The sequence below is a fragment of the Streptomyces sp. NPDC055632 genome (genome assembly GCF_053618675.1).
On record NZ_JBSHHY010000005.1, the window covers coordinates 228,334 to 342,574 of the forward strand.

The 114,241-nt window shown below is 73.9% G+C and carries 96 protein-coding genes, 1 tRNA gene, 3 pseudogenes and 1 riboswitch (2 of these 101 running past the window's edge); of the genes and pseudogenes, 58 read left to right on the forward strand and 42 right to left on the reverse strand.

Annotation, left to right across the window (positions count from 1 at the left end):
- On the reverse strand, positions 1-337 hold the beginning of the coding sequence (locus tag ACWGSR_RS10195) for a saccharopine dehydrogenase family protein (RefSeq protein ID WP_453565231.1). It extends 887 nt beyond the left edge of the window; 337 of the gene's 1,224 nt are visible here — the first part of the coding sequence; it begins with the start codon at positions 335-337; its stop codon lies off the left edge, out of view.
- 349 nt (positions 338-686) lie between these two features.
- On the opposite strand from ACWGSR_RS10195, the gene ACWGSR_RS10200 reads away from it, so the two are divergent.
- Genes ACWGSR_RS10200 through ACWGSR_RS10215 form a run of 4 tightly spaced genes read left to right on the forward strand, consistent with a single transcriptional unit; the run spans position 687 to position 6,452 of the window.
- Positions 687-1,835 carry a CaiB/BaiF CoA transferase family protein gene (locus tag ACWGSR_RS10200; RefSeq protein ID WP_453565233.1) on the forward strand — a complete coding sequence of 383 codons (1,149 nt, stop codon included), beginning with the start codon at positions 687-689 and terminating at the stop codon, positions 1,833-1,835.
- On the forward strand, positions 1,832-2,974 hold the full coding sequence (locus tag ACWGSR_RS10205) for an acyl-CoA dehydrogenase family protein (protein ID WP_453565236.1): 1,143 nt from the start codon (positions 1,832-1,834) through the stop codon (positions 2,972-2,974). The genes ACWGSR_RS10200 and ACWGSR_RS10205 overlap by 4 nt, the downstream gene beginning before the upstream one ends.
- A gap of 48 nt (positions 2,975-3,022) precedes the next feature.
- Positions 3,023-4,237: an acetyl-CoA C-acetyltransferase gene (locus tag ACWGSR_RS10210; RefSeq protein WP_053642511.1), complete on the forward strand. Its 1,215-nt coding sequence runs from the start codon at positions 3,023-3,025 to the stop codon at positions 4,235-4,237.
- 40 nt (positions 4,238-4,277) lie between these two features.
- Positions 4,278-6,452, forward strand: a complete 2,175-nt coding sequence (locus ACWGSR_RS10215) for a 3-hydroxyacyl-CoA dehydrogenase NAD-binding domain-containing protein (protein ID WP_376230761.1) — start codon at positions 4,278-4,280, stop codon at positions 6,450-6,452.
- 40 nt (positions 6,453-6,492) lie between these two features.
- Here ACWGSR_RS10215 and ACWGSR_RS10220 read toward each other — a convergent pair whose 3' ends face one another.
- The gene (locus ACWGSR_RS10220; RefSeq protein WP_453565239.1) at positions 6,493-7,230 is read right to left on the reverse strand and encodes a MerR family transcriptional regulator; all 738 of its coding nucleotides are present in this window, start codon (positions 7,228-7,230) and stop codon (positions 6,493-6,495) included.
- A 123-nt stretch (positions 7,231-7,353) separates the two neighbouring features.
- Here ACWGSR_RS10220 and ACWGSR_RS10225 point away from each other — a divergent pair, with 123 nt between their 5' ends.
- Positions 7,354-7,848, forward strand: coding sequence for a macro domain-containing protein (locus tag ACWGSR_RS10225; protein WP_453565242.1), 495 nt, complete (start codon positions 7,354-7,356; stop codon positions 7,846-7,848).
- A 94-nt stretch (positions 7,849-7,942) separates the two neighbouring features.
- A complete protein-coding gene (locus ACWGSR_RS10230) occupies positions 7,943-8,431 on the forward strand; it encodes a hypothetical protein (RefSeq protein ID WP_376230763.1) in 489 nt (162 codons plus the stop codon).
- A 21-nt stretch (positions 8,432-8,452) separates the two neighbouring features.
- On the opposite strand, the gene sph is transcribed toward ACWGSR_RS10230, so the two are convergent.
- Positions 8,453-9,478: a sphingomyelin phosphodiesterase gene (gene sph, locus ACWGSR_RS10235; protein ID WP_453565246.1), complete on the reverse strand. Its 1,026-nt coding sequence runs from the start codon at positions 9,476-9,478 to the stop codon at positions 8,453-8,455.
- 125 nt (positions 9,479-9,603) lie between these two features.
- Between sph and ACWGSR_RS10240 the strand changes: the two genes are divergently transcribed.
- Together ACWGSR_RS10240 and ACWGSR_RS10245 are read left to right on the forward strand one after the other, a co-directional pair.
- Positions 9,604-10,089, forward strand: coding sequence for a F0F1 ATP synthase subunit B family protein (locus tag ACWGSR_RS10240; protein WP_376230765.1), 486 nt, complete (start codon positions 9,604-9,606; stop codon positions 10,087-10,089).
- Between the two features lie 135 nt (positions 10,090-10,224).
- The gene (locus ACWGSR_RS10245) at positions 10,225-11,088 is read left to right on the forward strand and encodes an oxygenase MpaB family protein (RefSeq protein ID WP_453565249.1); all 864 of its coding nucleotides are present in this window, start codon (positions 10,225-10,227) and stop codon (positions 11,086-11,088) included.
- 30 nt (positions 11,089-11,118) lie between these two features.
- On the opposite strand, the gene ACWGSR_RS10250 is transcribed toward ACWGSR_RS10245, so the two are convergent.
- Complete coding sequence (locus ACWGSR_RS10250) at positions 11,119-12,684, reverse strand: M1 family metallopeptidase (protein WP_376230767.1); 1,566 nt, start codon at positions 12,682-12,684, stop codon at positions 11,119-11,121.
- Positions 12,685-12,909: 225 nt separating this feature from the next.
- Between ACWGSR_RS10250 and ACWGSR_RS10255 the strand changes: the two genes are divergently transcribed.
- From ACWGSR_RS10255 to ACWGSR_RS10280, 6 genes are all read left to right on the forward strand, one after another.
- Positions 12,910-14,952 (forward strand): Xaa-Pro dipeptidyl-peptidase, encoded by a 2,043-nt coding sequence (locus tag ACWGSR_RS10255; protein WP_453565252.1) that lies wholly within the window; start codon positions 12,910-12,912, stop codon positions 14,950-14,952.
- Positions 14,949-16,280: a M14 family metallopeptidase gene (locus ACWGSR_RS10260; RefSeq protein ID WP_453565255.1), complete on the forward strand. Its 1,332-nt coding sequence runs from the start codon at positions 14,949-14,951 to the stop codon at positions 16,278-16,280. Before ACWGSR_RS10255 ends, ACWGSR_RS10260 begins: the two co-directional genes overlap by 4 nt.
- A gap of 118 nt (positions 16,281-16,398) precedes the next feature.
- On the forward strand, positions 16,399-16,701 hold the full coding sequence (locus ACWGSR_RS10265; RefSeq protein ID WP_453565257.1) for a hypothetical protein: 303 nt from the start codon (positions 16,399-16,401) through the stop codon (positions 16,699-16,701).
- Between the two features lie 371 nt (positions 16,702-17,072).
- A complete protein-coding gene (locus ACWGSR_RS10270; RefSeq protein WP_453565259.1) occupies positions 17,073-17,576 on the forward strand; it encodes a hypothetical protein in 504 nt (167 codons plus the stop codon).
- Positions 17,577-17,664: 88 nt separating this feature from the next.
- The gene (locus ACWGSR_RS10275; protein WP_376230772.1) at positions 17,665-19,302 is read left to right on the forward strand and encodes an ABC-F family ATP-binding cassette domain-containing protein; all 1,638 of its coding nucleotides are present in this window, start codon (positions 17,665-17,667) and stop codon (positions 19,300-19,302) included.
- Between the two features lie 126 nt (positions 19,303-19,428).
- On the forward strand, positions 19,429-19,833 hold the full coding sequence (locus ACWGSR_RS10280; RefSeq protein WP_376230773.1) for a hypothetical protein: 405 nt from the start codon (positions 19,429-19,431) through the stop codon (positions 19,831-19,833).
- Positions 19,834-19,888: 55 nt separating this feature from the next.
- Here ACWGSR_RS10280 and ACWGSR_RS10285 read toward each other — a convergent pair whose 3' ends face one another.
- Entirely contained in the window at positions 19,889-22,327 is a 2,439-nt protein-coding gene (locus tag ACWGSR_RS10285) for a Tex family protein (RefSeq protein WP_453565263.1), read from the reverse strand.
- 116 nt (positions 22,328-22,443) lie between these two features.
- A complete protein-coding gene (locus ACWGSR_RS10290) occupies positions 22,444-23,310 on the reverse strand; it encodes an SCO6745 family protein (protein WP_453565265.1) in 867 nt (288 codons plus the stop codon).
- A 248-nt stretch (positions 23,311-23,558) separates the two neighbouring features.
- On the opposite strand from ACWGSR_RS10290, the gene ACWGSR_RS10295 reads away from it, so the two are divergent.
- Complete coding sequence (locus tag ACWGSR_RS10295; protein ID WP_453565268.1) at positions 23,559-24,530, forward strand: GlxA family transcriptional regulator; 972 nt, start codon at positions 23,559-23,561, stop codon at positions 24,528-24,530.
- A 35-nt stretch (positions 24,531-24,565) separates the two neighbouring features.
- Positions 24,566-25,204, forward strand: a complete 639-nt coding sequence (locus ACWGSR_RS10300) for a DJ-1/PfpI family protein (protein WP_376230777.1) — start codon at positions 24,566-24,568, stop codon at positions 25,202-25,204.
- A gap of 45 nt (positions 25,205-25,249) precedes the next feature.
- On the opposite strand, the gene ACWGSR_RS10305 is transcribed toward ACWGSR_RS10300, so the two are convergent.
- Entirely contained in the window at positions 25,250-25,993 is a 744-nt protein-coding gene (locus ACWGSR_RS10305; RefSeq protein ID WP_453565271.1) for an enoyl-CoA hydratase/isomerase family protein, read from the reverse strand.
- Between the two features lie 69 nt (positions 25,994-26,062).
- Between ACWGSR_RS10305 and ACWGSR_RS10310 the strand changes: the two genes are divergently transcribed.
- Positions 26,063-26,251 (forward strand): hypothetical protein, encoded by a 189-nt coding sequence (locus ACWGSR_RS10310; RefSeq protein WP_453565274.1) that lies wholly within the window; start codon positions 26,063-26,065, stop codon positions 26,249-26,251.
- Between the two features lie 252 nt (positions 26,252-26,503).
- Positions 26,504-27,061 (forward strand): ATP-binding protein, encoded by a 558-nt coding sequence (locus ACWGSR_RS10315; protein WP_376230780.1) that lies wholly within the window; start codon positions 26,504-26,506, stop codon positions 27,059-27,061.
- On the opposite strand, the gene idi is transcribed toward ACWGSR_RS10315, so the two are convergent.
- From idi to ACWGSR_RS10330, 3 genes are all read right to left on the reverse strand, one after another.
- A complete protein-coding gene (gene idi, locus ACWGSR_RS10320; protein ID WP_376230781.1) occupies positions 27,027-27,647 on the reverse strand; it encodes an isopentenyl-diphosphate Delta-isomerase in 621 nt (206 codons plus the stop codon). The two genes, ACWGSR_RS10315 and idi, sit on opposite strands and share 35 nt — an antisense overlap.
- A 152-nt stretch (positions 27,648-27,799) precedes the next feature.
- The gene (locus tag ACWGSR_RS10325) at positions 27,800-29,065 is read right to left on the reverse strand and encodes a GNAT family N-acetyltransferase (RefSeq protein WP_453565276.1); all 1,266 of its coding nucleotides are present in this window, start codon (positions 29,063-29,065) and stop codon (positions 27,800-27,802) included.
- A gap of 295 nt (positions 29,066-29,360) precedes the next feature.
- Positions 29,361-30,302 (reverse strand): cation diffusion facilitator family transporter, encoded by a 942-nt coding sequence (locus tag ACWGSR_RS10330; RefSeq protein ID WP_376230783.1) that lies wholly within the window; start codon positions 30,300-30,302, stop codon positions 29,361-29,363.
- Positions 30,303-30,716: 414 nt separating this feature from the next.
- On the opposite strand from ACWGSR_RS10330, the gene ACWGSR_RS10335 reads away from it, so the two are divergent.
- The 18 genes from ACWGSR_RS10335 to ACWGSR_RS10420 all read left to right on the forward strand — a co-directional run bounded on the left by ACWGSR_RS10335 (position 30,717) and on the right by ACWGSR_RS10420 (position 49,621).
- Entirely contained in the window at positions 30,717-32,525 is a 1,809-nt protein-coding gene (locus tag ACWGSR_RS10335) for a DUF5941 domain-containing protein (protein WP_453565412.1), read from the forward strand.
- The gene (locus ACWGSR_RS10340; RefSeq protein ID WP_376230784.1) at positions 32,522-33,259 is read left to right on the forward strand and encodes a phosphocholine cytidylyltransferase family protein; all 738 of its coding nucleotides are present in this window, start codon (positions 32,522-32,524) and stop codon (positions 33,257-33,259) included. The genes ACWGSR_RS10335 and ACWGSR_RS10340 overlap by 4 nt, the downstream gene beginning before the upstream one ends.
- A complete protein-coding gene (locus ACWGSR_RS10345; protein ID WP_376230785.1) occupies positions 33,247-34,308 on the forward strand; it encodes an iron-containing alcohol dehydrogenase family protein in 1,062 nt (353 codons plus the stop codon). The genes ACWGSR_RS10340 and ACWGSR_RS10345 overlap by 13 nt, the downstream gene beginning before the upstream one ends.
- Complete coding sequence (locus ACWGSR_RS10350; RefSeq protein WP_376230786.1) at positions 34,286-35,065, forward strand: CDP-alcohol phosphatidyltransferase family protein; 780 nt, start codon at positions 34,286-34,288, stop codon at positions 35,063-35,065. Before ACWGSR_RS10345 ends, ACWGSR_RS10350 begins: the two co-directional genes overlap by 23 nt.
- 47 nt (positions 35,066-35,112) lie before the next feature.
- The gene (locus ACWGSR_RS10355) at positions 35,113-35,958 is read left to right on the forward strand and encodes a glycosyltransferase family 2 protein (RefSeq protein ID WP_376230917.1); all 846 of its coding nucleotides are present in this window, start codon (positions 35,113-35,115) and stop codon (positions 35,956-35,958) included.
- Between the two features lie 50 nt (positions 35,959-36,008).
- Entirely contained in the window at positions 36,009-36,938 is a 930-nt protein-coding gene (locus tag ACWGSR_RS10360) for an ABC transporter permease (RefSeq protein WP_376230787.1), read from the forward strand.
- Positions 36,931-37,716 carry an ABC transporter ATP-binding protein gene (locus tag ACWGSR_RS10365; protein WP_376230788.1) on the forward strand — a complete coding sequence of 262 codons (786 nt, stop codon included), beginning with the start codon at positions 36,931-36,933 and terminating at the stop codon, positions 37,714-37,716. The genes ACWGSR_RS10360 and ACWGSR_RS10365 overlap by 8 nt, the downstream gene beginning before the upstream one ends.
- Before the next feature lie 120 nt (positions 37,717-37,836).
- Positions 37,837-38,484, forward strand: coding sequence for a TetR/AcrR family transcriptional regulator (locus ACWGSR_RS10370; protein WP_376230789.1), 648 nt, complete (start codon positions 37,837-37,839; stop codon positions 38,482-38,484).
- A gap of 312 nt (positions 38,485-38,796) precedes the next feature.
- Positions 38,797-39,708 carry a squalene synthase HpnC gene (hpnC, locus tag ACWGSR_RS10375; RefSeq protein ID WP_376230790.1) on the forward strand — a complete coding sequence of 304 codons (912 nt, stop codon included), beginning with the start codon at positions 38,797-38,799 and terminating at the stop codon, positions 39,706-39,708.
- On the forward strand, positions 39,705-40,655 hold the full coding sequence (hpnD, locus tag ACWGSR_RS10380; RefSeq protein WP_376230791.1) for a presqualene diphosphate synthase HpnD: 951 nt from the start codon (positions 39,705-39,707) through the stop codon (positions 40,653-40,655). The genes hpnC and hpnD overlap by 4 nt, the downstream gene beginning before the upstream one ends.
- A gap of 292 nt (positions 40,656-40,947) precedes the next feature.
- Entirely contained in the window at positions 40,948-42,348 is a 1,401-nt protein-coding gene (hpnE, locus tag ACWGSR_RS10385) for a hydroxysqualene dehydroxylase HpnE (RefSeq protein WP_453565283.1), read from the forward strand.
- Positions 42,345-43,445: a polyprenyl synthetase family protein gene (locus tag ACWGSR_RS10390; RefSeq protein ID WP_366374092.1), complete on the forward strand. Its 1,101-nt coding sequence runs from the start codon at positions 42,345-42,347 to the stop codon at positions 43,443-43,445. Before hpnE ends, ACWGSR_RS10390 begins: the two co-directional genes overlap by 4 nt.
- Positions 43,446-43,555: 110 nt before the next feature.
- Positions 43,556-45,631, forward strand: coding sequence for a squalene--hopene cyclase (gene shc, locus ACWGSR_RS10395; RefSeq protein ID WP_453565285.1), 2,076 nt, complete (start codon positions 43,556-43,558; stop codon positions 45,629-45,631).
- Positions 45,631-46,305, forward strand: a complete 675-nt coding sequence (locus ACWGSR_RS10400) for a phosphorylase family protein (RefSeq protein ID WP_376230794.1) — start codon at positions 45,631-45,633, stop codon at positions 46,303-46,305. The genes shc and ACWGSR_RS10400 overlap by 1 nt, the downstream gene beginning before the upstream one ends.
- A gap of 7 nt (positions 46,306-46,312) precedes the next feature.
- A complete protein-coding gene (gene hpnH, locus ACWGSR_RS10405; RefSeq protein ID WP_376230795.1) occupies positions 46,313-47,335 on the forward strand; it encodes an adenosyl-hopene transferase HpnH in 1,023 nt (340 codons plus the stop codon).
- A 7-nt stretch (positions 47,336-47,342) separates the two neighbouring features.
- Positions 47,343-48,728 (forward strand): aspartate aminotransferase family protein, encoded by a 1,386-nt coding sequence (locus ACWGSR_RS10410; protein ID WP_453565288.1) that lies wholly within the window; start codon positions 47,343-47,345, stop codon positions 48,726-48,728.
- Between the two features lie 76 nt (positions 48,729-48,804).
- A complete protein-coding gene (locus ACWGSR_RS10415; protein ID WP_453565290.1) occupies positions 48,805-49,425 on the forward strand; it encodes a helix-turn-helix domain-containing protein in 621 nt (206 codons plus the stop codon).
- Between the two features lie 46 nt (positions 49,426-49,471).
- Positions 49,472-49,621 (forward strand): DUF6126 family protein, encoded by a 150-nt coding sequence (locus ACWGSR_RS10420; RefSeq protein WP_366374103.1) that lies wholly within the window; start codon positions 49,472-49,474, stop codon positions 49,619-49,621.
- Positions 49,622-49,666: 45 nt separating this feature from the next.
- On the opposite strand, the gene ACWGSR_RS10425 is transcribed toward ACWGSR_RS10420, so the two are convergent.
- Positions 49,667-50,488: a tyrosine-protein phosphatase gene (locus tag ACWGSR_RS10425; protein ID WP_366374106.1), complete on the reverse strand. Its 822-nt coding sequence runs from the start codon at positions 50,486-50,488 to the stop codon at positions 49,667-49,669.
- A 416-nt stretch (positions 50,489-50,904) separates the two neighbouring features.
- Positions 50,905-51,064, forward strand: a riboswitch (cyclic di-AMP (ydaO/yuaA leader).
- Between the two features lie 3 nt (positions 51,065-51,067).
- On the opposite strand from ACWGSR_RS10425, the gene ACWGSR_RS10430 reads away from it, so the two are divergent.
- Both ACWGSR_RS10430 and ACWGSR_RS10435 read left to right on the forward strand, forming a co-directional pair.
- Positions 51,068-52,039 carry a M23 family metallopeptidase gene (locus ACWGSR_RS10430; protein WP_376230798.1) on the forward strand — a complete coding sequence of 324 codons (972 nt, stop codon included), beginning with the start codon at positions 51,068-51,070 and terminating at the stop codon, positions 52,037-52,039.
- A 159-nt stretch (positions 52,040-52,198) separates the two neighbouring features.
- Positions 52,199-53,011 carry an SGNH/GDSL hydrolase family protein gene (locus ACWGSR_RS10435; protein ID WP_366374110.1) on the forward strand — a complete coding sequence of 271 codons (813 nt, stop codon included), beginning with the start codon at positions 52,199-52,201 and terminating at the stop codon, positions 53,009-53,011.
- On the opposite strand, the gene ACWGSR_RS10440 is transcribed toward ACWGSR_RS10435, so the two are convergent.
- The 5 genes from ACWGSR_RS10440 to ACWGSR_RS10460 are packed head-to-tail and all read right to left on the reverse strand — an operon-like array spanning position 52,998 to position 58,223.
- The gene (locus ACWGSR_RS10440) at positions 52,998-53,858 is read right to left on the reverse strand and encodes an STM4011 family radical SAM protein (RefSeq protein ID WP_432087094.1); all 861 of its coding nucleotides are present in this window, start codon (positions 53,856-53,858) and stop codon (positions 52,998-53,000) included. The genes ACWGSR_RS10435 and ACWGSR_RS10440 overlap by 14 nt on opposite strands.
- Before the next feature lie 9 nt (positions 53,859-53,867).
- Positions 53,868-55,217, reverse strand: a complete 1,350-nt coding sequence (locus ACWGSR_RS10445) for an STM4012 family radical SAM protein (RefSeq protein WP_453565295.1) — start codon at positions 55,215-55,217, stop codon at positions 53,868-53,870.
- Entirely contained in the window at positions 55,214-56,035 is an 822-nt protein-coding gene (locus ACWGSR_RS10450) for an STM4013/SEN3800 family hydrolase (protein WP_453565415.1), read from the reverse strand. Before ACWGSR_RS10450 ends, ACWGSR_RS10445 begins: the two co-directional genes overlap by 4 nt.
- An 11-nt stretch (positions 56,036-56,046) precedes the next feature.
- Complete coding sequence (locus tag ACWGSR_RS10455) at positions 56,047-57,267, reverse strand: STM4014 family protein (RefSeq protein ID WP_453565298.1); 1,221 nt, start codon at positions 57,265-57,267, stop codon at positions 56,047-56,049.
- A complete protein-coding gene (locus ACWGSR_RS10460) occupies positions 57,264-58,223 on the reverse strand; it encodes an STM4015 family protein (RefSeq protein WP_453565300.1) in 960 nt (319 codons plus the stop codon). Before ACWGSR_RS10460 ends, ACWGSR_RS10455 begins: the two co-directional genes overlap by 4 nt.
- Before the next feature lie 238 nt (positions 58,224-58,461).
- On the opposite strand from ACWGSR_RS10460, the gene ACWGSR_RS10465 reads away from it, so the two are divergent.
- From ACWGSR_RS10465 to ACWGSR_RS10475, 3 genes are all read left to right on the forward strand, one after another.
- Complete coding sequence (locus ACWGSR_RS10465) at positions 58,462-58,788, forward strand: hypothetical protein (RefSeq protein ID WP_376230803.1); 327 nt, start codon at positions 58,462-58,464, stop codon at positions 58,786-58,788.
- Between the two features lie 181 nt (positions 58,789-58,969).
- Positions 58,970-59,986 carry a DUF6745 domain-containing protein gene (locus ACWGSR_RS10470; RefSeq protein ID WP_453565302.1) on the forward strand — a complete coding sequence of 339 codons (1,017 nt, stop codon included), beginning with the start codon at positions 58,970-58,972 and terminating at the stop codon, positions 59,984-59,986.
- A 143-nt stretch (positions 59,987-60,129) separates the two neighbouring features.
- Positions 60,130-60,909 (forward strand): SIMPL domain-containing protein, encoded by a 780-nt coding sequence (locus ACWGSR_RS10475; protein ID WP_453565304.1) that lies wholly within the window; start codon positions 60,130-60,132, stop codon positions 60,907-60,909.
- 149 nt (positions 60,910-61,058) lie between these two features.
- Here ACWGSR_RS10475 and ACWGSR_RS10480 read toward each other — a convergent pair whose 3' ends face one another.
- A complete protein-coding gene (locus ACWGSR_RS10480) occupies positions 61,059-61,670 on the reverse strand; it encodes a TetR/AcrR family transcriptional regulator (RefSeq protein WP_453565306.1) in 612 nt (203 codons plus the stop codon).
- Between the two features lie 187 nt (positions 61,671-61,857).
- Between ACWGSR_RS10480 and ACWGSR_RS10485 the strand changes: the two genes are divergently transcribed.
- Entirely contained in the window at positions 61,858-63,057 is a 1,200-nt protein-coding gene (locus tag ACWGSR_RS10485; RefSeq protein WP_376230807.1) for an MBL fold metallo-hydrolase, read from the forward strand.
- Positions 63,058-63,188: 131 nt separating this feature from the next.
- Here ACWGSR_RS10485 and ACWGSR_RS10490 read toward each other — a convergent pair whose 3' ends face one another.
- From ACWGSR_RS10490 to ACWGSR_RS10505, 4 genes are read right to left on the reverse strand one after another with little or no spacing between them, the layout of a single operon-like run.
- Positions 63,189-64,910 carry an ABC transporter ATP-binding protein gene (locus ACWGSR_RS10490; protein WP_453565309.1) on the reverse strand — a complete coding sequence of 574 codons (1,722 nt, stop codon included), beginning with the start codon at positions 64,908-64,910 and terminating at the stop codon, positions 63,189-63,191.
- Positions 64,907-66,022, reverse strand: a complete 1,116-nt coding sequence (locus tag ACWGSR_RS10495; RefSeq protein WP_453565311.1) for an ABC transporter ATP-binding protein — start codon at positions 66,020-66,022, stop codon at positions 64,907-64,909. The genes ACWGSR_RS10490 and ACWGSR_RS10495 overlap by 4 nt, the downstream gene beginning before the upstream one ends.
- A 36-nt stretch (positions 66,023-66,058) precedes the next feature.
- Positions 66,059-67,597, reverse strand: a complete 1,539-nt coding sequence (locus ACWGSR_RS10500; protein ID WP_453565314.1) for an SIP domain-containing protein — start codon at positions 67,595-67,597, stop codon at positions 66,059-66,061.
- The gene (locus ACWGSR_RS10505) at positions 67,597-68,283 is read right to left on the reverse strand and encodes a TetR/AcrR family transcriptional regulator (RefSeq protein ID WP_453565317.1); all 687 of its coding nucleotides are present in this window, start codon (positions 68,281-68,283) and stop codon (positions 67,597-67,599) included. Before ACWGSR_RS10505 ends, ACWGSR_RS10500 begins: the two co-directional genes overlap by 1 nt.
- A 697-nt stretch (positions 68,284-68,980) precedes the next feature.
- On the opposite strand from ACWGSR_RS10505, the gene ACWGSR_RS10510 reads away from it, so the two are divergent.
- Genes ACWGSR_RS10510 through ACWGSR_RS10530 form a run of 5 tightly spaced genes read left to right on the forward strand, consistent with a single transcriptional unit; the run spans position 68,981 to position 72,934 of the window.
- Positions 68,981-70,933 carry an ATP-binding protein gene (locus ACWGSR_RS10510; protein ID WP_453565319.1) on the forward strand — a complete coding sequence of 651 codons (1,953 nt, stop codon included), beginning with the start codon at positions 68,981-68,983 and terminating at the stop codon, positions 70,931-70,933.
- A 7-nt stretch (positions 70,934-70,940) separates the two neighbouring features.
- Complete coding sequence (locus ACWGSR_RS10515; protein ID WP_030215496.1) at positions 70,941-71,375, forward strand: roadblock/LC7 domain-containing protein; 435 nt, start codon at positions 70,941-70,943, stop codon at positions 71,373-71,375.
- A gap of 2 nt (positions 71,376-71,377) precedes the next feature.
- Positions 71,378-71,749, forward strand: a complete 372-nt coding sequence (locus ACWGSR_RS10520; protein WP_366374133.1) for a DUF742 domain-containing protein — start codon at positions 71,378-71,380, stop codon at positions 71,747-71,749.
- On the forward strand, positions 71,727-72,365 hold the full coding sequence (locus ACWGSR_RS10525) for a GTP-binding protein (RefSeq protein WP_376230812.1): 639 nt from the start codon (positions 71,727-71,729) through the stop codon (positions 72,363-72,365). Before ACWGSR_RS10520 ends, ACWGSR_RS10525 begins: the two co-directional genes overlap by 23 nt.
- A complete protein-coding gene (locus tag ACWGSR_RS10530) occupies positions 72,362-72,934 on the forward strand; it encodes a GAF domain-containing protein (protein WP_376230813.1) in 573 nt (190 codons plus the stop codon). Before ACWGSR_RS10525 ends, ACWGSR_RS10530 begins: the two co-directional genes overlap by 4 nt.
- 48 nt (positions 72,935-72,982) lie before the next feature.
- Here ACWGSR_RS10530 and ACWGSR_RS10535 read toward each other — a convergent pair whose 3' ends face one another.
- Positions 72,983-74,191 carry an acyl-CoA dehydrogenase family protein gene (locus ACWGSR_RS10535; protein WP_376230814.1) on the reverse strand — a complete coding sequence of 403 codons (1,209 nt, stop codon included), beginning with the start codon at positions 74,189-74,191 and terminating at the stop codon, positions 72,983-72,985.
- Between the two features lie 525 nt (positions 74,192-74,716).
- On the opposite strand from ACWGSR_RS10535, the gene ACWGSR_RS10540 reads away from it, so the two are divergent.
- A tRNA-Pro gene (locus ACWGSR_RS10540) sits at positions 74,717-74,793 on the forward strand.
- 98 nt (positions 74,794-74,891) lie between these two features.
- On the opposite strand, the gene ACWGSR_RS10545 is transcribed toward ACWGSR_RS10540, so the two are convergent.
- From ACWGSR_RS10545 to ACWGSR_RS10555, 3 genes are read right to left on the reverse strand one after another with little or no spacing between them, the layout of a single operon-like run.
- On the reverse strand, positions 74,892-76,991 hold the full coding sequence (locus ACWGSR_RS10545) for a xanthine dehydrogenase family protein molybdopterin-binding subunit (protein ID WP_376230815.1): 2,100 nt from the start codon (positions 76,989-76,991) through the stop codon (positions 74,892-74,894).
- Between the two features lie 33 nt (positions 76,992-77,024).
- Positions 77,025-78,020, reverse strand: a complete 996-nt coding sequence (locus tag ACWGSR_RS10550) for an FAD binding domain-containing protein (RefSeq protein WP_376230816.1) — start codon at positions 78,018-78,020, stop codon at positions 77,025-77,027.
- A complete protein-coding gene (locus ACWGSR_RS10555) occupies positions 78,017-78,586 on the reverse strand; it encodes a (2Fe-2S)-binding protein (RefSeq protein ID WP_376230817.1) in 570 nt (189 codons plus the stop codon). The genes ACWGSR_RS10550 and ACWGSR_RS10555 overlap by 4 nt, the downstream gene beginning before the upstream one ends.
- A gap of 520 nt (positions 78,587-79,106) precedes the next feature.
- On the opposite strand from ACWGSR_RS10555, the gene ACWGSR_RS10560 reads away from it, so the two are divergent.
- Positions 79,107-81,272, forward strand: coding sequence for an ATP-binding protein (locus ACWGSR_RS10560; RefSeq protein WP_453565325.1), 2,166 nt, complete (start codon positions 79,107-79,109; stop codon positions 81,270-81,272).
- On the opposite strand, the gene ACWGSR_RS10565 is transcribed toward ACWGSR_RS10560, so the two are convergent.
- From ACWGSR_RS10565 to ACWGSR_RS10610, 10 genes are all read right to left on the reverse strand, one after another.
- The gene (locus tag ACWGSR_RS10565) at positions 81,269-82,612 is read right to left on the reverse strand and encodes a hypothetical protein (protein ID WP_453565328.1); all 1,344 of its coding nucleotides are present in this window, start codon (positions 82,610-82,612) and stop codon (positions 81,269-81,271) included. The genes ACWGSR_RS10560 and ACWGSR_RS10565 overlap by 4 nt on opposite strands.
- 598 nt (positions 82,613-83,210) lie before the next feature.
- Positions 83,211-84,182, reverse strand: coding sequence for an endo alpha-1,4 polygalactosaminidase (locus ACWGSR_RS10570; protein WP_453565331.1), 972 nt, complete (start codon positions 84,180-84,182; stop codon positions 83,211-83,213).
- Positions 84,179-84,841 (reverse strand): spherulation-specific family 4 protein, encoded by a 663-nt coding sequence (locus ACWGSR_RS10575; protein ID WP_366374147.1) that lies wholly within the window; start codon positions 84,839-84,841, stop codon positions 84,179-84,181. Before ACWGSR_RS10575 ends, ACWGSR_RS10570 begins: the two co-directional genes overlap by 4 nt.
- Positions 84,838-85,779 (reverse strand): NAD-dependent epimerase/dehydratase family protein, encoded by a 942-nt coding sequence (locus ACWGSR_RS10580; protein WP_453565334.1) that lies wholly within the window; start codon positions 85,777-85,779, stop codon positions 84,838-84,840. Before ACWGSR_RS10580 ends, ACWGSR_RS10575 begins: the two co-directional genes overlap by 4 nt.
- A gap of 6 nt (positions 85,780-85,785) precedes the next feature.
- Complete coding sequence (locus tag ACWGSR_RS10585) at positions 85,786-86,499, reverse strand: nucleotidyltransferase family protein (RefSeq protein WP_376230822.1); 714 nt, start codon at positions 86,497-86,499, stop codon at positions 85,786-85,788.
- A 31-nt stretch (positions 86,500-86,530) separates the two neighbouring features.
- Entirely contained in the window at positions 86,531-87,532 is a 1,002-nt protein-coding gene (locus ACWGSR_RS10590; RefSeq protein ID WP_376230823.1) for a GDP-mannose 4,6-dehydratase, read from the reverse strand.
- 70 nt (positions 87,533-87,602) lie between these two features.
- Positions 87,603-89,000 (reverse strand): hypothetical protein, encoded by a 1,398-nt coding sequence (locus tag ACWGSR_RS10595; RefSeq protein ID WP_453565338.1) that lies wholly within the window; start codon positions 88,998-89,000, stop codon positions 87,603-87,605.
- Positions 88,997-90,511: a GT4 family glycosyltransferase PelF gene (pelF, locus tag ACWGSR_RS10600; protein WP_453565341.1), complete on the reverse strand. Its 1,515-nt coding sequence runs from the start codon at positions 90,509-90,511 to the stop codon at positions 88,997-88,999. Before pelF ends, ACWGSR_RS10595 begins: the two co-directional genes overlap by 4 nt.
- A gap of 108 nt (positions 90,512-90,619) precedes the next feature.
- Positions 90,620-92,746, reverse strand: coding sequence for a hypothetical protein (locus ACWGSR_RS10605; protein ID WP_453565344.1), 2,127 nt, complete (start codon positions 92,744-92,746; stop codon positions 90,620-90,622).
- Between the two features lie 393 nt (positions 92,747-93,139).
- A complete protein-coding gene (locus ACWGSR_RS10610) occupies positions 93,140-93,670 on the reverse strand; it encodes a COG1361 family protein (RefSeq protein WP_376230827.1) in 531 nt (176 codons plus the stop codon).
- 482 nt (positions 93,671-94,152) lie between these two features.
- On the opposite strand from ACWGSR_RS10610, the gene ACWGSR_RS10615 reads away from it, so the two are divergent.
- On the forward strand, positions 94,153-94,953 hold the full coding sequence (locus ACWGSR_RS10615) for a polysaccharide deacetylase family protein (protein WP_453565347.1): 801 nt from the start codon (positions 94,153-94,155) through the stop codon (positions 94,951-94,953).
- Positions 94,954-95,099: 146 nt separating this feature from the next.
- Here the strand turns inward: ACWGSR_RS10615 and ACWGSR_RS10620 are convergent, their stop codons facing one another.
- The gene (locus ACWGSR_RS10620) at positions 95,100-95,288 is read right to left on the reverse strand and encodes a CsbD family protein (protein ID WP_453565349.1); all 189 of its coding nucleotides are present in this window, start codon (positions 95,286-95,288) and stop codon (positions 95,100-95,102) included.
- 229 nt (positions 95,289-95,517) lie between these two features.
- On the opposite strand from ACWGSR_RS10620, the gene ACWGSR_RS10625 reads away from it, so the two are divergent.
- Together ACWGSR_RS10625 and ACWGSR_RS10630 are read left to right on the forward strand one after the other, a co-directional pair.
- Entirely contained in the window at positions 95,518-97,689 is a 2,172-nt protein-coding gene (locus ACWGSR_RS10625; protein ID WP_453565352.1) for a hypothetical protein, read from the forward strand.
- 171 nt (positions 97,690-97,860) lie between these two features.
- Positions 97,861-98,157 carry a hypothetical protein gene (locus tag ACWGSR_RS10630; RefSeq protein WP_125660097.1) on the forward strand — a complete coding sequence of 99 codons (297 nt, stop codon included), beginning with the start codon at positions 97,861-97,863 and terminating at the stop codon, positions 98,155-98,157.
- Between the two features lie 90 nt (positions 98,158-98,247).
- On the opposite strand, the gene ACWGSR_RS10635 is transcribed toward ACWGSR_RS10630, so the two are convergent.
- Entirely contained in the window at positions 98,248-98,499 is a 252-nt protein-coding gene (locus tag ACWGSR_RS10635) for an EF-hand domain-containing protein (RefSeq protein WP_376230831.1), read from the reverse strand.
- A gap of 184 nt (positions 98,500-98,683) precedes the next feature.
- Here ACWGSR_RS10635 and ACWGSR_RS10640 point away from each other — a divergent pair, with 184 nt between their 5' ends.
- Together ACWGSR_RS10640 and recQ are read left to right on the forward strand one after the other, a co-directional pair.
- Positions 98,684-100,507 (forward strand): ABC transporter ATP-binding protein, encoded by a 1,824-nt coding sequence (locus tag ACWGSR_RS10640; RefSeq protein ID WP_453565356.1) that lies wholly within the window; start codon positions 98,684-98,686, stop codon positions 100,505-100,507.
- Positions 100,508-100,753: 246 nt separating this feature from the next.
- Positions 100,754-102,793 (forward strand): DNA helicase RecQ, encoded by a 2,040-nt coding sequence (recQ, locus tag ACWGSR_RS10645; RefSeq protein WP_453565358.1) that lies wholly within the window; start codon positions 100,754-100,756, stop codon positions 102,791-102,793.
- Between the two features lie 18 nt (positions 102,794-102,811).
- Here recQ and ACWGSR_RS10650 read toward each other — a convergent pair.
- Positions 102,812-103,069 (reverse strand): annotated as a pseudogene (locus ACWGSR_RS10650) (ABC transporter); the annotation flags it as partial.
- A 284-nt stretch (positions 103,070-103,353) separates the two neighbouring features.
- On the opposite strand from ACWGSR_RS10650, the gene ACWGSR_RS10655 reads away from it, so the two are divergent.
- Positions 103,354-105,891 (forward strand): ATP-dependent Clp protease ATP-binding subunit, encoded by a 2,538-nt coding sequence (locus tag ACWGSR_RS10655; RefSeq protein ID WP_453565360.1) that lies wholly within the window; start codon positions 103,354-103,356, stop codon positions 105,889-105,891.
- An 11-nt stretch (positions 105,892-105,902) separates the two neighbouring features.
- Here the strand turns inward: ACWGSR_RS10655 and ACWGSR_RS10660 are convergent, their stop codons facing one another.
- The 3 genes and pseudogenes from ACWGSR_RS10660 to ACWGSR_RS10670 all read right to left on the reverse strand — a co-directional run.
- Positions 105,903-106,832, reverse strand: a complete 930-nt coding sequence (locus tag ACWGSR_RS10660; RefSeq protein ID WP_453565363.1) for a LysR family transcriptional regulator — start codon at positions 106,830-106,832, stop codon at positions 105,903-105,905.
- A gap of 59 nt (positions 106,833-106,891) precedes the next feature.
- Positions 106,892-107,728 (reverse strand): formate dehydrogenase accessory sulfurtransferase FdhD, encoded by an 837-nt coding sequence (gene fdhD, locus ACWGSR_RS10665; RefSeq protein ID WP_376230836.1) that lies wholly within the window; start codon positions 107,726-107,728, stop codon positions 106,892-106,894.
- A 96-nt stretch (positions 107,729-107,824) separates the two neighbouring features.
- Positions 107,825-108,982: pseudogene (locus tag ACWGSR_RS10670) on the reverse strand (molybdopterin dinucleotide binding domain-containing protein); the annotation flags it as partial.
- Here ACWGSR_RS10670 and ACWGSR_RS10675 point away from each other — a divergent pair.
- A pseudogene (locus tag ACWGSR_RS10675) lies at positions 108,983-110,506 on the forward strand (FUSC family protein); the annotation flags it as partial. It lies immediately after the preceding pseudogene.
- Here ACWGSR_RS10675 and ACWGSR_RS10680 read toward each other — a convergent pair.
- Positions 110,481-112,667: an FdhF/YdeP family oxidoreductase gene (locus ACWGSR_RS10680; protein WP_453565417.1), complete on the reverse strand. Its 2,187-nt coding sequence runs from the start codon at positions 112,665-112,667 to the stop codon at positions 110,481-110,483. The pseudogene ACWGSR_RS10675 and the gene ACWGSR_RS10680 overlap by 26 nt on opposite strands.
- 565 nt (positions 112,668-113,232) lie before the next feature.
- Here ACWGSR_RS10680 and ACWGSR_RS10685 point away from each other — a divergent pair.
- On the forward strand, positions 113,233-114,213 hold the full coding sequence (locus tag ACWGSR_RS10685; protein WP_453565366.1) for a Dyp-type peroxidase: 981 nt from the start codon (positions 113,233-113,235) through the stop codon (positions 114,211-114,213).
- A gap of 5 nt (positions 114,214-114,218) precedes the next feature.
- Positions 114,219-114,241 carry the 5' end (the start) of a hypothetical protein gene (locus ACWGSR_RS10690; RefSeq protein ID WP_453565368.1) on the forward strand. The gene runs 139 nt beyond the window's last position, so the window shows 23 of its 162 coding nt (coding positions 1-23); the start codon lies at positions 114,219-114,221; the stop codon falls past the right edge of the window.

Genomic DNA, 114,241 nt, shown 5'->3' on the forward strand with positions numbered 1-114,241 from the left:
CGCCGTACCAGACGTAGGGCCCGACCGTGGTCGCCACCACCCGTGCGGATCCGGCCAGTTCGCGCAGCGAGGCCGGGTCGGCGGAGTCCGCCACGACCAGCGGGAGGTCCGCCAGGTGCGGCCGGTCCGAGGCCAGCCGGTCCCGCAGCGCCTCCAGCCTGCCGAGGCTGCGACCCGCCAGCGCCCACCGGCACCCGGCGGGGGCGTGCTCGGCCAGATACTCCGCGGTGAGTTCGCCCACGAACCCGGTGGCCCCGAAGAGGACCACGTCGTACGGCCTGTCCCCGCGCTCCGGGTCCGCCCCGGCCCCGTTCCCCACGCCCGCCCCTGTGTCCATGCAGCCCCTCGCTTCGGCCGGACCGCGCCGCCGTGCGCGGTCGTCGTCGGCGGAGGATAGCGGAAGCCCCGCACCGGTCCCTCCGCCCGCCCGTCCGGAAGCCGCCTCCCGGTGCCTCCTCCGGGTGCCCCCTTCCGGCGCCCCCTCCCGCCCGTCCGGAAGCCGCCTCCCGACACCGCCTCCCGGCGCCCTTTCCCGGCACCCCTTCCGGTGCCCCGTTCCGGCGCCCCCTCCCCGCCCTCTCCGAATTTTCCAAGCGCTTGCTCGGCCGGGGGGCTTGTGCCGAGTGGAACACGTTCCTAGCATCTCTGGTGTTACATCATTGGTGTCACATACTCCCGGGGGTTCGATGAGCACGACGCACACCACCCGCAACGGCCCCCTCGCCGGGGTGCGCGTGGTGGAACTGGCCGGCATCGGCCCCGGCCCCTTCGCCGCCATGCTGCTCGCCGACCTCGGCGCGGACGTCGTCCGGGTCGACCGCCCCGGCGGCCCCGGCCTCGGCATCGACCCCGCCCGCGACCTCACCAACCGCAACAAGCGCTCGGTCCTCGTCGACCTCAAGGCCGAGGACGGCCCCGCGACCGTCCTCGACCTGGCCGAGCGCGCGGACGTCCTGATCGAGGGCTACCGGCCCGGCGTGGCCGAGCGCCTCGGCGTCGGCCCGGACGCCTGCCTCGCCCGCAACCCGCGCCTGGTCTACGGCCGGATGACCGGCTGGGGCCAGGACGGACCGCTCGCCCCGACCGCCGGGCACGACATCGGCTACATCGCGATCACCGGCGCCCTCGGCATGATCGGCCCGGACCCCGAAGGACCGCCGGCCATCCCCGCCAACCTGCTCGGCGACTACGCCGGCGGCTCGCTCTACCTGGTCATCGGCGTCCTCGCCGCCCTCCAGCACGCCCGAGCCCACGGCGAGGGCCAGGTCGTGGACGCCGCGATCGTCGACGGCACCGCCCACCTCACCACCATGATCCGGGGCATGCTGGCCGCCGGGAGCTGGCAGGACCGGCGCGGCACCAACCTCCTCGACGGCGGCTGCCCCTTCTACGGCGTCTACGCGACCTCCGACGGCGGCCACATGGCGGTCGGCGCCCTGGAGGAGCAGTTCTACGCCGAGTTCGTCCGCCTCCTCGGGATCGGCGACGAGGCCGCCGCCGGCCGCTACGACCTCGCCCGCTGGCCCGACCTGCGCGAGGCCGTCGCCAAGGCGTTCCTGAGCCGCACCCGGCAGGAGTGGACCGAGGTCTTCGACGGCTCCGACGCCTGCGTCGCCCCCGTGCTCTCCCTGGACGAGGCCCCGTCCCACCCGCACCTGGCCGCCCGCGGCACCTTCGCCGAGCACGACGGGCAGGTCCAGCCCGCCCCCGCACCCCGCTTCTCCGTCACCCCCGGCACCCTGCGCACGGGCCCCGCCCTGCCCGGGGCCGACACCGCCGAGGTCGCCCACGACTGGGCCGTACCCTCCCTGCACACCCAGGAGACTTCCGCATGAAGCGTCGGATCTACACCGAGGACCACGAAGCCTTCCGGGCGGTCGTGCGCACCTTCCTGGAGAAGGAGGTGCTGCCCCACTACGAGCAGTGGGAGAAGGACGGCATCGTCTCCCGCGAGGCCTGGCTCGCCGCCGGACGGCAGGGCCTGCTCGGCATCGCCGTCGACGAGGAGTACGGCGGCGGCGGCAACCCCGACTTCCGCTACGGCGCCGTCCTGGCCGAGGAGTTCACCCGGGCCGGCACCCCCGGCCTCGCCCTCGGCCTGCACAACGACATCATCGGCCCGTACCTCACCTCCCTCGCCACCGACGAGCAGAAGCGGCGCTGGCTGCCCGGCTTCTGCTCCGGCGAGACCATCAGCGCCATCGCCATGACCGAGCCGGGCGCGGGCTCCGACCTCCAGGGCATCCGCACCACCGCCGAGGACCGCGGCGACCACTGGATCCTCAACGGCTCCAAGACCTTCATCTCCAACGGCATCCTGGCCGACCTGGTGGTCGTCGTCGCCCGCACCACCCCCGACGGCGGCGCCCACGGCCTCTCCCTGCTCGTCGTGGAGCGCGGCGCGGAGGGCTTCGAGCGCGGCCGCAACCTCGACAAGATCGGCCAGAAGTCCCAGGACACCGCCGAGCTGTTCTTCCACGACGTCCGCGTCCCCAAGGAGAACCTGCTCGGCGAGCTCAACGGCGCCTTCGTCCACCTGATGACCAATCTCGCCCAGGAGCGGATGGCCATCGCCGTCGCCGGCATCGCCGCCGCCGAGCACCTCCTGGAGATCACCACCACCTACGTCAAGGAGCGCGAGGCCTTCGGCCGCCCGCTCTCCCGGCTCCAGCACATCCGCTTCGAGATCGCGGAGATGGCCACCGAGTGCGCCGTCACCCGGGCCTTCCTGGACCGCTGCATCGAGGAGCACGCGAACGGCGCGCTCGACGCCGTGGACGCCTCGATGGCCAAGTGGTGGGCGACCGAGCTCCAGAAGAAGGTCGCCGACCGCTGCCTGCAACTGCACGGCGGATACGGCTACATGACTGAATTCCCGGTCGCCAGGGCCTACACCGACGGCCGCATCCAGACCATCTACGGCGGCACCACCGAGATCATGAAGGAGATCATCGGCCGTTCCCTCCTCGGCTGACCTCCACCCCCGCGCAACCCCTCCCACCCTCATCGCGAAAGGCCTCCCGTGAGCACCGAAGCGTACGTGTACGACGCGATCCGCACCCCGCGCGGTCGTGGCAAGGCCACCGGATCCCTGCACGGCACCAAGCCGATCGACCTGGTCGTCGGCCTGATCAAGGAGATCCAGAGCCGCAACCCCGGCCTCGACCCGGCCGCGATCGACGACATCGTCCTCGGCGTCGTCGGCCCGGTCGGCGACCAGGGCTCCGACATCGCCCGCGTCTCCGCCATCGCCGCCGGCCTCCCCGACACCGTCGCCGGCGTCCAGGAGAACCGCTTCTGCGCCTCCGGCCTCGAAGCGGTCAACATGGCCGCCATGAAGGTCCGCTCCGGCTGGGAGGACCTCGTCCTGGCCGGCGGCGTGGAGTCCATGTCCCGCGTGCCGATGGGCTCCGACGGCGGCGCCTGGTTCGCCGACCCGATGACCAACCTGGAGACCAACTTCGTCCCCCAGGGCATCGGCGCCGACCTCATCGCCACCATCGAGGGCTTCTCCCGGCGCGACGTCGACGAGTACGCGGCCCTCTCCCAGGAGCGCGCCGCCGAGGCCTGGAAGGACGGCCGGTTCGCCCGCTCCGTCGTCCCCGTCAAGGACCGCGCGGGCCTCACCGTCCTCGACCACGACGAGTTCCTGCGCCCCGGCACCACCGCCGACTCCCTGGCCAGGCTCAAGCCGTCCTTCGCGGACATCGGCGAGCTCGGCGGCTTCGACGCGGTCGCGCTGCAGAAGTACCACTGGATCGAGGAGATCGACCACGTCCACCACGCGGGCAACTCCTCCGGCATCGTCGACGGCGCCGCCCTCGTCGCCGTCGGCTCGAAGGAGGTCGGCGAGCGGTACGGCCTGACGCCCCGCGCCCGGATCGTCTCGGTGGCCGTCTCCGGCTCCGAGCCGACCATCATGCTCACCGGCCCGGCCCCGGCCGCCCGCAAGGCCCTGGCCAAGGCCGGCCTGACCATGGACGACATCGACCTGGTCGAGATCAACGAGGCCTTCGCCGCCGTCGTCCTGCGCTTCGTCAAGGACATGGGCATCTCGCTGGACAAGGTCAACGTCAACGGCGGCGCCATCGCGCTCGGCCACCCGCTCGGCGCCACCGGCGCGATGATCCTGGGCACCCTCGTGGACGAGCTGGAGCGCCAGGACAAGCGCTACGGCATGGCCACCCTGTGCGTCGGCGGCGGCATGGGCATCGCCACCGTCGTCGAGCGCGTCTGACCGTCCCGTCCGAACCCCTTCTTACGGAGAAGCATCAGTCATGAGCGAGAGCACCACCATCCGCTGGGAGCAGGACGAGACCGGGATCGTCACCCTCGTCCTGGACGACCCGAACCAGTCCGCCAACACCATGAACCAGGCCTTCCGGGCCTCGATCATCGCCGTCGCCGACCGCGTGGAGGCCGAGAAGGACTCCATCCGGGGCATCATCTACACCTCCGCGAAGAAGACCTTCTTCGCGGGCGGCGACCTCAAGGACATGATCCAGGCGGGCCCCGAGCACGCCCAGGACATCTTCGAGGGCGCCCTGGAGATGAAGAAGGCGCTGCGCCGCATCGAGACGATCGGCAAGCCGGTCGTGGCCGCGATCAACGGCGCCGCGCTCGGCGGCGGCTACGAGATCGCCCTCGCCTCCCACCACCGGATCGCCCTCGACGCCTCCGGCTCCAAGATCGGCCTGCCCGAGGTCACCCTCGGCCTGCTGCCGGGCGGCGGCGGCGTCACCCGCACCGTGCGCCTGATGGGCATCACCGACGCCCTCCTCAAGGTGCTGCTCCAGGGCACCCAGTACAACCCCAAGCGGGCCCTGGACAACGGCCTGGTGCACGAGCTGGCCGCCACCCCCGAGGAGATGCTCGCGAAGGCCGTCGCCTTCATCGACACCCACCCCGAGTCGCACCAGCCCTGGGACCTGCCCGGCCACAAGATCCCCGGCGGCACCCCCTCGCACCCGAAGTTCGCCGCCAACCTGCCGGCCTTCCCGGCCAACCTGCGCAAGCAGCTCAACGGCGCCCCCTACCCGGCGCCCGCCGCCATCATGGCCGCCGCCGTCGAGGGCTCCCAGGTCGACTTCGAGACCGCCTCCGTCATCGAGTCCCGCTACTTCACCGAGCTGGTCACCGGCCAGACGGCGAAGAACATGATCCAGGCGTTCTTCTTCGACCTCCAGGCCGTCAACTCCGGCGCCAGCCGCCCCAAGGGCGTCGAGCCCCGCCAGGTCCGCAAGGTCGCCGTCCTCGGCGCCGGCATGATGGGCGCCGGCATCGCCTACTCCTGCGCCCGCGCCGGCATCGAGGTCGTCCTCAAGGACGTCTCCGCCGAGTCCGCCGCCAAGGGCAAGGCGTACTCCGAGAAGCTGTGCGCCAAGGCCGTCTCGCGCGGCCGCACCACCCAGGAGAAGGCCGACGCCCTCCTCGCCCGCATCACCCCCACCGCCGAGGCCGCCGACCTCGCGGGCTGCGACGCGGTCATCGAGGCCGTCTTCGAGGACACCGCCCTCAAGCACAAGGTGTTCCAGGAGATCCAGTCCGTCGTGGAGCCCGACGCGCTGCTCTGCTCCAACACCTCCACCCTGCCGATCACCGTCCTCGCCGAAGGCGTGGAGCGCCAGGACGACTTCATCGGCCTGCACTTCTTCTCGCCCGTCGACAAGATGCCGCTCGTGGAGATCATCAAGGGCGGACGGACCAGCGACGAGGCCCTGGCCCGCGCCTTCGACCTGGTCCGCCAGATCAACAAGACCCCGATCGTGGTCAACGACTCGCGCGGCTTCTTCACCTCGCGGGTGATCGGCCAGTTCCTCAACGAGGGCGTCGCCATGGTCGGCGAGGGCATCGAGCCCGCCTCGATCGAGCAGGCGGCGGCGCAGGCCGGCTACCCGGCCAAGATCCTCTCCCTGATGGACGAGCTGACCCTGACCCTGCCCCGCAAGATCCGCAACGAGACCAAGCGGGCGATCGAGGAGGCCGGCGGCGTCTGGGCCACCCACCCGGGCGAGGCCGTGATCGACCGCATGGTCGACGAGTTCGAGCGCCCCGGCCGCAGCGGCGGCGCCGGCTTCTACGAGTACGACGAGAACGGCAAGCGGGGCAAGCTCTGGACCGGCCTGCGCGAGCACTTCACCAAGCCGGGATACGAGATCCCCTTCCGCGACATGCAGGAGCGGATGCTGTTCTCCGAGGCCATCGACACCGTCCGCCTCCTGGAGGAGGGCGTCCTGACCTCGGTCGCCGACGCCAACATCGGCTCCATCCTGGGCATCGGCTTCCCGGCCTGGAGCGGCGGCATCCTCCAGTACGTCAACGGCTACGAGGGCGGGGTCGCCGGCTTCGTCGCCCGCGCCCGCGAGCTGGCGGAGACGTACGGCGAGCGCTTCACCCCGCCGGCCCTCCTGGTGGAGAAGGCCGAGCGGGGCGAGGTCTTCACCGACGCCTGACCGGTCGCGGAGTCCGCGACCGGTCGTGGAATCCGACCGCTCACGGACTCCGGAAGGCCGTCCTCAGCTCCTCGCTCAGCGAGCGCTGGAAGGCCGTGACGAGGGCCTGGATCACCATCGGCTGCATGTGGGCCGAGAGCGACCTCATCGCTTTCAGGTGGTCCGGGTCCTCGCCGCTCTCCCGGTACGGGTTCCACACCTGCTCCTGGAAGAGCCGGGCGAGCTCCTCGGCGGCGGCCCGCGCGTGCTCCAGGAGCACGGTCCGGGAGGCGAGGATCGTCTCGTGCTCGATGGGCACGTCCAGCATCTCCACGCCGAGCCGCAGCAGCGAGCCGTCGAGCCGGTACGTGTCGGTGTCGTCGGTCCGCTCCAGGACCCCCATCGCGGCGAGCCGGTCGACGTCCCGCTCGGTCAGCGCCCGCCCGGCCCGCCGCTCCAGCTCGCGCCGGGTGGTCGACTCGGCGGACTCGGGCGCCCAGGAGGCCACCAGGGCCCGGTGGACCGCCAGGTCGCGGGCGCTGAGGTCGGGCGGCAGCTGTTCCAGGTACCGTTCGATCGCGGCGAGCGTCATGCCCTGCCGCTGGAGCTCCTCGATGAGCGCGAGCCGGGAGAGGTGCTCCGGTCCGTAGTGCCCCACCCGCCGGGCCCCGATGACGGGCGGCGGCAGGAGCCCCCGGGTCCCGTAGAACCGCACGGTCCGCACCGTCACCCCGGCCCGCGCGGCCAGCTCGTCGACGGTGTAGCTCGGTCCGCGCTCCACGTCGCTCTCGACGTCCATCCGAGCCGCCTCGTTTCCCCAGCCGTCGGCCCGCGTGTCCGGACCGCTTGAACAGTATTGCTGTCTCACCACCGGTGTAAAAGACCGGCGCGATTGTCAGTGGCGGCCCGTAGCGTGATCGTCATGAACGGGAGTGCGAACGGGATCGCGTACGTCCGGGGGGACGCGACCTCCCCGCGGGGCAAGGGCGTGAAGATCATCGCCCATGTCTGCAACGACCTGGGCGGCTGGGGGAAGGGCTTCGTCCTGGCCCTGTCGCGCCGCTGGCCCGAGCCGGAGGCCGCCTACCGCCGGTGGCACCGGGAGCGGGCGGGGAACGACTTCGGCCTGGGCGCGGCCCAGTTCGTCCGGGTCGAGCCGTACGTCTGGGTGGCCAACCTGGTGGGGCAGCGGGGGACGCGCACGGGCCGGAGCACCGGCGTCCCCGTGCGGTACGAGGCGATCGACACGGCCCTCGGGGCGCTGGCCGACAGGGCCGCCGGGCTGGGGGCGTCCGCGCACATGCCCCGGATCGGCTGCGGGCTCGCGGGCGGCTCCTGGGACCGGGTCGAGCCGCTGGTCCTCCGGCGGCTCGTGGACCGGGGGATACCGGTCACGGTGTACGACTTCGGCGCGTAAGGGGCGCGGGGCCGGGGTGGCGGCGCGGGGCCCGGGCGCGGGGGTTAGAGTCGGCCGCTGTCGCAGCGGGGGACAGGGGAGCAGGGGGGAATCGATGTACGCGGAACTCAGGGACACGGCCGGGGAATTGGCCGGGATCCTGTGGCGTGAGCACACCGTCTACCGCGAGCGGGGCGGCGGGGTGGTGATCCGGGGCGAGCACGTCCGCCGCTGGATCAGTCTGGCCCCGACCGGCGGCAAGGACCGGGCGCTGCTGCGGGCCGGGCGGATCCTGGACGGGGGGACGACGGCGCCGGCGCGCACCGAGGTGGTCGTCGACCTGTCGGCCGGGACGGCGGAGCTGGCGGCGGTCTGCCGCAGCCTGCTCGCCGACGTCGCCGCGGTGGCCGAGCCGGCGCCGGTGCCGGACCGCGGCGCAAGGGCCGGAAAGCGCGAGAGGCCGGGGCGGAAGGCTCGCGCCCCCCGCCCCGGCCGTCCCCGGAAGGAGCGGCACACGAGCGCCGGCTCCCTGTTCGTCATGGTCTGCGTCGCCGCGGTGCTCGGCGCCTGGCTCTACAGCCTCTTCGGCGGCCGGGGCTACTGAGGCGCGGCCCCGGCCCGGTCGTCAGAAGCCCGTGACCGGATAGTGGTCGGAGAGGTTCGTGTACGTGTAGGCGGTGCCCCAGCTGCTGACCGTCCACGGGGCGCTCTTCTCCAGGACCACGTGGTTGGTCCAGCCGGCCGGGCGGGCGTTGCCCGCGCGGTACAGGACGTAGTCGAGGTCCTCGCGCGGGTCGTCCGGGTAGCGCTCGGAGGCGATCGAGTTCAGGTCGGTGTCGAAGGAGTACGGGTGGCCGGTGCGGGCGTCGGCCCCCACCAGGCCCGCGTCGGCGAGCATGGTGCCGTACTCGGGCGTGTGCGAGTCGACGTTCATGTCGCCGGCGACGATCACCTGCTCGCCCGCCGGGATCTTCTTGGCGTCGAGGAAGGCGTCGATCGCCTTGAACTGGCGGCTGCGCGTCTGCGCCGCCTCGCCCGCGGCGCAGCCCGGGTCGGTGGACTGCGCGTGGGTGCCGAGCACGTGCACCCGGCTGCCGTTCACGTCGAGGACGGCGTAGGCGAAGCCCTTGTTCGACCACCAGTCGGCGCCGCACGCGTCCTTGTAGACGTACTGCTCCTTGCGGACGATCGGCCACTTGCTGAGGATCGTCACGCCGCCGTCCTCGGGCGTGGTCGCGGAGTAGGACCCGCCGGTGGCGTCCCACCCGCTCTTGCTCCGGCCCACGACCGGGGTCTGGTGCGGGTACTGCCCGGCCGCGTTCGCCTTCAGCGCGTCGGAGGCGGAGTTGTCGAAGGCCTCCTGGAGGACGACGACGTCCTGCCCCTGGAAGAAGGGGGCGGCGGGGATCGCCTTCGCCCGGTGGTCCTGCCCCCAGTTCGGGTAGAGCGACTTCGAGAAAATGAACGCGTTGTACGTGAGGACCTTCAGCCGGGGGGCCTCGGTGGTCGCGGCGGACGCGGCCGGGGCCGTCGCCGTCAGGGTGGCGGCGGCGAGGGCGAGGGAAAGAGCGGCGCCGGGGGCGCGGCGGAGCGCGGCGAACGACACGTGAACTCCCGTGGAGGCGTGGGGGATTGGCCTGGCGCCGCACATACAATCAGCCGTGGTTACCTTCCGGTAGCCTTTGGGTGCCGGGAATCTGGCCGCGCCCGCACGAGCGTGCCAACTCTCACTCCGGTGTCTCAATTACACCCATTTGCTCCAGGTAGAATGCGCGCATGACCCTCGCGAACTCGCAGATCTTCAAGATGGACCTCGGTCCGCTCAACCCCGTCTGGGCCGAGCTCATCCTCGGCCTGGTGTTGTTCGGCATCACCTTCCTCATCCTGGCGAAGGGCATCCTGCCGAAGATCAAGCGCACGCTCGACGAGCGCGAGGACGCCATCGACGGCGGCACCGACCGCGCCGACGACCTGCGCACCGAGGCCGCCCGCGTCCGCGAGCAGTACGAGGCCGAGCTCGCCGAGGCCCGCCACGAGGCCGCGCGCATCCGCTCCAAGGCCGTCGAGGAGGGCTCCGCCGCCATCGCCGCCGCCCGCGCCGAGGGCTCCGCCGAGCGCGACACCATCCTCGCCGCCGGCACCGCGAAGATCGCCGAGGAGCGCGCCGCCGCCGAGCGCGAGCTCAACGCAGACGTCGACGCCTGGGCCCACGCCCTCGCCGCCCGCATCGTCGGCGAGCCGGTCGGCGCCGACCGCGCCTGACCCCGTACACCCGGAAGGGGCCGTCGCCCTGGCGACGGCCCCTTCGTCATGCCCCTCCGGCACCGCCCCGTCATGCCTTTCGTCATGTCCTCCGCCACGGGTGCACCCTGGAGACGACCGCAGAGGAGAAGGACCGTGGAACGCGTGAAGCAGGCCGATCCCGCGCCGCCGCCCGTCGGCGGGGTGCTGTGGAGCGTCGCCGGGGACGTACGGGCGCTCCTCATGCTGCCCGCCGCCCTCACGATGCAGGTCGCCCACCCCGCGATCGGCGCCGGCGTCGACGAGCACTCCGTCTTCCGCACCGACCCCTGGGGCCGCGGCGAGCGCTCCCTGCGCTCGGTCCAGCTCTGGATCTACGGCGGCGAGGAGGCCGCCCGCGAGGGCCGCCGGCTCCGGGAGCTGCACCGCACGATCCGGGGCACCGACGCCCACGGACGCCGCTACCACGCCCTCACCCCCGCCCACTACTCCTGGGTGCACGCCACCGGCTTCCCCGTCTACCGGCACGGCCTCCGCCTGCTCTTCCGCCCCCTCACCGAGGCCCAGGAGCGGCAGCTCTACGCCGAGTGGCTCCGGGTCGGCCGCATCCTCGGCATCCACGACCGGGACATGCCGCAGACGATCGAGGAGTTCTGGCCGTACTACCGGAAGGTCCTCGCCGAGGAGCTGGAGGCCACCGTCGTCGTCCGGGAGCTCCTCGACACCGACCTGCCCGTGCCCGCCCCCGACCGGGGCCCGCTGCCGGTCCGGCTCGCCCTCCGCCTCCTCTGGCCCCTCCTGCGCCGCCCCTTCCTGCGGCTGCGCGCCTTCCTCACCGCGGGCTTCATGCCCCCGGACGCCCGCGAGGCCATCGGCCTGGAGTGGACGGACGCCCAGGAACGCACCCTGCGCCGGCTCTGCCGGGTCCTGCGGGCCGTCGTCCCCGTCCTGCCCGAGCGGCTGCGCTACCTGCCCCTGGCCGGGGAGGCGCGGAGGGCCGCCCGCCGCGCGAAGCGCTGACGGACGGCCCTCCGGGACGCGCCGTACGGCTCAGTGACCGCCGTGGCCCGCGTGGCCGCGCTCGTGGTCGTGGACCGTGTTCGTCGCCGCGATCTTCTTCCACGACTTCGGCCGCACCGGCTTCGCGGCGGCCTTCGCCCCGGCCCCGGCCTTCGCTGTCGTCTTCGGAGCCGCCGGGGCGGACAGGCCGGCCGCGGCCGCCGCCGGAGCGGCCGGCTTCGACGGCTCGTACAGCCAGGTGTCGAACAGCTCGGCCAGCGGCTCGCCGGAGACCCGCTCCGCGTACCGCACGAAGTCCGCCACCCGCGCGTTGCCGTACGCGAACTGCTTCGGCCAGCCCTTCAGGATCGCGAAGAAGTCCTCGTCCCCGATCTCGTTGCGCAGCGCCTGGAGCGCCAGCGCGCCCCGGTCGTAGACGGCGCCGTGGAACTGGTTCTCCGGGCCCGGGTCACCCGGCTTCACCGTCCAGAACGGGTCGTCGGCACCGCGCAGGGCGTACACGTAGTCCGCCAGCTCCTGCGTCGTGCCCTCGCCCTCCTTCTCCGACCACAGCCACTGGCTGTAGCGGGCGAAGCCCTCGTTGATCCAGATGTCCTTCCAGTCCCGGACGGACACGCTGTCGCCGTACCACTGGTGCGCCAGCTCGTGGACGACCACCGACACGTTCGCGCCGTTGGCGAACTGCCGCGGGCTGTAGAACGGCCGGGTCTGCGTCTCCAGGGCGAAGCCGCTGGTCACGTTGGGCACGTAACCGCCGAGCGAGTTGAAGGGGTACGGCCCGAAGACCGTCTCCAGCCACTCCGCCACCTCGGTGGTGCGCTCGATCGAGGCGCGTGCCGCGCCCGCGTGGGCGCCCAGGTCCTTGCTGTACGCGTTGAGGACGGGCAGCCCGTTCGCCGTCCGGTCCGTCGTGATGTCGAACTTGCCGACGGCGAGCGTGGCCAGATACGTCGCCTGCGGCTTGTCGGAGCGCCAGTTGAAGCGGGTCCGGCCCAGCGACGTGGACTGCGACTGCAACACGCCGTTGCTGATGGCCTGGTGACCGGCCGGCACCGAGACCGAGACGTCGAAGGTGGCCTTGTCCAGCGGGTGGTCGTTGGACGGGAACCACCACACGGCCGAGTCCGGCTCCTGCGCGGCGACACCGCCGTCCGGGGTGCGGGCCCAGGCCGACCAGCCGTCGACCTTGAACTCGGAGGGCTTGCCCGCGTAGCGGACGACCACCGAGATCTCCTTGTTCCTCTCCAGCGGGACGGCCGGGGTGACCTCCAGCTCGTGGTCGCCCGAGGCGGCGAACTTCGCGACCCGGCCGTTCACCCGGACCTCGCTGACCTTCAGCCCGAGGTCGAGGTTGAACCGGGACAGGTTCTGCTTGGTGGTGGCGAGGATCGTCGCCGTGCCCTCCAGGAGGTCCGTGGCCGGCTCGTACTTCAGGCGCAGGTCGTAGTGGGAGACGTCGTACCCGCCGTTGCCGCTGGCGGGGTAGTAGGAGTCGCCGATGCCCGGGGCCCCGGGGACGAAATCGGCCGCCGACGCCGGGATCGCCAGCATCAGGGAGGCCGCGAGGGCGCTCGGAACGATGATTCTGCGGTGCACAGGTGCTCCCCAAGTCATAAGAAACGTAAGACGCGCGGGTGGTCGTCGGTCCTTGCTTTCGACCTTATTCAGGGCCCCGACGGACCGTCACGTCCAGAGGACCTCCTGTCACACGATCGCCATTCGGCCGACACGAACCCCTCCACCCCCGGGATCACCCCGAATGGACCCTGATTCCCTCCGGCGCTCTTTTGCACGGGAGTTGACCGGGGTACGTTCCCGCCCATGCCGATGCGAAAGCGGATCACCCGCGGAGCCCGAGCGCCGTACGGAACCCTCGTGGCGGCGGCCACGGCCGCGCTGCTCGCGACCCTCGTCACCCCGGCCGGCGCCCGGACGGACCCCGCCGCGCCCGCGGCCGGGTCCGTGCGCGAGTCGCGCCCCGTCCACTCGTACGCCGACGCCGTCCGCGAGTCCGTCTGGGTCGACACCGGACTCGACGGCGACGGGGACGGACGCGCCGACCGGGTCGCCGTCGACGTCGTCCGCCCCCGGGAGCCCGCCGCGGCGGGCCGGAAGATCCCGGTGATCATGGACGCCAGCCCGTACTACGCCTGCTGCGGGCGCGGCAACGAGAGCCAGAGGAAGACGTACGACGCGGACGGGAGACCGGTGCAGTTCCCGCTGTACTACGACAACTACTTCGTCCCGCGCGGCTACGCCTTCGTCGCCGTCGACCTCGCCGGGACCAACCGCTCCGACGGCTGCGACGACGTCGGCGGACGCTCCGACGTGCGGTCCGCCAAGGCCGTCGTCGACTGGCTCAACGGCCGCGCCCGCGGCTACACCACCCGCACCGGCACGGCCCCGGCCCGCGCCACCGGCTGGAGCAACGGGAACGTCGGCATGATCGGCAAGAGCTGGGACGGCACCGTCGCCAACGGGGTGGCCGCCACCGGCGTCGAAGGGCTGAAAACGATCGTCCCCATCGGGGCCATCTCCTCCTGGTACGACTACTTCCACTCCCAGGGCGCCCCGCTCTACGACGCGAACCCGAGCTGGCTCTCCGACTACGTCGACAGCCCCGACGCGCGGGCCCGCTGCGGCGCCGTCCAGGACCGCATCACCGCCGCCACCCCCTACAGCGGCGACTGGACCGCCGCCTGGAGCGAGCGCGACCACGTCAAGGACGCCCACAAGGTGAAGGCCAGCGTCTTCGCCGTGCACGGACAGCAGGACCTCAACGTGCGGGCCGGGCAGTTCGGCAAGTGGTGGGACGCGCTCGCCGCCCACGGCGTCGAGCGGAAGGTCTGGCTCTCCCGGACCGGCCACGTCGACCCCTTCGACTTCCGGCGCGCCGACTGGGTCCGCACCCTGCACCGCTGGTTCGACCACTACCTCCTCGGCTACGACAACGGCATCGACCGCGAGCCCGCCGCCGACGTCGAACGCGCCCCGGACCGCTGGACCACCGACCGGCACTGGCCGCCGCGCGGCACCGCGACCACCACCCTGCGCCCCGCTCCCGGCGCCGCCGCAGGCCCCGGCGTCCTCGGCCGCGCCCCCACCGCCCCGGGCTCCACCGCGACCTTCACCGACGACCCGGCCCTCGGGGAGCTGGACTGGGCGGCCCGGATCGACACCGCGACCCCCGAGAAGGCCGGGTTCGTCACCCGCCCGCTCTCCCGCGACCTGCGGATCGCCGGCTCCTCCCGGGTGACGGTCACCGCCACCCCGACCACCGCCACCGCCCACCTCTCCGCCGTCCTCGTCGACCTCGGCCCCGCCACCATCCGCGACTACACGGCGGCGGGGGAGGGCATCACCACCCTCGCCCACCGCACCTGCTGGGGCGCGAGCACCCCGGGCGACAGCGCCTGCTTCAAGGAGACCGAGGCCCGCACCGCCGACGTCGCGCACACGGTCGTCAGCCGGGGCTGGGCCGACCTCGGCACCTGGGCCGACCCCCGGAAGGGGCGCCCGCTGACCCCCGGCAGGGCGTACACCCTCACCCTGGACCTCGCCGCCGCCGACCACGTCGTCCCGGCCGGCCACCGGCTCGCCCTGATCGTCGGCGGCACCGACCGGGACCTGCTCGACCCGCCGTCGACCACCCCGACCCTCACCCTGGACCTCGCCCGCACCCGGGCGGAGCTGCCGCTGGTCGGCGGCGCGGGCGCCTTCGTCCGGGCCACGACGGGACCGGCCCCGGCCGTCTCCGCGCCGAACGGACTCCGGCCGCCGTCCGGACTCCTGCCGCCGGGCGCGTCCACGCCGCCGGCCGCCGTCGCGGGTCCGCGCCTGCCCGGAGCGGGGGCCGCCCGATGAGGCCGCCCACCGCGAAGGACCGCACCGCGCGGCGGAGTTCACGACGGGCCCTCGCCCTCGCGGCGGGCGCCGCCGCCCTCGCCCTGCCGCTCGTCGCCGTCCCCGCCGAGACGGCCGGCAGCGCCCCCGCGCAACCGCCGCCGCGCACCGGCTTCGAGACGAGCCGGGGCGCCCGGTGGACCACCGAGGCCGAGGAGCGGGACTTCCTCGCGGCCGTCGACCGGGCGGGCGACCGGGTGTCGCTGCGCGAGATCGGCACCACCGCGCAGGGCCGCCCGCTCCGGCTCGTCGCCCTGGGCGCGACCCGGCCCGGCGCCACGACCGTGCTCCTCGTGTGCAGCCAGCACGGCGACGAGCCCGCCGGCCGGGAGGCCTGTCTGAGCACGGTGCGCGACCTCGCGTTCGCCCGGGCCCCGGAGACCCGGCGCCTCCTCGACCGCACCACCGTCCTGGTCGTCCCGACCGCGAACCCCGACGGCCGGGAGGCCGACACCCGGGGCAACGCCGACGGCATCGACGTCAACCGCGACCACATCGCCCTGCGGACCGCCGAGGCGCGCGCGATCGCCGCCGTCCTCCGCGACCGGCGCCCCCACCTCGTCTACGACCTGCACGAGTACGGCGCCACCCCCCGGTACTACGAGAAGGAGCTGCTCGCGCTCTGGCCCCGCAGCCTCGACACCGACCCGCACGTCCACGACGAGTCCCGGACGCTCTCGGAGAGGTACGTCCGCCCCGCCGCCGGACGCGCCGGGTACAGCACCGGGATCTACGGCATCTGGACCGACCCGCTCACCGGCGAGCCGATCCGGCAGGTCGCGGGCGACGGCCAGGAGCGGATCCTGCGCAACACGGCCGGCGTCAAGCACGCGGCCTCCCTGCTCGTCGAGACCCGGGTGGACGCGTTCGACGGGGCGGAGAAGGACGACCCGGCCCTCAACCACCGGCGCCGGGTCGCCACCCAGCACGCCGCCCTGAAGGGGATGTTCGCCCACCTCGACGAGCGGCGCGGCCCGCTGGCGGCGGCCACCGCCCGCGCCCGGCTCACCGGCTTCGCCGACCGGGGACCGGTCTTCCTCGGCGGCGCCGACAACGACCCGCCGGAGCCGGAGGAGGTCCTCGCCGACCCGCCGTGCGGCTACCGCCTGGACGCCGCGCAGTACGCCGAGGCCGGCGACGAACTCGCCCTGCACGGCGTCACCGTGCGGCGGGAGGGCGCGGGGGCGTTCGTGCCGCTGCGTCAGTCGCAGCGCGCGCTCGTCCCGCTGCTGCTCGACGGACGGGCCACCTACCACCTCGTCAGTGGGAGTCCTGTGGAGGAGTGTTGACGACCCTGTGGGGCCCGGAGTCCCTGACGTGATTCACCCGTTTGCCGAGGTAAAGTTACCTGCTGGTACTGACCATGCCTCGAACGGGTCGTCCCAGCCCGGGAGTTGGAGAACCACCATGCGCCCCCTCAAGACCGCGCGCCGCGTCCTGCCGGCCCTGCTCGCCGCCACGCTGCTGGCCGGCGGTGTCCTGGCCGGCCAGACGGCGACCGCCGAGCCCGCGGCGGCCGGCGCCATCACCTGCAACATCAGCAAGCTGAAGGCCGACGCCCGCAAGGAGCGCGACCGCGCCGCCCAGCTCAAGCGCCTCGGCGCCACGACGGAGGCCAAGAAGGCCCTCGCCAAGGCCGAGGCCCTGGAGAAGCGGGCCAGGCAGTGCGTCGACGCGGACGACACCTCCCGCCCGCCGTTCGGCAAGTAACCCCGCACGCGGGGCGGTCGGGGCGGTTGCCATCCGAAAGGAGGGCAACCGCCCCGCAGCCGTTCCGGGCCCTCCCGCCCACCCGGAGGGGACGGCGCCCGACCCGGACCGGACGGTGTCGTCGGGCCCGGACCGGACGGTGTCGCCCGGCCCGATCGGACGGTGTCGCCCGGCCCGATCGGACGGTGTCGCCCGGCCCGATCGGACGGTGTCGCCCGGCCCGGATCGGGGGCGGTGCCCGGCCCGGACCGGGAGTGCCGCCCGGCCCGGACCGAGTGGTGCCGTCCGCGTCCGACGCCGTACCCGGACCGGGACATTTCCGGGACGGATCAGCCATGGAACGGGACGGTCCGCGGGGAAATACTCGGAGCATGCCGTCCGTGTACACCAGCCTCGACCTCACCCCCGCGACCCCCGCCGCCCCCGCCGACCTCCTGGTCGACGGCAGGCCGCTGCTCCACCGGCTCGACGAGACCGACGGCGCGGACACCATCTCTCCCCTGGCGTCGGACCTCCCGCCCGTCCTCCGGGCCGCGCACGTCCGCCTCCTCCTCGACGCCGCCGGCACGGACGCGGACACCGGCGGTCACCGCCTCCCCGGCGGCCGGTACGTGATCCACTCCTGCCCCGACTGCGGGGACCCCGGCTGCGGGGCCGTCACGGCCGTCGTCGAACGCGACGGCGACGACGTCGTCTGGCGCGACTTCGCCTGGTGGACCGGCCCCGCCGTCGACCCGGCGCGCGACGGCTACCCCGGCACCGGCCCGTACCGCTTCCACGGCCCCGCCTACCGGACCGTGCTCCGCCGGCTCCTCGCCGGGCCCCGGGAGGGGACCGCGGGCGCCCCCGTCCCGGTGGGCGCCTCCCACGGCTGACCGGGGACGACCCCGGCGCACCCGGTCCCGGCGCCCGCCGCCCCGGCCCCCTCGGCGGGTCCTCCCGTCGCCTAGGATGCGTCCCCTGATGACTGCAACCCTCGTCGCCAAGGACCTCGCCGCCGGCCACGGCGAACGCACCCTCTTCGCCCAGCTCGACCTCGTCGTCGCCCCCGGCGACGTCATCGGCCTCGTCGGCGTCAACGGCGCCGGCAAGTCGACCCTGCTGCGGCTGCTCGCCGGGCTCGACGCACCGGAGGAGGGCGAGCTGAGGCTCTCCCCGCCCACCGCCTCCGTCGGCCACCTCCCGCAGGAGCCCGAGCGGCGCGAGGGCGAGACCGTCCGCGCCTTCCTCGCCCGGCGCACCGGCGTCGCCGCCGCCCAGACCGCGATGGACGAGGCCACCCAGGGCCTGGTCGACGGCACCCCCGGCGCCGACGACGCGTACGCCGTCAGCCTGGAACGCTGGCTGGACCTCGGCGGCGCCGACCTCGACGAGCGCGCCGAGGAGGTCGCCGGCTCCCTCGGGCTCACCGTCGGCCTCGACCAGCCGATGACCTCGCTCTCCGGCGGCCAGGCCGCCCGCGCCGGCCTCGCCTCCCTGCTCCTCTCCCGCTACGACGTCTTCCTCCTCGACGAGCCCACCAACGACCTGGACCTCGAAGGACTGGAGCGCCTGGAGTCCTTCGTGAAGGGGCTGCGCGCCGGGACGGTCGTCGTCAGCCACGACCGCGAGTTCCTCACCCGCACCGTCACCAAGGTCCTCGAACTCGACCTCGCCCAGCAGCAGATCACCCTGTACGGCGGCGGCTACGAGGCCTACCTGGAGGAGCGGGAGACCGCCCGCCGCCACGCGCGCGAGGAGTTCGAGGAGTACGCGGGCCGGAAGGCGGCCCTCGAAGCGCGCGGCCACATGCAGCGGTCCTGGATGGACAAGGGCGTCAGGAACGCCCGCCGCAAGGCCACCGACGGCGACAAGCTCGGCCGCAACGCCCGCAGCGAGGCCAGCGAGAAGCAGGCCGCGAAGGCCCGGCAGACCCAGCGCATGATCGAACGCCTCGACGTCGTCGAGGAGCCCCGCAAGGAGTGGGAGCTGCGCATGGAGATCGCCGCCGCCCCGCGCTCCGGCTCGGTCGTCGCGACCCTGCGCGAGGCCGAGGTCAAGCGCGGCGACTTCTCCTTCGGCCCCGTCAGCCTCCAGATCGACTGGGCCGACCGGGTCGCCGTCACCGGCGCCAACGGCGCCGGGAAGTCGACCCTGCTCGCCGCCCTCCTCGGCCGCCTCCCGCTGGACTCCGGCGACGCGTCGCTCGGCCCGGGCGTCGTCGTCGGCGAGGTCGACCAGGCCCGCAGGCTGTTCCACGGCACGGAGACCCTCCTGGAGGCGTTCTGCGCGGCCGTCCCCGACACCGAGCCCGCCGAGGTCCGGACCCTGCTCGCCAAGTTCGGCCTGAAGGCCGTCCACGTGCTGCGGCCCGCCACCACCCTCTCGCCGGGAGAGCGGACCCGGGCCGCGCTCGCGCTGCTCCAGGGCCGGGGCGTCAACCTCCTCGTCCTCGACGAGCCGACCAACCACCTGGACCTCCCGGCGATCGAGCAGCTGGAGTCCGCCCTCGACTCGTACACCGGCACGCTGCTGCTCGTCACCCACGACCGCCGCATGCTCGACGCCGTCCGCACCACCCGCCGCGTCCGGGTCGCGGACGGCAGGGTCACCGAACTCTGAGACGCCCCCGGCCCGGGCCGCCGCCTTGCACGGCCGCGACCCGGGCCGTGAACTGTACGCACGACGGCTCTCCGCGGGGCGCGGCCGGTTCCGGCCCCGCGGACGGCACTCTTCAGGAGGCACCCCATGACCGACGACGGCACCACCCGGCTCCTCGCGATGCTGGACGACCTCGACGCGGACGTCGACGCGACCATCGACCTCGCCGACGAGATCGCGGCGACGGGCGGCCCGGAACTGTTGCCGCGCCTGGAGGCGGAGCTCGGCCGGGCGGTCGAGGAGCGCAACGGCTACGCCCGCGAGCTGCTCGGCGGGGTCGTCGCGGGCATCGGCGGCACCGGGAGCCTCCCGGTCCTGGTGCGGGCCTCCGCCGTCGACCTCGGCGACGACCAGGACGGCCTGGCCGCCGAGATCGTCGACTTGGTCCAGGCGGACCCGAAGAAGGCCGAGGGCCTCCTGAGGCCCCTGACGGAGGACGACGACCTCGCCGTCGCCCACCGCGCCGACTGGGCCCTGCGCTTCCTGCCGTAATGACGTGACGACACCCGTACGGGAGGGGACCACGGCCCCCTCCCGTACGGCGGCACTACCGCCGCTTGCCGCCGCCCTCGCCCAGCAGGCCCGCCTTGCGGAGGGCGTCGGCCATCGCGCTGTTGGCGGGAGCGGGAGCGGATGCCGCGCCGCGGTCCCGGCCGCCACCGCCCCGGCCGCCCTGGTCGCCGCGCTCGGCCCGGCGGCCACCGCCGCCACCGCCGCCACCGCCCTGCCGCTGCTGCGGCGGCCGGCCGGAGCGCTCGCCCCGGTCGCCGCGCTCGCCCCGTCCGCGTCCGCCCGCGCCGCCCGCCGCGTCCGCGCCCGGCTCGTCGTCGAGCCGCAGCGTCAGCGAGATCCGCTTGCGCGGGACGTCCACGTCCAGGACCTTCACCTTGACCACGTCGCCGGGCTTCACCACGTCGCGCGGGTCCTTCACGAAGGTCTTCGACATCGCGGACACGTGCACCAGACCGTCCTGGTGCACGCCGATGTCCACGAACGCCCCGAACGCCGCCACGTTGGTCACGACGCCCTCCAGGACCATCCCGGACGCCAGGTCGCCGATCTTCTCGACGCCCTCCTTGAAGGTGGCCGTCCGGAACGCCGGACGCGGGTCGCGGCCCGGCTTCTCCAGCTCGCGCAGGATGTCCGTCACCGTCGGCAGACCGAAGGTCTCGTCCACGAAGTCGTCCGCCCGCAGCGAGCGCAGCGTGCCCGTGTCGCCGATCAGCGCCGCGACCTCGCCGCCCGTCGTCTTCGCCATCCGGCGCACCACCGGGTACGCCTCCGGGTGCACGGAGGAGGCGTCGAGCGGGTCGTCGCCGCCCCGGATGCGCAGGAAGCCCGCGCACTGCTCGTACGCCTTCGGGCCGAGCCGCGCCACGTCCTTGAGCGCCCGGCGGGAGCGGAAGGGGCCGTTGGCGTCCCGGTGCGCGACGATGTTCTCTGCGAGGCCGGAGCTGATGCCCGAGACGCGCGAGAGCAGCGGCGCGGAGGCGGTGTTGACGTCCACGCCGACACCGTTCACACAGTCCTCGACCACCGCGTCGAGCGAGCGGGAGAGCTTCACCTCGGCCAGGTCGTGCTGGTACTGGCCGACGCCGATCGACTTCGGGTCGATCTTCACCAGCTCCGCCAGCGGGTCCTGGAGCCGCCGCGCGATGGAGACGGCGCCGCGCAACGACACGTCCAGGCCCGGGAGTTCCTGCGAGGCGAACGCGGAGGCCGAGTAGACCGAGGCGCCGGCCTCCGAGACCATCACCTTGGTCAGGTTCAGCTCGGGGTGCTCGGCGATGAGTTCGGTGGCCAGCCGGTCGGTCTCGCGGGAGGCCGTGCCGTTGCCGATCGCGACCAGCTCGACCGCGTGCTCCTTCGCGAGCCGTGCCAGGGTCGCCAGGGACTGGTCCCACTTGTTGGCGGGGACGTGGGGGTGGATCGTGTCGGTGGCGACGACCTTGCCGGTCGCGTCGACGACGGCGACCTTCACGCCGGTACGGAAACCGGGGTCGAGGCCCAGGGTCGCCCGGGTGCCGGCCGGAGCGGCGAGCAGCAGGTCGCGCAGGTTCGCCGCGAAGACCCGTACGGCCTCGTCCTCGGCCGCCGTCCGCAGCCGCAGCCGCAGGTCGATCCCGAGGTGGACCAGGATCCGGGTCCGCCAGGCCCAGCGGACCGTGTCCCGGAGCCACTTGTCCCCGGGGCGCCCCCGGTCGGCGACGCCGAAGCGGTGCGCGACGATCCCCTCGTACGAGGAGGGGCCCTCGACGGGCTCCTCCGGCTCCAGGTCCAGGGCGAGCACGTCCTCCTTCTCGCCGCGCAGCATGGCGAGCACCCGGTGCGAGGGCAGCGCCGTGAACGGCTCGGCGAAGTCGAAGTAGTCGGCGAACTTCGCCCCCGCCTCCTCCTTGCCCTCGCGGACCCTCGCCACGAGCCGGCCCCGGCCCCACATGCGCTCGCGCAGCTCGCCGATGAGGTCGGCGTCCTCGGAGAACTTCTCCGCGAGGATCGCCCGCGCGCCCTCCAGGGCCGCCGCCGCGTCCGCGACGCCCCTCTCCGCGTCCACGAAGGCCGCGGCGGCGGCCGACGGCTCCACGGACGGGTCGGACAGCAGCCCCTCCGCCAGCGGCTCCAGACCGGCCTCGCGGGCGATCTGCGCCTTGGTCCGGCGCTTCGGCTTGAAGGGCAGGTAGATGTCCTCCAGGCGCGCCTTGGTGTCGGCGGCCAGGATCCGGGCCTCGAGCTCCTCCGTCAGCTTGCCCTGCTCGCGGACCGAGTCGAGGACCGCCGACCGGCGGTCCTCCAGTTCGCGCAGGTAGCGCAGCCGCTCCTCCAGGGTGCGCAGCTGCGCGTCGTCGAGCATCTCGGTCGCTTCCTTGCGGTAGCGCGCGATGAACGGCACGGTCGAACCGCCGTCGAGGAGCTCGACGGCTGCCCTCACCTGTCGCTCGCGTACGCCGAGCTCCTCGGCGATCCTTGCTTCGATGGACGTCGTCACGGTGTCCCGACTCGCCTTCTCGTGCCTCAAGCTTGCGACTGCATTGTGCCGGGTCGGTCACCCGGACGCGGCAACCGACCCGTCCCGCGCGTCCCGCGCCGAGCCGGGAGCGGCCCTCAGGCCTTGCCGACGAGGTCCGCGGGGAAGGCGCCCGCGGCGGCGGCCGTGAAGAGGAAGCCGCGCCCCAGCTCGGTGAGGCGCTCGACGCCGGCCGCGCCGAGGTGCTCGTACGGGGCGGAGTCCAGCCGGTCGGTGTGCTCCTCGATCTCGGCGCGCAGGGCCGTCCCGGCCTCGGTCAGCTCGCCCTCGGCGTCGATCAGGCCCCGGTCGCGCAGCCGCGCCACCGCCCCCTCCCAGTCGGTGCGCCGCCAGCCCCGGGAGCTGACGGCCCAGCGCGGGGCCATGCCCTTGCCGGTGGCGGTGTGCGAGGCGAGGGCCTCGACCGGGTCGAGCCCGGCAAAGAGCAGGGCCGCGAGGTGCCCGTCGCCCCGGTGCTCGCGCAGCAGGGTGGCGGCGTGCCAGTAGGCGAGGTGCGGCTCCTCGGGGACCGGCAGGTCGGCGTTGGCCGAGTACAGGGGCCGGGCGTGCCGGGTGCAGGCCTCGGAGGCGCGCAGCGCGAGCTCCGCCGCCTCGGCCATCTCCGGGGAGGCGGCGACGTCCTCGCCGAGCAGCCGGCGCAGGGTCGTGTCCGCGGCGCGCAGCCGGGCGGCCAGGACCTCGGCGGGGGAGGCGGTCTCCCACACGGCGGGCAGGTGCCGGGCGAGCAGCTCGTGGTTGTAGTTGTAGAAGGTCGCGGCGACCGTGCCCGCGCCCACCGCGCCGAGCGGGGCGCTGCGGGCGGCGAGCCGCATCGCGCTCTGGTCGGCGAAGCCGAGGGCGGAGAGCTCGCGGTCCAGGTCCGGCGAGAAGTACAGCGAGGAGTGCAGCGGGTTCAGGGCGTTGTGGCAGCGGCGTCCGGCGCGCGGCGGCAGGGCATTCGTCATGCCCCGAACGTTACCGACTGGTCGGTACGACGGAAACAGGCGCACCCCGTGGAAACCGGGCCGGCCTTCCACGGGAATCCCCCATGGACGTGAGCCGCACCCTCTCCTCCCCGCACGGACGGGCGACGGCGGACTCGGCCCCGCGCGGACGGGCGACGGCGGGCCCGGACCTCCACGGGCGGGCGACGGCAGGAAAGGTGGGTTTCTCGTCGTTGTGGACGCGGCCCGCCCCGGCCGAGGATGAGGACATGCCGCAGCGCCCCGTCCTCGTCGTCCTCTTCGACGGCGTCCTGAGCCTCGACGTCTCCGGACCCGTCGAGGTGTTCGCCGGTGCCGGCCGGGCCACCGGGGACCCGTCCGCCTACCCGATCCGCACCGCCTCCCCGGACGGCGGCCCGGTCCGCACCCAGAGCGGACTGCGCCTGCTGCCCGACACCACGCTCGCGGACGCCGTCGCCGACGGCCCCCCGCACACCCTGGTCGTCCCCGGCGGCGAGGGCACCCGGATGCCCGCCCCGGCGCTGATCGACTGGCTGCGGACGCACGGCCCGCGCGCCCGGCGCCTGGTCTCCGTCTGCACCGGGGCGCTGCTCCTGGCCGAGGCCGGGCTCCTCGACGGACGCCGGGCGACCACCCACTGGAACGCCTGCGACCACCTCGCCCGGTGCTACCCCGGGGTCGAGGTGGACCCCGACCCGATCTTCGTACGGGACGGACACGTCGCCACCTCGGCCGGGGTCACCGCCGGGATCGACCTGGCGCTCGCCCTGGTCGAGGAGGACCTCGGCCGGGACGCGGCCCTCACCGTCGCCCGGCACCTGGTCGTCTTCCTGCGCCGCCCCGGCAACCAGGCCCAGTTCAGCGTCCAGCTCTCCGCCCAGACCGCCCGCCGGGAGCCGCTGCGCGACCTCCAGCACTGGATCACCGAGCACCCGGACGCGGACCTCTCCGTGCAGGCGCTCGCCGCCCGCGTCCGGCTCTCGCCCCGCCACTTCGCCCGCGCCTTCCACGCGGAGACCGGCACGCCCCCCGGCCGCTACGTCGACCGGGTCCGGCTCGAACACGCCCGCCGGCTCCTGGAGGACACCTCGCGCGGCGTCGGGGAGGTCGCCCGCGCCTCGGGCTACGGGACGCCGGAGGCGATGCGCCGCGCCTTCCTCAAGGCCCTGGCCACCGCCCCGGCGGAGTACCGCCGCCGCTTCCACTCACCCGCCCGCTGAACCCGCACGTCCACCACCCACCGAGAGGAACCACCGTGCAGATCGCCGTCCTGCTCTACGACCGCTTCACCGCCCTCGACGCCGTCGGACCGTACGAGCTGCTCGCCCGCCTCCCCGGCGCCGAGACCGTCTTCGTGGCCAAGGAGAGGGGCCCGGTCCGCAACGACCAGGACAGCCTCGCCCTCGTCGCGGACCGGGCCCTCGCCGAGGTGCCGGCCCCGGACATCGTCCTCGTGCCCGGCGGCCCCGACGCCCGGGTGGCCATGGACGACCCGGAGATCCTCGACTGGCTCCGCGCCGCCGACGCCACCAGCACCTGGACCACCTCCGTCTGCACCGGCTCGCTGGTCCTCGCCGCCGCGGGCCTGCTCGACGGGCGCCGGGCGACCACCCACTGGCTCGCCTTCGACGAACTGCGGGCCCTCGGCGTCGAGCCCACCGGCGAGCGGGTCGTCTTCGACGGCAAGTACGTCACCTCCGCCGGGGTCTCCTCCGGCATCGACATGGCGCTCCACCTGCTCGGCCGGATCGCCGGCGACGAGACCGCCCAGACGGTCCAGCTCCTCACCGAGTACGACCCCCAGCCGCCCTACGACGCGGGCTCGCCGGAGAAGGCCCCGGCCGAACTCGTCGCGAAGTGGCGCGCGGAGGCGGGCCTGGCGGGGGCCGAGTAGCCCGTACGCGGAGCGGGGCCCGTACCGGACCCGGAGCCCGTGGCCTCAGATCCCGTACGTGAAGCGGGGCGGACGGCGCTCCAGGAAGGCGGCGACACCCTCCGCGGTGTCGCCGCTGCCGCGCGCCTGCTCCGCCCAGTGGGCGTCCCGGTCCGTGCGCCCGTCGGCGAACTCCTTGGCCGCCGCCTGGGTGAGCAGCGAGCGGGAGACGAGCACCCGGCAGAACTCCTCCACCCGCTTGTCCAGTTCGCCCACCGGGTGGAGCTCGTCCACGAGCCCGGTCCGCAGCGCCCGTTCCGCGTCGATCAGTTCACCGGAGAACAGCAGGTACTTGGCGGCCGAGGGGCCCACGAGGGCGGTGAGGCGGCGGGTCGACGAGGACGGGTAGACGATGCCGAGCTTCGCCGGGGTGACCCCGAAGCGGGCGCCCTCCTCGGCGAACCGCAGGTCGCAGGCGGCGGCGAGCTGGCTGCCGCCCCCGACGCAGAAGCCCCGGACGGCCGCCAGGGTCGGCTTGGGGAAGGCCGCGAGGGCCTCCTCCGCGCGTACCGCCAGGTTCTGCTGCTCGTCCCCGGGCTCCCGCAGCGCCGAGATGTCGGCCCCGGCGCAGAAGGTGTCGCCCTCGCCGGTCAGCACCAGGGCCCGGACCGCCGGGTCGGCGGCGAGCCGCTCCAGGACGCCCGGCAGGGAGCGCCACATGCCGGCACTCATCGCGTTGCGCTTGGCGGGGTTGGCTATGACGACGGTGGCGACCCCGTCCGTGACGCTGTCCTTCAGCTGCGGCTCCATGCGCCGGATGCTATCCGGCGCACCCGAACGTACGACCAGGAAGAGGCAGCCCCGCCGAGGAGACCCCGGATGGCCGAGGATCACCGCGCGACGAAGGGCGTCCCCGACCCGGTCGGGGACATGCGGCGTCGGGGGAAGAAGCTCAACCGCGGCTTCGGCGGGCTCGCCGTGCTCGGCGTCCTGCTCGTGCTCGGCGGGATCGTCGGCCCGGTCCGCACGGGCGCCACCCCCCTGACCTCGATGCCGCTCTTCGGCTGACCCGGCCTGATCGCGATCGGGGTGGGGGCCGACGGATCGTCAGTAGGGTGACCCCATCGGAGCCGGTTTCCGGCCCCGCCCCGGAGCCGCTTCGGGAGTCCTCCGCGGAGCCCTTTCCGGAGTCCTCAGAAAGCGCGCGCGATCAGTCGAACAACTGACATCGGCATACTCACCCGATCAGAAGGCGGCCGATAAGTGTCGACTTCTGGTCAGTAGGCCGGTCCGCCCCCGCGCATTGCCAAGACTCGATCCGTGGCGAGAATCGAGCACGAGGGTGGGAACCGGACGGTGGAGCCCCGCGAAGGCGGCCCCACCCGGCACCCGTCCTACGAAGGAGTCTGGCGCTTCACCGCTGCCGCGGTCGACGTCTCCGTCCCGCAGGCCCGGCACGCCGTGCGCGACCTGCTGGTCCGCCAGGGCGTCCCCCTCCACGACGAGATCATGGACGGCCTGCTGCTGATCGTCTCCGAGCTGGTGACCAACGCCGTGCGGCACGCGGCGCTGCTGTCCCCGGAGATAGCGGTCGAGGTGGCGATCGGCCCCGAGTGGATCCGGGTGTCCGTCGAGGACAACCACCCCTACCGGCCCAAGGCCCTGGAGGCCGACTGGGGTCAGACCGGCGGCCGGGGCCTGCTCCTGGTCCGCGAGATCGCCCAGGAGGCCGGCGGCGCCTGCGACGTCGAGCACACCGCGAGCGGCGGAAAGATCATCTGGGCGGCGCTGCCCCTGGCCCCGAAGGCACCGGGGCCGGGAGCGGCACCGCAGGAACCGGTGGTCACCAGCCCCCGGACGGACCCGTCAGCTCCCTGACGGCCGGCCGCGCCGCGTCGAGCACCGTCATGAACCAGGCGGAGAACGGCGCGGCGGCGTGCCGCTCGGACAGCTCGGCGGGGGTCACGAAGACGGTGTCGTCGATCTCCTCCGGGTCCGGGCGCGGCTCGGCCTGCACCAGGCCGACGAAGAGGTGGTTGAACTCCTGCTCCACCAGGCCCGAGGCCGGGTCCGGGTGGTTGTAGCGGACCGTGCCGGCCTCCGCGAGCAGCGAGGGCGAGACGCCCAGCTCCTCGAAGGTGCGCCGGGCCGCCGCCGCGAACGGGGCCTCGCCCGGGTAGGGGTGGCCGCAGCAGGTGTTCGACCAGACGCCGGGCGAGTGGTACTTGCCGAGCGCCCGCCGCTGGAGGAGCAGCCGGCCCGACTCGTCGAAGAGGAAGACGGAGAAGGCGCGGTGCAGCTGCCCCGGCGCCTGGTGGGCGGCGAGCTTCTCCGCCGTGCCGATGGTCCTGCCGTCCTCGTCGACCAGTTCGAGCATGATCGGGGCCGGGTCTCCGGACGGCTGGACACCGTTCGACGCGATCTCCGGGGAGATCTGAGCCGCGGTGACTGGTGTGGTCGGCATACCCATCCTTCGCTTCGGTCCTCGGCCCGGTGGGGCCCCCTCAGTCTGCCGTACAAAAGCGGCTTGTCCGTACTTCGACGGCCGGACGCGGCCGCTCCCACCGCACCGGAGTACAACCGGGGCGGCGGGAGCGGGAGGGGTCCGAGGGGGCACTACACCCCGAAAGGCGCGGGATAGCGCAGCGGACCGGAGGGAACGGGCGCGGAGTCGTCCAGGACGAGCGCCATCATCGCCTCGTCGGGGACCTCGAAACCTGGCCTGATTCCGTGCGCGGACGCCCGTTCGAACCCGAACCGGGGGTAGTACTCCGGATGCCCCAGGACGAGCACCAGCGTCTCGCCGCGCAGCCGGGCCGCGTCGAGGACCGCCCGGACGACGGCCTGCCCGGCCCCCGTCCGCTGGTGCCCGGGCGCCACCGCGACCGGGGCGAGCGCCGCCGCCGGGGCGCCGCCCACCCGGCAGCGGGTGATCAGGGCGTGCGCCGCGACCGTGCCGTCCGGGGCCTCGGCCACGTACGACAGGCCCGGCAGCCAGGCCTCGGCGTCCGCCCGGAGCGCGTCGACCAGATCGGCCTCCGCCGCCGAGCCGAAGGCCGCCTCCTCGACCCGCCGGACCTCCGGCTCCTCGCCGGCGGCCTCCGGCCGGGTGCGCCAGCGCGGATCGGCGGGCCGGAGGACGAAACCGGCGTAGCCGTAGTCGGAGCCGTGCTCGCGCCGCAGCGCGATTTCGGCGCGGGCCCCGGCGACCGCCTCGGCCATGCCGGGCACGGAGGTGTCGGCCGCCCCGGCGCGCGCGGCCAGCGGACCGTAGTACTCGTCCCAGTCGCCCTCCGGCTGGGTGAGGGTCGCCAGGACGTGGTAGCCGGCCGCGACGGCGGCCGCCGCGTTCCCGGTGACGGTGCGGAGCGGGTAGTGCTCCTCCCAGAAGGCGCGGGCCGCCGGGCCCGGCTCCCCGGTGGTCCACACGCACTCGGTGAGCACGAGCGTGCCGCCGGGCGCGAGGAGGCGGCGCCACTCGGCGAGGGCCCGGTCGAAGCCGAGCACGAAGACCGAGCTCTCGGCCCAGACCAGGTCGAAGGAGCCGTCGGGGAACGGCAGGGCGCGCATGTCGGCGCGGAGGGCGCGGACGGAACCGCTCCCGGGGGTCGAGCCGTCGAGCCCGCGCGCGGCGGCGGACTCCCGCAGCTCGGCGAGGAACGGTTCGTGGGTGTCGACGGCGGTCACCTCGGCGCCCGCCTCGGCGGCCAGGAGCAGCGCGGAGCGGCCCGGACCGCAGCCCAGGTCGAGCACGCGCGGGCGCTCGGGGAGCGGCCCCGCGAGCGCGAGGAGCCGGCGGGTGGTGGTGTCGGAGCCCGGACCCTGGCGCGGCAGGCCGTGGTGCAGGGCGAAGAAGGAGTCGTGCAGAGCGTTGTCGGACAACGTGGGAAACCCTTGGGTGAGAGGGCCCCGGCCGACGACGTGACGTACCGGTGCGAGGACCGGGATCAGGTCAGCCGGAGACCCGGAGGCTGAGGGACGACCGGGTGCTGCCGCGCGGGGCAGCCTCCATCGCGACGGTCATCAACCTCAGCTCCTCTCACCACGTGTTCGTATGAAAAGACTAACAGGAGGCCGGAAGTCCGGAGCCCCCGGGTGTCCGGGCCCCGCGGCCCCGGAGGCAGGGGCCCGTGCCCCTCAGACAGGGGCCCGGGGCCCACAGGCAGAGATCCGTGCCCTACAGGCAGAGCTTCGCCTCGTGCTCCGCGTGGCCGACCGGCTCCAGCTGAAAGGTGCAGTGCTCCACGTCGAAGTGCGATCCCAGGCACCCCTGGAGCGCGTGCAGCATCTTCTCGTGTCCCACCGAGTCAAGGGCTCCCTGGTCGACGACCACGTGCGCCGAGAGGACCGGCATCCCCGAGGTGATCGTCCAGGCGTGCAGGTCGTGCACGTCCTCGACCCCCGGCAGGGCCAGTATGTGCGCCCGCACCTCCGCCATGTCGACGCCCTTGGGGGCCGCCTCCAGGAGCACGTCCAGGGTCTCGCGCAGCAGCTTGACCGTGCGGGGGACGATCATCAGGCCGATCACCAGCGAGGCGATCGGGTCCGCGTACTGCCAGCCCGTGACCAGGATGATCCCGGCCGCGACGATCACGGTGACCGAGCCCAGGGCGTCCGCGAGCACCTCCAGATACGCCCCGCGCACGTTGAGGCTCTCCTTCTGGCCCCGCATCAGCAGCGTCAGCGAGATCACGTTCGCCACCAGGCCGACCGCCGCGAACGCGATGGCGAGGCCGCCCTTGGTCTCGGCCGGCTCCAGGAACCGCTGGATCGCCTCGAAGAGCACGTAGCCGCCCACGCCGAGCAGCAGCAGGCAGTTCGCGAGCGCCGCCAGGATCTCGGCCCGGGCGTAGCCGAAGGTGCGGTTGCCCGAGGGCGGCCGGTTGGCGAAGTGGATCGCCAGGAGCGCCATCGCGAGGCCGACCGCGTCGGTCGCCATGTGGGCCGCGTCCGCGATCAGCGCGAGCGAGTCCGCGACCACGCCGCCGACGATCTCGACCACCATCACGGAGAGCGTGATGCCGAGCGCGATCCGCAGCCGGTTCCGGTACGCGGCCCCCGCGGTGCCCGTCGGCGGCGGGCCCCCGTGGCTGTGCCCGTGATCGTGTCCAGCCCCCATGACATGGCCTCCCGGTCGGTGTCGTCCGTATGCCCCGGTGCGCAAGTCAACTACGGGTGGGGGGTATGCGCAACACGGTACTGAACACCGTTGTCATATGCTCTGACCTGCGGTGATGCATTCTGGACGGGGCGTGGCGAGAAGTACTCGGAGGCGGCTCCGGAGAGGCCGCCGGGCCGGGATTCGCGGGACGGGCGGACGATCACCCATCATGATCCCCGGCGGACGGGGCGCACCGGGGCGGACACCGGTGGACCCGGGGGAGTCCTGCCCGCGAAGCCTCGGTGAACTCGTCCTTCTGTTCATCGGATAGCCTCAGCCGACGTGTCGCCGCCCGGTGCCGGGCCGCACCGCCGTGCCCGGGGCCGCCATGGGCCCCGCCGGCCCTCCGTCAGCTCCAAGGAGTGAGTTCGTCTGTCGACCGCCATCCTCACCGGCCCACCGGCACCCGGATCCTCGCTCGACGGTGATCTGCGGTCGCTCGGCTTCGACGTCCGGATCGCCTCCGGCGCCGAGGAGGCCGGCGCCCTGCTGGCCGACGTCCCGGCGGACGAGCGCGTCGCGCTCGTCGACCCCCGGTTCGTCGGCCATCTGCACGCGCTGCGCCTCACCCTCACCGACCCCCGGTTCCCGGCCGCCGCGGCGCCCGGCGCGCTCACCGCGCAGCACGAGGCCCGCCCCGCCCTGGCCCGCGCCCTGAACGGTGCCCCCACGGTCCCCGGGCCGCCCGGAACCCCCGTCGCCGACCTTCCCGGCACCCTCGCCGACGCCCTCGACGCCGACGGCGTCGCCGTGCACCGGCCCCAGCTCGGCACCCTCGTCGCCGCCGTGCCCACCGACGCCGAGGCCCGCCACGCGGCGCGCGCCGCCGTCGAGGCCGTCGACGACGAGGCGGTGCGCCTGCGCTCGGCCGTGAAGGCCCACGACGGCTTCTTCACCACCTTCTTCATCAGCCCGTACTCGCGCTACATCGCCCGCTGGTGCGCGCGCCGCGGACTGACCCCCAACCAGGTCACCACCGCCTCGCTGCTCACCGCCCTGATCGCGGCCGGCTGCGCGGCGACCGGCGAGCGCGGCGGCTACGTCGCCGCCGGCGTCCTCCTCCTCGTCTCCTTCGTCCTGGACTGCACCGACGGGCAGCTCGCCCGCTACGCGCTGAAGTACTCGACGATGGGCGCCTGGCTCGACGCCACCTTCGACCGGGCCAAGGAGTACGCCTTCTACGCGGGCCTCGCCCTCGGCGCCGCCCGGAACGGCGACGACGTCTGGGCCCTCGCGCTCGGCGCCATGGTCCTGATGACCTGCCGGCACGTCGTGGACTTCTCCTTCAACGAGGCGAACGCCGAGAGCACGGGCGCCGCGGCCAAGACCAGCCTGGCCCTCTCCAACAGGCTGGACGGCGTCGGGTGGACCGTCTGGGCCCGCCGCATGATCATCCTGCCGATCGGCGAGCGCTGGGCGATGATCGCGGTCCTCACCGCCGTCACCACCCCCCGGATCGTCTTCTGGGCCCTGATCGCCGGCTGCGCCTTCGCCGCCTGCTACACCACCGCCGGCCGCGTCCTGCGCTCCCTGACCCGCAAGGGGAGGAGGAGCGACCGGGCCGCCCGGGCGCTCGCCGACCTCACGGACTCCGGCCCGCTCGCCCGGGTCGCCGCCCGGCTCTTCCACCGCTCCGGCGACCGGAGCCTCGGGGTCGTCTTCGCCGCGATCGCGACGGCCGGCCTGCTGTTCGCCGTCCTCACGTGGCCGTTCGGCGACCGGCAGACCGTGATCGCCGCCGTCGGCTACACGATCTTCGCCGGGCTCGCCGTCGCCCAGCCCCTCAAGGGCGCCCTCGACTGGCTCGTACCGCCGCTCTTCCGCGCCGCCGAGTACACCACCGTCCTCGTCCTGGCCGCCCGCTCCGACTCCCTGGGGGCCCTTCCGGCGGCGTTCGGGCTGGTCGCGGCGGTCGCCTACCATCACTACGACACGGTGTACCGCATTCGCGGCGGCACCGGCGCGCCGCCCGCCTGGCTGGTGCGCGTCACCGGCGGACACGAGGGGCGCACGCTCCTGGTGACCGTCCTCGCCGCCCTCCTCGCGGGCCGCGGCGACGACTTCACCCTGGCACTGACGGCCCTCGCGGTCGCCGTCGCGCTGGTGGTGCTCGTGGAGTCCATCCGCTTCTGGGTCTCCGCCGGAGCACCCGCCGTTCACGACGAAGGAGAAACAGCATGATCGGTCTCGTACTGGCAGCCGGTGCCGGACGGCGTCTGCGTCCCTACACCGACACCCTTCCGAAGGCCCTCGTGCCGGTCGACGGGGACACCACGATCCTCGACCTGACCCTGAAGAACTTCGCCGAGATCGGCCTCACCGAGGTCGCGATCGTCGTCGGCTACCGCAAGGAGGCCGTCTACGACCGCAAGGAGGCCCTGGAGGCCGCGTACGGCCTCAAGATCACCCTCGTCGACAACGACAAGGCCGAGGAGTGGAACAACGCCTACTCCCTGTGGTGCGCCCGTGACGTCCTCAAGCGCGGTGTGATCCTCGCCAACGGCGACACCGTCCACCCCGTCTCCGTCGAGAAGACCCTGCTCGCCGCCCGCGGCGACGGGCAGAAGATCATCCTCGCGCTCGACACGGTGAAGAACCTCGCCGACGAGGAGATGAAGGTCATCACCGCCGAGGGCGAGGGCGTCCGGCGGATCACCAAGCTCATGGACCCCGCCACCGCCACCGGCGAGTACATCGGCGTCACCCTGATCGAGCCCGAGGCCGCCGAGGAGCTCGCCGACGCCCTCAAGGCCACCTTCGAGCGCGACCCCGACCTCTACTACGAGGACGGCTACCAGGAGCTGGTCAACCGCGGCTTCACCGTCGACGTGGCCCCCATCGGCGACGTCAAGTGGGTCGAGATCGACAACCACGACGACCTCGCGAAGGGCCGTGAGATCGCGTGCCAGTACTGACCCGGCTGATCCCGTCGCCGGTCGTCGTCGACATCCGCGGGGGAGCCCTGGACGACCTGTCCGGGCTCCTCGCGGACCAGCGGATCTCAAGCAACGGCAAGATCGCCGTCGCCATCAGCGGGGGCTCCGGCCTCAAGCTGCGCGACCGCTTCGCCGCCGAGCTGCCCGGAGCCGACTGGTACCCGGTCTCCGGCGGCACCATCGACGAGGCCGTGAAGCTCGCCGACGCCATGCGCGGCAAGCGGTACGACGCGGTGGTGGCCCTCGGCGGCGGCAAGATCATCGACGTGACCAAGTACGCGGCGGCCCGGGTCGGGCTGCCGCTGGTGGCCATCGCCACCAACCTGTCGCACGACGGCATCTGCTCGCCGGTCTCCACCCTGGACAACGACAACGGACGCGGCTCCTACGGCGTGCCGACCCCGATCGCCCTCGTCATCGACCTGGACGTGATCCGGGACGCCCCGGCGCGCTTCGTCCGCTCCGGCATCGGCGACGCGATCTCCAACCTGTCCGCCATCGCGGACTGGGAGCTCTCGCACCGCGAGACCGGCGAGAAGGTCGACGGGCTCGCCGCCGCCATGGCCCGCAGCGCGGGCGAGGCGGTGCTCCGGCACCCCGGCGGCATCGGCGACGACGACTTCCTCGTCACCCTCTCCGAGGGCCTGGTGATGTCCGGCATCGCCATGTCGATCAGCGGTGACACCCGGCCCTCGTCGGGCGCCTGCCACGAGATCAGCCACGCCTTCGACCTGCTCTTCCCGACCCGCGCGGCCAGCCACGGCGAGCAGTGCGGCCTCGGAGCGGCCTTCGCCATGCACCTGCGCGGCGCCCGCGAGGAGTCCGGGCTGATCGTCGAGACCCTGCGCCGGCACGGGCTCCCCGTACTGCCCGGGGAGATCGGCTTCACCGTGGACGAGTTCGTCCAGGCGGTCTCGTTCGCCCCGCAGACCCGACCGGGCCGCTTCACCATCCTCGAACACCTCGACCTGTCCGACGACGAGATCAGGGACGCGTACGCCGACTATGCACAAGCCATCGGTAGCTGAGCTCCGACCGGTCGTCCACCCCCCGGGCGTGAAGGACCGGCGGAGCGGCGAGCACTGGGGCGGCCGCCTGTACATGCGGGAGATCTCCCTGCGGATCACCCGGCAGCTGGCGAACACCCGGGTCACCCCCAACCAGCTGACCTACCTGATGACCGTCTTCGGCGTGCTCGCCGCCCCGGCGCTCCTCGTGCCGGGCGTCCCGGGCGCCGTCCTCGGCGTGCTCATGGTCCAGCTCTACCTGCTGCTCGACTGCGTCGACGGCGAGCTGGCCCGCTGGAAGAAGCAGTTCTCGCTCGGCGGCGTCTACCTGGACCGGGTCGGCGCCTACCTGTGCGACGCGGCGGTCCTCGTCGGCTTCGGCCTGCGCGCCGCCGACCTGTGGGGCACCGGGCGGATCGACTGGCTGTGGGCCTTCCTGGGCACCCTCGCCGCCCTCGGCGCCATCCTGATCAAGGCCGAGACCGACCTCGTCGGCGTCGCCCGCCACCAGGGCGGCCTCCCGCCGGTCAAGGAGTCCGCGTCCGAGCCGCGCTCCTCCGGCATGGCGCTGGCCCGCCGGGCCGCCGCCGCGCTCAAGTTCCACCGGCTGATCCTGGGGATCGAGGCCTCCCTGCTCATCCTGGTCCTCGCGATCGCGGACCAGGTCAGGGGCGACCTCTTCTTCTCCCGGCTCGGCGTCGCCGTCCTCGCCGGCATCGCCCTGCTCCAGACCCTGCTGCACCTGGTGTCGATCCTGGTCTCCAGCAGGCTGAAGTGAGGTCGGCCGTGAACACGCCGCTCAGGGTGGGTGCCGTCGTCATCACGATGGGCAACCGCCCCGACGACCTGCGCGCCCTGATCGACTCGGTCGCCGCGCAGGAGGGCGACCCGGTCGAGGTCGTCGTCGTCGGCCAGGGCACCCCGGTCACCGGGGTGCCCGGCTGGGTCCGCACCGTCGACCTGCCCGAGAACGTAGGCATCCCCGCCGGCCGGAACGTCGGCATCGAGGCCTTCGGCCCCGGCGGCACCGACGTCGACGTCCTCCTCTTCCTCGACGACGACGGCCTGCTCGCCCACGCCGACACCGCCGAGCTGGTCCGCCAGGCCTTCACCGCCGACCCGCGCCTCGGCATCATCAGCTTCCGCATCGCCGATCCGGAGACCGGTGCCACCCAGCGCCGGCACGTGCCGCGGCTGCGCGCCGCCGACCCGATGCGCTCCTCGCGGGTGACCACCTTCCTCGGCGGCGCCAACGCCGTCCGCACCAAGGTCTTCGCCGAAGTCGGCGGGCTGCCGGACGAGTTCTTCTACGCGCACGAGGAGACCGACCTCGCCTGGCGGGCGCTCGACGCCGACTGGATGATCGACTACCGTTCCGACATGGTGCTGCTGCACCCCACGACAGCACCTTCCCGGCACGCCTCCTACCACTTCAACGTGGCTCGCAACCGAGTGTGGCTGGCCCGTCGCAATCTGCCCGCGCCCCTGGTGCCGGCCTATCTCGGCGTCTGGCTGCTGCTCACTCTGGCCCGGCGGCCCTCGCTCTCCGCCCTGAAGGCGTGGTGCGGCGGATTCCGGGCGGGCTGGACCACCCCCTGCGGACCGCGCCGACCCATGAGGTGGCGTACGGTGTGGCGGCTGACCCGGCTGGGTCGCCCCCCGGTCGTCTGACATCGTGGTACCCGACGTGCCGCGTTTCTTGAACACGAAAGTTTCGACTTGTGAGTGACACACACCAGGGCGGGGCGGTCGCGACGAGCGCGCCCCCGTCCGTCGACGAGGGCCTGGCTCCGGCCGACCTTGCCGCGAAGTACGGCCTCTCGGTCAGCGGCGCCCGGCCCGGGCTGTTCGAGTACGTCCGCGAGCTGTGGAGCCGCCGCCACTTCATCCTGGCCTTCTCCTCCGCCAAGCTGACCGCCCAGTACAGCCAGGCGAAGCTGGGCCAGGTGTGGCAGGTGGCGACGCCGCTCCTGAACGCCCTGGTCTACTACCTGATCTTCGGCCTCATCCTCGGCGCCGGCCGCGGCATGAGCAAGGAGGTCTACATCCCCTTCCTGGTCACCGGCATCTTCGTGTTCACCTTCACCCAGAGCTCGGTGATGGCCGGCGTCCGGGCGATCTCGGGCAACCTCGGCCTCGTCCGGGCCCTGCACTTCCCGCGCGCCTCGCTGCCCGTCTCCTTCTCGCTCCAGCAGCTCCAGCAGCTGCTGTACTCGATGATCGTGCTCGTGGCGATCGCGATCTTCTTCGGCAGCTACCCCTCGCTCCGCTGGCTGCTGATGGTCCCGGCGCTGTTCCTGCAGTTCGTCTTCAACGTCGGCCTGGCGATGATCATGGCCAGGATGGGCGCCAAGACGCCCGACCTCGCCCAGCTCATGCCGTTCGTCATGCGCACCTGGATGTACGCCTCGGGCGTGATGTTCTCCATCCCCGCGATGCTCGCCGACAAGCCCGCCTGGATCGCCGACATCCTCATGTACAACCCGGCGGCGGTCTACATGGACCTGATCCGCTTCTCCCTCATCGAGGGCTACGGCGCGGAGAACCTGCCGGCCCACGTCTGGATGACCGCCCTCGGCTGGGCCCTGGCCTTCGGCATCGGTGGTTTCGTCTACTTCTGGAAGGCCGAGGAGAGGTACGGCCGTGGCTGACACGAACCGGTCCAACGTTCCCACCGTCATCTGCGACGAGGTCCACATCGTCTACCGGGTCAACGCCGGGGGCGGCGGCAAGGGCAGCGCCACGGCGGCGCTCAGCCGGATCGTCGGCCGCGGCAACGCCGAGGTGACCCGGGGCGTCCGCAAGGTCCACGCGGTCCGCGGCGTCACCTTCACCGCCTACCGGGGCGAGGCCATCGGCCTCATCGGCTCCAACGGCTCCGGCAAGTCCACGCTGCTGCGCGCCATCGCGGGCCTGCTCCCCACCGAGAGCGGCAAGGTCTACACCGACGGCCAGCCCTCGCTCCTGGGCGTCAACGCGGCCCTGATGAACGACCTCACCGGCGAGCGCAACGTGATCCTCGGCGGCCTCGCCATGGGCATGAGCCGCGAGGAGGTCCGCTCCCGCTACGAGGGCATCGTCGACTTCTCCGGCATCAACGAGAAGGGCGACTTCATCAGCCTGCCCATGCGCACGTACTCCTCCGGCATGGGCGCCCGGCTCCGCTTCGCCATCGCGGCCGCCAAGAACCACGACGTCCTCCTCATCGACGAGGCCCTCGCCACCGGTGACCGCAAGTTCCAGATCCGCTCCGAGGAGCGCATCCGCGAGCTGCGCAAGGAGGCCGGCACGGTCTTCCTGGTGAGCCACAGCAACAAGTCCATCCGGGACACCTGCGACCGGGTGCTCTGGCTGGAGAAGGGCCAGCTCCTCATGGACGGCCCCACGGAGGAGGTCCTCAAGGCGTACGAGCGGGAGACCGCCCGCTGAGTGCCCCCCGCCCGAGGTTCCCGCCCCCGTCGCAGCTCCTGCGCCGGGGGCGGTGCCGTTTCCGCGCGCCGTGCGTCCGCCCGGAATGTTCATGCGGTCAACATCGGGCAGGATGAGCCCATGGCAGCGATCTCGGGGGGAAAGACCTACCACCACGGCGATCTGCGGAACGCGCTGATCTGCGCGGCCGTCGGCCTCGCCACCGAGGGCGGGCCGGAGCGGGTCGTGCTGCGCGAGGCGGCCCGCCGGGTCGGCGTCTCGCCCACCGCCGCCTACCGGCACTTCGACGGCCGGGGCGAACTCCTCCGCGCGGTCAGGGCCCACGCGCAGCGGGTGCTCGCCGACTCCATGGAGCGCGCCGCCGCCGGCGAACCCGGCGCCGACGACCCGGTCCTCGCGGCCGAGCGCCGGCTCGCCGCCCTCTGCCGGGGGTACGTCGGCTTCGCCGTGGAGCAGCCGGGGCTCTACCGGGCCGCGTTCTGCCTGCCCCGCCCGGCCGGGACGGCCGCCCCGGTGCCGGAGCGGCAGCCGCACGAGCCCGAGATCCGGGCGTTCACCCTGCTCGGCGAGGCCCTCGACGCCCTCGCCCGGAGCAACGCCCCGCAGCGAACCGTCCGCCCGGCCGCCGGTGTCGCAGCGTGGTCGGCCGTGCACGGACTGTCACTTCTGCTGCTCGAAGGGCCTCTTCGCCGCCTTCCCGCGCAGCGCAGGAACGCCGTCGTCGAGTCCACCCTCGCCATGGTCGTCACCGGGACACGCGCTCCCTGAATTCCCGTCCGCTCCGAACTCCCTTGATCCATCGTCGGGTTGACGGCCCGCGCGGACGAAGTTCCTGGTGCGCGCCACCCCGGAATGGCGACGGTCGTCGTACAACGTAAGCTGGACCGGTCTGTTTCGCGGCAAGTAGGGCGATACCCCACGGCCATCGGGCCCCGGGTGGCGGCCCTACGGGCAGGGGTCGGCGGCGTGTCCGAAATAGGATGGATTGGGTCAGCAGTGTAGAACGGGAGACGTGACGGCCATGACGCAGAATCTCCAGCTCCACGAGGGTGTCGCCGTCCCTCCGTCGGGCAGCGACCGGTGACGGACCCCCGGCAGGCGCGCCCCGGCGCCACCTCGCGGGCCACACTCGGCAAGGCGGCGGACGAGAACTTCCCCGTCGCCCCCTTCTTCCTGCCCCGCGCCTGGCGCGACGACCTCATGGCCGTCTACGGCTACGCCCGGCTCGTCGACGACATCGGCGACGGCGACCTCGCCCCCGGCGGCGCCGACGCCCGGTACCTCGGCGTCCCCCCGGAGGAGGCCGGTGACCGGCTCGTCCTCCTCGACGCCCTGGAGGCCGACCTCCACCGCGTCTACGGCTCCACCCCGCGCCACCCCCTGCTGCGCGCCCTCCGGCCGACCGTCGAGCGGTGCGGGCTCGCCCCCGAGCCCTTCCTCGGCCTGATCGCCGCCAACCGCCAGGACCAGCTGGTCGGCCGGTACGAGACGTACGACGACCTCCTCGCGTACTGCGAGCTCTCCGCCAACCCCGTCGGCCGCCTCGTCCTCGGGATCACCGGCACCGCCACCCCCGAGCGGATCCGCCTCTCCGACGGCATCTGCACCGCCCTCCAGATCGTCGAGCACCTCCAGGACGTCGCCGAGGACCTCGGCCGCGACCGGATCTACCTGCCCGCCGAGGACCTCAAGAGGTTCCACGTCACCGAGGACGACCTCGCCCGGCCCACCGCCGGAGCCTCCGTCCGCGCCCTGATCGCCTTCGAGGCCGAGCGGGCCCGGGAACTGCTCCACGCGGGCACCCCCCTCGTCGGCAGCGTCCACGGCCGCCTCCGCCTGCTCCTGGCCGGATTCACCGCCGGGGGCCTCGCGGCCCTCGACGCGATCACCGACGCGGGATTCGACGTACTGACCGGCCCGCCGGGGCCCACCAAGCCGAGCCTGATGCGCCGGGCGGGAGAGGTCCTGCTCCGGGCGCGGAGAGAGGGGTGACCGTGACCGTGGAGGGACAGCACCAGCCGTCCGCACCGGTACAGGCCGCCTACAGCTACTGCGAGGCGGTCACCGGGCAGCAGGCCCGCAACTTCGCCTACGGGATCCGGCTGCTGCCGGCCGAGAAGCGCCAGGCGATGTCCGCGCTCTACGCCTTCTCGCGGCGCGTGGACGACATCGGCGACGGCACGCTCGCGCCCGGCGAGAAGAAGGAGCGCCTGGAGGCCACCCGGGACCTGCTCGACCGGATCCGCTCCGACAAGATCGACGAGGACGACACCGACCCGGTCGCCGTCGCCCTCGCCGACTCCGCCCGGCGCTTCCCGATCCCGCTCGACGGCCTCGACGAGCTCATCGACGGCGTCCTCATGGACGTCCACGGCGCCACCTACGAGACCTGGGACGACCTCAAGGTCTACTGCCGCTGCGTCGCCGGCGCCATCGGCCGCCTCTCCCTCGGCGTCTTCGGCACCCAGCCGGGCGCCCACGGCGCCGACCGCGCGCCCGAGTACGCCGACACCCTGGGGCTCGCGCTCCAACTCACCAACATCCTCAGGGACGTGCGCGAGGACGCGGAGAACGGGCGCACCTACCTGCCCGCCGACGACCTCGCCAAGTTCGGCTGCGGGGACGGCTTCGGCGGACCCCTGCCCGAGGGCTCCGACTTCGCCGGGCTCGTCCACTTCGAAGTGCGGCGCGCCCGCGCGCTGTTCGCCGAGGGCTACCGGCTCCTCCCCGTGCTCGACCGGCGCAGCGGCGCCTGCGTCGCCGCCATGGCCGGCATCTACCGGCGCCTGCTCGACCGGATCGAGCGCGACCCGGAGGCGGTCCTGCGCGGCCGCGTCTCGCTGCCGGGCCGCGAGAAGGCGTACGTCGCGGTGCGCGGCCTCTCCGGCCTCGACACCCGCCACATCGCCCGGCGCGACGTCAGGAGGCGCACCCGATGAGCCCCCACGCGCCGACCCTCCCGGCCGCCCCTGCAGCCGCGCCCCGCACGGCGGTCGGCACCGGTATCCGTACGGCCGCCTGCACCGGCTTTCGTACGGCCGCCGGCACCGGCTTTCGTACGGCCGCCGGCACCGGCCCCCGTACGGCCGTCGCTTCCGCGGCAACCCGTGGCGCCGTCCCGGCGTCCCTGACCACGGCCGTGGCGCACGGCCCGCGACCGGCCCCGCCGACCCCGGCCCCACCGGCCCCGTCCGCGACGGGCCCGGACACGACGAAACGATCGGAGGCCGCGTGACCCGCGACGCAATCGGGCAGGGCGCCCGGCAGGCCCACGCCGTCGTCGTCGGCGGCGGGCTCGCCGGGACCACCGCCGCGCTCCAGCTCGCCGACGCGGGCGTCCGCGTCACCCTCCTCGAAGGCCGGCCCCGGCTCGGCGGCCTCGCCTTCTCCTTCCGCCGCGGCGAACTGACCGTCGACAACGGGCAGCACGTCTACCTGCGCTGCTGCACCGCCTACCGCTGGTTCCTCGACCGGATCGACGGCGCCGGCCTCGCCCCCGTGCAGGACCGCCTCGACGTGCCCGTCCTCGACGTCGGCCACCGCCGCGGCCCCCGGCTCGGCCGGATCCGCCGCGACGATCTGCCCGTCCCGCTCCACCTCGCCCGCAGCCTGGCGACCTACCCCCACCTCAGCGCCGTCGAGCGCGTGAGCGTCGGCCGGGCCGCCCTCGCCCTGAGCCGGCTCGACCCCGCCGACCCCGCCCTCGACGGCATCGACTTCGCCACCTGGCTCGGCCGCCACGGGCAGTCCCCGCGCGCCGTCGAGGCCCTGTGGGACCTGGTCGGCGTCGCCACCCTCAACGCCACCGCCCCGCACGCCTCCATGGGCCTGGCCGCCATGGTCTTCAAGACCGGACTCCTCTCCGAGCCCGGCGCCGCCGACATCGGCTGGGCCCGCGTCCCGCTCGGCGAACTCCACGACACCCTGGCCGGGAAGGCCCTCGCCGCCGCCGGGGTGCGCACCGAACTGCGCACCAAGGCCGAGCGGATCTCCCGCACCGGCGACGGGCGCTGGACCGTGGAGGTGCCCGGCGAGACCATCGAGGCCGACACCGTCGTCCTCGCCGTACCGCAGCACGAGACCCACGCCCTGCTGCCCGAGGGCGCCCTCGACGACCCCGACCGGCTCCTCGACATCGGCACCGCGCCCATCCTCAACCTGCACGTCGTCTACGACCGCAAGGTGCTGAAGCGGCCCTTCTTCACCGCCCTCGGCTCCCCGGTGCAGTGGGTCTTCGACCGCACCGACGCCTCCGGGCTCAAGGGCGGCGGCCAGTACCTCGCCGTCTCCCAGTCCGCCGCCCAGGACGACATCGAGGAGCCCGTCGCCGTCCTGCGCGAGCGCTACCTCCCGGAGCTGGAGCGGCTGCTGCCCGCCGCCCGCGGCGCCGGGGTGCGCGACTTCTTCGTCACCAGGGAGCGGACGGCGACGTTCGACCCCGCCCCGGGCGTCGGCCGGCTCCGCCCCGGCGCCCGCACCCGGGCACCGGGCCTCCATCTGGCCGGAGCCTGGACCGCCACCGGCTGGCCCGCGACCATGGAGGGGGCCGTCCGCAGTGGTTTCAGCGCCGCGGGCGCGGCGCTCTCCGCCCTCGGCCGCCGCCATGACCATCCGCTGCAGGAGGCGGTATGAGTGTGAGTACCGGAACAAGAGGAGAGACCGTGCCGACAGCGCCGCCGGGACACCCGGCCGTCGACACCGCGGACGTGTCCGCACTGCTGGAGCGGGGACGGACCCTGTCCACCCCCGTACTGCGGGCGGCCGTCGACCGCCTCGCGCCGCCCATGGACACCGTGGCCGCCTACCACTTCGGCTGGATCGACGCGCAGGGCAACCCCGCGGACGGCGACGGCGGCAAGGCCGTCCGCCCGGCCCTCGCCCTGCTGTCGGCCGAGGCCGCGGGCGCCGCGCCCGAGGTCGGGATCCCCGGCGCCGTCGCCGTGGAGCTCGTCCACAACTTCTCGCTCCTCCACGACGACCTGATGGACGGCGACGAGCAGCGCCGCCACCGCGACACCGTGTGGAAGGTGCACGGCCCCGCGCAGGCCATCCTCGTCGGCGACGCCCTCTTCGCCCTCGCCAACGAGCTGCTCCTCGAACTCGGCACCGTCGAGGCCGGCCGGGCCACCCGCCGGCTCACCACGGCCACCCGCAAGCTCATCGACGGACAGGCCCAGGACATCTCCTACGAGCACCGCGAGCGGGTCACCGTCGAGGAGTGCCTGGAGATGGAGGGCAACAAGACCGGCGCCCTCCTGGCCTGCGCCGTCTCCATCGGCGCCGTCCTCGGCGGGGCCGACGACCGGACCGCCGACAAGCTGGAGGAGTACGGCTACCACCTCGGCCTCGCCTTCCAGGCCGTCGACGACCTGCTCGGCATCTGGGGCGACCCGGAGTCCACCGGCAAGCAGACCTGGAGCGACCTGCGCCAGCGCAAGAAGTCCCTGCCCGTCGTCGCCGCCCTCGCCGCCGGCGGACCGGCCTCCGAGCGGCTCGGCGAGCTGCTCGCCGCGGACGCCAAGTCCACCGAGTTCGACTCCTTCTCCGAGGAGGAGTTCGCCTTCCGGGCCGCCCTCATCGAGGAGGCCGGGGGCCGGGAGTGGACCTCCCAGGAGGCCCGCCGCCAGCACGCCGTCGCGATCGCGGCCCTGGACGAGGTGGACATGCCCGCCCGGGTGCGGGACCAGCTCGTCGCCCTCGCCGACTTCGTGGTCGTACGGAAGAGATGATCACCATCACCCTGATATGAGTTCGCGGTCGCCGGCCGGTGCCCCACCCGGCGCCGGCCGACGGCAGACCCGCAGGAGCAGAAGGAAACAGACTGCACGAAGGGGAAGCCATGACAGCGACGACCGACGGAAACGCCGGGGCCGTGAGCCCCCGGACGGCCGTGGCCGGCGAGACGACCGACACCGCCCTCCCGGAGGGGACTGCCCCCGCGGCGGGAAGAGCCCGCCCGGAGGGGACCGCCCCCGTGCCGGGAAGAGCCCGCCCGGAGGGGGCGGACCCCGTCCAGGGAAGACTCGACGAGACCGCCGCGCGGGCCGCGGCACGGGCCGCCGAGCACCTCCTCGCCCGCCAGGACCCGGCGGGCTGGTGGAAGGGCGACCTGGAGACCAACGTCACCATGGACGCCGAGGACCTGCTCCTCCGCCAGTTCTTGGGCATCCTCGACCCCGACACCACCCGGGCCGCGGCCCTCCACATCCGCCGCGAACAGCGCGAGGACGGCGCCTGGACCACCTTCTACGGCGGACCCGGCGAACTCTCCGCCACCGTCGAGGCCTACGTGGCCCTGCGGCTCGCCGGGGACCCGCCCGAGGCGCCGCACATGGCCCGCGCCTCCGCCTGGGTACGCGCCCGCGGCGGCATCGCGTCCGCCCGGGTCTTCACCCGGATCTGGCTCGCCCTCTTCGGCTGGTGGCGCTGGGAGGACCTGCCCGAGCTGCCCCCCGAGCTGCTCTTCCTGCCCAAGTGGTTCCCGCTCAACATCTACGACTTCGGCTGCTGGGCCCGTCAGACGATCGTGCCGCTCACCGTGGTCTCCGCCAAGCGCCCGGTCCGCCCCGCGCCCTTCCCGCTCGACGAGCTGCACACCGACCCGGCCCGCCCGAACCCGCCCCGCCCGCTCGCCCCGACGACCGGCTGGGACGGGATCTTCCAGCGGCTCGACAAGGCGCTGCACCTCTACCACCGGGTGGCGCCGCGCCCGCTGCGCAGGGTGGCCATGGACCTCGCCGCGCGGTGGATCGTCGAGCGCCAGGAGAACGACGGCTGCTGGGGCGGCATCCAGCCCCCCGCCGTCTACTCGATCATCGCCCTCCACCTCCTCGGTCACGACCTCGGCCACCCCGTCATGCGGGCCGGTCTGGAGTCGCTCGACCGGTTCGCCGTCCGGCGCGAGGACGGCTCCCGGATGGTCGAGGCCTGCCAGTCCCCGGTCTGGGACACCTGCCTCGCCACCATCGCCCTCGCCGACGCCGGGCTCCCGCCCGACCACCCGGCCCTGGTGAAGGCCGCCGACTGGATGCTCGACGAGGAGATCACCCGGACCGGGGACTGGGCGGTGCGCCGGCCCGGACTCCCGCCGGGCGGCTGGGCGTTCGAGTTCCACAACGACAACTACCCCGACACCGACGACACCGCCGAGGTCGTGCTCGCCCTGCGCCGGGTCCGGCACCCCGACCCCGCCCGGGTCGAGGCCGCCGCCGCCCGGGGCGCGCGCTGGACCCTCGGCATGCAGTCCCGCAACGGCGCCTGGGGGGCCTTCGACGCCGACAACACCAGCCCCTTCCCCAACAAGCTGCCCTTCTGCGACTTCGGCGAGGTCGTCGACCCGCCCTCCGCCGACGTCACCGCCCACGTGGTGGAGATGCTGGCCCACGAGGGCCTGGCCCACGATCCCCGCACCCAGCGGGGGATCGAGTGGCTGCTCGCCGAACAGGAGCCGCACGGCGGCTGGTTCGGCCGCTGGGGCGTCAACCACGTGTACGGGACGGGGTCGGTGCTCCCGGCCCTCGCCGCCGCCGGGATCCCCGCCTCCCACCCGGCGGTCCGCCGGGCCGTCGCCTGGCTCGGCTCCGTGCAGAACGAGGACGGCGGCTGGGGCGAGGACCTCCGCTCGTACCAGGACGAGCAGTGGGTCGGACGCGGCGCCTCCACCGCCTCCCAGACCGCGTGGGCGCTGATCGCGCTGCTCGCGGCGGGCGAGCGCGAGTCCGAGCCGGTCCGCCGGGGGATCTCCTGGCTGGTCGAGACCCAGCTCCCGGACGGCTCGTGGGACGAGCCGTACTTCACCGGCACCGGCTTCCCCTGGGACTTCTCGATCAACTACCACCTCTACCGCCAGGTCTTCCCCCTGACGGCGCTCGGCCGTTACGTGTACGGGGAGCCGACGCCCCGCCGGGAGGGCTGATGGGCCGCGCGCCGGCCCCCGGCGCCGCCACCCCGCCGCTGCTGATCGCCTGCGCGCTCGGCATCGAGCAGCTCGCCCTGCGCAGCGGCGACCGGGGCGGCGCCCCCGGCCCGGTCACCGTGCTGCGGACGGGCATGGGGCCCGCACGGGCCCGGGAGGCGGTCTCCCGGGCGCTGGGGGAGCGGCACCGGTGGGACGCGGCCGTGATCGCCTCCGGGTTCTGCGCGGGGCTCGCCCCGGGCATGCACCCCGGGGACCTGGTCGTCGCCGACGAGACCCGCGGGCCCGGCGGCTCGACCTCGTGCACCGGCACGGACCTGCTGGTGAAGGCCCTGGTCAAGGCGGTGCCGGGGCGGTCCGTGCACGTCGGCCCGCTGTCCGGCTCCGACCACGTGGTGCGGGGCCCCGAGCGGGCCGCGCTGCGCGGCACCGGGGCGATCGCCGTCGACATGGAGTCCGCCGCGACCCTGCGCACCGCACGGGCCGCCGGAGCCTTCGGGGAGGGGCCGGGCGCGCGTCCGGTTGCGGCCGTCCGGGTGGTCGTGGACGCTCCAGAGCATGAGCTGGTCCGCATTGGGACGGTACGCGGGGGAATATCGGCCTTTCGCGTCCTTCGTTCCGTGCTTCCCGCTTTCTACGAATGGCACCGTTCTTTGCTGCTCCCCAGGAGGTGAGCGAGTTATGGCCATGCCGCTCCGCCAGTCCGTCCGGGTCGGGACCTACCTCTTCGAACAGAAGCTCCGCAAGCGCGACAAGTTCCCGCTGATCGTCGAGCTCGAACCGCTCTTCGCCTGCAACCTCAAGTGCGAGGGCTGCGGGAAGATCCAGCACCCGGCGGGTGTCCTCAAGCAGCGCATGCCGGTCGCCCAGGCGGTCGGCGCGGTCCTGGAGTCAGGCGCCCCCATGGTGTCCATCGCGGGCGGCGAGCCCCTGATGCACCCTCAGATCCACGAGATCGTGCGGCAGTTGGTGGCGAAGAGGAAGTACGTCTTCCTCTGCACCAACGCGATGCTGCTCCGCAAGAAGCTGGAGGACTTCACCCCCTCCCCGTACTTCGCCTTCGCCGTGCACATCGACGGGCTGCGCGAGCGCCACGACGAGTCCGTGGCCAAGGAGGGCGTGTTCGACGAGGCGGTGGCGGCGATCAAGGAGGCCAAGCGGCGCGGCTTCCGGGTCACCACCAACTCCACCTTCTTCAACACCGACACCCCGCAGACCATCATCGAGGTGCTCAACTACCTCAACGACGACCTCCAGGTCGACGAGATGATGATCTCGCCCGCCTACGCCTACGAGAAGGCCCCCGACCAGGAGCACTTCCTCGGCGTCGAGCAGACCCGGGAGCTCTTCAAGAAGGCGTTCGCCGGCGGGAACCGGCGCCGCTGGCGGCTGAACCACTCGCCGCTCTTCCTGGACTTCCTGGAGGGCAAGGCCGACTTCCCCTGCACCGCCTGGGCCATCCCGAACTACTCCCTCTTCGGCTGGCAGCGCCCCTGCTACCTGATGAGCGACGGCTACGTCCCCACGTACCGCGAGCTCGTCGAGGAGACCGACTGGGAGAAGTACGGCCGCGGCAAGGACCCGCGCTGCGCCAACTGCATGGCGCACTGCGGCTACGAGCCCACCGCCGTCCTCGCCACCATGGGCTCCCTCAAGGAGTCCCTGCGCGCGGTCCGGGAGACCGCCTCCGGGAACAGCAGGTGAGCGGCGCGTGACCGGCGGGTTCGACCTGCGGGCGCTGCTCGCCGAGCGCGGCGGCGAGCGGTACGAGCTGCACGCCCGGTACCTCAACCCGCAGCTCCCGCGCATGCTCCGCACCATCGGCTTCGACAAGGTGTACGAGCGGGCCGAGGGCGCCCACTTCTGGGACGCCGACGGGAACGACCACCTGGACATGCTCGCCGGCTTCGGCGTGATGGGCCTCGGACGGCACCACCCCGTCGTCCGCAAGGCCCTCCACGACGTCCTGGACGCCGGCCTCGCCGACCTCACCCGCTTCGACTGCCAGCCGCTGCCCGGCCTCCTCGCCGAGCGGCTGCTCGCCCACAGCCCCCACCTCGACCGGGTCTTCTTCGGCAACAGCGGCACCGAGGCCGTGGAGACCGCCCTGAAGTTCGCCCGGTACGCCACCGGGCGGCCCAGGATCGTCTACTGCGCCCACGCCTTCCACGGGCTCACCACCGGCTCCCTCTCCGTCAACGGCGAGCGGGGCTTCCGGGACGGCTTCGCCCCGCTCCTGCCGGACACCGCGATCGCCCTCGGCGACCTCGACGCCCTGGAGCGGGAGCTGCGGAAGGGGGACGTGGCCGGCTTCGTCGTGGAGCCCATCCAGGGCAAGGGCGTCCACGCGGCCCCGCCCGGCTTCCTGGGCGCGGCCCAGGAACTGCTGCACCGGCACGGCGCCCTGCTGATCGCGGACGAGGTGCAGACCGGCCTCGGCAGGACCGGCGACTTCTACGCGTACCAGCACGAGGAGGGCGTCGAGCCGGACCTCGTCTGCGTCGCCAAGGCGCTCTCCGGCGGCTACGTGCCGGTCGGCGCCACCCTGGGCAAGGACTGGATCTTCAAGAAGGTCTACTCGTCGATGGACCGGGTCCTGGTCCACTCCGCCAGCTTCGGGTCGAACGCGCAGGCCATGGCCGCCGGGCTCGCCGTCCTCTCCGTGATGGAGGACGAGGGCACGGTCGCCCGCGCCCGCCGGATCGGCGACCTGCTCTCCGGCCGGCTGAAGGAGCTGGTGCCCCGGTACGAGCTGCTCCACGAGATCCGCGGGCGCGGCCTGATGATCGGCATCGAGTTCGGCCGGCCGTCCTCGCTCGGACTGCGCGGCCGCTGGACGATGCTCCAGGCGGCCCGCAAGGGCCTCTTCGCCCAGATGGTCGTCGTCCCGCTGCTCCAGCGGCACAGGATCCTCACCCAGGTCTCCGGGGACCACCTGGAGGTGATCAAGCTGATCCCGCCGCTCGTCGTCGACGAGGCGGACGTGGACCGGTTCGTCACCGCCTTCACGGCGGTCATGGACGAGGCCCACGGGGGCGGCGGGCTGATGTGGGACTTCGGGAAGACCCTGGTCAGGCAGGCGGTCGCCCAGCGCTGACCCGAAACGGTCCTCCGGATTTTGCCTCTGGGGCAAGAAACTTGCCTCAGAGGCACGATCCTGGCGGAATGGACGCATGGACCACGTCCCCGGGGACCCTTCCCCGGACCCCGCCGCCCTGCCCGACGTCGCCCCGCAGCTGCGGGCCCAGCGCCGCCGCCGGGGGCTCACCCTGGAGGCCGCCGCCCAGCGGGCCGGCCTCTCGCCGGCCCACCTCTCGCGCCTGGAGACGGGGAACCGGCAGCCCTCGCTGCCGATGCTGCTCGCCCTGTCCCGCATCTACGGTACGACGGTCTCCGAGCTCCTGGGAGAGGCGCCCCCCGAGCGCGATCCCGTGGTCCGGGCCGACCGCTCCGAGCCCGTCGAGGCCGACGGCTGGATCTACCGCCAGGCGGGCGGCGCCGGACGCGCCCTCCAGTGCCTGCGGGTGCACGTGCCGTACGCCACCCGGGCCGACATCGTGCGCGTCCACCCCGGTGAGGAGTGGATCCACGTCCTGGAGGGCCGGGTGCGGCTCGCGCTCGGCGAGGCGGTCCACGTCCTCGACCCCGGGGACGGCGCGCACTTCGACTCGCTCACCCCGCACCGGATCGGTGCCGCCACCCCCGGCGGGGCCGAGCTGCTCTTCGTCCACACCCTGATGCAGAGCCCCGTCGCCGAGCTGTGCCTCGGCGACGGGACCCCGCACCGGCGCTGACCGCCGGAACGATTCTTCCGTGACGATTCTTCAGGAAAGAGTTGATATGTCCGAGAAGTCTTCATCCGTCACCGGCGAGGAGCGCGGGGAGGGCAAGTTCCCCAAGGGGCTGGTGCTCCGCCTCTTCGCCTACCTGGTCGCCGGTCACCTCTTCGCCGGCTTCCTCTACCTGCTCTTCGCGATGGGCGCGAAGTAGGGGCACCTCCCGGGCGCCGCGGGTCCTCGCGGCGCCGCGTGCTCCCTACGCCTCGGTGAGCAGGCGCTCCCGCAGCCGCTCGCGGGTCTCCGGAGACAGCGCGAGGCCTTCGGAGAAGTAGGCGTCCATCGAGCCCCAGGTCGCCTCGATCGTCTCGAAGGCGGCCCGCAGGTACTCCGCCCGCGCGTCGAAGAGCGGGGCCAGCAGCTCCATCACCTCGGGCCCCATGGCGTCCGGGGCGGTGGAGCTGCGGCGCACCTTGTAGCGGCGGTGCGGCTCGTTCGACTTCACGTAGTCGGCCTCGATCGCCGTCCGCTCCACCCCGACGGCGAGCAGGGTGATCGCGACGGCGAGCCCGGCGCGGTCCTTGCCCGCCGCGCAGTGCATCAGGGCCGGGACGCTCTCCTCCGCCATGGAGTGCAGGATCCGGCTGTGCTCCGCGGTCCGCTCCACCACCATCCGCCGGTACGACTCGGACATCCGGGCCGCCGCCCTGCCGTCGCCGAGGATCCCCCGCAGCTGCGCGGTGTCGCCGTCGCGCACCAGCTTCCAGAACTCCTTGCCGTCGGCCGGGTCGTTGAGGGGTATGTTCACGTTCCGCACGCCGGGCAGCTCGACGTCCGGGCCCTCGATCCGCCGGTCGGCCTCGTTGCGGAAGTCGAAGACCGTGTGCAGTCCGAGTCCGGCGAGGAAGGCGGCGTCGTCCTCGGTCGCGTGGGCGAGGTGGCCGCTGCGGAAGAGACGGCCGGGGCGGACCGCGCGCCCGTCCGTCGTCGGCAGGCCGCCCACGTCCCGGAAGTTGCGGACCTCCGCCAGCTCGGGCTCGTCGGCTTCTACGGGCGGGACCTGCGGCAGCTGCTGCGTCACGGATGCTCCTGGAAAGTCGGTGTTCGGATGCCCGACGCGAATCGGTTCCTGGGGCAATCATCCAGACGGGAGGGGCGTGGCGCACCCCCTCGGACGGGAATGAGTGATCTGTCCCAATTGGGGCGTTGAGTATGGCGCGCCCCTATTGAGCCATTGCGTATAACGCGCCCTGTTTGCAGGCGAGATGGGATTCGGCGCGTGAGCAGGGTCATAGAGGTGACGGATCGTGGCCGGGAGTCCGGCGCGATTTCCTTACGGGAAAAGGGAGTCGGAGGATCGTCGTCCACGGAGGGTGACCGGAATTCCGGGGGAACGATCTAGGGCGGAATGCCGGGACAAAACAGCGGCTTGTTCGCGCCGACTCCGCTCGTCTAGCGTCACGCTCAATCCGGACGGACCGCCGAATCCTGCCACCGCCCGGAATTCCACCCATCCCATGCGTGGCAGGAGCGGGGGACCCAGGAAGTACGCCGGTCCCGCGATGCAGGACGGCTCGGGGTGAAGCCGCGCGAGAGCGCGGCCGGGCATCTCCAGTCCGAACCCGACAGCTCACCTCGCAGGCGCCGGAGAGGATTCGCCATGCCCGCGAAGGGTAAGCACCGCCGTCCCAAGAACAACCCCCTCGCCCGCGGTTTCGCCGCCGCCGGTACGGGAGGCGCCGTCGTCGCCCTCCCACTCCTCGGCGCCACGGGGGCCCACGCCGCCGAGCAGGCCGCCCCGGCCCCCGCCTCCGTCCAGTCCGCCGTCACCGCGCACGTCGTCGCGGCGAAGGCCGCCCCCGCGAAGGCCGCCGCCGAGACCGGCCCCCGGACGTACTCCGTCGTCCCCGGCGACTACCTGTCGAAGATCGCCACCGACCACCACCTCGAGGGCGGCTGGCAGAAGGTGTACGAGGACAACCGCCGGACCATCGGCGCGGACCCCTCCCTCATCCTGCCCGGCATGAAGCTCACCATCGGCGCCAAGGGCTCCGCCCCCGCCGGCCCGAAGAGCACCCACAGCGCCCAGGAGTCCGGCAAGAACGGCGACGACGCCCCCCGCGCCTCCCGCGAGAACCGCCGCGCCGCCGCCCCGGCCGCCGCCACCCCGAAGGCCGCGGAGCGCTCCACCGGCTCCTCGTCCTCCACCGGTTCCACCGCCTCCTCCTCCGGCTGGGTCGCCCCCGTCACCGGCGGCTTCTCCACCCCGTACCGCGCCTCCGGCTCCATGTGGTCCTCCGGCTACCACACCGGCGTCGACTTCATCGCCTCCTCCGGCACCACCGTCCGCGCCGTCGGCGCCGGCACGGTCGTCTCCGCCGGCTGGAGCGGCTCGTACGGCAACGAGGTCGTCATCAAGCACGCGGACGGCAACTACTCGCAGTACGCCCACCTCTCCTCCCTCTCGGTCTCGGCCGGGCAGAGCGTCAGCGGCGGGCAGCAGATCGGCCTCTCCGGCTCCACCGGCAACTCCACCGGCCCGCACCTGCACTTCGAGATCCGCACCACGCCGAACTACGGCTCGGACGTCGACCCGCTGGCCTACCTGCGCCAGCACGGCGTCTCCGTCTGACGCTCCGGGGGACACCCCTTTCCGACGGCCCGGCACACCCGTGCCGGGCCGTCGGCCTATTCCGACTTGGGGGAATCTTTATCGGTGGCATATGTCACCCGCCGTCAACCCCTCCTTACGGTCGCGTAGGTCACACGCGAAAGGGAAGGATGTGCCCCCGTGGCAGACGATTCGAGATCAAGAGACAAGAACGCATTCGGGTCGTACGCGGCGATCGGTGACAGCTTCACCGAGGGCGTCGGAGACCCCGGCCCCGACGGGACGTACGTCGGCTGGGCGGACCGCTTCGCGGTCCTGCTCGCCGACCAGCTGCCGGAGCACGACGCCTTCCGCTACGCCAACCTGGCCGTACGCGGGCGCCTCCTCGACCAGATCGTGGCGGAACAGGTCCCCCGGGCGAAGGAACTCGCCCCCGACCTGGTGACCTTCTGCGCGGGCGGCAACGACATCATCCGCCCCGGCACCGACCCGGACGACGTGGCCGAGCGCTTCGAGCGCGCCGTCGCCGAACTGACCTCCGCCGTCGGGACCGTCATGATCACCACCGGGTTCGACACCCGCGACGTCCCCGTGCTCCGGCACCTGCGCGGCAAGATCGCCACCTACACCGCGCACGTCCGCGCCATCGCGGACCGCCACGGCTGCCCGGTCCTCGACCTGTGGTCCCTGAAGTCCGTGCAGGACAGGCGGGCCTGGGACGGCGACCGGCTGCACCTCTCGCCCGAGGGACACACCCGGGTCGCCCTGCGCGCCGCCCAGGTCCTCGGCCTGCCGGTGCCCGCCGACCCCGACCAGGTGTGGCCGCCGGTCCCGCCGCGCGGCTCCCTCGAAGTGCGCCGCGACAACATCCAGTGGGCGCGGGAGTACCTCGTGCCCTGGATCGGGCGCCGGCTGCGCGGCGAGAGCTCCGGGGACCACGTCGAGGCCAAGCGCCCCGACCTGATGCCCCTCGGCGACCTCATGCCCCTGTAGCCGGCGGCGCGGCGGGGATCCGCTCCAGGACCCCGCCCGCGAACACGTCGTACAGCGGCAGCGTCTCCAGGTGGACGTAGCCGATGTGGCAGTCGCAGACGGCGAGGGGGCAGGCGCGGGGGCGCAGGGCGGCGCGGTACGAACCGTCGTACAGGTTCCCCAGTTCGGCCTTGACGAAGTGGCAGCGCCGCACCGTCCCCGCGCCGTCCACCGAGATCACCGACTCGCCGGTGCGGCAGGGCAGCCCCGCCGAGCGGTGCGGATGCCGGCTGTACGGGAAGAGCGGGTCGAGCTCCGTCCACCCGTCGGCCTCCGCGTCGGTGTACGCGTGCCCCTCGGCCGCGTTCACCCACAGGTACACGTGCGGCGGCAGCGCGTCCCGCAGCCGCCGCGCGTGCTCCCGGTGCTCCGGAAGGCCCACCACGCCCACGCTGAACCGCACGCCCCGCTCCGCCAGGTCGTGGCACTTGGCGAGGAAGCGCTCGTACGGCGTCTGCCCGGGGTGGTACGTGCACCAGAGGGCCACGCCCTCCGGGTCCGCGTCCGCCAGCCAGTCGGTCCGGCAGCTCAGATTGGTCTGGATCGCCACCCGCTCGACGTGCGGCAGCCGCGACAGCTCGACGAGCGCCCGCCGGTACCAGGAGCGCACCAGGCCCTCGCCCCACGGAGTGAACAGGATCCGCAGCCGGTCACCGGTCTGCGCGGCGGCCCACCCGGTGAACCGTTCGAGCGCCGCCCGGTCCGCGCGCAACTGCTCGCGGCTGTCCCGGCGCTTGGCGAAGGGGCAGTACGGACAGTCGTAGTCGCAGGAGGAGAGCGGCCCCCGGTAGAGCAGCGTCAGGTCCACGGCCGCCCCCTACTTCGGCTCGTACGCGGCCATCGCGGCCCGCACCCCGGGGGAGAACAGCTCCGGGCCGAGCCCGTCCGAGTGCGCCAGCCCCTCCGGCGAGAGCCGCAGCAGCCCCGCCGGGGCCTCCCCGTCCAGCCAGCCGAGCGCCTCGAACCGGCCCAGCTCGTCGGGGAAGTCCGCGAACGGCGAGGACCCGAACCGCTCCTCGTACCCGGCGACCGGCATCCCCTCCGCCTGGAGCAGCGACTGCAGCAGATGGCGGCGGCGCGCCTCCCCGGCGTCGACCCACCGGCCCACCCGGGCGCGCGAGAAGTCGCCGGTCTCCGTGTAGGCGTCGATGATCGAGCGGATCTCCCGCATGTCGACGGCGTAGTCGAAGGAGTAGTGCAGGGCCGAGGTGTACGAACGGGCCCCGCAGCCGAGGCCGATCATCCCGTCCGTCTGGCAGGCGTAGTCGTCCGGGCCGAGCGGCGCCGCGTCCCGCCGCCGGAACATCCGCATCGACACCTGCTCGTAGCCGCGCTCCAGGAGGTGGTCGCGGCCGTGGCGGTAGAGCCGCAGCCGCCGCTCGTCCCACTCCCGGTCGTCCTCGGGGGGCGTCCGGCCCAGACCGGTCAGCGGCCGGACGTACAGCGGGTAGAGGTACAGCTCCTCCGGGCGCCAGGCCAGGGCAGCGTCCAGGGAACGGCGCCAGGACTCCTCGGTCTGCCCGTCGATCCCGTAGATCAGGTCGACGTTGAGCACGGGGACGCCGGTGTCCCGGATCCGGCCGAGCGCCGCCTCGACGTCCGCGCGCCGCTGCGGCCGGACCGCCGCCCGCGCCTCGGCCTCCACGAAGCTCTGCACCCCGATGCTGAGCCGGGTCGCGCCCCGCTCCGCGAGCACCGCGAGCCGGTCGGCGGTCGCGGTCGCGGGCGAGGTCTCCACGGACAGCGGCACCGCCCGCAGGTCCGCGCCCATGCGCTTCTCCGCGATGTCGCAGAGCCGCTCCAGCTCGGCGGCGGTCAGGAAGGTGGGCGTGCCCCCGCCGAACGCGGCCGTGGCGAACCGCACCGGCTCCGCGTCCCCGAGCGCCTCGCGTACGGCGGCCGCCTGCCGGTCGAGGGCGTCCAGGTAGCGGGTGGTCAGCTCGCCGGGCGCGCCGATCCGGGTGAAGAGGTTGCAGAAGCCGCAGCGGACCTCGCAGAACGGCACGTGCGCGTAGAGCGAGAGGGCGTCCTTCGGCTCCCCGGCCCAGAGCGCGGCGAGCTCCGGGGACCCGGGCAGCTCACGGTACGCGGTCTTGTGCGGGTAGGCGTAGACGTAGCTGCGGTACGGGCGGGGGGCGGGCGCGGGGGTGCGGGTACGGGTGCTCACGCGGTGGCCTCCTCGTCCGGGCCCGGCAGGACGAACTGCGCGTACGGCACCGTCCACACGACCTCGTGGCCGAGCCGGTGACCGGTGAAGCCGTCCTCCCCGTACGCGGTGCCGTGGTCGGAGCAGACGATCGCGAAACAGGGGCGCCGGGAGCCCATCGCGGCGAAGAGCCGCCCGATGTGCCGGTCGACGTACTCCAGGGCCGCCGCGTGCGTCTCCCGGGAGTCGCCCGCCTCGCGGGTCGCCCCCGGCAGGTGGAACCAGTTGGGCTGGTGCAGCGCCGACACGTTGACGAAGAGGAAGAGCAGCTCCTCGCGCGGGAGTCCGGCCACGACCTCCTCGGCGCGCTCGATCTGGGACTCGAACGAGGTCGGCGACGCGACGCCGAAGGAGGGCTCCCAGTGGCTCTCCCGGAAGAGCCCGGGGAGCACGGAGCCGAGCGGCGGTCGCTTGTTGAAGAAGCCCACCCCGCCGACGCAGACCGTCCGGTACCCCTTGTCCGCGAGGGCGGAGACGAAGTCCGGGGTGTCGTGGACCCAGGTGCCGTCGGCGGTCGACTCGCTCCCCGCGAACCGGGCCGCGAACAGCCGGGGATGGGGTCCCTGGGCGGCCGGGGTCGGCAGGAAGCCGGCGAAGATCGCCTGGTGGGAGGCGTAGGTGAAGCTTCCCGGCGCGTGCCGTCGCTCCCAGGCGCCGCCGGGCAGGTGCCGGGCCAGGTTCGGGATGCGGCCCGCGGCCGCCAGCTCGGCGGCCACGTCGTACCGGAGCGTGTCGAGGGTGACCAGGAGCAGGTCGTGGCTGCCGACGATCGCGTTCATGTCGGGCTGGTTCACGCGGTGCTCGTTCCTGTGGTGCGGGGGGTGCTTGCGGTGCTTGCGGTGCTTGTGGTGCGAGGAGTGGGGGTGGTGCGGGTGTCGTCCGGGGTGCGGACGGCGTTCGGGTCGCGCGGCGTACGGGGGAACAGCGCGGCCACCTGGGCCGCGTAGGTGTCGAGGCCCTCGGCCCCGCCGCCGGGCAGCCCCGTGAGCCGGGGCAGCAGGTCGCCGAAGGCGTTGACCTCGCCCACGGCGAAGCGGCGCCAGCCGGACGCGGGCAGCAGGTCGACGCCCACGCACCGGGTGCCGGGGAACGCGGCGGCGGCCCGCTCGCACACCTCCAGCGCGTCCGTCCACCGCGCGCCGGCGGCGGCGATCGCGGCCCGCGCCGCGTCCAGGTCGCCCCGGGCCCCGCCCAGGTGCAGATTGGTCATGGGGGAGCGGCTGGTGCGGAGCACCGCGTGGGTGGCCCGCCCGTCGACCACCACCACCCGCAGGTCGGCGGCCCGTCCGTCCTGGACGGCCTTCGGCAGCCACCGCTCGACGTGCAGGCCGTCGGGGGCCAGGGCGTCCACGATCGCGGCGACCTCGGCCTCGCTCGTGTAGCGCCGCACCCGCAGAGAGTTGAACAGCCGCCCGTCCGGATCGCGCTCCACCGAGGTGGTGGCCCGGACCCGGCCCGCGCCGTTCGTCTCCACCGCGAGCACCCCCGAGGCGGAGGAGCCGTGCGCGAGCTTCACGAACACCCGGCGCATCCCGGTCCCGGCCGTCAGCGCCCGGACGTCCGCCCAGCCGCGCACGGCCGGCGCGGCGGCGCCGGAGGTCGGCGACTCGGGCACCGGCACGCCGGCCGCCCGCAGCCGGCCGTGGGTCAGCCGCTTGTCGAACAGGACCGGCAGCTCGGCGGGGTCGTCGACGAGGGCGGCTCCCGCCTCCTCGACGTTCCGGGCGAGGTCCGCCACGGCGGCGGTGAACCGCCCGTACCAGCGGCCGGTGCCCTCGACCCGGGCCGGGTCGCCGACCCCGCGCAGCAGCCGGTCGGTCTCCGGCTCCTCGCCGGGCGAGTCCAGGCGCACGGTCTCGCCCGCCGCGAACCGGGCCCGGCCCCGCAGCACGTCCGGCCAGGACACGACCCGTGCCCCGGGCAGCCCGGCGGACCGCAGCGCGTCCTGGAAGAACGCGACGCGGCGGCCCGCCGGAACGCCGACGACCACGGGGCGCGGGCCGGAGGTCATTCGGCGACCGCGACGTACCGGTGGACCTCGCCGTCGCCGTCGTCCTCTCCCGCCTGGGCGTCGTCCAGGACCACGGTCACGCCGTGCGGGACGAGCGCGGCCTTCAGCCGCTCCTGCATCGGCTCCGAGAGGTAGTGGTGCGAGAGGTCGAGGTGCGAGAGGTGGGTCAGGGGCTGCCCGTCGAGCAGGGCCGTCGCGCCCTCGTCGGTGAGCACGCCCATGGACAGGTCCAGCCGCTCGATCCGGGCCACGACGGGCGCGCCCGCCACGGCCGCGGCGATCGCGTCCTCGATCACGCTGTTGCGCAGGCCCAGGTGGCGCAGGGCGGGGAAAGACGTGCCGGCGAGCAGCGGCGCCAGGTCCTCGGGGGTGCTGTCGCCGCCGTACTCGTCGGTGCCGAGCCAGAGTTCCAGGTTCTCCAGGGCGGGCAGGTCGCTGCCGACGATCCCGCGCACGACCTCGGCGCCGAGGCCGCCCGTCTCCACCACCAGGTTCTCCAGGGCGGCGTGCCGGACCGACGGGAAGACCAGGTCCGTGCCGCCGCGCACCCCCAGCTCGCGCAGCGCGGGGTAGGCGGCGAGCAGCGGCGTCACGTCGGACTGGACGATCCAGGAGATCTCGCAATCCTCGAAGGTCATGTCGCCGAGGAAGACCGCCTCCAGGCCGGTGAGCCGGTTGTTGGCGCCCATCAGGGCGGCGACGATGCCGGCCGACGAGATCTCGTACGGCTCGTCCCAGCCGCCGACGACGAGCGCGCGCACCCGCGAGGCGTCGACCGCCTTCAGGAACCGCTCGAAGCGCGCGCCCCAGTCCTCGTCCCCGGGGTCGGAGTACGTCGGCGCGGAGATCCGCCAGGCGACCCCGGCCGCGTCGGGCAGTTCGACCGGCGCGGCCGCGTCCGGGAACTCGAAGACGGGAAGGCCGTGGAACTCCTGCAGGTGGTGGCCGATGGTCATGACGGTGCTCCAGAGGACGGACGGCGTGTGTCGCTGAACCCCTGAGTTCTACCAAGCGGCACCGACAGGGGCCCGCGCCGGGTGCCACCCGGGCCCGGACCGGCCGCCGGACGGGACCGAACCGCGTGTCGCCCGGGCCCGGACCGGCCGCCGGGCGGGCCCGGGGCCGATTGTCAGTGCCGGCCCCTAGCGTCGTTCCCGTGTTCGGCCGACCGTGCCGAACGGGGAGGGGACAGCCATGTACCGGCAGGGAGACGTGCTGATCGCGTCCGTCGACGAGACGGCCGTTCCGGAGCGCGCGAGGACGGCGGCGGGGGAGCCGAGGGACGCCCGGGGCCGTCTCGTCCTCGCCTTCGGCGAGGTCACCGGACACGCCCACGCGATCCCCGGCCCCGGCCGGCTCGTGCGGGAGCCGGGGCCCTACGGCCCCTTCCTGCTCGAACTGCCCGAGGGCGGCCGGGTGGTGCACGAGGAGCACGCCCCGATCCCGCTGCCGAAGGGCTGGTACCGGGTGGTGCGCCAGCGGGAGTACGTGCCCGGCGCGTACCGGATCGTCGCGGACTGACGCACCGACCCGTCGACACACCGGTCCATCGAGATTCACCGATTCACCGACGCACCGATTCACCGATTCACCGATTCACCGACGCACCGACGCACCGACGCACCGCTCCACCGACACACCGACACACCGCTCCACCGACGCACCGACCCGTCGACCTGAGGAACCCGGGGGACACCGAGAGATGAACCGCACCACCGCACAGGACAAGTGGCGGGCCGTCGCCGCGGCCACCGGGCCCGCCGACCGCGCCGCCGCCGAGGCCGGCGTCCGGCTCGCCTACCGCACGGCGGGCCTCGCCGAGCCGGAGCGCGTCCTCTGGGCGGACTCGCCGCTCGCCGCCGTCGCGCTCCTGGACGGCCTGGCGGACCGGGGCCGGTCCGTACGGGAGGAGGTGCGCACCCGGCCGTGGGCCGAGGAGCGCCGCCGCCTCCACGACGCGCTCGGCCCGGCGGGCTGGGCGGCCCACTGGCAGGCGACGGGGGCGGCGCTCTGGGACCTCAACCGGGCCCTCGCGGACCGGATACGGACCGCGGTGACGGAGGCCCGCGGGGCCGCGGAGGACGGCGGCGGTCCGGGCGGGACCCGTCTGGTGCTGCTCGACGCCGTCCTCGGCCAGCACGACGCCGCCTGGCTCGCCGCCTTCGACGGGCACGGCGAGCGCCTGGCGGGACTCGCCGCCGTCGCCGCGCACGCGGGCTGGTGGTGGCCGTACGAGAACGTCGCCGTGGTCTGCGAGCGGCCCGCCGAGCTCCACCGCGACGAGGCGGGGCGCCTCGACCGGGGCGACGGGCCGGCGCTCGCCTACCCCGACGGGTTCGCCCTCCACGCCTGGCGGGGCATGACGGTCTCCGCCGCCTTCCTGGCCGGCCTGGAGGACCTCACCCCCGAGCGGATACGCGAGGAGGAGAACGCCGAGCTGCGGCGCGTGATGTTCGAGCACTACGGCTACGACCGCTACCTCGCCGTCTCCGGGGCCCGGCACGAGCACCGCGACGAGACGGGCGTCCTGTGGCGGATCGAGCTGGACGACGACGAGGACGTGGCGATGGTCGAGGTCGTCAACTCCACGCCCGAACCGGACGGCACCCACCGCACGTACTGGCTGCGGGTGCCGCCCGCGACCCGGACCGCGCGGGAGGGGGTCGCCTGGACCTTCGGCCTCCGCCCCGAGGCGTACGAGCCGCTCGTCCAGACCTGAGCCGTGTGCCCCGGTGGCGGTACCCGGCTGGTACGGACAGGGGAAGGGGGACGCCGGTCAGGAGTGGCGCACGGGACGCGGCGGCGCCGGGTGCTGGGATGTGCCCGCCGGAGCCCCGGCACCCACATCCGAAGGGACCGCCTGTGACGACCCCCCGGCCACGCGCCGCCCGTACCTCCCGCACCTTCCGTCTGCTCGCCGCCACCGCTCTGCTCGGCGGCCTCCTCGCCGGCACCGCCGCCCCCGCCCTGGCCGCCGCGCCCGCCGGGACGCCCCGCCCCGCCGCCCGGGAGGCCGCGCCCGCCACGGTCACCGTCGCCGGGCACGGACGCGCGTCCGCCGCGCCCGACCTGGCGATCCTGTCCATCGGGGTCGAGGCCAGCCGGGCGACGGCGAAGGAGGCGATGGCGGCCCAGAAGACTGCGGCCGAGGCCCTCCTCGCGGTGCTGCGCAAGCAGCGGATCGCCGATCGGGACATCCGTACCGACAGCCTCTCGCTGGCCCCGGTCTACACCCAGAGCGCCGAGGGGGAGAGCCGGGTGACCGGCTACCAGGCCGGCCAGGCCTTCTCCGTGAAGGTCCGTGAGATCGACAGGACCGGGCAGGTCGTCGGCGCCGTCAACGACGCCACCCGGGACGCGGGCCGGATCAACGGCGTCGTCTTCGACGTGGCCGACCCGTCCGCGCTGCGGGCCAAGGCGCGGGAGGCCGCCTTCCGGGATGCGTACGACAAGGCCGCGCAGCACGCCCGGCTCAGCGGCCACCGGCTCGGCCGCCTCGTCTCGCTGAGCGAGGGCGAGTCCGTGCGCCCCGGCCCCGGCGGGGCCGTGCCCACCCTCGCCGCCGAGGACTCGGGCGTCCCCATGGCCCCCGGCGAGATCGAGGAGCAGATCACGGTCTCGGCGGTCTTCGAACTGCTCTGACGGACGCCGGGGCCCGCCGAACCGGCTCCGGCGGATCAGCAGCCCTGCGGACCGCCCGCCGAACCGGCTCCGGCGGATCAGCAGCCCTCCGGACCGCCCGCTCCCTCCGGCTCCGGCGGATCGGGATCCCTCCGGACCGCCCGCTCCCCTCACTCCCGGCGTTCCCCGTCCGGAAGGCCCAGCTCCCGGGCGAGGGCGGCGTCGGCCCAGCGGAGCATCGCGGTGCGGGAGAGGGGACCGGCGTAGGCGGTGGTCTGGACGGCGAGGCCGTCGAGGAAGGCGGTGAGCCGCCAGGCCGCCTCGGCCGGGTCCGGGCAGGAGAACTCCCCGGCTGCGGCCCCCTCCGCGATCACCCGGGTCAGCGCCGCCTTCCACTCCTGGTCGAGGGAGGCGGCGACCCGGCGCAGCTCCGGGTCGCGCAGCGAGGCGGCCCAGCCCTCGATCCACAGCCGCCAGCCCTTGGCCTGCCCGGTCGGGGCGTACCAGCGGACCGCCGCCCGCAGCCGCCGCACCGCCGTGGTGCGCCGGCCGAGCAGCCGCCGCAGATGGGCCAGGTCGGCCTCGGCGGCGTGCGCGAAGGCGGCCGCGACCAGCTGCTCCTTGGAAGCGAAGTGGTAGAGCACGAGCGCGTTGCTCACGCCGAGCGCGGAGGCCACGTCGGCGATCCGCACGGCGGCGGACCCGCGCGCCTCGATCTGCTCCACGGCGGCCCGCAGCAGCTCCTCCCGCCGCTCGGCCACGCTCAACCGCACTCTCGTCACGCCCGGCAGCCTACACAGCACATGACAAGAGCATGATCACAAAAAACACCGGTGCGTGCCCGCGTCCAAACCCTCCGTCACCACTCGCTCCCGCCACCGGCGTCCGCCGGGACCGGGCCCGGCACCGCCCCCTCCCTCCCTCCACGGGCCGCCCATAATGGAATGACCCCAGAGATCAGGAGGTCCTGTGACCGGCACCGGCTCAGACCGTTCGCCACGGGCCGGGCTGCGCGCCCTGCGCCCCGAGTCCTTCGGCGCGGAACCCACCGGCGAGCGCCTCGCCCGGATCCGGCGCTCGCCCAACTTCAGGGACGGGATCTTCCAGAATCCCGAGCAGGCCCGGCGCGGCCCCTCCGGTTCGACCGTCGAGCTCGCCAGGACCTACTTCGAGAAGGAGGGACGCGCCCGCCGGGCCCCCACCGGCGCGATACCCGTCCACCCCACCACCGTGGCCGACCTCGCGCGGCCCCCGGCCACCGGCCTGCGCCTCACCTGGATGGGACACTCCGGCGTCCTCGCGGAGATCGACGGCCACCGGGTCCTGTTCGACCCGGTCTGGGGCGACCGCTGCTCCCCGTTCCCGTTCGCAGGGCCCAAGCGGCTCCACCCGGTGCCCGCGTCGCTCGCCGCGCTCGGCCCGGTCGACGTGGTGGTGATCTCGCACGACCACTACGACCACCTCGACCTGCCGACGATCAAGGAGCTCGCCACCACCGACACGCTCTTCGCGGTGCCGCTCGGCGTCGGCGCGCACCTGGAGCACTGGGGCGTGCCCGCCTCCCGGCTGCGAGAACTGGACTGGAACGAGTCCACCGAGATCGGCGACCTGACCCTCACGGCCACCCCGGCCCGCCACTTCTGCGGCCGGGGCCTGCGCAACAGGCAGCACACCCTCTGGGCCTCCTGGGTCGCGCGGGGGCCCGAGCACCGCGTCTTCCACAGCGGCGACACCGGCTACTTCTCCGGCTTCCGGGACATCGGCGCGGCCCACGGCCCCTTCGACGCCACCATGATCCAGCTCGGCGCCTACTCGGAGTTCTGGCCCGACATCCACATGACCCCCGCCGAGGGCATGCGCGCCCACCTGGACCTCCAGGGCGGCGGCCCGGCCGGCGTCCTGCTGCCGATCCACTGGGGCAGCTTCAACCTCGCCCCGCACCCGTGGGCGGAGCCGGGGGAGTGGACGAAGGACGCGGCGGAGGAGGCGGGCCAGGCGGTGGCGTTCCCCCGCCCCGGCGAACCGTTCGAACCGGCGGGGAAGCTGCCGTCCGACGCCTGGTGGCGGGCCTTCTCCCACCCGGTCGCACGCCCGTGGCGCCGCCCCCGCCCCGTCGGGACCGCGCCCGAGCCGCGCGGCGACCTGGACCTCGCGGTGGGGGAGCGGTGACGTTCGGAAGGTCTCCGTCGACGGGGCGGTGACGCCCGGAACGCCTCCGCCGGCCGACCGGTGACGCCCGGAACGCCTCCGCCGCCGGACCGGTGACGCCCGGGAACGCCCCCGCCGGGGCGGGCCCGGCCCTACCCGCCGAGCCGCCAGCCGCCGGCCTTGTCCTGCCGGCGCCAGAAGTCGGCGAACCGGCCGCCGGCGGACAGGAGTTCGTCGACCGGGCCGTCCTCGACGACGCGGCCGTCCTCCAGGAAGAGCACCCGGTCGGCGGTGCGGATGCTGCTGAGCCGGTGGGCGACGACCACCCGGGTGCGGGGGACCGGGTCGGTGGTGAGGGCGGCCGTGACGGCGGCCTCGTTCTCGGTGTCCAGGGCGCTGGTGGCCTCGTCGATCAGGAGCACCGGTGAGGGCTTGAGGAGCGCGCGGGCGATGGAGACGCGCTGGCGCTCGCCGCCGGAGAGCGTCGTACCGGCCTCGCCGACCCGGCCGGCCCGTCCGTCGGGCAGGCGGTCGACGAGGGTGTCGACGCGGGCCAGGCGCGCGGCGCGGTCCACCGCCTCGTCGTCCGCCCCGGGGGCACCGGCCAGGACGTTCTCCCGGACGGTTCCGTCGAACAGGTACGGCTCCTGGAAGACGAAACTGACGAGCCCGCGCCGGGACCGGGCGTCCAGCGCGGCGCCGTCGACGCCGTCGAAGAGGACGCTTCCGGAGTCGGGCCGGTGCAGCCCCGCCACGAGCGCCAGGACGGTGCTCTTGCCGGAGCCCGACGGGCCGACGATCGCGGTGGTCGTGCCGGGTGCGAGCACCAGGTCGAGACCGTCGAGCACCGGCCTCCCGCCGTCGTGGCCGAAGGTGACCCCGCGCAGTTCGATCCCGGGGGCCGGGCCCGGGTCGGCCCGGTGGGTGCCGGCGCCGTCGGTGGGCGCGTCGAGGACGTCGCGGATGCGGCGGAGCGTCCCGAGGCTGGTCTCGACCCCCGGTGACAGCTCCGCGACCGTGGTGAACGGTTCGAGGTAGCGGACGACGACCACGATCAGGGCGACGGCCTCGGGCGCGGCGAGCGTGCCGTCCACGGTGAGGGCGACCGTGGTCCCCGCGAGGAGGAGCAGGGCGAGCTGCCCGGCCAGGCCGAAGACGATCTGGCCGGGCACCTGGAGGAGCAGCAGCCGTGTCGAGGCGCCGTGCTGGGAGGCGAGGGCGGCCCCGGCGTGGCTGCGGGCCGGCTCGACGCGGCGGGCCGCCCGCAGTGCCTGCTGGGTGCGGGCGAACTCCATGACGCGTTCGGTCAGCGCGCTGTTGGCCCGGGAGGCCGCCCGGTCGGCGTCGCGTCCCAGGCGCACGGAGGCCCAGAACGCGGCGAGGAGCACCGGGACGCCGGCCAGTGCCGCGAGTCCGAGCTGCCAGGAGACCGACAGGAGCGCCACGGCGATCACGACGGGCAGCAGCACTCCGCTCAGGAGAGGGGTGACGAGGTGGACGACGAGCCCGACGAGGTCGGGTCCGGTGGCGGCGACGGCCTGCCGGCCGGTCGCGGTGTTCTCGGCGGTGAACCAGGTCAGGCGGATGTCGGCCAAACGGTCCGCGACCGTGCGCTGGCCGGTGTCGAGCAGACCGAAGCCGAGGGCGAACCCGCGTCGTGCCGCCGCGGCGTCGACGGCCCAGCCCGCCACCGTGACGAGCGCCAGGGCCCCCAGCCACGGCCACGCCGTGGCGGGCTCGTCCCCGAACAGCGCGGCGACCAGGGGGATGAGGAGCACCGCGCCGACGGCGCGCAGGACGACGCCCAGCGAGGTCAGCGCCAGATGGGCGGTGATCGCCCGCCGGCCGCCGGCGGGGAGCAGGGTACGGATCATCGAGGGGCTCCCGTGCGGTCGACGCCCGCCGTCGCGGCGTCCCAGAGTTGCCGGTACCGGCCGTCGTCGGCGAGCAGCCCGGTGTGGGTGCCCGTCTGCGCGATCCGTCCGTGGTCGAGCACCACGATCCGGTCCACGCCGGTGATCGTGTGCAGGCGGTGCGCGATGACCAGGACCGTGCGCCCGGCCGTCAGCCGGTTCAGCGCCCGCTGGACCAGGTACTCGGACTCGGGGTCGGCGAAGGCCGTGGCCTCGTCGAGCACGAGCACCGGGGTGTCCGCGAGGATCGCCCGGGCGATCGTGAGCCGCTGCCGCTCCCCGCCCGAGAGGGCCGCGTCGGGGCCGAGGACCGTGTCGTAGCCGTCGGGCATCCGCATGATCCGCTCGTGGATCCGCGCCGCGCGGGCGGCGGCCAGGATCCGCTCCTCGCCGGCGCCGGGAACGGCCAGGGCTATGTTCTCCCGGACCGTGCCGTGCACGAGCTGCGTCCGCTGGAACACGAAGCCGACCCGGGAGTAGAGCTCGTCCGCGGTCATCCCGCGCACGTCCCGGCCGTCGATCCGGATCGCGCCGCCGGTGACGTCGTGGAAGCGGGCCAGGAGCGCGGCGAGCGTGGACTTGCCCGAACCGGAGGGGCCGACGAGGGCCGTCACGGTGCCCGGTTCGAGGGTGAGCGAGACGTCCTCCAGTACGGGGACGCCGGGACGGTAGGAGAAGCCGACCCGCTCGAACTCGACCCTGCCCGCCGGCGCCTCCGGCACGGCCTCCCGGCCCGCTGCCGTCTCCAACTCTGCCTCGTCGAGCGTCACTTGGATGCGGCGGGCCGCGAGCAGCCCCTCGCGCAGGCCGGAGAGCCCGTAACCGATGCCCATCAGGCGCGCGCCGAACGTCGTCCCCAGCAGCAGGAAGGGCAGCAGGGAGACCGGGTCCATGCGCCCGGTGGCGACGAGCGGGGTGCCGAGGGCGCAGACGAGCAGCAGGAACGTCGCGGGCCGGGTGGCCAGGTCGATGAAGGTCTTCTGTCCGGAGAGCGGCCGCTGCCAGTCGTCGAGGAACTCGATGTACTCGCCGAGACGGGTGCGGAAGGAGGAGGCCGCCGCGCCGCCGAACACCCGGACGACCGGCTGGCCCTCCAGATAGGCGCCCGCCTAGACGTTCATGCGCTCCGACCAGCGCATCGCCTCGGCGGTGCGGGGACCGGACCGCACCACCATGATCGTCATCGCCACGACGTACACGAGGACGGGCAGGAGCAGCGGCAGGGCGATCCGCCAGTCGACGGCGAACAGGTAGACGAGGACCGCGACCGGGGCGACCACCGCCGCGACCGCGTCGGGGACCGCGTGGGTGACGAGGTAGTGCAGCGAGAGGGTGTCGTCCTGCACGATCTGCTTGACCTGCCCCGAGCCCCGGCTGTCGAACCAGCCCAGCGGCAGCCGGGAGAGCTTGGTCAGCAGCCGCCGCCGCAGGCTCCGCGCGAACCGGGCGTCGACCCGGTGCAGCCAGAGCAGCAGCCCGGAGGACAGCAGCACCCCGGCTCCCGTCAACCCGACCGCCCAGGCCCCCAGGGCCCACAGCCGGTCCGTGTCCTTGCCCGAGGTCAGGCACGGGGCCAGCTCCACCATCATGACGAACGGGGCGAGTTGGACGAGGGTGACGAGCGCCTGGGCGACACCGGCGGCGATCAGCGTGGGACGCAGCGGACGGAGGAGCCGCCCGCCGGCCTGCGCCCGCCAGGTGCCCCGGTGCGGCTTCGGCTCGGCCGCGTGCGTGGGAGCAGTCGTGGCCGTGGCCGTGGCCGTGGCCGTGGCCGTGGCCGTGGTCGTAGTCGTAGTCGCGAGCGTGGTCTCGGTTGCGGTCCCGGTCCCGGTCCCGGCCGCGTCGGTCTCCGGGACGGTCTCCACCGGCGTCCCGGCGGTCACCGGCTCCTCGGCGGCCTTGCGCCGGTTGGAGCCGAAGGCCCGCCCGTAGTACCAGTACGCCTGCGTGTGCGTCTCGCTGCGGGGGAAGCCGAACTCGTCGCGCAGCCGTGCGCGCAGGTGCTTGAGCGAACCGGACTCCGGCGTGGCCCAGGCGTACCAGTCGGACCGGTCCCGGTCCGGGATCGCGGCGGCGAGCGACGCCTCCCCCCGGCGCGGCACCCAGTGGACGTCCGCCCGGGGGTGCCCGACGAGGGGGACGAGCCGGTCCGTCTCCCGGTGCTCCTCCAGGTAGAGCTCCACCGGGACCTCCGGGGGCAGGACCCCGAGGATGCCGTTGACCGCCGGTACGGAGGCGGCGTCACCGATCAGCAGGTACCCGGCCGGCAGGTCGGGCGGCAGGTCGAACCGCGTGGAGCCCAGCGTGGTGACCCGCACGCCCGTTCCCGGCTCCGCCCGCCGCGCCCAGGTGGACGCCGGACCGGCCGGGTGGTGGAGCACGAAGTCCACCGCGAACGCCCCGGTGGCCGGGTCCGCCTCCGTCAGCGTGTACCCGCGCTGGTGCTCGACCCCGGGATCGTCCGGGTCCGGCATCCAGAAGCGCACGTACGCCGCCGGAGCGACCACCACGTCCCGCAGCAGGGTGGGGGAGGTCATCCGGACGCGCAGGAAGTGCGGGGCGAGCAGCTCCGTCCCGGTGACCGTCGCCTCGTGGTCGCGCGCGCCGTAGGCGCGCATGATCACCCCGTTGACGCCCCGTCCGGCCATCACCGTCCCTCTCCGGCGGCACGCAGGGCCGCCCTGATCTCGTCCACGGGCCGTCCGGGGGGCGCGGCCTCCACGAAACCGCGGATCGCGGCCCCCAGCCACAGCCGGACGTATTCGTCGGGGGTGATCGTCGGCAGGGCGCGGTGCGCCTCGCTGAGGTGGGCGTCGGCCAGCAGGGCCTCCTCGGCGCCCTGCCGCTGCGCGTCGAGTTCCCCGGCCCTCTCGCGCTGGATCTCCTCGGTCGCCGCGTACCCGATGACCACCGACGCGGCGGCGGCCGAGAGCACGATGCCCGCCTCCGTGGAGTAACCGCGCCGCACCAGTGACGCGGCCGCGGCGGCGAGCAGCCGCCGGCCCCCCTCGCCCCGGGGGAACAGGGTCTGCACGTACGAGGTCAGGCCGGGGTGCCGCAGCATGAAGGCCCGCAACTGGAGCGCGGTGGACAGCAGGTGGGGTACGGGCCCGTCGGCCGGGTCGTCGTGGAGGTCGAGCTCCGCGAGCAGGCTCTCGCCCACCAGCCGATCCAGCCCCCACCGCCCGTCCACGTGGCGGTACAGGGCCGTGGACGACACCCCGAGACGCGCCGCCACGGCGTTCATGCTCAGGTCCCGCAGCCCGATCTCCCGCCCCACCCGGACGATGTCGGCCGTCTCGATCTGACGTGGCCGACCACCGGTTCGTGCCATTCTTGCCCTCCGCGCAGCGTAGTTACCCCCACTAACTAAGGTGACCCTAAGATGGCGGGAGTGCGGAAGGCAAGCGGAATGCGGTGCCCGTTCTCGCGCGTCGGGGCGCACGTGTCCGCCGCGCGGTCGAGGTCGGGGAGGGAGGGGGGCGCGTCTTCACCCACCGTGATGCGCCTCCGCCGCCGGTGCCGGTCGAACGTACGGATCCGGCCACCGTGGCAAGTGTCCGCCGGGTGGCGGAAGGCGTCCTTCACGAGCACGGGACGGATGCGCCGAAGATCGCGGGAATCGGCAGAGAACGGGCGGACCGGGTGGGTCCGCATCCCCGCCGGGGATTCCGGTCGGGAGCGATTTCCCCGAGGGGTGGAGGTGCGGGGGCGCCTCCGCGTCCTTCCGCTCCCGCCTCCCGGCGATCACTCCGCGCCGCGGGGACGAGTTCCGGCCGACTGTTCTCGGCCTGTTGTGCGAGGGGCGATACCGGGCGGGGTCGCTCTACGGGTAAGTTTGCCAACTGCGCGCCGCACATGAACGGTTGACGACTACAGTGTGTGGTCGATGATCATCGGTAGGCTCACCGCACCCCCCTCGTAGACGACCCCGTAGACGCCCGCTTTAGTCCACCCCGGTAGAACACCCAGCACGCCCCCACCACGCTCCCCGCAGTACGCCGACTCCTGGGCACGTACCAAGGACACTCATGTCTCAACTTCGCGCACCCGCCTCGCGTTCCGACCGACGCGAGGGCGGGCGGCACGGCCGGCCGGGCGCCCGCTCCGTCACCGGTAACGGCAGCACCCCCACGGCGCAGTCCCCCGCGCCGCTCCCCGCGGAAGCCCGCATCCGGCCCCAACTCCTGCGCACCTCCGTGCTCCCCGCCGTCGCGGTGGCCCTCGGCGGCGCGGCGGCGGTCCTCTTCACCATCCGCTCCACGGGAGCCAGCCCCACCCCCGGCCTCTGGGCCGCCCTCACCGGCGCGGCCGCCCTCACCGTCGCCTCCGTCGCGGCCGCCGCGCTCGGCGCCGACCGCGCCGCCAAGGCGGTCCTCGACCGCTGCAACGCCCTGCGCCGCACCAGTGCCCGCGGCCAGAGCGAACTGCGTGCGATCGTCGAACAGCTGCGCAGGGGGGAAGGGGCCCCGCCCCGCCCCGTACCGCCGGCCACGACCGCCACAGGTGACGAATTCGACCTGCTCTCGCAAGAACTGACGCGCTCTCACGAAGCCGCCGTCGCGGCCGTCGTGCAGGCGTCCCGGCTCTCCAGCAGCGTCGGGAACGAACAGAAGGTCGAGGTCTTCGTCAACCTCGCCCGGCGCCTCCAGTCCCTGGTCCACCGCGAGATCCAGCTCCTCGACGAGCTGGAGAACGAGGTCGAGGACCCGGAGCTGCTCAAGGGCCTGTTCCACGTCGACCACCTGGCCACCCGCATCCGCCGCCACGCCGAGAACCTCGCCGTGCTCGGTGGCGCCATCTCCCGCCGCCAGTGGTCGAACCCGGTCACCATGACCGAGGTGCTCCGCTCCTCCATCGCCGAGGTCGAGCAGTACCCGCGCGTGAAGCTCGTGCCCCCGATCGACGGTACGCTCCGGGGCCATGCCGTGGCCGACGTCATCCACCTCCTCGCCGAACTCGTCGAGAACGCGACGCTGTTCTCCGCGCCGCACACCACGGTGCTGCTGCGCGCCCAGTACGTCACGGCGGGCCTCGCGATCGAGGTCGAGGACCGCGGGCTCGGCATGCCCGTCGCCGAGCAGAACAAGATGAACGCCCTGCTGGCCGATCCCGACCAGGTCAACGTCTCGCACCTGCTCCAGGACGGCCGCATCGGACTCTTCGTCGTCTCGGCGCTCGCCCGGCGGCACGGCATCGCCGTCCGCCTCCAGTCCAACATCTACGGCGGCGTGCAGGCCGTGCTCGTCCTCCCGCAGGGCCTCCTCGGCGCCGACCCGGAGGGCCTCGCCCAGCACGAGCGCCAGGCCGCCGCGACCGCCGGATCCTCGGCGATCCCGCCCGGCCAGGTGCAGATGCAGCCCCAGCCCCCGGCGCAGCCCGCCGTCACGGCCCCGCAGACGGCGCCGGCCCACGCACCGGACCCCCGGCACCCGGCCCCCGTGCCGGCCCAGGTCCCGTCCCACACCGTCCCGTCCCACCCGCAGGCACCCGTGCCCGCGCTGTTCGACGGGGCGGCCGCACCGGCGTCCGCGCCCTCCCCGGAGCGGGCCCCCGCCCACCACGAGGAGGCCGTCGCCACCGGCTCGCACGCGTACCCCCGTACGACCGTGCCGACCGGCGGATACGGAGACACCGGCCACACCCCCGTGGTCACCGGCCACACCCCCGTGACCACCGGCCATACCTCCCTGGTCCCGGACCGTCCGGCCGACACCGGACACCCGGGCCCGCCGGCCTCCCTGGTCTCGCCGCTGCCCCCGGCACCCTCCGCCGAGGACAACGGCCGGCCCCTGCTCCCCAAGCGGCGCGCGCAGGAGCACCTCGTCCCGCAGCTGCGGGAGGAGCCCGTGGCCCGCAGGAACGAGGAGCACGCCCTGCACGACCCGGGTCTGATGGCCGCGTTCCAGCGCGGTATCGGCCTCGCCGAATCCCAGCCCGCCCCCCATGAGTCGCCGCGTCCCGGCGACGCGCACAAGGAGTAGATGCACCATGGCGAGCAATGCGCCGACCGGCCATTCCTCGGACCTCGACTGGCTGCTGAGCGGACTGGTCCAGCGGGTCCCGTACACCCGCAACGCCGTTCTGCTCTCCTCCGACGGCCTCGTCAAATCCGTCCACGGACTCGACCCCGACGCCGCCGACCACATGGCGGCGCTCGCCTCCGGCCTGTACTCGCTCGGCCGGAGCGCGGGTGCCCGCTTCGGCGACGGCGGCGAGGTCCGCCAGGTGGTCGTGGAGCTCGACTCCACCCTCCTGTTCGTCTCCACCGCCGGCTCCGGCACCTGCCTGGCCGTCCTCGCCGGGCGCGAGGCGGACGCCGCCGTCCTCGGCTACGAGATGGCGATGCTCGTCAAGAGCGTCCGGCCGTACCTGGTCACTCCCGCCCGGCAGGCAGCCGGCGCCCTCGGCGGCTTCGGACAGTAGTCGTGACGTCCCCTCAGGAAGGACCCTGGCTCGACGACGCGGCCGGGCGGCTGATCCGCCCGTACACCGTCAGCGGCGGCCGGACCAAGCCCACCACCGCCCTCGACCTGCTGTCGATGGTGATGGCGACCGGCTCGTCCCCCCAGGCGCACATGGGTCCCGAGCACAGCCTGGCCCTCGGGCTGTGCGACGGGCCCACCTCGGTGGCCGAGGTCGCGGCGCACTTAAGGCTGCCGGCCGTCGTCACCAAGGTCCTGCTCTCCGACCTCGTGGACTGCGGGGCGCTCACCGCCCGGGCGCCCCGGTTCCACGCCAACCCAACCGACCGTTCCTTGCTGGAGGCAGTGCTCGATGGCCTACGACAACGGCTCTGAGCGCCACGAGAGCTTCGCGGCCGACTCCTTCCCCGCCGACTCCTTCCCCACCGCGGTCAAGATCCTGGTGGCGGGCGGCTTCGGCGTGGGCAAGACGACCCTCGTGGGCGCCGTCAGCGAGATCGAACCGCTGAGCACCGAGGAGCTCCTGACCTCGGTCAGCGCGGCCACCGACAGTCTGGAGGGCGTGGAGTCGAAGACCACGACCACCGTCGCCATGGACTTCGGCCGCATCACGCTCGACAACCAGCACGTGCTGTACCTCTTCGGCACCCCGGGCCAGGAGCGCTTCTGGTTCATGTGGGACGAGCTCTCCGAGGGCGCGCTCGGAGCGGTCGTCCTCGCCGACACCCGCAGGCTCCAGGAGTGCTTCGCCGCCGTCGACTTCTTCGAGCGGCGGGGGATCCGCTTCGTCGTCGCGATCAACGAGTTCGACGGCGCCCACCGCTACGAGCCGGACGAGGTGCGGTCCGCGCTCGACCTCGACCCGGAGGTGCCGGTCGTCCTCTGCGACGCCCGGATCTCCAGCTCCGGCGTCCGCACCCTGCTGACCCTCGTCCAGTACCTGCTCACCACCATCCCGGACACCGTGCCGAGCTACGGAGCCACGCCATGACCTACGACCCGACCGGTCACCTCCTGCTGACCCCGAACGACAAGGACGCGCCGGCCCGGGTGCGACGGCTGCGCGAACTCGGCCTGGGGGAGCGGCCGGAGCCGGCGTTCGACGACTTCGCGCACCGGCTCGCCGAGATGACCGGAGCCCCGTTCTCGATGGTCAACTTCATCGACGAGAACCGGCAGTTCTTCGCGGGGCTCCACACCCCCGAGGGCACCCACTCCGGCAGCGACCTGGGTGCCGCCGCCGCGGGCGCGGGCGGCGTCGGCCGCTTCATGGCCCGCGACCACGGCTACTGCCCGCACGTCGTGGTGCGGCGCAAGGCGCTCGTCCTGGAGGACGTCTGCGACTACCCGCGCTTCGCGGGCAACCCGGTCGTGGACGAGATCGGCATCCGCTCCTACATGGGGGCGCCGCTGATCGACCGCACCGGGGTCGCGCTCGGCACCATCTGCGTGGTCGACACCGACGTGCGCCCGTGGGGCCGCGCCGGCCTGGAGACCATCAAGGCGATGGCCGCGGAGCTGGTGGAGCAGATCCACCGCCGCGAGGACGGCACGCTCTGACCGTCGGCGTCCGACGACGGGCCGGGGCCCGTCGGGGCCGATCGCGGATCAGACGGGCAGCGGCTCCGGCTCCGGCGTGCGGACCAGCTCGGACAGCCGCTCCGACCAGCTTCCCTTGTCCTGGCCGAGGGCGACCTCGGCCAGGCGCAGGAGCTGGATGTCGGAGGTGCCGGCGGGGGCGAAGATGTGGTGCGCGTCCCGGAGGTACCGCTCGATGGCCCGGTCGGTGAAGAGCCCGGCGGCGGCGTGGATCTCCATGGCGTTGCGGCCGGAGTCGATCGCCGACTCGACGTTGACGAGCTTGGCGTTCATCAGCTCGGCGTCGCAGGAGAGGCCCTGGTCGAGCAGGTGCACGGCGTGGTACGCGGCCAGCCGGGCGGTCATGAGCCGGGACTGCATCTGGCCCAGCTTCAGCTTGACCGTGGGGAGGTCGTGGAGCGGCTTTCCGTAGCGGATGCGCTCGGAGGCGAAGCGGGTGGTCTCCTCCAGGATCGCCTGGTGGATGCCGAGGGAGACGGCGGTGAGGTTGGCCCGCCCGTACAGCACGCTGGAGGAGTACGCGACGGAGAGGCCGTCGCCCTCGTCGCCGAGCCGGTTGGCGGCCGGCACCCGGCAGTTCTCGAAGATCAGCTCGCCGAAGCTGAAGCCGTGGAGCCCCATGGCCGTCTGCTGCGGACCGGTCCTGAAACCCGGTCGATCGGATTCGACCAGAAACGCGCTGAGGCCCTTCGAGCCGGGACCGGTCCTGACCACGACGCCGTGCAGATCACCCACGTGGCTGTTGCCCACGTAGACCTTGCTGCCGTTGAGGACGTAGTCGTCGCCGTCCCGGACCGCGCTGGCGCTCATGCCGAGGACGTGGCCGCCGGCGTCGGGCTCGGTGACCGCGATGGTCGGCAGGCACTCGCCGGCGGCGATCGCCGGGAGCCAGGTCTTGCGCTGCTCGTCGCTGCCGAAGTGGACGATCTTGGCGGTGCCCAGCTGGGAGGCCTGGACCATGGCGCCCATGGCGCCGCTGACCCGGGAGAGCTCCTCGATGATGATGGTCTTGGCCAGGTGGCCGGCGCCCATGCCGCCGTACTCGGGGCTGATCGTCGCGCCCAGCCAGCCCTGCTCGGCGATCAGCCGGGACAGCTCGTGGTGAACCGTCCGGGAGGCCTCCATCTCGGCTATGCGTGGCCGGACCTCACGCTCCGCGAAGTCCCGGACCGTCGCCCTGAGCTCATGATGCAGCCGACTGCTGAAGTAGCTGTTCATTACGAGTCCCTCCCGCGAAACGCCTGATCGGCATCTGTCCGATCAGGTGGTGCATCGGCAGTGGTCCCGTCCCGAACAGGCCGACCTCTTCATGGTGTTGATCTTTCTGTGATGGATCAATAACGGAACGAAGTTTGTCTGAAACAGGAGCGGTTGACGATTGAGTTCGACTATGTTTCGGGTGGACTTGGCCCCCTCGGCCCTATCCGCCCTCTCCGCCGGTGGGCATGTTTCTGCCACATGCCAGGGGCAATAAAGGTCCAGACATATGGTCGTGGGCCCCGTACCTTCCCCATATGAGCCGCTTCCGCTACAGAAGAGCGGCATTCCGCCCCCTCGCGCGAGCCCCGTCCGTGCGGCGCAAGCGCGAGAGGGCCGACGGGGAGCGTCACGGAGGGTCACCGAAGCGTCCCGGGCTCCCGCCCGCCCGGAGGCGCCGGGAAAGGGGTTCGTGACCACCCGGGAAAGTGCGGTATTGTTCTCATGCGCGTTCGGCCAGGGGAAAACCCCAGGTCAGACGGGCACCGGGACGTGGCGCAGCTTGGTAGCGCACTTGACTGGGGGTCAAGGGGTCGCAGGTTCAAATCCTGTCGTCCCGACCATGCGGAAACGCAGGTCGGAGGCCGTTCTCTCGTACAGGAGAGAACGGCCTTTCGTGCTTCCTCGGACCGGCGGTGCGTCCTCAGCCGGCGGTACGCCCTCAGGCCGACAGGTGCGGCAGCAACCGGTCCGGGGTCAGGGGCAGCTCGCGCAGGCGCACGCCGGTCGCGTGGTGGACGGCGTTGGCGATCGCCGCGGCCGTGCCGACGATGCCGATCTCCCCGATGCCCTTGCTGCCCATCGGGTTGAGGTGGGGATCGTGCTCGTCCACCCAGTGCGCCTGGATCTCCGGCACGTCGGCGCAGGCCGGCACGTGGTAGGAGGCCAGGTCGCGTTCGGTGTAGTCGCCGAAGGCGGGGTCCATGGTGCTGTGCTCGGTCAGCGCCATGCCGAGCCCCATCGTCATCCCGCCGATGAACTGGGAGCGGGCCGTGCGGGGGTTGAGGATCCGCCCCGCCGCGTAGACGCCGAGCAGTCGGCTCACCCGGACCTCGCCGGTGACGGTGTCGACGCGGACCTCCGCGAAGTGGGCGCCGAACGCGTGCCGGGCGTACGGGGACTCCTGGCCCGTCTCCTCCTCCGTGTCCGCCTCGGCCGTGACGCCCCCGGGAGGCAGCGGGCCCGAACGGCCGGCCAGCTCCTCGCGCAGGGCGGTGCAGGCCTTGTGCACGGCCCAGCCCCACGAGCCCGTGCCGGAGGAGCCGCCCGCCACGGGGGCGTCCGGCAGGGCGCTGCTGCCGAGCTCGACCCGTACGGAGTCGAGCGGGACGCCGAGGGCCTCGGCGGCGATCTGGGCCAGGACGGTACGCGCGCCCGTGCCGATGTCGGTGGCGTCGACCCGTACGGTGTACCGCCCGTCCGGCTCGGCGTGCGCCGAGGCCTTCGACGGGCTCAGGAGCACGGGGTAGGTGGCCGAGGCCACCCCCGTGCCCCACAGCAGGTCGCCGTCGCGGCGGACGCCCGGCCGGGGGTCGCGGCCCTCCCAGCCGAAGCGCCGCGCACCCTCCCGCAGGCACGCGGCGAGGCCCCGGCTGCTGAAGGGCTTGCCGCTGTCGGGCTCCGTGTCGGGCTCGTTGCGCAGCCGGAGCTCCACCGGGTCGACGCCCGCCGCTCCGGCCAGCTCGTCCATGGCCGACTCCAGGGCGTACATGCCGGACGCCTCGCCCGGGGCGCGCATCCACGACGGCGACGGCACGTCCAGGGCCACCACCCGGTGACCGGTGAAGCTGTGGGGAGAGGTGTACATGGCGCGGGCCGGGACGGCGGCCTGCTCCACGAACTCCTTCACCGTCGACGTCTGGGTGACGACCTCGTGGGAGAGGGCGCTGATCACCCCTTCCTCGGACGCGCCGATCCGCAGCCGCTGGACCGTGGGCGCGCGGTGGCCCACGACCGCCGCGAGCTCGCGGCGGGGCAGGACGAGCCGCACCGGGCGGCCGGTGTGCCGGGAGGCCATCGCCGCGAGGACGCACGGGGGCCGGGGCGTGCCCTTCGAACCGAAGCCGCCGCCGACGAAGGCGGAGACGACCGTGACCCGCTCCGGCGGCAGCTCGAAGAGGCCCGCGAGGACGTCCCGCACCGTCGACGCCCCCTGGCTGGAGTCGTACACGGTCAGGCCGTCGTCCTCCCAGTGGGCCGTGGACGCGTGGGGCTCCATCGGATGGTTGTGCAGGGCGCTCATGGAGTACGTCGCGTCGAGCCGCACCGGCGAGGCGGCGAAGGCCGCGTCGAAGTCGCCGCGCTCGCGCACGGCCGGATGGCCGCCGTTGGCCTCCTCGGGCGTGTAGAGGTCCGGGTGGTCGGCGCGCAGCAGGACGTCGTGGTCCTCGGCGGCGTAGTCGACGCCGAGGACCTCGGCGGCCTCGCGCGCGATCTCCGGGGTGTCGGCGACGACGACGGCGACGTACCAGCCGCGGTGCGGGACCCGGTCGTCCTGGAGCAGCAGGAGCGTCGGGTCGTCCGCCTCGCCCAGCCGGGGCGCGTTCTCGTGGGTGAGGACGGCGTGCACACCGGGGAGCTTCAGGACCGCGTCGGCGTGCACGGCGGTGACCCGGCCGCGGGCGACGCCGGCGGGCACGGGACAGGCGTGCAGGCACCCGGGCGGCGTCCGGTCGGCGGCGTAGCGGGCCTCGCCCGTCACCTTCTGCCGGGCGTCGCGGCGGACGGCCCCCGTCGTCGGCCGCACGAGCTGGCTGGTCATGGCGCGGTGCCTCCTGTGGTGGGCGTCGGGTGGTCAGGCCGCGTCGGCGCGGGACGCGAGGTCGTGCAGCACGCTCACGGCGAGGTTGCGGGCGAGGGGCACCTTGAAGCCGTTGTCGCGCAGCGGTTCGGCGGCGGCGAGCTCGGCGTCGGCGGCCCGCCGGTACGTCTCGGCGGTCGCCGGGGCGCCGCGCAGCACCTCCTCCGCCGCGCGGGCCCGCCACGGCTTGTGGGCGAGGCCGCCGAAGGCGAGGGCCGCGTGCCCGATCCGCCCGTCCTCGACGGTCAGGACGGCGGCCACGGAGGCGAGCGCGAAGGCGTACGAGGCGCGGTCGCGGGCCTTGCGGTAGGCGCCGCGCGCGCCGGGCGGCGGCGCGGGCAGCGTCACGCCGGTGATCAGCTCGCCGTCCTCGACGACGGTGTCCCGGTCCGGGCGGTCGCCGGGCAGCCGGTGGAACTCCGCGGCCGGCACCGTCCGCTCGCCCGCCGGACCGCGCAGCCGGACCTCCGCGTCCAGGGCGACCAGGGCGACCGCCATGTCCGACGGGTGCGTGGCGACGCAGTGGGCCGAGTGGCCGAGCACCGCGAGATCGCGGTGGACGCCCTCCCGGGCGGGACAGCCCGAGCCTGGCGCACGCTTGTTGCACGGCTTCGACGCGTCCTGGAAGTACGGGCAGCGGGTGCGCTGGAGCAGATTGCCCCCGGTGGTGGCCGCGTTCCGCAGCTGGGGGGAGGCGCCGGCCAGGAGGGCCTGCGAGAGGACGGGATAGCGGGCGCGCACGAGCGGATGGGCGGCCACGTCGCTGTTGCGCGCGGTCGCGCCGACGTGCAGTCCGCCCGTGGCGGTCTCCTCGACGGCGTCGAGCGGCAGCCCGTTGATGTCGATGAGCAGCGGCGGCCCCGCGACCCCCAGCTTCATGAGGTCCACCAGATTGGTCCCGCCCGCCAGGAACCGGGCACCGGGCTGGGCGGCGAACCGCTCGATCGCCTCCTCGGTGCGCTCCGGACGGACATAGGCGAAGGGCTTCACCGCGCGGCCTCCTCGATCGCGTCGACGATGTTCGGATAGGCGCCGCAGCGGCAGATGTTCCCGCTCATGCGCTCGCGGATCTCGTACGGGGTGAGGGACACGGGGTCGCCCGGCGGCTGCTCCGGCGGCGTCACGTACGACGGCTGTCCGTCGGCGGCCTCGTCGAGGAGGGCGACGGCCGAGCAGATCTGACCGGGGGTGCAGTAGCCGCACTGCAGGGCGTCCCGGGCGACGAACGCCTCCTGGACCGGATGGAGCCGGTCGTCGTCGGCGAGGCCCTCGACCGTGGTGACGGAGGCGCCCGCGCAGGCGACGGCGAGCAGCAGACAGGCGTTCACGCGCCGGCCGTCGAGGAGGACGGTGCAGGCCCCGCACTGCCCGTGGTCGCAGCCCTTCTTCGAACCGGTGAGGTCGAGGTGGTCGCGCAGGGCGTCCAGAAGGGTGGTGCGGTGGTCGACGGTGAGGGCGCGGTCCGTGCCGTTGACCCGCAGGGTCAGGGCGGAAACGGTCTCGGGGGCGGCCACCGGGGCCTCGCCCGCCGGTGCGGTCCGGTCCACGGATTCCACGGATCTGCCTCCTCGTCCTCGTCCTCGTCGACGGTATGCGAGGGGCGTCTGCCCCGCCTGTCGTGAGGCATGCGGGCGGTTCCGGCGGGCGGAGGGGGCGCGTCCGGAACGCGGAGGCGGCACGCCGGGAGCGCGGAGGGGGCGCGTCCGGGCTCGGACGGGGACACGTCCGGAACGCGGAGGCGGCACATCGGAAGCGCGGAGGGGCACGTCCGGAACGCGGAGGCGGCACACAGGGAACGTGAAGGCGGCGCATCCGGAGCACGGAGGTGACACATCCGGGCGCGGACGGACCCGGACCGGCACCCCGATTTTCCCCGGATCCCTCTCCCCGACCTTCCCCCGGGACCGCCGGTGCGCCGCATGTCTGCTGCCGCGAAGGGAAGTTGTCCCACACCGGAGCGGGAGGGCCTCCCGCGCCGGAACGGGGAAGCCACGGGGCCCGAATGTTTCCGTGGGCCCGAGTCACGGCGATACAGTCCGGCCAGAGGCGGACGGGCGACCAGGGGGAGGGGCCGACGTGTTGGAGGTCGTGGCGCTCAGCGCGCTCACTACGTTCCTGTTGGGAGTGGGGAACGGCGCGGCGGGGGAGGTCGGCAAGAACCTGGCCCTGTCGGCGGGCGCTCTGGTGAGAAGGACGCTGGGGCGGGAGACCCCGCTCCCGGCCGGTGCCGAGGACCGGCGGGAGCTGGCGGGACGGCTGTACGCGAGGCTGGCCCACGACCCCGGACAGGCCGACGAGTGGGCGCTGCTCGTGGAGAGCGGACAGGAAGGGGCGGACGCGCCCGCCGGCGGCGGCATGCCCCCCGCCCCCTGGGCGTTCACCAACCGCCAGAAGGTCCTGAAGCAGCTCCTCGGGGAGGCGACCCGCCCCTGGGAGGGGCGGCCCCGGGTCGCGCTCCTCTCCGGACCTCCCGGCAGCGGCACGACCTCCGTGGCCCTGCGCCTCGGCGCCGAGAACCTCGACCGCTTTCCCGACGGGCAGTTCTACGTCGACCTGCGCGGCTCGGCCGGGGAGAGCGGTCCCGAACCGGCCGCCGTGCTGCTGCGGCTGCTGCGCGAGATGGACGTGGCCCCCGACCTGATGCCGGCCACCGAGGCGGGCCGGGAGCGTCTCTACCGGCGCCTCACCTCGGGCCGCAGAGCACTGGTGGTGGTCGACCACGCCACCTCCCTGGCCCAGGTCCGCGGCCTCGTGCCGGCCACCCCCGACGTCCTCCTGGTCGTCGTCGTGTCCGGACCGCCCTTCCTCCTGGAGGCGGAGCGCGTCGCCGTACCGCCGCTGACCGACCGGTACGCGAATCGGATGGTGCGGAAGGTGGCCGGGCCGCAGAACGCCGCGCGCGTCAAGGCGGAGCTGCCCGGACTGCTCGACCGCTGCCGGGGCAATCCGTTCGCCCTCCACGCCGAGGCGCGCCTGCTCGCCGCGGGCGCGGCCGCCTCCGAACAGGACGCACCGGAACGGCACGCGTCGGAGCGGGACGCCGAGGCGTGGCGGAACCATCCGGTGCGGGCCGCCGCCCGGCACGCCTCGCTCCGGCTCGACCCGCGGACGCTGCGGCTCTGCCGGCTCACGGCGCTGGGCGGCTGGCCGTCCGTCAGCGCCGGGATCGCGGCCGCCGCCGCGGGGTGCGAGGAGGAGCCGGCGGCCCGGATGCTCGCCGAGGCGGCGGACGCCGACCTCCTCGAACGCCTCCCGGACCTGCGCTACCGCTTCCGGCCCGAGGTCAGGCGCCAGCTCGCCGACGCCGCCTCGGAGTACGGCGTCCAGGAGTGCTCGGACGCCGTGGCCCGGGTGCTCGACGCGCTCCTGGATCGGGCCCTGCGCGCGGCGCACGCCGCCCTCCCGATGAGCTGGCGGACCGAGCCGGCCCCGGAAGGCCCGGAGGGGCCCGGCGGGGAGGCGGACGGCATCGCCGTGCTCGCGGCCGAGGCGGCCAACGTGGTCCACGCCGTGTCCGTGGCCGAGGAGCACCGGCGGATCACCACCGCCCTGCGACTCGCCCGCACCCTGTGGCCGCTGCAACTGAAGGCCGGGCACTGGGACGAGGTGCTTCCGGCGCTCCGCACCGCCGCCCGGTGCGCCGAGGAGAACGAGGCGGACGCGCGGACGGCGGGGGCGCTGCACTTCCAGCTGGCGCACTGCCTGGGCGAGCTGGGCCGGTGGGAGCAGGCGAACCGCGCGGCACGCGCCGCCGTCACGTACGAGCGGGCGGCACGGCACCTGCGGGGCGAGGCGTCGTCCGTGGAACTGCTCGGACTGCTCTGTCTGAACCGCTGGCTGTACGAGGAGGCGCACGAGAGGTTCGTCGAGGCCGAGAGCGTCTACCGGAGGATCACTTCCGGCCAGGAACCGCAGGAGGGCGCGGCGGACCTGCCGAGGGCCCTCGCCCTGGTGGACCGCCACCGGGGACGGGCCCTGCGCGGTCTGGGCCGGCTCGACGAGTCCCGCCGTCTGCTGGAGAGCGCCGTGGAGTTCTTCGGGGGGACGGAGGAGAGGCCGGCGGAGCCGTACAACCGGGCCCGCGCCCTCACGGACCTCGCGGAGACGCTGCACGACATCGGTGACGACGGGGAGGCGCTGAAGAGGATCGCCGACGCGGAGGCCCTGCTCACCCCGGCCGCCGCCCCGCACCTCCGGTACCTGGCCGGCCTGCGGCGACGCTGCGAGGCCGCGGCCCGCTAGGGCGTGTCCGACGGATCAGGGTCGGGTAGGCCCCAGCCGATGGCCGCCCGGCGCGGATCCACGCCCTCCACGAGGAACGGGTGCGCGCCGCCCGCCACGTGCGTCCGGAGCGTGACGCCGTCCGGCGGGACCGTCCCGCCGTGCGCCAGCCAGGCGTGCAGCGACGACGCGTACGCCGCCGGGTCCGCGTCCGCTCCGGTGCCGGCGGTCAGCCGGAACGCGCCGTGGTCCCGGGTGCGCACGGTGCAGCCGCCGGGCCCGGTCACGTACACGGCCGCCGCGCAGTGCGGGTGCTCCCGCAGCACTTCGGCGGTCCACAGGTCCGCGCCGCCCAGACGCGGATCGTCCGCCCGCCCGTCGCGCGTGATCACGTCCGCCGACTCCAGGTCCCCGGGGTGGCGGGTCTCCTCGTGCACGGCGAGGTGGGCGTCGCCGACCGCGTCGTGGGGGTGCTCCGTGGAGCGCTCGATCGTGATCTCCGTTCCGGAAACGCGCGTCCGCACGTACAGGGGCGCGGTCGGCCTCGGCGGATCGTACGGAGGGAGGGGCAGCGGCTCCAGGGACGCGGGGGCGGCGGGCTCGGGGAGTTCCATCAGCGCGTAGAAGTGCCGGCGCAGCAGCTCGGCCGACCGGCCCGGGTCCGAGGTCACGAACCCGGCGGGGGCGGGGTCCGGGCGGTGCTCCTCCCACGCCCGCTCCACCTGCGGGCGCAGGGGAGCGTGCGGATCGAGCCGGGGCGCGCGCCGGACGAACTCCGCGAGCGGCGCCTCGGGATCGAGCTTCTCCCGCCCGTCCGCCGCGAGGAGCACGGCGGTGCCGAGGGCCGCGGAGTAGTACGTCACCGCCCCGAAGTCCCCCAGGACCAGGTCCGCGGCGAGGAGGGCCTGCCGCCATCCGTGGACCGGGTCGATCAGGGTCAGCCCGCCGCGTCGGGCCCGGTCCAGCCACGCCCGGATCTGGCCGGGGCCGTGCCCGTGCCAGATGTTCGGGTGGAGGACGGCGGCCAGCCGGTAGTCGTCGGCGGGCAGTTCGGCGGCGAGCCTGGGCAGGAGGCCGGGCAGGACGTCCAGGCCCCCGCCGCTGCCGAAGAAGCCCTCCGGGTTCCAGGTGGAGTTCAGGATGACGAGCCGCTGTCCGCGGCGCACCCCCAGGGCGCGCCGGAACCTGTCCCGGTACGGGCGGGCCGCGAGCATGCGGTCGAAGCAGGGGTCACCGGCGAGTACGGCGGCGGGCACCGCCTCGGCGCAGACGCGGGCCAGGCGCTCCGACTGCTCCGGGTGGGACAGGACGAAGCCGTCGACGAACGGCTTCCCGTCGGCCAGCAGCCACTCCGGCGACAACCCGAACGTCGGCTCCCGGCTCCCGGCTCCCGGCTCCCGGCTCCCGGCTCCCGGCTCCCGGCTCCCGGCTCCCGGCTCCCGGCTCCCGGCTCCCGGCTCCCGGCTCCCGGTGTGCCCAGTTTCTTAGTATATCCGACACCATGGGAAATGACCGACAACTTGCCCTGAATATGGGCGAGTTCGCCGCCGAAGCTGGCGGAGACCGCCAGGTCCACCGGTGTCGAGAGCGCCTGCTCCCAGGGCAGTACGGGAAGTTCCAGCTCGGCGAAGATCTCGCGGATGCCGCTCTGGAAGGCGGAGGAACCCGTGGACGTGACCAGGAGCTGGACGCGGAAGTCGTCGTGGAACAGCGGCAGGAGGTCGAGCAGCCGGCCCGCCGACGTGGCGTTGTGGACCACCAGCAGGACCCGTCGCCGGACGGTGCGGCTCGTCCAGCGCGGGGACCCCTCCCCGACCGGCACGCGTATCGGCGGGGGTTCGGCTGGCCCCACTCATGACCTCCTGGGCGAGCGGCGGGCGTGGTGTCGTCGCGGACACACCTTAGCCGCGTCGGACGGCGCCCGGGGCGGCGGAGATCGATCACCGGCCGGCAAGGGCTTCAGCAGGGCTTCCGCCACACGTCCAGCTCCGGGTTCTTCAGCATCGACGACAGGCGGAGCGAACGGGACCGGGGGCAGAAGCGGGACGGGGACTCCTCGTACTCCACGTGGAAGACCGCCTTGCCCGCCGCGACGAAGGGTTCGAGCAGCCCGCACTCGTCGAACTGGGCGCACTCCTCGTTGACCGCGAAGTCGAAGTGGTCCACGAGCAGCGGGATCTGGGCGAGGTCGTTCTTCAGGCCCACCGCCAGGCCGCGCGCGTGGGCGATGTCCGCGATCATGCGGTTGTAGCGGAGCTGGTCCGCCGCCGTCAGGGGGAAGCCGGTGTCGTTGCCGTAGCCCTCCACCAGGTCCGGTTCCACCGCGTCGAAGCCCTTGTCGCGGCACATGTCGAACCGGCGCTCCATCAGGGGGCGCAGGACGTCGAGGCGGCGGATGTCCAGCCAGCGTTCGCCGTGCCAGCCGTTGGGCCCGCCCAGGACGGATTCGGGGAAGGCGTCCCGGTCGGGCCGGTAGTCCTCCCAGGCGCCCACGTTGACGTAGCAGATCACCTTCCGCCCGTCCCGGTGCAGCCGGGCCACGTCGGCGGCGCTGTTCTCGAAGCCGTCGATGTCGTACACCGGTACGTCGACGGACGGATCCACCCTGCCGTTGAGCTGCCACTGCCAGGCAAGGCCGGGACGCGGCTGCCAGCGCGCGCCGGTCGCGGGGCGGCGGGTGGGCGTGCGCTCCGGGGAGGGGCGGCCGGTCGTGGGGCTCGGCGTCGGACCGGGCGGCCGGGACGCCGTCGGGCCGCCGGTCGTGGGGACGGGGACCGGCGGGGGGCTCGTGGGCCGGGTGGTCGCGGGGCTGGTGCCCGGCCCGCTCGTCCCCGCCCCCTCGGCCGGTCCCCCCGTACTCCCCGAGCACCCCGCCAGGAGGGCCAGGGCCAGGAGCGCGGCCGTCGGGGCCGCGCCCGGTCGCCACCTCACCGCTCCGCCTCCGCGAGGGCCGGGGTCAGCCCCGCCCAGGGGTTCGGCGGCTCTCCCGTCACCGGGCCGCAGACCCCCGCGCCCCGTTCGCGCGCCGTGCGCACGGCCAGTGGGACGAGCGGGGCGGGCACCCCGTACACCAGGTGGCAGAGCCGCTCGGACGGCAGCCGCGCCGTCCACGACGGGCGGCTGAACGTCGAGACGTACGTCGACCAGTGGCCCTCGAAGGTGACCGTCAGGTCCGCGAGCCGGACGTACCCGGGGGCGGGGTGGACCCCCGGGTTGATGACCACGGGGGAGATGCCCTCCCTGCGCAGCGAACGGACCGTGCGCCGGCAGGCCGGCAGTCCGTCGCGCCCCGCCGTCGTCTGGTCCAGGAAACAGCCGTCCACCCCGTACCACTCCCGGTGCCGGAGCGCCTCCTCGGTGACGACCTCCGCGTCGCGCATGCCGTAGTCCGTGTCCACGTAGCCGAGCAGCCGGGCCCCCGCGGACCGCAGCGCGCGGGCCGCGGCGGCGAACGCCGGGTCCGGCGCGTCGCCGGGGCCGCTCGCCGGGTTGAGCACGACGGCGTACGTGTGCGCGGCGCCGTTGATCAGCCGGTGCCAGGCGTCCGGGTCCTCGGCGGGATGGACGTACAGCGGGATCAGCAGGCTCACGGCGCCGCCACCCCGTCGGCCACGAAGGAGCGGGGCCGGGCCTCCCACAGCGCCGCGAGCGACGCGTCGAGCGAATGGGCCGGGGCCCAGCCCAGGGCGGCGGCGGCCGCGGTGATGTCCGAGCACTGCCAGGACACCCGCGCGGACCGCTCCGAACCGCCCCCGCTCCCGTCCCCGCCCGCCTCCACGATCCGGCCGCGGAACCCGGCCGCGTCCGCGAGGCGCCGCACCAACTCCCGTACGGGCAGGGCCTCGCCGCCGCCGACGTTCAGGACGGACGGCAGCGGACCGGGCGCGGTCGCCGCCCGTTCCACCGCCCGCGCCACGTCCCGCACGTCCACGAAGTCGCGGTACGCGGAGAGGTCGCCGAGCCGCAGCTCCCCCTCCGGGTCCCCGGGATCCGCCACCTCGGCGAGGAGCGCGGCCACCCGGCCCGGCAGGCCCGTGGCGGGCGCCCCGGCGCCCACCGGATTGCCCACCCGCAGCACCACCGCGTCGAGCCCCGACGCCGTCACCGCCACCGTGCCCGCCAGCTTGGTCGCGCCGTACGGCCCCGCCGGGGCGCACGGCTCCGACTCCGCCACCCGCAGACCGGGCGTCCCCGGCCCGTACTCGGCGGCCGACCCCAGGTGGACGAGCCGGGCCCCGGGCGCGGCCTCGCGCAGGGCCGCGCACAGGGCGGCGGGCCCGCGCGCGTTCACCTCCGCGAGCGTGACGGCGTCGCCGCCGGTCGCGCCCGCGCAGTTGACCACGGCGTCGGGCGCGGCCTTCGTGAGCGCCCCCGCAAGGAGGTACGGAGGGTCGGCGGCGAGGTCGACGGCGACGTCGGCCCCCGGGGAGCGGCCGCCGACGAGCACCCGCGCGCCCGGAAGGGCGCGCAGCCGCTCGGTGACGTGGCCGCCCAGGTATCCGCCGGCGCCGAGGACGAGGATGCGCATTGCTGTTCAGGCTCCCTTGAGCAGGAGGGACTTGCGGCTGGTGAACTCCGCGTTGGCCCGGTCGTAGTCGTCGGGACGGCCGATGTCCAGCCAGTAGCCGTCGAAGTCGTAGGCGTGCGGGGGCGTCTCGGCGGCGAGCAGGTCGAGCACCAGCTCGTCGAAGCCGAGGGGGAGTCCCGGGGTGTAGGCGTCGAGGGTCTTCCGGGAGACGCCGTAGACCCCCATGGACACCCGGTAGTCGATGCTGGGCTTCTCGGTGAAGGCCACCACCCGGCTGTCGTCGGTGGTCAGCACCCCGAAGTCGATGCGCACCTTGCGGGCGTACGTGGCGATGGTCAGCGGCGCGGCCGACGCCTCGTGCCGGTTCAGCACGTCGGCGTAGTCGAGGTCGGTGAGCACGTCGCCGTTCATGACGAGGAAGTGCTCCGGCAGCCGGTCGCGCAGGTTGAGCAGCGGGCCCATGGTGCCGAGCGGGTTCTCCTCGGTGGCGTAGTCGACGCTCAGGCCCCACTGCGAACCGTCGCCCACGTAGGCGCGGATGATCTCCCCGAGGTGTCCGATGGCGAGGGTGCAGTGGGTGAAGCCGGCCTGCGACAGCTGGCGCAGCACGATCTCCAGGATCGCGTGCTGGTCGCCGATGGGGACGAGCGGCTTGGGCAGCGCGGTGGTGTACGGCCGCAGCCGGACGCCCTTTCCACCGGCCAGGATCACAGCGTGCATGGCATACCTCCTGCGGGACGTGCCGGACGGGTCAGATGTTGTAGATGCCGGTCTTGTAGCGGGCCAGGTTCGCGGGGTCGGTGAACCACTCGGCGGTCCGCGCGAGGCCCTCCTCCAGGGAGTGGTCCGGCTGCCAGCCGGTCGCCGCGGTCAGCCGGGAGGCGTCCGCGACCAGCCGCATCACCTCGGAGTCGGCCGGACGCAGCCGCGCCGGGTCCTCGCGGACGTCGAGCGGGGTGTCCATCACCTTGCCGATCAGCGCGACCAGGTCGCCGACGGAGATCTCCCCGCCCGTGCCCGCGTTGAGGGTGCGGCCCACGACGTCCTCCGCCGGGGCCGTGCCCACCGCGAGGAACGCCCGCGCGGTGTCCTTCACGTAGGTGAAGTCCCGGGTGGGGCGCAGGTCCCCGAGGGTCAGGGTGCGCTCCCCGGCCGCCACCTGGCCGATGACGGTGGGGATCACGGCCCGCATCGACTGCCGGGGGCCGAAGGTGTTGAACGGGCGGAGCGTCACCACGGGGGTGCCGAAGCTGGCGTGGTAGCTGTCCGCGAGCCGGTCGCCGCCCGCCTTCGACGCGGCGTACGGCGACTGGGTGTTGATGGGGTGGTCCTCGGTGATCGGGACCGTCTGCGCCGTGCCGTACGTCTCGCTGGTCGAGGTGTGCACGAGCCGGGGCGTCCCCAGCGCGCGCACGGCTTCGAGGACGTTGAGGGTGCCGGTCACGTTGGTGTCCACGTAACTGTGCGGCGCCTGGTAGGAGTACGGGATCGCGATGAGCGCGGCGAGGTGGTACGCGCAGTCGGCGCCGTCCAGGAGACCGCGCACCGAGCCCGGGTCGCGGACGTCGCCGAGCACGATCTCCACCTGGTCCAGGACGTCGGGGGAGAGGGTCTCCAGCCAGCCGTACGAGGAGAACGAGTTGTACTGGGCCATGGCCCTGACCCGGTGGCCGGAGGCGACGAGCGCCTCCGTGAGGTGCGAGCCGATGAACCCTTCGGCTCCGGTGACGGCGGCGAGCGGTGCGGAGGTCAACTCTTCGGTCCTTTCGACGGGAACAGCACGGTGACGGGCATGAGGAGCGGTGGGTGGGCGGGCGGTCCGGTCAGACGTGCGGGGACGGCCGGCCCAGGAGGGCGACGACACAGGCCGCCAGACAGACCGCGGCCGCGGCGCAGACCGACGGCAGCACGGCGGACCCGCCGGGCGGCCCCGCCAGGGTGACGACCGAGGCGCCCGCGGCCGTCGCCAGGCAGACCACCGCCGGCGGCCAGGCCACGCCGAACGCCTGGAGCAGGAGGGCGGTCCACAGCAACGCCGCGAGGGACAGCAGCGCGGCCGGGCCGGAGCCCAGGAGCAGCGCCGGGAGCAGCAGGAGCGGCAGGTAGCAGAGGAGGCAGAGGGCGAGGACGCCGGACGAGCGGAGCAGGAACGCCCGGGGCGTCGCGCTGGCGCGCAGCGCGGCGACCGACCAGCCCCGGTAGCGGTAGAGCAGCCACTCCGCCGGGCCCATGCTCAGCGTCAGGACGATGACCGCGTACGGGTCCCGCCGGCCCTCCAGCATCACGAGCACCGCCGCCGCGAGCCCGAACAGGCCGTACGGCACGGAGCCGCGCAGCCGGGGGCGCGGGCCCTCGGCCGCCGGGACGGCGAGACCGGAGGCCAGCACCCGCAGGGCGACGGCCAGCGTGGCGAGGAGCGCGAGCAGCGGGAAGGTGAGCCGCAGCAGGGTGCCGGGCTCCCACCAGGGCAGGACCGCCGCACCGGCGATCAGCGGGCTGAGCGCGGCGAGCAGCAGCCGCTCCCGGCCGAGCACGAGCAGGACGCCCGCCGCCGCCAGGTACAGCGACTGGGCCGCCGCCGCCACGGTGGCGGGACCGCCCCCGGCGGGGATCGCGGCGAGGCCCGTGGCCACGCACGCCCCCAGCACGGAACCGGCCAGCAGCGTGCGCGACGCCTCCCGCCGGCCCGTGGTGAGCCGCAGGTGCGCCCGGTGCCCGAGCGCCTGCCCCCACGCCCAGGAGACGACGCCCGCCGTGACCAGGACGGGGGCGTGCTCGTCGATCCGCCACAGCGGGCCGGTGAGCAGGTACGCCAGGGCCGGGAGCGCGAACAGCAGGCCGCGCAGCAGGCACCGCACGGTGTCGGGCCGCCACGGGTCCGGGGGCATGGCCGGCTCGGGGAACGCCCGGGGCACCCGCTCGTACAGCGCCGCCGCGAGCGAGAACAGGGTGGGGTGGCCGTACCGCTCCTTGATCACGACGGCGGACAGGCCGTCCGCCTCCAGGAGCGCGGCCACCTCGTAGGGGTGGACGGCCGGGCCGATGCGGTCGGCGAGTTCGGCGGCGAGCGCGCTGACCGCCTCCTCGTCGGGGCCCTTCGCGGGGAGCCGGATCGCGAGCGTGGCGTCGTCCAGGAACCGGCGGGGGCGCGGCACGGCCAGCCGGATCGCGAGCGTGTCCTGCTCGGCCCCGCCGGGTTCGAGGGATATCGGCCCGCTCATCCGGCGAGGCTCCCCGTGCGGCTGACCGCCGGGACGGGCAGGACGATCCGGGCCGGCTCCGACCGCCGTTCCCCGGCGGCCAGTTCGTGGTAGATCGCGCGGAAGGTGTCGACGGTCTGCCGGAGGGTGAACCGCTCGATCACCCGCAGCCGGGCCGCCTCGCCCATCGCCCGGCGCCGGACGGGGTCGCCGAGGAGGGCGAGCGCGGCCTCCGCCATCGCGGCCGGGTCGCGCGGCGGCACCACGAGCCCGGTGTCGCCGACGGCCTCCCGCACGCCCCCGACGTCGGTGGAGACGGTCGCCCGGCCGCACGACATCGCCTCGATCAGGGTGAACGGGAAGCCCTCGCTGATGCTGGACAGCATCACGACGTTGCCGGCCGCGTAGGCGTCCTTGATGTCGTCGACGCGCCCCTCGAAGGTCACGGCGTCCGCGTGGCCGAGCTCGGCCGCCAGGGCCTCGCAGCGCTCCCGGTAGGCCTCGCCGCCCCGGGGCGTGCCGCCGAAGAGCCGCAGCCGGACCTCGGGCATCCGTTCCCGTACCAGGGCGAGGGAACGGATCAGCGTCTCCAGGTCCTTGATCGGGTCCACGCGCCCGGCCCAGCTCAGGGTGGGGGCGTCCGGCTCGGGCCCGGCGGGCGGGAAGGCGGCGGGGTCGACGCCGTTGTAGACGGTGCGGATGGACTCGGGGGCGGCGCCGCCCTCCTCCTCCCACAGGCGGTTGTAGCGGTTGCCCGGGGTGATCAGGGCCGCCTTGCGGTAGCTCTCCTCCGCGAGCAGCCGGAAGAAGCCCAGGACCACGGCCTTGACCGGCCAGCGGTAGGGGGCGGTGCGGTAGCCGAGGTAGCGCTCGCGCAGGTAGACGCCGTGCTCGGTGAGCAGCAGCGGCACCCCGTTCCGTTCCAGGGCCGCGAGGCCCGGCAGGGCGGCCACCCCGCCGCTGACGGCGTGCGCGACGCCCTCCGAGGGCGGCGGCGCGGACAGCGGCCGCAGCGCGTGTTCGAGCAGGGCCGTGGCGGTGATCGCGTCGTGCAGGGTCGGCCGGGCCTCCCGCACGGCGAGCCCCGGCCGCCGCCACACGGAGGTGAGCACCGAGATCGCCGCGTCGCTCCGCAGGAACGGGCTGAGCTGTCCGTCCCCGGCGGCGTGCGCGAGGGCGTACAGGGCGGGGCCGAAACCGGCCTCGGCGCCCGGGTCGAGCAGCGCCGTCACGAACTTCTCGTAGGCGTCGGCGAGCCTCCTGCCCGCCCTGCCCCGGGGCGGCCGGCCCTCCGGCGCCGGGCCCCACATGGGCACGGACAGGACGTGGGAGACGTGGGCCGGCAGGTCCCAGGCGAGCGGTTCGCGGCCGGAGCCGGTGACGGCGAGGACGTCGAAGTCGACGTCCGGCATGCCGGTGACGAGCTGGTCGCACCAGACGCTGACACCCCCGTGGCTGTGCGGGTAGGTGCCTTCGGTCAGGAGGGTGACGCGCGGGGCGCCGGAGCGCCCCGCACCGCGGTGAACGTGCATAGGTGTGTGCTCCACGGCCGTGGTGGGAGTGGTCGTGCCGGTCCCGGCCGCCGGTGGACGGCCGGGACCTCGCTGCCCGTACGGGATCAGCGCCGGGTGGTGCGGCGGTCAGCCGTCCGTGCCGGGGGAGACGGGCTCGGCCACGCCCTCGGGGACCAGGGCGGCGGGTGCCGGGGCCGGGACCGCGGCCGGGGCGGAGCCGCCGGGGTCGACGGCCGGGGCGGAGGGCAGTGCCAGGGACAGCGGCGCGCCCGCGAGGGACGTCCAGCCGGAGCGTCCGCCCGCGTACGCCTCGCCGAAGGCGGAGCCGGACCGCAGGGTGCCCTCGGGCACGGTCACCGGGACCGTCGTGCCGCTCGGGCCCTCGACGGTCACCGTGGCGCCGACGCGGTACGCCGTGATCTGGCCGTTCTGCACGGCCGTGCGCCAGGCGGAGCGCCGCTGGAGCTCCCGTCCGATGTCCTTCATCCGCAGGTTCACCACCGGGGTGCCCGGGGCGAACAGCGCGTCGTAGGCGTCGAGGACGCCGTCCAGGACCGGGTAGGCGATGCGGTCCTCGGCCAGGTTCGACTGGTGGATGAAGTGCGGCTTGGGGTCGTTGGCGAGGACGTGGCCCAGGGCGATCTGCCGCTCCAGGGGCACGATGTGGTTCGCGTAGCCGGTGGCGGGGTCGAGCGGGGCGGTCAGGCAGGTGGTGGTGGCCGGGTTGTCCTCGCAGATCCCGCTGCCGCCCTGCGCGCGGCTGGTGTAGATCCAGTTGTACTCGTCGACCTGCTCGGCCGCCCGGCCCGCGTTGTAGAAGACGTTCATCGGGTAGCGGGGGACCGTCGTGGCCGTTCCGACCTGGCGCTGTCCGGGCTCGCGGGAGTTGTCCGAGGCCAGCCAGCCGATGCCGTTGTCGCCGAGGGCCGGTCCCAGGTTCGGGTTGTCGGCGTTCTGCTGGGGCAGGACGCGCAGTCCGGAGTGCTCGCCGGTGACCAGCTCGTCGTTCTGCAGCGGGAGGCCGTTGAGCTGGCCCCACACGCGGTTGAGGGCGATCTCGTCGGAGACGTCCTGCCGGGAGACCCACTTGATCGAGCCGTTGGGGTTCGTGGCGCACTGCCACGGCACCACGCTCGTGTTCTGCTCGCAGCCGAGGAAGGCGTGCGTGTAGGTGTGGTTGATCCAGCGGAAGTCGTTCCGCTTCGCGACGAACCGGTCGGCCAGCGGGTCCGCGCCGTTGTTGTCCGCGCGGAAGTCGACGGTGCCGGCGGCGTTGTAGGCCATGTCCAGGGTGAAGCCGCGCGAGGTCTGCCAGGAGGCGGCGTGGTCCACGTCGGCGGCCGTCATCCGGATCGGGTCCGGCACCGCGTTCGGGTCGGTGCAGTCCACGTCGCCGGGCGTGCAGTTGAGCGTGGAGTTCCAGCGGTCGTCGGCCGCGAACACGTCGTCGACGTGCACGGCGAAGTAGTTCCGGGAGGCGCCCAGGTGCGTCCCGCCGGTCATCCACTCCACGATGCCCCGGGCGAGCAGGCGGAACTGCTGCTGGTACTGGTTGTAGACGAAGGTGACGACCAGCTCGCGGCGCCCGTCGTGCCGGTACTCGCCGACCAGGGACCCGCGCTTGGTCGTCCCGGGTATCGCCGCCTCGACGTACGGGGTGAAGTCGGCACCCGCCGTCGGCGTCGACAGGTAGGCGTAGCTCTCGCCCACGGAGGGTGAGTTGTCCTCGAACGGCACGGCCCCTTCGAGGTAGCCGAACGGGCCCGAGAGCCCGGCCGGGGTCGTCTGCGCCCGCACCCCGTCGAGGCTTCCCGCGTATCCGCCGTAGACCGCGTACTGGAGGCCGACCTCGGGCCGGGCGTAGGTGTACGCGTCGACCTGCGGGATGTCGTAGGTCCGCTCGTAGTTCGCGAGCGCGGTCATCTCCGCGGAGCCGGCCGGGAACGGGTTGTCGTTCGGCAGGACGACGGCCTGGAACTTGGCCCGGTTCCGGTCGCCCACGGTGTCCGCGAGGTAGGCGGCGTCGATGACGGGGCGGTCGGCACGGGTGAGGTCGATCTCCGTGTACGGCGTTCCCGCGGCGTCCAGTTCGGCGGCGATGGCGTCGGTGGCCGGCCCGCCGTCGGTCACGACGAGGACCCTCAGGTCGATGCGCGGATCCGTTCCGACCGCCTGTGCCGACGCGCCCGGCAGGGCGAGGGCGGCGACGAGCGCGCCCGTGGTGAACAGGGTGGTGCCTATGAGCCGCTTCATGCGGTGGTGTCCCCTCCCGGAGCAGGGGTGGGTACGGCTCCGAGGAGCGGACGCACCCCCTCGTGGGCGCCGGCATCCCCCTCGAAGGCCGGTCGTCCACGCATCCGTTGCGTCAAATGGTGAGGTATCTGTGGAGCTTTCGTGGTCCCGCCGCGAAAGGTGACGAAAAAACGCGGGCGTCCGGGACGGCGGTTCCGGTGTGACGATCGGACCGGGGCCCGGCTTGGGCCCCGGCCGCCCTTTACGCCCGGGGCTCGACGCCCAGGTGGGAGGGGTGGCCGGGGCGTCGGCGGATGGTGGGGCCTCCGGGGCGGCCGTCATTGGCGTAGACCGGTGGGCCGGACGGGGCGGGGGTCTGTTTCCGGACGCGCCGCCCCGTCCGGCCGGAGATCGTCAGGCGCAGAGGACGCGGGTCTCGGGCGTGTGGACCGGACCGCCGCTGACGCTGGAGCTGTCGCTGAACTCGGCGTAGAAGTAGGAGTAGAAGCCGATGTTGCCGTTGCAGCCGGAGTCGGCGGCGACCTGGAGCGTCAGGGTCACGGTCCTGCTCTGGCCGGGCGGGATGGTGGCTCCGTAGTTGGCGCCGAGGTTGGCGGGGCCGGTGCCGGCGCAGGGGGTGCTGCCGCCGGGGCCGACCAGCGAACAGCCGGTGAAGGAGTACTTCAGGTCCGGGCGCTGGGTGGTGAGCCAGGTCGGGTCGATCGTCTGGTAGACGAACCAGACGTCGTAGGACTGGTTGTTCTTCAGCGTCATGGACAGGTTGACCGTGCCGCCGGGGGTGGTCGTGGCGGCGTTCGTGCTGAAGGTCAGCTCGGCGGAGGCGAGCGACGCGGACGCGCTCGCGGTCGGGGCCAGGCCGAACACGGCGAGGAAGAGGGCGAGGACGGCGGTGAGACCGAGGCGTCTCGTGAGGTGGGATCGCATGGCCCGGGAGGCTAGGGACGGGCGCGGCCCGGCGTCTGCCCCCGCGCGGGCGGTCCGGGCGGCCGGCGGCCGAAAGTGCGCTTCCCGTGAAGGACCTGGAAGGAAAGCGTGACGGGCGTCCGCCGACCGCATCCGCGCACGCCGCGACGGGTGCGGCCCCCCGCCGCCGGCCGGCCCCGCCCCCGGCGGCTCCCCGCGGTGTGGGCTACACCATTGGCGCGTACGCAACAGTTCCGCGCGCCCGGCGCGTCCGCCGCACCGGCCGGACACCGCGTACTCCCGGCCAGAGGGCCGACTTTCGGCCCCGTCGCCGCTCCGCCCCGCCGCCGGGCGCTCCTCACGTGGTGGGACGCGTGCGCCGGAGGTGACGTACGCCTCCCGGCGAAGGCGAACGTCCCGGCGCCCGGATGAAACCTTCTCGCCGTCCGCACCGTCCTCTCACGCGGGAGAAGGACCTGGAACAACGGGGAGTGGTCGATTCCATGGGGCGGAACAAGTACGCGGCGCACATAGCGGTGGTCGCCTCCGCGGTCGGACTCAGCCTGGCGGTGTGGGCGGCCAGCGCGGTCACGCAGACGGAGGCGGAGGCCGACGCCGGGAGCGGGCGCCCGACGGCCGTGCGGTCGCCGGCCGGGGGAGCCGGGGGCCCGGCCCAGGCGCCGCCGAAGAAGATGCCCGAGAGCATCGCGCACGCCGCCGAGGCGGGCGGCAGGGCGGTCAACATCACCATCGACGACGGGCCCGACCCGCGCTGGACGCCCCCGATGCTGGAGATCCTGAAGCAGCACGGCGTCAAGGCCGTGTTCTGCATGGTGGGACCCGAGGCGAAGCGGCACCCCGACCTGGTCAAGAGGGTCGTCGCGGAAGGGCACCGGCTCTGCGACCACACCATCTCCCACGACACCTCGATGGACAGGAAGTCCGTCGCGTACCAGAAGCAGCAGATCCTGGACGCGAAGAAGATGATCGAGGACGCGGCCGGGGGCGCGAAGGTCGAGTACTACCGGGCGCCCGGCGGGGCCTTCACGCCGGACAGCCGGCGGATCGCCGCGGAGGCGGGCATGCGGCCGCTCGGCTGGAACGTGGACACCAAGGACTTCGAGCTGCCCGGCACGGCCTCGATCGTGAACACGGTCAAGACCGAGCTGTCCAACGGGCCGACCATCCTCTTCCACGACGGCGGCGGCGACCGCGCCCAGACCGTCGCGGCCCTGCGGCAGGTGCTGCCGTGGCTCAAGGGGCAGGGGCGCACCTTCAGCTTCCCCGTACGGACGGCTCCCTGAGGCCCGTGCGGACGGCCCCCCGGGGCTCGCCCGACGTCTCCGGAAACGCGAGGAGGACCGCCCGGCCGGTGCCGGGCGGTCCTTCCGCCGTACGGGCCGTCCTCCAGAGCGCGGTACGACGGCCCGAGCGTCTCGGAGGTGCGAGCCTAGGAGTCGTCGCGCTTCAGGGAGTCGCTGACGCCTTCGACCTTCCCCCGGGCCTTCTCGCCGACCTCGCGGGCCTGGCCCTTCATCTGGTCGGCCTTGCCCTCGCTCTTCAGGCGCTCGTTGCCGGTCGCCTTGCCGGCCGCCTCCTTGAGCTTGCCCTTGGCCTTGTCCACGTGGCTCTCACCCATGACTGATACGCCCCTTTTCTGGTCGACTGGGGTACTTCGGTCACGTTAGGCGGGTTCCCCGAATCCCGCTCGTCAACCATCCGATTCCGATCCCGCCGGACGGATCCTCCGGCATCGGACGAAATGCGTACGCGGGCCCCCGCTCCGGTGGTGAAAACCGCACGCGGGCCCTCCGCTCCGGGGCGAAAACCGCATGCACGTGCGTGCGGAAGGCTGGCAGCATGCCCGAATGGATCACGCCCTCGAACGTCTGGTCGTCCGCCACACCCGCCGCGTCCCCGTCCCGGCCGGCCCCGCCGGAGACGGCGCCGGGGCGGCCCGGCAGCTCGACGCCGTCCTGGCGACGGCGGGGTTCAAGCTCTCGGCCGACCTGTTCGACGCCCTCTCCGGCCTCGCGCGGGAGACGGTCCTCACGACCGCCGCACGCACCCTGGAGACCGTCCGGGAACTGGCCGGCGACCACGTCCGGCACAACGTCTGCTTCGTGGACTTCCCGGCCAACGTGCCCGACACCCACGAGTTCTGGGCGCGGTGCGTCACCGAGGCCCTCGCCGACCCCTCCTCGCGGAAGAGCGTGACCGAACGGCTGCGCGCCGGCGTCCTGAACCTGCTCGACCTCCCGTCCTACGGCACCTACCGGCACACCTACGAGGAGATGCTCGCCGCCCACGACGAGCTGATCGCCTCGGCCGGCGACCGCGTGACCGTCCTGCACCCCGGCCGCCCGCTCGACGACGAGGCCACCGCCCTCTACCTGGCCCTGGCCGGAAGCACCACCCCGCTCGGCGACGACCACCTGCGCGACCTCGCCGTCCTCGCCGCCCACCGCGCCGACGGGCCCCAGCCCGAGGAGATCCCGGTCCGGGAGATCCGCGCCGTCGTCAACCGGGCCCGGCTCGCGGCCGGTGCCGACCCGCTCCTGGACACCGTCACCGACGTGCTCCGCCTGGCGTGCGCGCTCGCCGACGGCGACGTCACCCTGCGGGAACCGACCCGCTTCCGCGCCCTGTCCCGGCCGGTCCGCCGCGCCCTGCTCGGCGGCCTCGACGCCGTCGCCGCCGCGAACCCCGCCAAGCTCGCCGACGTCTCCGCGCACCGCGAGGCCTGGAAGCGCCTGGGCGAGCGGCTGCACCCGCACGAGTACCCGCGGTGGCCGCACGCCGCCGAGGTCTTCGCCGTCGCCCGGGGCGAGCGGGCGGCCCCGTCCTTCGACAGCCGCGTGGAGGAACTGCTCGGCCGGAACGACGTCACCGGCGCGGCCGAACTGCTGACCTCGGCCCCCGGCCGGCTCCTGCGCGCCCTCGACCGGCTGCTCCGCACGGCCGACGGCCCGGAGGAACTGGACGCCGTCGTCACCGCGTGCGAGCGGGCCCTCCCGCGGGTCTCCGGCCGCGTCGTCCTCTCCCTCCGCGAGCACCTCCGCAACCGGACGGGCGGGGACGGGGAGCGCCGGGTCTTCGTCAACCGGCTCGGCGGCGCCTGGGTCGTCCCCGACACCAGGCCCCCGCTGCCGGACGCCGCGCGCGAACGCCTCTGCGCCGCCCTCGACGCCGAGACCCGGCGCCGGCTCCCCGCCCCCGGCCGCCTGTTCGTCGACCCCGCCGTCCTGGACGTGGCGCTCCCGCTCAGCGGCAGGGCGACCGCCGACGGCCTCGGCGTCCTGCCGCGCGGATCCGTCTCGCCGGTGGAGGGCGACCTGCTGCGCTTCTTCACCTACTGGAAGCAGACGGGCCGGAGCACCGACTACGACCTGTCGGCCCTCGTCCTGGACGCCGGCCACCGGACCGTCACCTGGCTCTCGTACACCGCCCTCACCGCGGTCGAGGGCGCCCATTCGGGTGACATCACCGACGCTTCCCAGGGTGCCTCGGAATTCATCGACCTGCGGCTCGGCGCCGTGCGCGGCACGTACGTCGTCCCGCAGGTGAACATCTACTCCGGCGAGGGCTTCGAGGAGGTCGAGGAGTCGTTCTTCGGCTTCATGCTCCGCGACGCCGAACAGAAGGGGCGCCCGTTCGAGCCGCGCACGGTCCGCATGAAGTCGGACCTGCGCGGCCCCGGCCGGGTCGCGCTGCCGCTCGCGTTCGAGCGGGACGGCGACGGCCGCTGGCACGCGCGCTGGCTGCACCTGTACCTCAAGGGCAGCCCGTCGGCGAACCGCGTCGAGGAGAACCGGGTGTCGGTCGCGGTCCTGCTCCGGGGGCTGCTGGCCCGCACCCCGCTGACGGTCCGCCACCTCGTGGACCTGATGGCGGACGAGGCCTCGGCGCCGGCCGCGTGGGACGGCACGGCGGTGCCGGACGGCCCCGTCACGTACATCGGTCTGGACCGCCCCGCCGGCCTGCCCCCGGGCTCGCGCGTCTTCACGCCGGAAAATCTGCGCGACCTGATCCCCGCCTGACTGCTACGGTCGTCCCGGGCGAGGCCATGAAGAGGCTTCCTTCTCACCTTCCATGAAAACTAGTCTCTTCGCTTTCCTCGCCCCTTCGCCTTTCTCGCGGCGGGCCCCCGTTCGGGCGGTGGGAACGGGGCCGGCCGTGTCCGCCGGCGGTCCGGCCGCGTTGGTCGGGGCATGACCTCAGCACGACGCATCTCCTCCGTCCTCGCCGTCGCCGCCGCCTTCTCGTGCCTGGGCGCGTCCGCGGCGAGCGCCGCCCCCGCCGCCGGCCCGCTCGGCCCGCCGATCAACCCGGTCACGGAGCTCGACTCCCTGGCCGCGACCGGTCTCCCCGAGGAGCAGGCCGCCCAGCTCCCCGGCATCTCCGAGCAGCTCGGCGGGCTGAACCGGATCCACGACCTCCAGCAGCTCCACCAGCTCACCGACCTGGCGGCCCCGGTCACCGGGGTGCTCCCCGCGGTCTCCGTCTGACCCGTCCGTCCCCGGGCCGTCACCGGCCTCCGCAACGGCACCGCGCCACCCGCGCGGTGCCGTTCGCGCGTCCGGGCCGGGCCCCGGGGCTCACCAGCCGAAACGCCGGTTCACCAGCGTCGCGAACTCCTCGAAGGACAGCACGCGGTCGCCGTTCATGTCGGCCTCGTCGAACAGGGCCGAGGAGTCGTCGTCGGTCCCCACGCCCCAGAAGGGGATCACGCCCCGCGCGGCCAGCGTGGGGCCCTTGGACCGCAGGGCGTTGATGACCTCGGTACGGGTCAGGGCGCCGTCCCGGTCGAGGTCGAGCGCGTCGAAGAGGGTCCGGGCCTTGTCGCTCATGGGGTGTCCTGGCTCCTGGGTCGGTGGCCGCCGGTCGGCGTCGGGTCCTGTGCGGAAGGACGCGACGGAGGCCCGGGAGGTTGCCCCGGCCTCCCCGGGGGCCGCCGAAAACACGTGGACCGGGGAGGCGTTTGCACGGGAGACTCCCGTTCCTCACCTTCGGTACGACAGGAAGGGGTTGGGCATGGGATCACCTGAAACGCGCGAGGGATTACCGTCCGAGGGTTCGGTACTCCTCGCACTGCGCCACTACGGACGGGAACTGCTCCGTCTGCGGTGGCTGACCGCGCCGGCCATGCTGCTGCCGGCGCTCGGCAACATCGGCGTCTTCTACGTCGCGCCGCTCGTCGTCGCCAAGCTCGTCGGGCAGGTCGCCGGGGACGGCGCCGACGCGGGCGGCGTCGGCGCGCACCTCCCGTACGTCCTCGGGTTCGCCGGCGTGCTGCTGGCCGGCGAGGCGCTGTGGCGCGTCGGACTGCACTGCCTGCACCGCCTGGAGGCCCGGGGCATCGAGCAGCTGTACGTCGTCGGCATGGACGAGCTGTTCGCCAAGGACTCCTCGTTCTTCCACGACAACTTCGCCGGTTCGCTGACCAAGCGGGTCCTCGGCTTCGCCTCCCGCTTCGAGGTGTTCGTCGACACGCTGACCTTCTCGATCATGGGCAACTTCGTGCCGCTGATCTTCGCCTCGGTGGTGCTCTGGCAGTACGACCCGCTGCTCGTGGTCGGCCTCCTGGCGCTGATCGCCTTCACGGGCCTGTGCGTCACCCCGCTGATCCGCCGCCGCCAGGCGCTCGTCGCCCGGCGCGAGCAGGCCATCGCCCGGGTGTCGGGGCACGTCGCCGACAGCCTGATGAACATGGACACGGTCCGGTCGTTCGCCGCCGAGGACCGGGAGGCCGCCGAGCACCGCTCCCGCGTCGCGGAGTCGCGGCGGCTCACCCTGCGGTCCTGGGACTACGGCAACCTGCGCATCGACACGCTCGTCGCGCCGATGTCCGTCCTGACGAACGTCCTCGGACTCGTCCTCGCCGTCACCCTCGGCGGGGGAGGGCAGGGCGTGGAGGCCGTCATCGTGGCCTTCACCTACTACTCCAACGCGACCCGGATCATGTTCGAGTTCAACCAGATCTACCGGCGCCTGGAGAGCGCGATGACGGAGGCCGGGCAGTTCACCGAGCTGCTCCTCGAACCGCCCACCGTGCTCGACCCGGCGGAACCGGAGCCGCTGGAGCCCCGGGGCGCCGGCGTCCGCTTCGAGAAGGTCGCCTTCGCCCACGCGGGCGCGAAGCCCCTCTTCGAGGGGCTCGACCTGGACGTGCCCGGCGGGGCGAAGGTCGGGTTCGTCGGCAGGTCCGGCGGCGGCAAGAGCACCCTGACCCGGCTGCTGCTGCGGATGGCGGACGTCGACGGGGGCCGGATCCTCATCGGCGGGCAGGACATCAGCCGGCTGCGCCAGGCCGACCTGCGGAGCATGATCGCCTACGTGCCGCAGGACCCGGCGATGTTCCACCGGAGCCTGCGGGACAACATCGCCTTCGCCCGGCCGGACGCCACCGAGGCCGAGATCCGGCGCGCGGCCGAGGCGGCGCACGTCACGGAGTTCACCGACGCACTCCCCGACGGCTTCGACACCATGGTGGGCGAGCGGGGCGTGAAGCTGTCCGGGGGCCAGCGCCAGCGGGTCGCCCTCGCCCGGGCGATCCTGCGCGACGCCCCGGTCCTCCTCCTCGACGAGGCCACCAGCGCCCTGGACTCCGAGAGCGAGATCCTCGTCCAGGAGGCGCTGTGGCGCCTCATGGAGGGGCGGACCGCGCTCGTCGTCGCCCACCGGCTGAGCACGGTGGCCGGGATGGACCGGCTCGTCGTCCTGGACCGGGGCCGGATCGTGGAGCAGGGCACGCACCAGGCGCTGCTCGACGCGGACGGCGCCTACGCCAAGCTGTGGCAGCACCAGTCGGGCGGCTTCCTCGACGACACCAGGGAGGGGGCCGACCTGCGCCGGTGACGGGCCGCGGGGCCGGCCCGCGTCGGTGACGGGCCGCAGGGTCGTCCTTGTGCCGGTGACGGGCCGGGGGGCCGGCCGCTGGCGGCTCGGGAGGGGTTTCACGGGGGTGCCGGGCGAGGGGCCCCGGGCTTGCCGGAGGCGGCCCGGGAAGGTCGTCCACAGGCCGCCGGGGTCGGGCCGGCCGGGTTGTCCACAGGTTGCGGCGGACGGGACCGGGGTGTCGGCGGGGGCGGATACGCTTCACGAATGGTCCTCTCCGACGCTTCCCCAGAGATCTCCGAGCCCGCCCGGGTGCTCCACCGTGTCTTCGGCTACAACTCCTTCCGCGGGGAGCAGCAGGAGATCATCGAGCAGGTCGTCGGCGGCGGCGACGCGCTCGTGCTGATGCCGACCGGCGGCGGCAAGTCGCTCTGCTATCAGATCCCGGCCCTGGTCAGGGACGGTACGGGCATCGTGATCTCGCCCCTCATCGCGCTCATGCAGGACCAGGTGGACGCGCTGCGGGCCCTCGGGGTGCGGGCCGGATTCCTGAACTCCACGCAGGACCCGTACGAGCGGCAGGCCGTCGAGCAGGCGTTCCTCGCGGACGAGCTGGACCTGCTCTACCTGGCGCCCGAGCGGCTGCGGACCGAGGGCACGCAGCGGCTCCTGGACCGGGGCCGGGTGTCGCTCTTCGCGATCGACGAGGCGCACTGCGTCGCCCAGTGGGGCCACGACTTCCGGCCCGACTACCTCGCCCTGTCCATGCTGCACGAGCGGTGGCCGAAGGTGCCGCGGATCGCGCTGACGGCGACGGCCACCGAGGCCACCCACGCCGAGATCGCGAAGCGGCTGGGCCTGGAGGACGCCCGGCACTTCGTCGCCGGCTTCGACCGGCCGAACATCCAGTACCGCATCGTCCCCAAGAACAACCCGTCCAAGCAGCTCCTGGAGCTGATCAGAACCGAGCACGCGGGGGACGCCGGAGTCGTCTACTGCCTCTCGCGGTCCTCCGTCGAGAAGACCGCCGCGCTCCTGGTGGAGCAGGGCGTCGACGCCGTGCCGTACCACGCCGGCATGGACGCCCGCACGCGCGCCGCGAACCAGGCCCGCTTCCTGCGCGAGGACGGGGTCGTCGTGGTGGCGACGATCGCCTTCGGCATGGGCATCGACAAGCCGGACGTGCGCTTCGTGGCCCACCTGGACCTGCCGAAGTCCGTCGAGGGCTACTACCAGGAGACCGGCCGCGCGGGCCGCGACGGCGAGCCGGCCACGGCGTGGCTGGCGTACGGCCTGCAGGACGTGGTCCAGCAGCGCAAGCTCATCGACTCCTCCGAGGGCGACGAGCAGCACCGCCGGGGCCTCGCCATGCACCTGGACGCCATGCTGGCGCTCTGCGAGACCGTCGACTGCCGCCGGGTCCGCCTCCTGGAGTACTTCGGGCAGAAGGGCGAGCCGTGCGGCAACTGCGACACCTGCCTGACCCCGGCCGAGTCCTGGGACGGCACGGTCGCCGCGCAGAAGCTGCTGTCCACGGTGTGGCGGCTCGCCAAGGAGCGGCGCCAGAAGTTCGGCGCCGGCCAGATCATCGACATCCTCCAGGGCAAGCGGACGGCCAAGGTCATCCAGTTCGACCACGACGCCCTCTCGGTGTTCGGCGTCGGCTCCGACCTGGGCACCGCCGAGTGGCGCGGGATCGTCCGCCAGCTCCTCGCCCAGGGGCTGATCGCGGTCGAGGGGGACTACGGGACGCTCGTCCTCACCGAGCAGAGCGGCGAGGTCCTGGGCGGCCGCCGCACCGTCCAGATGCGCAAGGAGAAGGCGGTCGCCCCGGCCCGGAAGGAGTCCGGGAGCCGCTCCGGCAAGGGCGCCCGCGTGCCGGTCGACCTGCCGGCGGAGGTCGTTCCGGTCTTCGAGGCGCTCCGCGCCTGGCGGGCCGCGACCGCCCGCGAGCAGGGCGTCCCGGCGTACGTCGTCTTCCACGACGCGACGCTGCGGGAGATCGCGACCCTGCGCCCCACCACGGTCGAGGAGCTGGGCACCGTCGGCGGCGTCGGCGAGGCCAAGCTGACCAAGTACGCCGAAGGCGTCCTGGAGACGCTGGCGGAGGCCGGCTCCACGGCCCCGTCGCCCGGGCAGGACCCGGCACCGGCCGCGTCCGCCCCCGCCGCGTCCGGCCCGGCCCCGGCGGCACCCGCCCGGGGGGCCGGGGTGTCCGGGGCCGTGCCCGCGCCCGCCGCCCCGTACGACGACGAACCGCCCTTCGACTTCGACGAGCTCGAACCGCCGTGGGACGAGGAGGAGTAGGGGAGCGGCGGGGGAGGCTCACTCGGGCTGCGGGGTGAGCCGGCGCGGCCCCCTGCGGTCGTAGTAGCGGGTCATGGCGAAGCCGAACAGCAGGGCCGCGACCACGCCGACCGCGATCATGATCCAGCCGCGCGCGAGACCGGCGTCGGCGCGGGCGTCGAAGGAGAGGATGGCCCGGACGCCCTCGCTGAGCCGGCGCATCGGCTCGAAGACGCCCAGGAAGCGGTGGAAGCCCGGGGTGACCTCCAGCGGGACGGTCGCCCGGGCCCCGGGAAGGCGGACGATACGGGCGGGGCTGGCGTGTCGGACGTTCCGTTCGTGTCGTGCGCGGAGTCCCGCCCGCACCGGCTCCCGAGCCCTGTCCGCGCCGGGCCCGGAGTGCTGCCCGCACCGGGCCCGGAGCCCCGCCCTCACCGGCTTCCGAGGCCCGCCCGCACCCCGCCCTCACCCGGCCCGGACCCGTGTCCGTTCCGTTTGCGGAGCGGTGTACATGGCGTTTCAGTGAGAAGGATTCCCCCCGCTCGGTGAGAGGGATCCCCCCGCGCTTCTCTGGAGCAGACATGTCGATGGCGTTCGGTTCCCCCTTCGGTTCCTCCGATCCGTTCAGCGAGATGCTGAACCGGTTCTTCGGCATGTCGCCGGCCTCCTCGCCCCCGGCCGTGCAACGCGTCCCCATCGGAAGGCTCCTCACCGAGTCCTCGCACGAACTGCTCAACCTGGCCACCCGCAAGGCGGTCGAGGACGGCACGTCCGACCTCGACACCGAGCACCTGCTGTGGGCCGCCACCCAGGTCGACCCCTCCCGAAGGCTGCTCGCCCAGGGCGGCGTGGACCCCGACACCCTCGCGAACCGGATCGCCGAGGTGCTGCCCCGGGAGTCCGCCGAGCCCTCCTCGGAGCCCGGCCTCACCCCGGCGGCCAAGCGCACCCTCGCCCTCGCCCACGCCCGCTCGCAGGCCTCCGGCGTGTCGTACATCGGCCCCGAGCACATCCTCGGCGCCCTCCTCGGCGACCCCGACTCCGGCGCCTCCCGCTTCCTGCGCGCCGAGGACCTGGACGTCTCGAAGCTGCGCGGCGCCGCGGACCAGGCGGCCTTCGGCGGCGAGGGCGCCCCGGCGGCCCCGAAGCAGCCGGCCACCACCCTCGACGAGTTCGGCCGGGACCTCACCGAGGAGGCGAAGGCCGGGAAGCTCGACCCGGTGGTCGGGCGGGCCGAGGAGATCGAGCAGACCATCGAGATCCTCTCCCGGCGCTCCAAGAACAACCCGGTCCTCATCGGCGAGCCCGGCGTCGGCAAGACCGCCATCGTCGAGGGCCTCGCCCAGCGCATCGTGGCGGGCGAGGTGCCCGACACCCTCAAGGACAAGCGGGTCGTCTCCCTCGACCTCTCCGGGATGGTGGCCGGAGCCCAGTACCGCGGACAGTTCGAGGAGCGCCTGAAGAAGGTCATCGAGGACGTCCAGAAGGCGCAGGGCGACATCGTCCTCTTCATCGACGAGCTGCACACGGTCGTCGGCGCCGGCGCCACCGGCGAGGGCTCGATGGACGCCGGCAACATGCTCAAGCCGGCCCTCGCCCGCGGCGAGCTGCACGTGGTCGGCGCGACCACCATCGACGAGTACCGCAAGCACATCGAGAAGGACGCCGCCCTCGAACGCCGCTTCCAGCCCGTCCTGATCCCCGAGCCGACCGTCGAGGAGACCGTGCAGATCCTCGAAGGGCTGCGGGACGCCTACGAGGCGCACCACCAGGTCCGCTTCGCCGACGGCGCCCTCGCCGCCGCCGCCGAGCTCTCCGACCGCTACATCAGCGACCGCTTCCTGCCCGACAAGGCCATCGACCTGATGGACCAGGCCGGCGCCCGGGTGCGGCTGCGCAGCGGCGGCCGCTCCACCGAGGTCGTCAGCCGCGAGGACAGGCTCGCCAAGCTGCGCCGCGAGAAGGACCAGGCCGTCGCGGGCGAGGAGTTCGAGAAGGCCTCCGGCCTGAAGCGGCAGATCGCCGAGGTCGAGGGCGAGCTCGCGGGCATCGAGGAGCGGCGCGAGGGCGTCGTCTCCGTCACCGCCGGCGACATCGCCGACATCGTCTCCCGCCGCACCGGCATCCCGGTCTCCCAGCTCACCGCCAGCGAGAAGGAGAAGCTCCTCAGGCTGGAGGAGGAGATGCACGCCAGGATCGTCGGCCAGGACGAGGCGGTCACGGCGGTCTCCGAGGCCGTGCGCCGCAACCGGGCCGGCATGGGCGACCCCGACCGGCCCGTGGGCTCCTTCCTCTTCCTCGGACCCACCGGCGTCGGCAAGACCGAACTCGCCAAGACCCTCGCCGACCTGCTCTTCGGCGACGAGGACCGGATGATCCGGTTCGACATGAGCGAGTTCCAGGAGAAGCACACGGTCGCCCGGCTCGTCGGAGCGCCTCCCGGGTACGTGGGCTACGAGGAGGCCGGCCAGCTCACCGAGAAGGTCCGCCGCCAGCCCTACAGCGTGGTGCTGTTCGACGAGATCGAGAAGGGCCACCCGGACGTCTTCAACACCCTGCTCCAGATCCTCGACGACGGGCGCCTCACCGACGGGCAGGGCCGCACGGTCGACTTCCGCCACTGCGTCGTCATCATGACGTCCAACATCGGCGCCCACCGCATCCTCGACCACGAGGGCGACGCGGCCGAGCTCAAGGACCAGCTGATGGAGGACCTGCGGGGGCGCTTCCTGCCCGAGTTCCTCAACCGCATCGACGACATCATCGTCTTCCACAGCCTCACCGAGGAGGACCTGTCGGAGATCGTCGGCCACCTCCTGGACCGCAGCAAGCACCGCGTCCACGCGCAGGGCATGACCCTGGACGTCACCGAGGCGGCGAAGAAGCTCCTCGTCGCCCACGGCTACCAGCCCGCGTTCGGCGCCCGGCCGCTGCGCCGCACCATCCAGACGGAGCTCGACAACCGGGTCGCCTCCCTGCTGCTCGGCGGCGACGCCGGGCCCGGCGACACGATCGTCGCCGACGTGGCGGACGACTCGATCCACTGCACGGTCCGCAAGGGCGACGCCGGGGGCGGCGCGCACCGCGAGGACGCGGAGAGCCCCGCCGAAGCGGCGTAGGCTCCCCGCCCTCACCTCTGTACGGGGTCTCCCGGCAGGCGGTCCAGGGCGGCGGCGACGTCGGTGCGGCCCGCGACCTCCCGGAGGGCGCGGGCCGTCACCGACTCCGGGTCCCGGGCCACGGTCACCAGACCGACCGGCACCGCCCGCGCGGGCCCGTCCATCGGCACCGCCCGCATGCCGTACGGCACGCCGAAGACGTGCAGCCAGGTGTGCGGCACGACGCCGGCCCACCGGTCGGTCCTGACGTGCGCGAAGAGCGTCGCCACGGAGTCCGTCTCGACCCGGGGCGACGGCCGCACCCCCGCCTCCGCGAACAGCCCGTCGAGGACCCGGCGCCCCTGCATGGCCCCGGTCAGCAGACAGAGCGGAAGCCGCGCGGCCTCCGCCCAGGTCGCCGCCGCGCGGTCGTCGGGGGCGTCGGCGGCGCCGGTGAGGAGCACGTACCGCTCCTCGTACAGCGGAACCGTCTCGAAGCCCTCCCCGATCCCCTCGTGCAGGTACGTGATCCCGGCGTCGAGCTCGAAGCTCCGCAGCCGGCGCAGGACGTCCTCCGCCCGGAGGTCCGTCGTCACCTCCACGGTCACCAGCGGGTGCGCCCGGCAGAACGGGGCCGTGAGCAGGGCGACGGCCCCCGAGGCGGTCGGCACCGCGCCGATCCGCATCCGCCCGCCGAGCCCGGTGCGCAGGGCGCCGACCTCGCTCGTGAGGGCGTCGCGGTCGGCCAGGATCCGCCGCGCCCACACCACGATCCGCTCGCCCTCGGGAGTCAGCCCCTCGTACGCCCGGCCGCGCAGCACCAACGGGACGTCGAGCTCGTCCTCCAGTTTCCGGATCGCCTCCGAGAGCGCGGGCTGGGAGACGTGGCACGCCCGGGCGGCGCGGGCGAAGTGGCGCTCCCGCGAGAGGGCCACCAGGTACTCGAGTTGACGGAACAGCACCCCCCGGGTCTACCGGACCCTCTCCGGGAACGCCAGTCGGAGGTCCGGCCGCAGGGCGGTCAGGCCACCGGCACGGTCTCCAGGCGCTCGTCCCCGCAGTACACGTTCATCGACGCGCCCCGCAGGAACCCGACCAGGGTCAGTCCGCTCTCCGCCGCCAGGTCCACGGCGAGCGAGGAGGGCGCGGAGACGGCCGCGAGCATCGGGATCCCCGCCATCACCGCCTTCTGCACCAGCTCGAAGGAGGCCCGGCCGCTCACCATCAGGACCGTCCCGCGCAGCGGCAGCAGCCCCGACCGCAGGGCGTGCCCGACGACCTTGTCCACGGCGTTGTGCCGGCCGACGTCCTCCCGCAGGCAGAGCAGCTCGCCCCCGGCCGAGAAGAGCCCGGCCGCGTGCAGACCGCCCGTGCTGTCGAAGACCCGCTGGGCCGCCCGCAGCCGGTCGGGGAGGGCCGTGAGCACCTCCGGGCCGATCCGCAGCGGGTCCTCCGCGACGGACCAGGCGGCCGTCGTGCGCACCGCGTCCAGACTGGCCTTGCCGCACAGGCCGCACGAGGACGTCGTGTAGAAGTTCCGCTCCAGGGAGGCGTCGGGGGCGGCCACGCCCGGCGCCAGGGCGACGTCGACCACGTTGTACGTGTTGCCGCCGTCGGAGGTGGCGCCCGCGCAGTACCGGATCCCGGCCACGTCCCCGGCCGCGTGCGCCACGCCCTCGCTCACCAGGAACCCGGCCGCGAGGTCGAAGTCGTCGCCCGGAGTGCGCATCGTCACGGTCAGCGGACGCCCGCCGACCCGGATCTCCATCGGCTCCTCGGCGGCCAGCGTGTCCGGGCGGTAGGAGGCCCCTCCCTCCCGCACGCGCAGGACGCGCCGCCGCGCGGTCACTCGTCCCATGGTTCTTCCTTCCTCGGGCTCCGGCTCCGCATCGGGCTCCGGCCGCCCCTCGCTCCGGCCCGGGGGTCCGTGCGCCGGACCCCCGGGTCCACGGTGTCACGCCGGTCGTACGGGAGCATCCGCGGGTTCCAGACGGATCACGACGCCCTTGGAGGTCGGGCAGTTGCTGACGTCGGCGACGCTGTCCAGCGGCACCAGGACGTTGGTCTCCGGATAGTAGGCCGCGGCGGAACCGCGGCTCGTCGGGTACGCGACCACCCGGAAGCCCTCCGCGCGCCGCTCCCGGCCGTCGTGCCAGACGCCCACCAGGTCCACCGCGGCGCGGTCCTCGATGCCGAGCTCCGCCAGGTCGGCGGGGTTGACCATCACCACCCGGCGGGCGTCGTGGATGCCCCGGTAGCGGTCGTTCGGCGCGTACCAGACGGTGTTCCACTGGTCGTGCGAGCGCAGGGTCTGCAGCAGCAGGTGTCCCTCGGGGACGTGCGGCATCGTGAACGCGTTGCACGTGAAGACGGCCCTGCCGCTCGGGGTGGGGAAGACCCCCGCGTTCACCGGGTTGGGCAGGTGGAAGCCGCCGGGCACCGACACCCGGGCGTTGAAGTCCTCGAAGCCCGGCACGACCCGCGCGATCCGGTCGCGGACGGCGCCGTAGTCGCGCTCGAACAGCTCCCACGGGACCGCAGGCTCGTCACCCAGGGTCGCGCGCGCCAGCCGGGCGACGATCGCGACCTCGCTGAGCAGGTGCGGGGAGGCGGGCGGCAGCTTGCCCCGGGAGGCGTGGACGTCGCTCATCGAGTCCTCGACGGTCACGAACCGCTCGACGCCGTCCCGCACGTCCCGGTCGCTGCGGCCGAGCGTGGGCAGGATCAGGGCGGTCTCCCCGCACACGGTGTGGGAGCGGTTCAGCTTGGTGGAGACGTGCGCGGTCAGCCGGCAGCCGCGCATCGCCTCCTCCGTCACCGCGCTGTCCGGGGTGGCCCGGACGAAGTTGCCGGCGACCCCGAGGAAGACCTTCGCGCGCCCCTCGTGCATGGCCCGGATGCCGTCCACCGCGTCCAGGCCGTGGTGCGCGGGCGGCATGAAGCCGAACTCGCGCCCCAGGGCGTCCAGGAACTCCCGCGGCATCCGCTCCCACACGCCCATCGTGCGGTCGCCCTGGACGTTGCTGTGGCCGCGCACCGGGCACACGCCCGCGCCGGGCCGGCCGATGTTGCCGCGCGCCAGGAGGAAGTTGACCACCTCGCGGATGGTGGGGCCGTCGCCATGACCGCCTGCGTGGGCTGCGGGACGGCGCTCGCCGCCCGGGCGCACCCCCTGGACGGGGGAGCGGGCGCCGCCGTGACGGTCGCGGCGACGGCCGTGGTGGCCGGGTTCGCCAAGCTCGCCTGCGACGCGGCCCGGCTGCCCGGCCTCGGCGCGGTGCTGCTGCTGTTCTCCTTCGCCGTGGGGGCCAACAGCGTCTCCGCCTTCTCCGACGTCCTGCCGCACGCGGCCCTGGCCGCGACCGGCGCCCTGGTCCTGGCCGTGGCGGGACGGTTCGTGCACCCGGACCGGCCGCAGCGGCTCGCCGTGGCCGCCGCCCTGCGCGAACTCGCCGACCTGTGCGAGCGGGGCGGCAGGTCCGCGCGGCACCGGGCCACGGCCGCCGTGCTCCAGGCGTACCGGACCCTCGGCGTCCTGCCCCCGCCGGGCGCCGACCGGCGCGGCCGGGACGACACCTGCGTACGCCTCGCCGACCTCTCCTGGTCCCTCCTGGTCGGCTCGGCCCGCCGCCCGCCCGCCGACCCCCTCGGCCTGGCGCGGACCCTGCGCGGCCAGGTCGCGCTGCTCGTCGCCCGGGGCCGGCGCACCCCGCCCGTACTGCCCGGCCTGACGCGGCCGCACCCGGGCGGCCCGGACCGGGCCGGGGAGCCCCCCGTCCGCCCCGGCCCGGTCCCGGCCGACCCGGTCACCCGCCACGCCGCCGAGCCGCGCGTGGCGCACCTGGTGACGGGCCCGCCCCACGCCCGTACCGCCGTCCTGCTCGTCCCCGCCCTGCGGATGGTCCTCGGCACCGGCCTCGCGGGCGGCGCGGCCCTCCTCCTCGGCCTGGGCCACGGCTACTGGGCGGCGATCTCCGCCACCGCCGTCCTGCACTCGGTCAACGTGCGCACGGCGGCCCAGCGGGCCGTGCAGCGCACCCTGGGCACGGTCGCCGGGCTGCTGCTCGCGTTCGGCGTCCTCGCCCTGCGCCCCGGCCCGGTGGCGCTCGTCCTGGTGATCGTGCTCCTCGAGTTCCTGCTCGAACACGTCGTCGCCCGGAACTACGGCCTCGGCGTCGTCTTCCTCACCCCGCTGGCGCTGCTGCTCAGCGAACTGGCCGACCCCGAGCCCGCCGGGACCCTGGTGCGGGACCGGGCCCTCGGCAGCCTCCTCGGGGTCCTCGTCGGGCTGGGCTGCGCGCTCCTCGTGGTCCACGACCGGGCGGCCGTACGGGCGGCGCGCGCCCTCGCCGCCTGCGAGGAGGCGGCGGAACGGGCCGAGCGGGTGCTGCGCGAGGGCGCGGTCCGGTCGTACCCGGTCGTCCAGACGCGTCTGGCGGCGGCCGTGGTGGAGCTGCGGGAGGCGGACGACGCCGCGGCGGGCGAGCTCTGGCCGGCCGAGATCGACCCGGTCGAGCTCGCGGCCGCCGAGCGGCGCGCCCACCTCCTCCTGGAGCGGCTCGTCCGCTCCGGCCGAGCCCCGTCCCCGTCCCCGTCCCCGTCCTCGGGCCTCAGGCCGCCGCGGGGGCGATGGTGACCCTGACGTGCTTCATGATCGGCTGGTCGCTCTGGGTGCTGTAGTCGTCCAGCGCGCACAGGACGTTCATCTCGGGCATGTAGCCGGCCGCGCACCCCCGGGGGATGTCGTACGGGACGGCGAGGTAGCCGTTCAGGCGCCGGTGGCTGCCGTCCCGCGCGGTGCTCGTGATGTCCACCGCGCCCATGTCGGCGATGCCGCGCTCGCGCATGTCGGACCGGTTCATGAAGACGAGCGTGCGCAGGTTCTTGACGCCCCGGTAGCGGTCGTCGTCGGAGTAGATCGTGGTGTTCCACTGGTCGTGGGAGCGCATGGTCCCCAGGGCCAGCTCGCCGGGGGCGGGCAGCACGTCGGGCAGTGCGGAGGAGGAGAACTCGGCCTGACCGGACGCGGTGAGGAAGACCAGTTCGCGGGCGGGCTGCTTGATGCGGAAGCCCAGCGGCAGGCGCACCCGCCGGTTGAAGTCCTCGAAGCCGTCGAGCGCCCGGGCCATGGTGTCCCGGATGCGGTCGTAGTCCTCGACGTACCACTCCCACGGCGTGGCGCTGTCCGGCAGCGCGGCCCGGGCCATGCCCGCGATGATCGCCGGCTCGGAGAGCAGGTGCGGCGAGGCGGGGCGCTTCATGCCGACCGACATGTGCACCATGCTCATCGAGTCCTCGACCGAGGTGCTCTGGATCCCCTTGCGCTGGTGGTCCTTCTCGGTCCGGCCGAGGCAGGGCAGGATCAGCGCCCGCCGCCCGTGCACGACGTGGCTGCGGTTCAGCTTGGTGCTCACCTGGACGGTCAGCTCGCAGTTGCGCAGCGCCTCGTAGGTGACCGGGGTGTCGGGGGCCGCGAGCGCGAAGTTGCCGCCCATGCCGACGAAGACCTTGATCTCCCCGTCGCGCATGGCCCTGATGCTGGCGACGGTGTCCTTGCCGTGCTCACGGGGCGGGTCGATCCCGCAGACCTCGGCGAGGCGGTCCAGGAACGCCGCGGTGGGCCGGTGGTCGATGCCGCAGGTGCGGTTGCCCTGGACGTTGCTGTGTCCGCGCACGGGGGAGGGGCCCGCGCCCTCGCGGCCCAGGTTGCCGCGGAGCAGCAGCAGGTTGACGATCTCGCGGACGGTGTCGACGCCGTGTTCGTGCTGGCTGACCCCCAGGCACCAGCTGATGACGGTGCGGTCGGCCTCGCGGTAGACGCGGGCCGCCTCCAGGATGTCGTCCCGGCTCAGCCCCGACTGGGTCTCCAGCTCCTCCCACGGGGTCGCCTCGCACACCGCCCGGTACTCCTCGAAACCGCTGGTGTGCCGTTCGACGAACTCCCGGTCCAGGGCCTTGGGGTCGGTCGCGGACTGCTCCAGCACCGCCTTGGCCATGCCCCGCAGCAGCGCCATGTCGCCGCCGACGCGCACCTGGAGGTTGAGGGTGCCGGTCCGGGTGGAGTGGAAGGTGGCCATGTCCTTGAAGTCGTGCGGGATGATCGCGCGGGTGGCCGCCGCCTCGACGAGCGGGTTGACGTGCACGATCTGCGCGCCGCGGTGGTACGCCTCCGTGAGGGAGGTCAGCATCCGGGGCGCGTTGGAGGCGGCGTTGACGCCGATGACGAAGAGCGCGTCGGCGGTCTGCCAGTCCTCCAGGTCGACGGTGCCCTTGCCGGTCCCCAGCGCCGCCTGGAGCGCCCGGCCGCTGGCCTCGTGGCACATGTTGGAGCAGTCGGGCAGGTTGTTGGTGCCCAGCTCGCGGGCCATCAGCTGGTAGAGGAAGGTGGCCTCGTTGCCGAGCCGGCCGGAGGTGTAGAAGGTCGCCTCGTCCGGGTGGTCGAGCCCCCGCAGCGTGCGCCCGACGAGGGCGAAGGCGTCCTTCCAGGTGATCGGCACGTAGTGGTCGGTCTCCGGGTCGTAGACCATCGGCTCGGTGAGCCGGCCCTCGTTCTCCAGGGCGTGGTCGCTCCACCCGTCGAGCTCGGTCACCGAGTGGGCGGCGAAGAACTCGCGCCCGACCCGCTTGCGGGTCATCTCCCAGGTGACGTGCTTGATCCCGTTCTCGCAGATGTCCAGGTGCAGGCCCTTGGTGTCGTCGGGCCAGGCGCAGCCGGGACAGTCGAACCCGCCGTTCTCGTGGTTCATCTTCATGATCGCCCGGGGCCCGTCGAGCGGGAGGGCGCCCTCGCGGACCATGAAGCCGGTGACGCTCCTGGCGGCGCCCCAGCCGGCGGCGGGGTGGTGGTACGGGTGGAACTCCGGATCGCCGTCGGGGACCGGGCCCACGCGGGGCTCCAGGGTCTCGGGGGTGTCCTGGAGGGTCTCCGGCTTCTCCTGGTCGGTGCTCAAGGATCTCACCCTCTCGCCCCGCGGGGCATGGGCGGTACGGGACGGAACAGCCCCTTCGGGCAGGCTATGTCCGCCCCCGTACCCATGCCACTCGGCCCGGAAGGGCCGGCCGCGCGCGGTCGCGCGCCGTCGGGTCCGGAGGTGGTCGCCGTACGGGTCGCGTGCCATCCGGCCCGGAGATGACCGCCGTACGGGTCGCGCGCCGTCGGGTCCGGAGGGGGTCGCCGTACGGGCCGCGCGCCGTCCGGTCCTGAGACGGCCGCCGTACGGGCCGAGCCGCTCTCTCCCGGTGGGGGCCGCCGCGCCGGGCTGCGCGAGAGATCACGCCCACCTACGCTGGCGCTGTCTCCTGAGCACCTTTTGTCCGACTTCTCGTTCCGTTCTGCGGGGCCGTATCTCCGGCGGGAGCGCCATGGCCGTACCCCAGCCCGTCCTCGTGCCCCCTTCCCGGGCGGCCCTCTTCCTGGTGGTGACCGTCCACCCCGGCGCCGAGGCCGCCGTGCGGGACGCGCTCCAGGACGTCACCGGGCTGACCCGCTCGGTCGCCTTCCGGGCCCCCGCCGACGGCCTCACCTGCGTCGTCGGCATCGGATCCGAGGGGTGGGACCGGCTCGTCGGCGACCCGCGCCCGCGCGACCTGCACCCCTTCCCCGCCCTCCGGGGCCCCCGCCATCGCGCGCCCGCCACCCCCGGCGACCTGCTCTTCCACCTGCGGGCCCGGCGCGCGGACCTCTGCTTCGAGCTGGCCCGGCTCGTCCTCGACCGGCTGGGCGCCTCGGTGTCCGTCGTCGACGAGGTGCACGGCTTCGGCTACTTCGACGAGCGCGACCTGCTCGGCTTCGTCGACGGCAGCGAGAACCCCTCCGGCACCCTGGCGGCCGAGTCGGTCCACATCGGCACCGAGGACCCCGGCTTCGAGGGCGGCAGCTACGTCGTCGTGCAGAAGTACCTGCACGACATGGCGGCCTGGGACGCGCTCACCGTCGAGGAGCAGGAGCGCGTCATCGGGCGCGGCAAGGAGTCCAACGTCGAGATGCCCGACGACGTCAAACCCGCGAACTCGCACATCGCCCTCAACACCGTCACCGACGAGAACGGCGACGAGCGGAAGATCATGCGCGACAACATGCCGTTCGGACGGGTCGGCAGCGGCGAGTTCGGCACGTACTTCATCGGCTACGCCCGGACGCCCGCCGTCACCGAACGCATGCTGCGCAACATGTTCCTCGGGGATCCGCCCGGCAACACGGACCGCATCCTCGACTTCTCCCGGGCCGTGACCGGCGGCCTCTTCTTCGTACCGAGCGTCGACCTCCTCGACGACCTCCCCGGCGCGCCGGACACCGCCGCCCACGGGGAGTCCTTGGGCATCGGCGGCCTGAAAGGAGCCTGAGCCCCATGACGACCCCCGAGGGCACCAC

Coding starts and splice junctions, on each gene's coding strand:
- ACWGSR_RS10200 (WP_453565233.1), top strand. CDS start 687: ATGAGCACGACGCACACCACCCGCAACGGCCCCCTCGCCGGGGTGCGC.
- ACWGSR_RS10205 (WP_453565236.1), top strand. CDS start 1,832: ATGAAGCGTCGGATCTACACCGAGGACCACGAAGCCTTCCGGGCGGTC.
- ACWGSR_RS10215 (WP_376230761.1), top strand. CDS start 4,278: ATGAGCGAGAGCACCACCATCCGCTGGGAGCAGGACGAGACCGGGATC.
- ACWGSR_RS10220 (WP_453565239.1), bottom strand. CDS start 7,230: ATGGACGTCGAGAGCGACGTGGAGCGCGGACCGAGCTACACCGTCGAC.
- ACWGSR_RS10225 (WP_453565242.1), top strand. CDS start 7,354: ATGAACGGGAGTGCGAACGGGATCGCGTACGTCCGGGGGGACGCGACC.
- ACWGSR_RS10230 (WP_376230763.1), top strand. CDS start 7,943: ATGTACGCGGAACTCAGGGACACGGCCGGGGAATTGGCCGGGATCCTG.
- sph (WP_453565246.1), bottom strand. CDS start 9,478: ATGTGCGGCGCCAGGCCAATCCCCCACGCCTCCACGGGAGTTCACGTG.
- ACWGSR_RS10240 (WP_376230765.1), top strand. CDS start 9,604: ATGACCCTCGCGAACTCGCAGATCTTCAAGATGGACCTCGGTCCGCTC.
- ACWGSR_RS10255 (WP_453565252.1), top strand. CDS start 12,910: ATGCCGATGCGAAAGCGGATCACCCGCGGAGCCCGAGCGCCGTACGGA.
- ACWGSR_RS10260 (WP_453565255.1), top strand. CDS start 14,949: ATGAGGCCGCCCACCGCGAAGGACCGCACCGCGCGGCGGAGTTCACGA.
- ACWGSR_RS10265 (WP_453565257.1), top strand. CDS start 16,399: ATGCGCCCCCTCAAGACCGCGCGCCGCGTCCTGCCGGCCCTGCTCGCC.
- ACWGSR_RS10270 (WP_453565259.1), top strand. CDS start 17,073: ATGCCGTCCGTGTACACCAGCCTCGACCTCACCCCCGCGACCCCCGCC.
- ACWGSR_RS10275 (WP_376230772.1), top strand. CDS start 17,665: ATGACTGCAACCCTCGTCGCCAAGGACCTCGCCGCCGGCCACGGCGAA.
- ACWGSR_RS10280 (WP_376230773.1), top strand. CDS start 19,429: ATGACCGACGACGGCACCACCCGGCTCCTCGCGATGCTGGACGACCTC.
- ACWGSR_RS10290 (WP_453565265.1), bottom strand. CDS start 23,310: ATGACGAATGCCCTGCCGCCGCGCGCCGGACGCCGCTGCCACAACGCC.
- ACWGSR_RS10295 (WP_453565268.1), top strand. CDS start 23,559: ATGCCGCAGCGCCCCGTCCTCGTCGTCCTCTTCGACGGCGTCCTGAGC.
- ACWGSR_RS10305 (WP_453565271.1), bottom strand. CDS start 25,993: ATGGAGCCGCAGCTGAAGGACAGCGTCACGGACGGGGTCGCCACCGTC.
- ACWGSR_RS10310 (WP_453565274.1), top strand. CDS start 26,063: ATGGCCGAGGATCACCGCGCGACGAAGGGCGTCCCCGACCCGGTCGGG.
- idi (WP_376230781.1), bottom strand. CDS start 27,647: ATGCCGACCACACCAGTCACCGCGGCTCAGATCTCCCCGGAGATCGCG.
- ACWGSR_RS10330 (WP_376230783.1), bottom strand. CDS start 30,302: ATGGGGGCTGGACACGATCACGGGCACAGCCACGGGGGCCCGCCGCCG.
- ACWGSR_RS10340 (WP_376230784.1), top strand. CDS start 32,522: ATGATCGGTCTCGTACTGGCAGCCGGTGCCGGACGGCGTCTGCGTCCC.
- ACWGSR_RS10350 (WP_376230786.1), top strand. CDS start 34,286: ATGCACAAGCCATCGGTAGCTGAGCTCCGACCGGTCGTCCACCCCCCG.
- ACWGSR_RS10355 (WP_376230917.1), top strand. CDS start 35,113: ATGGGCAACCGCCCCGACGACCTGCGCGCCCTGATCGACTCGGTCGCC.
- ACWGSR_RS10370 (WP_376230789.1), top strand. CDS start 37,837: ATGGCAGCGATCTCGGGGGGAAAGACCTACCACCACGGCGATCTGCGG.
- ACWGSR_RS10390 (WP_366374092.1), top strand. CDS start 42,345: ATGAGTGTGAGTACCGGAACAAGAGGAGAGACCGTGCCGACAGCGCCG.
- shc (WP_453565285.1), top strand. CDS start 43,556: ATGACAGCGACGACCGACGGAAACGCCGGGGCCGTGAGCCCCCGGACG.
- ACWGSR_RS10400 (WP_376230794.1), top strand. CDS start 45,631: ATGGGCCGCGCGCCGGCCCCCGGCGCCGCCACCCCGCCGCTGCTGATC.
- hpnH (WP_376230795.1), top strand. CDS start 46,313: ATGGCCATGCCGCTCCGCCAGTCCGTCCGGGTCGGGACCTACCTCTTC.
- ACWGSR_RS10415 (WP_453565290.1), top strand. CDS start 48,805: ATGGACCACGTCCCCGGGGACCCTTCCCCGGACCCCGCCGCCCTGCCC.
- ACWGSR_RS10420 (WP_366374103.1), top strand. CDS start 49,472: ATGTCCGAGAAGTCTTCATCCGTCACCGGCGAGGAGCGCGGGGAGGGC.
- ACWGSR_RS10430 (WP_376230798.1), top strand. CDS start 51,068: ATGCCCGCGAAGGGTAAGCACCGCCGTCCCAAGAACAACCCCCTCGCC.
- ACWGSR_RS10450 (WP_453565415.1), bottom strand. CDS start 56,035: ATGAACGCGATCGTCGGCAGCCACGACCTGCTCCTGGTCACCCTCGAC.
- ACWGSR_RS10455 (WP_453565298.1), bottom strand. CDS start 57,267: ATGACCTCCGGCCCGCGCCCCGTGGTCGTCGGCGTTCCGGCGGGCCGC.
- ACWGSR_RS10460 (WP_453565300.1), bottom strand. CDS start 58,223: ATGACCATCGGCCACCACCTGCAGGAGTTCCACGGCCTTCCCGTCTTC.
- ACWGSR_RS10465 (WP_376230803.1), top strand. CDS start 58,462: ATGTACCGGCAGGGAGACGTGCTGATCGCGTCCGTCGACGAGACGGCC.
- ACWGSR_RS10470 (WP_453565302.1), top strand. CDS start 58,970: ATGAACCGCACCACCGCACAGGACAAGTGGCGGGCCGTCGCCGCGGCC.
- ACWGSR_RS10490 (WP_453565309.1), bottom strand. CDS start 64,910: ATGATCCGTACCCTGCTCCCCGCCGGCGGCCGGCGGGCGATCACCGCC.
- ACWGSR_RS10500 (WP_453565314.1), bottom strand. CDS start 67,597: ATGGCCGGACGGGGCGTCAACGGGGTGATCATGCGCGCCTACGGCGCG.
- ACWGSR_RS10505 (WP_453565317.1), bottom strand. CDS start 68,283: ATGGCACGAACCGGTGGTCGGCCACGTCAGATCGAGACGGCCGACATC.
- ACWGSR_RS10510 (WP_453565319.1), top strand. CDS start 68,981: ATGTCTCAACTTCGCGCACCCGCCTCGCGTTCCGACCGACGCGAGGGC.
- ACWGSR_RS10515 (WP_030215496.1), top strand. CDS start 70,941: ATGGCGAGCAATGCGCCGACCGGCCATTCCTCGGACCTCGACTGGCTG.
- ACWGSR_RS10525 (WP_376230812.1), top strand. CDS start 71,727: ATGGCCTACGACAACGGCTCTGAGCGCCACGAGAGCTTCGCGGCCGAC.
- ACWGSR_RS10530 (WP_376230813.1), top strand. CDS start 72,362: ATGACCTACGACCCGACCGGTCACCTCCTGCTGACCCCGAACGACAAG.
- ACWGSR_RS10535 (WP_376230814.1), bottom strand. CDS start 74,191: ATGAACAGCTACTTCAGCAGTCGGCTGCATCATGAGCTCAGGGCGACG.
- ACWGSR_RS10545 (WP_376230815.1), bottom strand. CDS start 76,991: ATGACCAGCCAGCTCGTGCGGCCGACGACGGGGGCCGTCCGCCGCGAC.
- ACWGSR_RS10580 (WP_453565334.1), bottom strand. CDS start 85,779: ATGCGCATCCTCGTCCTCGGCGCCGGCGGATACCTGGGCGGCCACGTC.
- ACWGSR_RS10585 (WP_376230822.1), bottom strand. CDS start 86,499: ATGCACGCTGTGATCCTGGCCGGTGGAAAGGGCGTCCGGCTGCGGCCG.
- ACWGSR_RS10595 (WP_453565338.1), bottom strand. CDS start 89,000: ATGAGCGGGCCGATATCCCTCGAACCCGGCGGGGCCGAGCAGGACACG.
- pelF (WP_453565341.1), bottom strand. CDS start 90,511: ATGCACGTTCACCGCGGTGCGGGGCGCTCCGGCGCCCCGCGCGTCACC.
- ACWGSR_RS10605 (WP_453565344.1), bottom strand. CDS start 92,746: ATGAAGCGGCTCATAGGCACCACCCTGTTCACCACGGGCGCGCTCGTC.
- ACWGSR_RS10610 (WP_376230827.1), bottom strand. CDS start 93,670: ATGCGATCCCACCTCACGAGACGCCTCGGTCTCACCGCCGTCCTCGCC.
- ACWGSR_RS10615 (WP_453565347.1), top strand. CDS start 94,153: ATGGGGCGGAACAAGTACGCGGCGCACATAGCGGTGGTCGCCTCCGCG.
- ACWGSR_RS10620 (WP_453565349.1), bottom strand. CDS start 95,288: ATGGGTGAGAGCCACGTGGACAAGGCCAAGGGCAAGCTCAAGGAGGCG.
- ACWGSR_RS10625 (WP_453565352.1), top strand. CDS start 95,518: ATGGATCACGCCCTCGAACGTCTGGTCGTCCGCCACACCCGCCGCGTC.
- ACWGSR_RS10630 (WP_125660097.1), top strand. CDS start 97,861: ATGACCTCAGCACGACGCATCTCCTCCGTCCTCGCCGTCGCCGCCGCC.
- ACWGSR_RS10635 (WP_376230831.1), bottom strand. CDS start 98,499: ATGAGCGACAAGGCCCGGACCCTCTTCGACGCGCTCGACCTCGACCGG.
- ACWGSR_RS10640 (WP_453565356.1), top strand. CDS start 98,684: ATGGGATCACCTGAAACGCGCGAGGGATTACCGTCCGAGGGTTCGGTA.
- recQ (WP_453565358.1), top strand. CDS start 100,754: ATGGTCCTCTCCGACGCTTCCCCAGAGATCTCCGAGCCCGCCCGGGTG.
- ACWGSR_RS10655 (WP_453565360.1), top strand. CDS start 103,354: ATGTCGATGGCGTTCGGTTCCCCCTTCGGTTCCTCCGATCCGTTCAGC.
- fdhD (WP_376230836.1), bottom strand. CDS start 107,728: ATGGGACGAGTGACCGCGCGGCGGCGCGTCCTGCGCGTGCGGGAGGGA.
- ACWGSR_RS10680 (WP_453565417.1), bottom strand. CDS start 112,667: ATGGTCCGCGAGGGCGCCCTCCCGCTCGACGGGCCCCGGGCGATCATG.
- ACWGSR_RS10685 (WP_453565366.1), top strand. CDS start 113,233: ATGGCCGTACCCCAGCCCGTCCTCGTGCCCCCTTCCCGGGCGGCCCTC.